The organism is Rubinisphaera margarita (genome assembly GCF_022267515.1).
GTDB lineage: Bacteria > Planctomycetota > Planctomycetia > Planctomycetales > Planctomycetaceae > Rubinisphaera > Rubinisphaera margarita.
Genome location: NZ_JAKFGB010000007.1, coordinates 57,672 through 173,014 on the forward strand (window position 1 = coordinate 57,672; position 115,343 = coordinate 173,014).

Annotated in this window: 87 protein-coding genes and 1 tRNA gene (2 of these 88 cut by a window edge); 47 read left to right on the plus strand and 41 right to left on the minus strand. The window is 58.0% G+C overall.

Annotated elements, in window-relative coordinates; genetic code table 11:
- Positions 1 to 1,284, plus strand: the 3' portion of a protein-coding gene (locus L1A08_RS02540; protein WP_238753845.1) for a tyrosine-type recombinase/integrase. 15 nt of this gene lie to the left of the window's left edge; 1,284 of the gene's 1,299 nt are visible here — the last part of the coding sequence; the start codon falls outside the window, past its left edge; it ends in the stop codon at positions 1,282 to 1,284.
- 78 nt (positions 1,285 to 1,362) lie between these two features.
- Here L1A08_RS02540 and L1A08_RS02545 read toward each other — a convergent pair.
- Positions 1,363 to 1,436: transfer RNA gene (locus tag L1A08_RS02545), tRNA-Arg, on the minus strand.
- A 316-nt stretch (positions 1,437 to 1,752) separates the two neighbouring features.
- Here L1A08_RS02545 and L1A08_RS02550 point away from each other — a divergent pair.
- Positions 1,753 to 2,829: a potassium channel family protein gene (locus L1A08_RS02550; RefSeq protein ID WP_238753847.1), complete on the plus strand. Its 1,077-nt coding sequence runs from the start codon at positions 1,753 to 1,755 to the stop codon at positions 2,827 to 2,829.
- 198 nt (positions 2,830 to 3,027) lie between these two features.
- On the opposite strand, the gene L1A08_RS02555 is transcribed toward L1A08_RS02550, so the two are convergent.
- Both L1A08_RS02555 and L1A08_RS02560 read right to left on the minus strand, forming a co-directional pair.
- Positions 3,028 to 4,479: a sulfatase family protein gene (locus L1A08_RS02555; protein ID WP_238753849.1), complete on the minus strand. Its 1,452-nt coding sequence runs from the start codon at positions 4,477 to 4,479 to the stop codon at positions 3,028 to 3,030.
- A 59-nt stretch (positions 4,480 to 4,538) separates the two neighbouring features.
- A complete protein-coding gene (locus tag L1A08_RS02560; protein WP_238753851.1) occupies positions 4,539 to 6,008 on the minus strand; it encodes a sulfatase family protein in 1,470 nt (489 codons plus the stop codon).
- A 234-nt stretch (positions 6,009 to 6,242) separates the two neighbouring features.
- Here L1A08_RS02560 and L1A08_RS02565 point away from each other — a divergent pair, with 234 nt between their 5' ends.
- The 9 genes from L1A08_RS02565 (at position 6,243) to scpB (ending at position 15,658) form a co-directional block, all read left to right on the plus strand.
- The gene (locus L1A08_RS02565) at positions 6,243 to 7,241 is read left to right on the plus strand and encodes an ABC transporter permease (RefSeq protein WP_238753853.1); all 999 of its coding nucleotides are present in this window, start codon (positions 6,243 to 6,245) and stop codon (positions 7,239 to 7,241) included.
- A 128-nt stretch (positions 7,242 to 7,369) separates the two neighbouring features.
- Complete coding sequence (locus L1A08_RS02570) at positions 7,370 to 7,939, plus strand: RNA polymerase sigma factor (protein ID WP_238753855.1); 570 nt, start codon at positions 7,370 to 7,372, stop codon at positions 7,937 to 7,939.
- 60 nt (positions 7,940 to 7,999) lie between these two features.
- Entirely contained in the window at positions 8,000 to 8,593 is a 594-nt protein-coding gene (locus L1A08_RS02575) for a hypothetical protein (RefSeq protein ID WP_238753858.1), read from the plus strand.
- A gap of 2 nt (positions 8,594 to 8,595) precedes the next feature.
- Positions 8,596 to 9,183, plus strand: a complete 588-nt coding sequence (locus tag L1A08_RS02580) for a hypothetical protein (RefSeq protein WP_238753860.1) — start codon at positions 8,596 to 8,598, stop codon at positions 9,181 to 9,183.
- Positions 9,184 to 9,260: 77 nt separating this feature from the next.
- Positions 9,261 to 11,891: a DUF1549 and DUF1553 domain-containing protein gene (locus L1A08_RS02585; RefSeq protein ID WP_238753862.1), complete on the plus strand. Its 2,631-nt coding sequence runs from the start codon at positions 9,261 to 9,263 to the stop codon at positions 11,889 to 11,891.
- A 72-nt stretch (positions 11,892 to 11,963) separates the two neighbouring features.
- On the plus strand, positions 11,964 to 13,265 hold the full coding sequence (locus tag L1A08_RS02590) for a DUF1501 domain-containing protein (RefSeq protein WP_238753864.1): 1,302 nt from the start codon (positions 11,964 to 11,966) through the stop codon (positions 13,263 to 13,265).
- Positions 13,266 to 13,419: 154 nt separating this feature from the next.
- Complete coding sequence (locus L1A08_RS02595; protein WP_238753866.1) at positions 13,420 to 13,884, plus strand: hypothetical protein; 465 nt, start codon at positions 13,420 to 13,422, stop codon at positions 13,882 to 13,884.
- 244 nt (positions 13,885 to 14,128) lie between these two features.
- Positions 14,129 to 14,695, plus strand: a complete 567-nt coding sequence (locus tag L1A08_RS02600) for a hypothetical protein (protein WP_238753868.1) — start codon at positions 14,129 to 14,131, stop codon at positions 14,693 to 14,695.
- Positions 14,696 to 14,932: 237 nt separating this feature from the next.
- Positions 14,933 to 15,658 carry an SMC-Scp complex subunit ScpB gene (scpB, locus tag L1A08_RS02605; RefSeq protein ID WP_238753870.1) on the plus strand — a complete coding sequence of 242 codons (726 nt, stop codon included), beginning with the start codon at positions 14,933 to 14,935 and terminating at the stop codon, positions 15,656 to 15,658.
- Positions 15,659 to 15,873: 215 nt separating this feature from the next.
- On the opposite strand, the gene hisB is transcribed toward scpB, so the two are convergent.
- On the minus strand, positions 15,874 to 16,467 hold the full coding sequence (hisB, locus tag L1A08_RS02610; protein ID WP_238753872.1) for an imidazoleglycerol-phosphate dehydratase HisB: 594 nt from the start codon (positions 16,465 to 16,467) through the stop codon (positions 15,874 to 15,876).
- Positions 16,468 to 16,747: 280 nt separating this feature from the next.
- On the opposite strand from hisB, the gene L1A08_RS02615 reads away from it, so the two are divergent.
- The 10 genes from L1A08_RS02615 (at position 16,748) to L1A08_RS02660 (ending at position 30,301) form a co-directional block, all read left to right on the plus strand.
- Positions 16,748 to 19,123: a PSD1 and planctomycete cytochrome C domain-containing protein gene (locus L1A08_RS02615; RefSeq protein ID WP_238753874.1), complete on the plus strand. Its 2,376-nt coding sequence runs from the start codon at positions 16,748 to 16,750 to the stop codon at positions 19,121 to 19,123.
- Positions 19,124 to 19,251: 128 nt separating this feature from the next.
- Complete coding sequence (locus L1A08_RS02620; RefSeq protein ID WP_238753877.1) at positions 19,252 to 20,682, plus strand: DUF1501 domain-containing protein; 1,431 nt, start codon at positions 19,252 to 19,254, stop codon at positions 20,680 to 20,682.
- Positions 20,683 to 21,025: 343 nt separating this feature from the next.
- The gene (locus tag L1A08_RS02625) at positions 21,026 to 21,406 is read left to right on the plus strand and encodes a hypothetical protein (RefSeq protein WP_238753879.1); all 381 of its coding nucleotides are present in this window, start codon (positions 21,026 to 21,028) and stop codon (positions 21,404 to 21,406) included.
- 102 nt (positions 21,407 to 21,508) lie between these two features.
- A complete protein-coding gene (locus L1A08_RS02630) occupies positions 21,509 to 23,233 on the plus strand; it encodes a glutamate mutase L (protein WP_390896841.1) in 1,725 nt (574 codons plus the stop codon).
- A 30-nt stretch (positions 23,234 to 23,263) separates the two neighbouring features.
- Positions 23,264 to 24,391, plus strand: coding sequence for a hypothetical protein (locus L1A08_RS02635; protein ID WP_238753883.1), 1,128 nt, complete (start codon positions 23,264 to 23,266; stop codon positions 24,389 to 24,391).
- 12 nt (positions 24,392 to 24,403) lie between these two features.
- On the plus strand, positions 24,404 to 25,729 hold the full coding sequence (locus tag L1A08_RS02640) for a DUF6754 domain-containing protein (RefSeq protein ID WP_238753885.1): 1,326 nt from the start codon (positions 24,404 to 24,406) through the stop codon (positions 25,727 to 25,729).
- Positions 25,730 to 25,732: 3 nt separating this feature from the next.
- A complete protein-coding gene (locus L1A08_RS02645) occupies positions 25,733 to 27,577 on the plus strand; it encodes a hypothetical protein (RefSeq protein WP_238753887.1) in 1,845 nt (614 codons plus the stop codon).
- Between the two features lie 2 nt (positions 27,578 to 27,579).
- Positions 27,580 to 28,458, plus strand: a complete 879-nt coding sequence (locus L1A08_RS02650) for a hypothetical protein (RefSeq protein WP_238753889.1) — start codon at positions 27,580 to 27,582, stop codon at positions 28,456 to 28,458.
- A gap of 21 nt (positions 28,459 to 28,479) precedes the next feature.
- Positions 28,480 to 29,331, plus strand: a complete 852-nt coding sequence (locus L1A08_RS02655; protein ID WP_238753891.1) for a hypothetical protein — start codon at positions 28,480 to 28,482, stop codon at positions 29,329 to 29,331.
- A 34-nt stretch (positions 29,332 to 29,365) separates the two neighbouring features.
- The gene (locus L1A08_RS02660) at positions 29,366 to 30,301 is read left to right on the plus strand and encodes an endonuclease/exonuclease/phosphatase family protein (RefSeq protein WP_238753893.1); all 936 of its coding nucleotides are present in this window, start codon (positions 29,366 to 29,368) and stop codon (positions 30,299 to 30,301) included.
- 114 nt (positions 30,302 to 30,415) lie between these two features.
- On the opposite strand, the gene L1A08_RS02665 is transcribed toward L1A08_RS02660, so the two are convergent.
- On the minus strand, positions 30,416 to 31,096 hold the full coding sequence (locus tag L1A08_RS02665) for a TVP38/TMEM64 family protein (protein WP_238753895.1): 681 nt from the start codon (positions 31,094 to 31,096) through the stop codon (positions 30,416 to 30,418).
- A gap of 5 nt (positions 31,097 to 31,101) precedes the next feature.
- Positions 31,102 to 31,953, minus strand: coding sequence for a hypothetical protein (locus L1A08_RS02670; protein WP_238753897.1), 852 nt, complete (start codon positions 31,951 to 31,953; stop codon positions 31,102 to 31,104).
- A gap of 211 nt (positions 31,954 to 32,164) precedes the next feature.
- Here L1A08_RS02670 and L1A08_RS02675 point away from each other — a divergent pair, with 211 nt between their 5' ends.
- Complete coding sequence (locus L1A08_RS02675; RefSeq protein ID WP_238753900.1) at positions 32,165 to 32,962, plus strand: 3-keto-disaccharide hydrolase; 798 nt, start codon at positions 32,165 to 32,167, stop codon at positions 32,960 to 32,962.
- A 68-nt stretch (positions 32,963 to 33,030) separates the two neighbouring features.
- Here L1A08_RS02675 and L1A08_RS22685 read toward each other — a convergent pair whose 3' ends face one another.
- From L1A08_RS22685 to L1A08_RS02720, 9 genes are all read right to left on the minus strand, one after another.
- Entirely contained in the window at positions 33,031 to 33,432 is a 402-nt protein-coding gene (locus L1A08_RS22685) for a translation initiation factor (RefSeq protein ID WP_315860538.1), read from the minus strand.
- Positions 33,374 to 33,895 (minus strand): UvrB/UvrC motif-containing protein, encoded by a 522-nt coding sequence (locus L1A08_RS02685; RefSeq protein WP_238753904.1) that lies wholly within the window; start codon positions 33,893 to 33,895, stop codon positions 33,374 to 33,376. Before L1A08_RS02685 ends, L1A08_RS22685 begins: the two co-directional genes overlap by 59 nt.
- Before the next feature lie 121 nt (positions 33,896 to 34,016).
- Entirely contained in the window at positions 34,017 to 34,589 is a 573-nt protein-coding gene (gene cyaB, locus L1A08_RS02690; RefSeq protein ID WP_238753906.1) for a class IV adenylate cyclase, read from the minus strand.
- A 32-nt stretch (positions 34,590 to 34,621) separates the two neighbouring features.
- On the minus strand, positions 34,622 to 34,954 hold the full coding sequence (locus L1A08_RS02695; protein WP_238753908.1) for a DUF971 domain-containing protein: 333 nt from the start codon (positions 34,952 to 34,954) through the stop codon (positions 34,622 to 34,624).
- Between the two features lie 117 nt (positions 34,955 to 35,071).
- On the minus strand, positions 35,072 to 36,652 hold the full coding sequence (locus L1A08_RS02700; protein WP_238753910.1) for a multiheme c-type cytochrome: 1,581 nt from the start codon (positions 36,650 to 36,652) through the stop codon (positions 35,072 to 35,074).
- A gap of 116 nt (positions 36,653 to 36,768) precedes the next feature.
- A complete protein-coding gene (locus L1A08_RS02705) occupies positions 36,769 to 37,914 on the minus strand; it encodes a DUF1573 domain-containing protein (protein WP_238753912.1) in 1,146 nt (381 codons plus the stop codon).
- 156 nt (positions 37,915 to 38,070) lie between these two features.
- A complete protein-coding gene (locus L1A08_RS02710; protein WP_238753914.1) occupies positions 38,071 to 40,347 on the minus strand; it encodes an O-antigen ligase family protein in 2,277 nt (758 codons plus the stop codon).
- Between the two features lie 37 nt (positions 40,348 to 40,384).
- Positions 40,385 to 41,527, minus strand: a complete 1,143-nt coding sequence (locus tag L1A08_RS02715; RefSeq protein WP_238753917.1) for an MraY family glycosyltransferase — start codon at positions 41,525 to 41,527, stop codon at positions 40,385 to 40,387.
- An 83-nt stretch (positions 41,528 to 41,610) separates the two neighbouring features.
- Positions 41,611 to 43,209 carry a sulfatase family protein gene (locus tag L1A08_RS02720; RefSeq protein ID WP_238753919.1) on the minus strand — a complete coding sequence of 533 codons (1,599 nt, stop codon included), beginning with the start codon at positions 43,207 to 43,209 and terminating at the stop codon, positions 41,611 to 41,613.
- 382 nt (positions 43,210 to 43,591) lie between these two features.
- Between L1A08_RS02720 and L1A08_RS02725 the strand changes: the two genes are divergently transcribed.
- Positions 43,592 to 43,813: a hypothetical protein gene (locus L1A08_RS02725; RefSeq protein WP_238753921.1), complete on the plus strand. Its 222-nt coding sequence runs from the start codon at positions 43,592 to 43,594 to the stop codon at positions 43,811 to 43,813.
- 188 nt (positions 43,814 to 44,001) lie between these two features.
- Here the strand turns inward: L1A08_RS02725 and L1A08_RS02730 are convergent, their stop codons facing one another.
- The 4 genes from L1A08_RS02730 to L1A08_RS02745 form a co-directional block, all read right to left on the minus strand.
- Positions 44,002 to 45,669, minus strand: a complete 1,668-nt coding sequence (locus L1A08_RS02730; RefSeq protein WP_238753923.1) for a SpoIIE family protein phosphatase — start codon at positions 45,667 to 45,669, stop codon at positions 44,002 to 44,004.
- 153 nt (positions 45,670 to 45,822) lie between these two features.
- On the minus strand, positions 45,823 to 47,523 hold the full coding sequence (locus tag L1A08_RS02735) for a sodium:proton antiporter (RefSeq protein ID WP_238753925.1): 1,701 nt from the start codon (positions 47,521 to 47,523) through the stop codon (positions 45,823 to 45,825).
- A 138-nt stretch (positions 47,524 to 47,661) separates the two neighbouring features.
- Positions 47,662 to 49,611, minus strand: a complete 1,950-nt coding sequence (locus L1A08_RS02740) for a sensor domain-containing diguanylate cyclase (RefSeq protein WP_238753927.1) — start codon at positions 49,609 to 49,611, stop codon at positions 47,662 to 47,664.
- Between the two features lie 78 nt (positions 49,612 to 49,689).
- Positions 49,690 to 50,055 (minus strand): response regulator, encoded by a 366-nt coding sequence (locus tag L1A08_RS02745; RefSeq protein ID WP_238753929.1) that lies wholly within the window; start codon positions 50,053 to 50,055, stop codon positions 49,690 to 49,692.
- A gap of 613 nt (positions 50,056 to 50,668) precedes the next feature.
- On the opposite strand from L1A08_RS02745, the gene L1A08_RS02750 reads away from it, so the two are divergent.
- Positions 50,669 to 51,340 carry a response regulator transcription factor gene (locus tag L1A08_RS02750; protein ID WP_238753931.1) on the plus strand — a complete coding sequence of 224 codons (672 nt, stop codon included), beginning with the start codon at positions 50,669 to 50,671 and terminating at the stop codon, positions 51,338 to 51,340.
- A 95-nt stretch (positions 51,341 to 51,435) separates the two neighbouring features.
- Here L1A08_RS02750 and L1A08_RS02755 read toward each other — a convergent pair whose 3' ends face one another.
- The 5 genes from L1A08_RS02755 to L1A08_RS02775 all read right to left on the minus strand — a co-directional run bounded on the left by L1A08_RS02755 (position 51,436) and on the right by L1A08_RS02775 (position 56,535).
- Positions 51,436 to 52,119, minus strand: coding sequence for a hypothetical protein (locus L1A08_RS02755; RefSeq protein ID WP_238753933.1), 684 nt, complete (start codon positions 52,117 to 52,119; stop codon positions 51,436 to 51,438).
- A 51-nt stretch (positions 52,120 to 52,170) separates the two neighbouring features.
- Complete coding sequence (locus L1A08_RS02760) at positions 52,171 to 52,995, minus strand: hypothetical protein (RefSeq protein ID WP_238753936.1); 825 nt, start codon at positions 52,993 to 52,995, stop codon at positions 52,171 to 52,173.
- Positions 52,996 to 53,136: 141 nt separating this feature from the next.
- Positions 53,137 to 54,759 carry a hypothetical protein gene (locus L1A08_RS02765; RefSeq protein ID WP_238753938.1) on the minus strand — a complete coding sequence of 541 codons (1,623 nt, stop codon included), beginning with the start codon at positions 54,757 to 54,759 and terminating at the stop codon, positions 53,137 to 53,139.
- Between the two features lie 56 nt (positions 54,760 to 54,815).
- Positions 54,816 to 55,556 (minus strand): PP2C family protein-serine/threonine phosphatase, encoded by a 741-nt coding sequence (locus L1A08_RS02770; protein WP_238753941.1) that lies wholly within the window; start codon positions 55,554 to 55,556, stop codon positions 54,816 to 54,818.
- Between the two features lie 253 nt (positions 55,557 to 55,809).
- Positions 55,810 to 56,535 carry a PIG-L family deacetylase gene (locus L1A08_RS02775; protein WP_390896842.1) on the minus strand — a complete coding sequence of 242 codons (726 nt, stop codon included), beginning with the start codon at positions 56,533 to 56,535 and terminating at the stop codon, positions 55,810 to 55,812.
- A gap of 350 nt (positions 56,536 to 56,885) precedes the next feature.
- Between L1A08_RS02775 and L1A08_RS02780 the strand changes: the two genes are divergently transcribed.
- Positions 56,886 to 60,914 (plus strand): hypothetical protein, encoded by a 4,029-nt coding sequence (locus L1A08_RS02780; protein ID WP_238753946.1) that lies wholly within the window; start codon positions 56,886 to 56,888, stop codon positions 60,912 to 60,914.
- Between the two features lie 96 nt (positions 60,915 to 61,010).
- Positions 61,011 to 61,385, plus strand: coding sequence for a hypothetical protein (locus tag L1A08_RS02785; protein WP_238753948.1), 375 nt, complete (start codon positions 61,011 to 61,013; stop codon positions 61,383 to 61,385).
- A gap of 27 nt (positions 61,386 to 61,412) precedes the next feature.
- Here the strand turns inward: L1A08_RS02785 and L1A08_RS02790 are convergent, their stop codons facing one another.
- Positions 61,413 to 62,375: a tetratricopeptide repeat protein gene (locus L1A08_RS02790; RefSeq protein WP_238753950.1), complete on the minus strand. Its 963-nt coding sequence runs from the start codon at positions 62,373 to 62,375 to the stop codon at positions 61,413 to 61,415.
- Positions 62,376 to 62,575: 200 nt separating this feature from the next.
- On the opposite strand from L1A08_RS02790, the gene L1A08_RS02795 reads away from it, so the two are divergent.
- Entirely contained in the window at positions 62,576 to 63,385 is an 810-nt protein-coding gene (locus L1A08_RS02795; protein ID WP_238753952.1) for a DNA topoisomerase I, read from the plus strand.
- A 174-nt stretch (positions 63,386 to 63,559) separates the two neighbouring features.
- The gene (gene mutL, locus L1A08_RS02800) at positions 63,560 to 65,521 is read left to right on the plus strand and encodes a DNA mismatch repair endonuclease MutL (RefSeq protein WP_238753961.1); all 1,962 of its coding nucleotides are present in this window, start codon (positions 63,560 to 63,562) and stop codon (positions 65,519 to 65,521) included.
- A 139-nt stretch (positions 65,522 to 65,660) separates the two neighbouring features.
- Here the strand turns inward: mutL and tilS are convergent, their stop codons facing one another.
- Positions 65,661 to 66,647, minus strand: a complete 987-nt coding sequence (gene tilS, locus L1A08_RS02805; RefSeq protein WP_238753963.1) for a tRNA lysidine(34) synthetase TilS — start codon at positions 66,645 to 66,647, stop codon at positions 65,661 to 65,663.
- A 736-nt stretch (positions 66,648 to 67,383) separates the two neighbouring features.
- Between tilS and rny the strand changes: the two genes are divergently transcribed.
- From rny to pgsA, 6 genes are all read left to right on the plus strand, one after another.
- A complete protein-coding gene (rny, locus tag L1A08_RS02810; RefSeq protein ID WP_238753965.1) occupies positions 67,384 to 68,931 on the plus strand; it encodes a ribonuclease Y in 1,548 nt (515 codons plus the stop codon).
- 293 nt (positions 68,932 to 69,224) lie between these two features.
- Positions 69,225 to 70,724 (plus strand): anthranilate synthase component I, encoded by a 1,500-nt coding sequence (gene trpE, locus L1A08_RS02815; RefSeq protein WP_238753968.1) that lies wholly within the window; start codon positions 69,225 to 69,227, stop codon positions 70,722 to 70,724.
- A gap of 60 nt (positions 70,725 to 70,784) precedes the next feature.
- Positions 70,785 to 71,492 carry a hypothetical protein gene (locus L1A08_RS02820; protein ID WP_238753970.1) on the plus strand — a complete coding sequence of 236 codons (708 nt, stop codon included), beginning with the start codon at positions 70,785 to 70,787 and terminating at the stop codon, positions 71,490 to 71,492.
- Positions 71,493 to 71,496: 4 nt separating this feature from the next.
- Positions 71,497 to 72,684 carry a radical SAM family heme chaperone HemW gene (hemW, locus tag L1A08_RS02825; RefSeq protein ID WP_238753973.1) on the plus strand — a complete coding sequence of 396 codons (1,188 nt, stop codon included), beginning with the start codon at positions 71,497 to 71,499 and terminating at the stop codon, positions 72,682 to 72,684.
- Positions 72,685 to 72,764: 80 nt separating this feature from the next.
- Positions 72,765 to 74,174, plus strand: a complete 1,410-nt coding sequence (rimO, locus tag L1A08_RS02830) for a 30S ribosomal protein S12 methylthiotransferase RimO (protein ID WP_238753975.1) — start codon at positions 72,765 to 72,767, stop codon at positions 74,172 to 74,174.
- Between the two features lie 233 nt (positions 74,175 to 74,407).
- Positions 74,408 to 74,977 carry a CDP-diacylglycerol--glycerol-3-phosphate 3-phosphatidyltransferase gene (gene pgsA, locus L1A08_RS02835; RefSeq protein WP_238753977.1) on the plus strand — a complete coding sequence of 190 codons (570 nt, stop codon included), beginning with the start codon at positions 74,408 to 74,410 and terminating at the stop codon, positions 74,975 to 74,977.
- 21 nt (positions 74,978 to 74,998) lie between these two features.
- Here pgsA and asnB read toward each other — a convergent pair whose 3' ends face one another.
- Both asnB and L1A08_RS02845 read right to left on the minus strand, forming a co-directional pair.
- Complete coding sequence (gene asnB / locus L1A08_RS02840; protein WP_238753980.1) at positions 74,999 to 76,978, minus strand: asparagine synthase (glutamine-hydrolyzing); 1,980 nt, start codon at positions 76,976 to 76,978, stop codon at positions 74,999 to 75,001.
- Positions 76,979 to 77,019: 41 nt separating this feature from the next.
- On the minus strand, positions 77,020 to 78,153 hold the full coding sequence (locus L1A08_RS02845) for a glycosyltransferase (protein ID WP_238753982.1): 1,134 nt from the start codon (positions 78,151 to 78,153) through the stop codon (positions 77,020 to 77,022).
- 288 nt (positions 78,154 to 78,441) lie between these two features.
- On the opposite strand from L1A08_RS02845, the gene L1A08_RS02850 reads away from it, so the two are divergent.
- A complete protein-coding gene (locus tag L1A08_RS02850) occupies positions 78,442 to 79,905 on the plus strand; it encodes a tetratricopeptide repeat protein (RefSeq protein WP_238753984.1) in 1,464 nt (487 codons plus the stop codon).
- Between the two features lie 197 nt (positions 79,906 to 80,102).
- Positions 80,103 to 80,972, plus strand: a complete 870-nt coding sequence (locus tag L1A08_RS02855) for an SMI1/KNR4 family protein (RefSeq protein ID WP_238753986.1) — start codon at positions 80,103 to 80,105, stop codon at positions 80,970 to 80,972.
- A 202-nt stretch (positions 80,973 to 81,174) separates the two neighbouring features.
- Here L1A08_RS02855 and L1A08_RS02860 read toward each other — a convergent pair whose 3' ends face one another.
- Positions 81,175 to 82,575, minus strand: coding sequence for an ABC transporter permease (locus L1A08_RS02860; protein WP_238753988.1), 1,401 nt, complete (start codon positions 82,573 to 82,575; stop codon positions 81,175 to 81,177).
- A 22-nt stretch (positions 82,576 to 82,597) separates the two neighbouring features.
- Positions 82,598 to 83,272: an ABC transporter ATP-binding protein gene (locus tag L1A08_RS02865; protein WP_238753990.1), complete on the minus strand. Its 675-nt coding sequence runs from the start codon at positions 83,270 to 83,272 to the stop codon at positions 82,598 to 82,600.
- Between the two features lie 437 nt (positions 83,273 to 83,709).
- Here L1A08_RS02865 and ilvN point away from each other — a divergent pair, with 437 nt between their 5' ends.
- Complete coding sequence (gene ilvN / locus L1A08_RS02870; RefSeq protein WP_238753999.1) at positions 83,710 to 84,234, plus strand: acetolactate synthase small subunit; 525 nt, start codon at positions 83,710 to 83,712, stop codon at positions 84,232 to 84,234.
- 76 nt (positions 84,235 to 84,310) lie between these two features.
- Entirely contained in the window at positions 84,311 to 85,315 is a 1,005-nt protein-coding gene (gene ilvC, locus L1A08_RS02875; protein ID WP_261362704.1) for a ketol-acid reductoisomerase, read from the plus strand.
- A gap of 92 nt (positions 85,316 to 85,407) precedes the next feature.
- Here the strand turns inward: ilvC and L1A08_RS02880 are convergent, their stop codons facing one another.
- The gene (locus L1A08_RS02880) at positions 85,408 to 86,040 is read right to left on the minus strand and encodes a response regulator transcription factor (RefSeq protein ID WP_238754001.1); all 633 of its coding nucleotides are present in this window, start codon (positions 86,038 to 86,040) and stop codon (positions 85,408 to 85,410) included.
- A 370-nt stretch (positions 86,041 to 86,410) separates the two neighbouring features.
- Positions 86,411 to 87,238 carry a hypothetical protein gene (locus L1A08_RS02885; RefSeq protein ID WP_238754002.1) on the minus strand — a complete coding sequence of 276 codons (828 nt, stop codon included), beginning with the start codon at positions 87,236 to 87,238 and terminating at the stop codon, positions 86,411 to 86,413.
- Positions 87,239 to 87,516: 278 nt separating this feature from the next.
- On the opposite strand from L1A08_RS02885, the gene L1A08_RS02890 reads away from it, so the two are divergent.
- Positions 87,517 to 88,875 carry a glycerate kinase type-2 family protein gene (locus L1A08_RS02890; protein WP_238754004.1) on the plus strand — a complete coding sequence of 453 codons (1,359 nt, stop codon included), beginning with the start codon at positions 87,517 to 87,519 and terminating at the stop codon, positions 88,873 to 88,875.
- A 62-nt stretch (positions 88,876 to 88,937) separates the two neighbouring features.
- On the opposite strand, the gene L1A08_RS02895 is transcribed toward L1A08_RS02890, so the two are convergent.
- Both L1A08_RS02895 and L1A08_RS02900 read right to left on the minus strand, forming a co-directional pair.
- Positions 88,938 to 91,976, minus strand: a complete 3,039-nt coding sequence (locus tag L1A08_RS02895) for a PVC-type heme-binding CxxCH protein (protein ID WP_238754006.1) — start codon at positions 91,974 to 91,976, stop codon at positions 88,938 to 88,940.
- A gap of 78 nt (positions 91,977 to 92,054) precedes the next feature.
- Positions 92,055 to 93,161: an SPFH domain-containing protein gene (locus tag L1A08_RS02900; RefSeq protein ID WP_238754008.1), complete on the minus strand. Its 1,107-nt coding sequence runs from the start codon at positions 93,159 to 93,161 to the stop codon at positions 92,055 to 92,057.
- 237 nt (positions 93,162 to 93,398) lie between these two features.
- Between L1A08_RS02900 and ispH the strand changes: the two genes are divergently transcribed.
- Both ispH and dprA read left to right on the plus strand, forming a co-directional pair.
- Complete coding sequence (gene ispH / locus L1A08_RS02905; protein ID WP_238754010.1) at positions 93,399 to 94,346, plus strand: 4-hydroxy-3-methylbut-2-enyl diphosphate reductase; 948 nt, start codon at positions 93,399 to 93,401, stop codon at positions 94,344 to 94,346.
- A 9-nt stretch (positions 94,347 to 94,355) separates the two neighbouring features.
- Positions 94,356 to 95,537 carry a DNA-processing protein DprA gene (gene dprA, locus L1A08_RS02910; RefSeq protein ID WP_238754013.1) on the plus strand — a complete coding sequence of 394 codons (1,182 nt, stop codon included), beginning with the start codon at positions 94,356 to 94,358 and terminating at the stop codon, positions 95,535 to 95,537.
- 24 nt (positions 95,538 to 95,561) lie between these two features.
- Here the strand turns inward: dprA and L1A08_RS02915 are convergent, their stop codons facing one another.
- The 3 genes from L1A08_RS02915 to L1A08_RS02925 form a co-directional block, all read right to left on the minus strand.
- Entirely contained in the window at positions 95,562 to 98,666 is a 3,105-nt protein-coding gene (locus L1A08_RS02915; RefSeq protein ID WP_238754015.1) for an RNA-directed DNA polymerase, read from the minus strand.
- A 139-nt stretch (positions 98,667 to 98,805) separates the two neighbouring features.
- On the minus strand, positions 98,806 to 100,113 hold the full coding sequence (locus L1A08_RS02920; RefSeq protein ID WP_390896843.1) for a Gfo/Idh/MocA family protein: 1,308 nt from the start codon (positions 100,111 to 100,113) through the stop codon (positions 98,806 to 98,808).
- 130 nt (positions 100,114 to 100,243) lie between these two features.
- On the minus strand, positions 100,244 to 100,933 hold the full coding sequence (locus L1A08_RS02925) for a TIGR04283 family arsenosugar biosynthesis glycosyltransferase (protein WP_238754017.1): 690 nt from the start codon (positions 100,931 to 100,933) through the stop codon (positions 100,244 to 100,246).
- A gap of 121 nt (positions 100,934 to 101,054) precedes the next feature.
- On the opposite strand from L1A08_RS02925, the gene L1A08_RS02930 reads away from it, so the two are divergent.
- The gene (locus L1A08_RS02930; protein ID WP_238754018.1) at positions 101,055 to 101,921 is read left to right on the plus strand and encodes a segregation and condensation protein A; all 867 of its coding nucleotides are present in this window, start codon (positions 101,055 to 101,057) and stop codon (positions 101,919 to 101,921) included.
- Positions 101,922 to 101,935: 14 nt separating this feature from the next.
- Positions 101,936 to 104,428 carry a hypothetical protein gene (locus L1A08_RS02935; RefSeq protein ID WP_238754019.1) on the plus strand — a complete coding sequence of 831 codons (2,493 nt, stop codon included), beginning with the start codon at positions 101,936 to 101,938 and terminating at the stop codon, positions 104,426 to 104,428.
- Positions 104,429 to 104,508: 80 nt separating this feature from the next.
- Here the strand turns inward: L1A08_RS02935 and L1A08_RS02940 are convergent, their stop codons facing one another.
- On the minus strand, positions 104,509 to 105,930 hold the full coding sequence (locus tag L1A08_RS02940; protein WP_238754022.1) for an MATE family efflux transporter: 1,422 nt from the start codon (positions 105,928 to 105,930) through the stop codon (positions 104,509 to 104,511).
- A 102-nt stretch (positions 105,931 to 106,032) separates the two neighbouring features.
- The gene (locus L1A08_RS02945) at positions 106,033 to 107,040 is read right to left on the minus strand and encodes an aspartate-semialdehyde dehydrogenase (protein ID WP_238754030.1); all 1,008 of its coding nucleotides are present in this window, start codon (positions 107,038 to 107,040) and stop codon (positions 106,033 to 106,035) included.
- A 685-nt stretch (positions 107,041 to 107,725) separates the two neighbouring features.
- Here L1A08_RS02945 and L1A08_RS02950 point away from each other — a divergent pair.
- On the plus strand, positions 107,726 to 109,171 hold the full coding sequence (locus L1A08_RS02950) for an MFS transporter (protein ID WP_238754033.1): 1,446 nt from the start codon (positions 107,726 to 107,728) through the stop codon (positions 109,169 to 109,171).
- Between the two features lie 233 nt (positions 109,172 to 109,404).
- Here L1A08_RS02950 and L1A08_RS02955 read toward each other — a convergent pair whose 3' ends face one another.
- Positions 109,405 to 110,625, minus strand: a complete 1,221-nt coding sequence (locus L1A08_RS02955; protein ID WP_238754035.1) for a hypothetical protein — start codon at positions 110,623 to 110,625, stop codon at positions 109,405 to 109,407.
- 175 nt (positions 110,626 to 110,800) lie between these two features.
- On the opposite strand from L1A08_RS02955, the gene L1A08_RS02960 reads away from it, so the two are divergent.
- Positions 110,801 to 112,444: a DUF1549 domain-containing protein gene (locus tag L1A08_RS02960; protein ID WP_238754037.1), complete on the plus strand. Its 1,644-nt coding sequence runs from the start codon at positions 110,801 to 110,803 to the stop codon at positions 112,442 to 112,444.
- Between the two features lie 18 nt (positions 112,445 to 112,462).
- A complete protein-coding gene (locus tag L1A08_RS02965) occupies positions 112,463 to 113,749 on the plus strand; it encodes a DUF1501 domain-containing protein (protein WP_238754040.1) in 1,287 nt (428 codons plus the stop codon).
- A gap of 19 nt (positions 113,750 to 113,768) precedes the next feature.
- On the opposite strand, the gene L1A08_RS02970 is transcribed toward L1A08_RS02965, so the two are convergent.
- On the minus strand, positions 113,769 to 114,638 hold the full coding sequence (locus L1A08_RS02970; protein WP_238754042.1) for a hypothetical protein: 870 nt from the start codon (positions 114,636 to 114,638) through the stop codon (positions 113,769 to 113,771).
- A 256-nt stretch (positions 114,639 to 114,894) separates the two neighbouring features.
- On the opposite strand from L1A08_RS02970, the gene L1A08_RS02975 reads away from it, so the two are divergent.
- A protein-coding gene (locus L1A08_RS02975; protein WP_238754043.1) for a glycosyltransferase crosses the window boundary here: on the plus strand, positions 114,895 to 115,343 show its beginning. The gene runs 2,335 nt beyond the window's last position; only the first 449 of its 2,784 coding nucleotides appear in the window; the start codon lies at positions 114,895 to 114,897; its stop codon lies off the right edge, out of view.

Consider the following 115,343-nt stretch of genomic DNA (forward strand, 5'->3'; position numbering starts at 1 on the left):
GAGATTGGAAGTATCCAGCTCTATCCTGAACGCCCCTTGAGGCCGGCGGATCGAAATGGATTCGTCCTGAAGTTCTACTGTCCGTTGCGAAGGACTCGCATCCGCAAGAACTGCGGCACCCGTGACCGGCGTGAAGCCAAACGGGTGCTCAGGGAATGCCGCGAGCGTCTTCTCAATGGACAGTACGTTGCCTCCGGTGGTGCGATCACGGCAGCCCAGGAACAGGTGATGCGTTTGTCTGCTCCTGAAGCCGTCGTGGAGACCATCGACCGGGGGAAGACCTGGCAGGATTGTTATGAGCGATATCGCAGACATCGGGCCACGCGAACGCGAGAGATGTCTCTCACGCACGCGTTGTCCCGAATCTGTATCGCGGAACGGATTCTGAAGACATCGCTCAGAACGGAAGAGCTGTTCGTCAAGGAAGTCATCAGCCTGGATAACCTCGAACTGCTGCAGGATCGTCTGCTGGCGGGTGTGGAGTGCCGATATCCCACTCGGTCTCCAAATACCGTCAACAGCATGCTGGCAGCAGTGATGGCGTTTATCCGGTACTGCTACAAACATGGATGGATTGAAGCGGTTCCTCCACTTGAGAAGCTGGAAACGCGAGACGTCATGAAAGGCCGTCCGATTACTGGCGAGGAGTTCGAGCGAATGCTCGGCGTTACTCCCACGGTCGTCGGTAAGAAATTCTCCCCGGAGTGGGAGTTCGCGTTGCGGGTTCTCTGGGAAAGCGGATTCCGCATCAGTGAGGCTATGGATTTCTCTTGGGATGATGATCAACGAATTCATCCCGTTTGGAGTCGGGCAGCTCACTCGACGATTATCGTCCCGCCTTCGCAGAAGAACGGACGATTGCAGGAAATCCCAATGCTGCCAGGTCTGAAGCACCTTTTGCTGTCAGTCCCTGAGAAACGCCGCGAAGGATTCGTGGTCAACGTTAGACTGAAGCAAAGACGCGGAGAACGATTGTCTGCCGACGCCGTCAGCAGAACAATCGCGAAGATTGGCAAGGAAGCCGGGGTGGTGGTGACGAAGGAGAACAAAGCGACTGGTGTGCGTGCCAAGTATGCCAGTGCTCACGATCTCCGTCGTGGGTGTGCGGCTCGACTGATCAATTCGGGGGTTTCCGCCGAAACGGTCAAGGTCGTCATGCGTCACGCGGACTTCGCAACCACCGAGAAGCATTATGGAGCAATTCGTTCCGCCCAGGCGGCGGGCGATGAGCTGCAGAAGAAGCTGATTGTCAGCGACAGCGAATCAGCATTAGCGGGGGGATAAACGGGGGGACTCGATTTTTTCGATTTCTCGCTGAATCCCGCCCTCGTCGTAACCTGTTGCCATTTAAGGCTTTTGAAGTACACCCCAGAGGATTCGAACCTCTAACCTTCGGTTCCGTAGACCGATGCTCTATCCAATTGAGCTAGGGGTGCGTGGCGAGGGCGTTTGCCTCGTGCAGGCGTAATATGGCAGATCTGGGGGCGGGTCGCAAGTCCGTGTGCTTCGGTTTTTTTGACAGTTCCTGGAGCTTTCTGTCCGGCCGGAATCATCGATAAATTCGGTGTGGTCGGGGCTCTCCGTGAGGACACGCAGGAAGGCGGGACGTTCGCGGCGAATGTGGCTTCCTGTTTTTTTCCGGGGAAGTTGGTCTGTTGAGGGTCTGAATGCTTACAATCGGGGGGCTCGCCCACTTTCGATTGTCCGGCCGTTCTCGCCGGGTCCGCTGACGTTCTCTCTATCCGGCGAGCCATGACCTCAACTCTCAAGACCTCCGATCCCCTGCGAAAGATCGTGACCGGTCTGCTGCTGTTTGCGACGGTCAGCTTCGTAGCCGTGCTGGGCTACATCGCGCATGGATGGCAGGTCGATGATGCTGTGTACATGGTCATCATTACGATTTTTGGCGTTGGCTATGGGGAAGTGCAGCCGATCGAGTCGACCGGACTGCGAGGCCTGACAATCGCCGTGATTGTGGCCGGCTATGGAGCCGTGATTTATACGGTGGGCGGTTTTATGCAGATGCTCGTGGACGGCGAGATCAACAAGGCTTTGGGAGCACGTCGAATGACTCGGGAAATCACCAGTCTGGAAGATCACACCATTATCTGCGGCTTCGGTCGGATGGGGACGATTCTCGCTCGCGAGTTGCAGACAGCCGGAAAGCCGTTTGTGATCATCGATAACTGCGAAGAGCACATGCAGACCGCTCAGGATCTCGGCTATCTTGTGCTTCAGGGCGATGCCAGCGATGAGCATCTGTTGAGTCTGGCCCAGATCGAGAAGGCGTCGGTGCTGGCCTCGGTTCTGTCGGACGATGCGACGAATGTTTTCGTGACCATCACCGCTCGCGAGATGAATCCGTCGATCACGATTATCGCTCGTGGTGAGAACCCTCGAACGGAGCGGAAGCTGCTTGGCTGTGGAGCCGATCAGGTGGTGCTGCCGACGGCGATTGGAGCCTCCCGGATTGCTCAACTGATTCTGAGACCGACAGCCGAGAATCTGCTGGGAGATATTGCGAGCAAGCGGCACGTCAGCGATGAACTTCGTGAAGTTGGTCTGCAGTTCGAAGAGGTGCCCGTCCTCCCTTCCTCTCCGCTGGCCGGGAAGACGCTCAACGAGATCGAAGTTCGGGGAAACCACGGATTTCTGATCGTCGGGATTCGGAATCAGGAAGGGACGGCGATGCTAAACCCTCCGTCGGAAACCGTCCTCAACCCCGGCGACATTGTTGTGATCCTGGGACATCATGACGACCTGCCGCAGGTGGCGCGGAAGTTCTCGCGTCCTGTAGAGACGATTAAGTATCGGGGTGCGTCCACTTGAGTGGAAGCCTTGCGGCGCGATGCGTTACGAGGTCGCGCGCTTTCGGCGCAACGACGCTGCGGCATGTGACCGTGCTGACAGGCTACCCATCGTCGATAGTGATGGCGACATCCATTCGGCGTCAGGATGCCGCCCCTACGAAATGGGGATTGGGAGCACTGCTGGACTAGCCAGCAGTGGCACGCCATCGGGTTGCGACTAATTTGAGGTCGCGGCTGTGGACTTGCGGACGGCGTCGTACTCTGGATTGACGCATTTGTCGCCCCAGCGTTTGAGGACACAGCGAATGCCGACTTCGGATTCCGGCTGCTGGCCCTGGTCGCCGGTTTCGACGATCCACTCCTGCAGCAGTTTGCGATGCCGTGTCAGTTCCTTCTGAAATTCGGGATCGTGAGCGAGATTGTTGATCTCGTGGGGATCGTTCTCCAGATCGTAGAACTCTTCGGCTGGTTTCGTATCGCCGAAGAAGATCAGCTGAGTCTCATTCATCTCGCCGTCGGCCATCATCTGGCGGAACTTCTGCGAGACCTCCCAGGGGTCTTTGTAGCTGGGCTGCATATACGGGCGATCGGTCAGGTAATTGCGGAGGTACTTGAATCGAGGCGTGACCACGGCGCGGATCTTCTCGATCGTGTAATCGCAACGGTCGCGGGCGGCGACGAGGTACTCGCGCGGCTCGTAGTCTTTCGCGAGGAAGTCGCGACCTTCCATCGTTTCCGGCACTTCAATCCCGGAAGCGGCCAGCGAAGCGGCGGAAATATCGATGCCGGAGATGAGATCGTCGCGGACTTTGCCTGCGGTGATCCCCGGGCCGGCAACGATGAGTGGCATATGGATGCCCCCTTCGAACAGGAACTGCTTGTGACGATGCAGTTTCATGCCGTGATCACTGAAGAGGAAGATCAGCGTGTTGTCGTAGTAGCCGTCCCGCTTGAGGGCGTCGATAATTTCGCCGACCTGCTCATCGGTCTTCAGCAGGCAGTCGTAATGATGAGCAATTTCGTCGCGGACTTCTTTGACATCCGGGTAGTACGGCGGAACGGGAACATCAGCCGGATCGATGACGGACGGAGCCCTCTTGCCTAGTTTTCCGCCGCCAAGTTGAACCTGTCCAAAGAACGGCTGATCTTTCCCCTTCCCTGCCCAGCATTTGCCGGCGACCAGTGTTCCCGGTCCCCAGCCGCCACGGCTGCGTTCGAAGTCGTAGAATTCTTCCTTGCTCCATTCGAAGTTGTAGTCGTCTTTATTCCCCTCGTTGAACGTCCAGTAGCCGGCCTGACGGAAACGAATCGGAAGCGGCGTCGCACTTTCGGGCAACGCATTGCGATCGTACTCGCCCATCGATTGTCCCCGGAATGAGTCCCGGCAGCTGCGGTGATTGTGGGCTCCGATCGACGTCTGCATCATCCCGGTGATGATGGCCGAACGCGTTGCCGAACAGACGCCGGCCGGCGTGTAGAAGCGGGTGAACTTCGTGCCGCTCTCGGCGAGGGCATCGATGTTTGGCGTCTCGATGAGCGTATCGCCGTAGCAGCTGAACCAGCCACTCACGTCTTCCAGATAAATCCAGAGAACGTTGGGACGATCGGCAGCATTCGCCGATGACACGCAGGATGCGACCAGAACAAGAGTGAGAAGAATGGTTTTCACGAGCGGCTCTTTCATAGGCATGAGATCAGGGATCTTCGGCGACGTGCGGTGGACTTCGATCACTCGTAACGCCACTTCAATTCCCAGGGATCCTTCGTTTCCTTCTGCCAGGCCTGCAGTTTCTCCTGCAGTTCTTTCAGCTTGTCCTGATGCTCCGGATCGAGGGCGAGGTTTTTGCCCTCGTAGGGGTCTTCGGCAATGTTGTAGAGCTCGAAGCGGGGACGATTTTCGTAGTCATAAATCGTCTTCTGCCCGAACGTTTTCTCTTCGCGTTTGAGCGCACTCTGCCAGGTTGGCGAAGCGAACAGGTCGGAAGCATTCGGATATGGCAACTGGTGAGCGATGTTGAAAATCAGTTTGTAGTCGCCGTCGATCGCCACCCGCATGGGGTAGTACATCGTGATCTCATGGAAGGTGTGCGACAGGAACGTTGAGTCCCAGCCTTCTGGGTGTTCCTGTTCGAGGATCGGCAGGAATGAGCGGCCGTGGAACTTGTACTGAACTTCGTTCTTGCGACGGATCGGCTGGTCATTCTCGCCCGGCTGCACCGGCGGATACTTACCCGGTGTGACTTCACAGAAGTCGAGAATGGTCGGCGTGATGTCGGTCCAGTTGATGACCGCGTCGGTTGTCATGCCGCGTTTCTTCTGATCGGGATGACGGACGATGAACGGCAGGTTGGCTCCCGGCTGATACAGGTTCGTCTTCGCACCGGGGAACGGCGGGCCGTTGTCGCTGGTGAAGATGAACAGCGTGTCGTCGAGATGCCCGGTCTCCTCCAGAATCTCATACAGCCGCTGCACGCCCTGATCGACGCGGTTGCAGGCCTGGTAGTACTCGGCGAGTTCCTCTTTGACTTCCTGCGTATCGGGCAGCCAGTCAGGCACATTCATATCTTCCGGCTTGAACAGATTGCGTTCGGTTTCCGGATACGGATTGTCGCGGTTGTTGAAGTTCGCGAAGTTTCCGGGCCCGCCGCCGCGATGCGGATCGGACGTGCAGAAGTAAAGGAAAAAGGGGCGGTCATCGTTCTGCTTGATCCATTTGGCCGCGTTCTCGGCCATGCCGACGGGATTCCGCGAGCCGCCCTTGATGCCCCCGTTCTCGTAGCTTTCAAAGTAGTACACGTCCCTCGGAGCGAGATGGTACTTGCCGATCGAGCAGGTGCGGTATCCGGCTTTGTCCAGATGCTGAGTGAGCGGCACAACCGTCTGATAGGTGCTGAAATGGTTGTAGCCGTGAGCGTGACCGTAGTGCCCGGTCGCATGATTCTGCAGGCCCGACATGATCACCGACCGACTGGCGGAACAGCTCGCCGTGGTCGCGTAGGCGCGGGTGAACTTCGTGCCTTCCGCGGCGAGTCGATCGAGCCCGGGGGATTTGGCGACCTTGTCGCCGTAGGCTCCGATCTGGAAACCGTGGTCATCGGCGATGAACAGGACGACGTTCTTCTGTGCGGCTTCAAGACTGCACGAGAGAACGAACGCCAGCAGCAACGTCGCGCACAGAGCACGAGTGAATAGAAACATTCGGAAGGCTTTCTATTGAAGGCGACGAGCTCGGCGAAAGTCGAAACTCGCGTGTCGCGGTCGAATTCGGAAACTTCAAGCCCGGACTCCCGGAATGGCTCCGGGGATCAGGCTTCTGCGAGGCCGAGACTTTGAATCGGACCGAAACCGTGATAGATATATGTCGATTCTCTGTTATGACCAAGGCTACGATTACCCCACCCACGGCTGATTTTCAAGACACCCGGATATTTCATGCAAACGGCTGCCCGTCGATACTTCACTCATTTGATGACCGCGATCGGCCCGCTGATTGCGCTCGGGGTCGTGGTGATGCTGTTCGGCATTGCCGACGCCTATCAGCCGAACGGCGGGAAGTTTCTCAGCTTCAGCAACATGCAGCGGATGTCGGTCAACATGGCGACCGTAGCCGTGGCGGCTCTGGGGATGACGTTCATCATCATCGCCGGCGGGATCGATCTTTCGGCGGGAACGGCGATGGCGCTCTGCGCCACGGTGCTGGCGTACTGCCTGAAAGAAGACATGGCCCCGTCTCTGGCGTTTGGGCTCTGTCTGCTGACCGGCTGCGTGTGCGGTCTGATCAACGGCATCCTGATCAGCAGCCTGAGGATGATTCCGTTTATTGTGACGCTGGGGACGATGTCGATTTATCTCGGCGTGGCGAAGCTGATCGCCAAAGAAACGACCGTCCGCCCGAACCGCCTCGAACAGGTGCCCGAGTGGATGCGGCAGTTCCTGAGCACGCGGGACGACGCCCTGGTCTTCGGATTGCCCTTCGGGGTCTGGATCGCGCTCATTCTTTCGCTCATTGTCGCGGCGATCCTCAAGTACACCGTATTCAGTCGGCATGTCTTCGCGCTCGGCTCGAATGAGAACACGGCCCGCCTGTGCGGTATTCACGTGACGCGAACGAAGATTCTCGTCTACGCCGTGGGGGGGCTGTTCATCGGGATGGCCGGGCTGTTTCAGTTTTCGCGGCTCTCGGTCGGCAATCCGACCTCCGGGCTGGGGAAGGAACTGCAGATCATCGCCGCGGTGGTGATTGGCGGAGGAAGTTTGAGCGGAGGGAGCGGGACCGTGCTCGGAACTCTGGCCGGGGCGGGAATCATGGCGGCCATTCAGAGCGGCTGCACTCAGCTTGGGATCAGTAACCCCCTGCAGGATATGATCTTAGGGGGAATCATCATCACCGCTGTCTTCGTCGACCAGATCCGCCATCGCCGCTCGAGCTGAAACTCGCCGGGCACTTTCGGCGGGAAAATTCTTCGATTTTTCAGAAATTGGATCAATCTCTGGAAATATTCTGCAGTGCTTGCGCATTGATTAGTTAACCCGGCCCCGCCAACCATCCACACCATGATATGACAGACCCTGTGGACAACGCGAAGGCGGGGGAAGACTCTCCCCGGTCCTTCGATGCTGCTGAGCTCTATCAGCGACACGCAGCCGGGTTACGGATGTTTCTTCTGAAGCAGCTGCACGATCCCAGTCAGGTCGACGATGTGCTTCAGCAGACCTTCCGGAGATTTCAGGAACAGAAAACAAAAGCGAGTCAGAACGGCGATTCCTTTCACATTCATGCCGGCTGGCTTTATCAGGTTGCGAAGAATGAAGCTCTCCTGGTTCACCGGAAGCAGGCGAGAAAGAAGAAACACGAGCCCCGGATCGCCAGCTTTCTGGTCCAACTCCGTTCCGGGGATCGTGACTTACTCATCGAAGCCGAGCAGGCCAAGCGTGTGCAGGACGCCTGCCAGAAACTTCCGGAGATTCTTCGACGCGTCGTGGAATTGCGGATTTACGAAGATATGAAGTTCGTTGAGATCGCGGAGTTCCTCAAACTCCCCCAGGGAACTGTCCTCTCTCGGATGGCCCGGGCTCTCAAGATTCTCAGAGTGGCTCTCAGTGATATGAATTCCGGCGACGAAGAGTAGCCGAAAGCGAAGAACGATCCCTTCCCGCGGCGAAAGACGCCTTTACACAGGTCCACGGCGATGTCCGAAGCTGATTACGAACTGCAGGCCCTCCGCTATTTGACCGGCGAACTCACCGGCAGCGAACAGGAGCATTTTGAGCATCTGCTCGTCGATAACGAACGAGCCGCAGAGGCATTCGGAGACACGGCTCGCATTCTGGATGCCCTTACCGCTTGCCGAGAAACGGTGCCTGCCGAACGGAAGTCCGTCGGTTCGTCCCGAATCCGCTTCGACGGATGGCCTGGCGTGCTCCTGGCAACCGCGTTGACATTCCTCATCGGCCTGTTCGCCGGACGGTACTCCGTCCAATCGCCGACGGATGCTCCGACTGTGGTGAATGCCGATCCCGCCCCAATCCCCGCTTCAGCTACTCAGAATCGGACCGCCCTGATTGCTGCGGCGTGGATTGACCTGCAATCAGACATCGGCAGCGATGAGATTCAGGTATCGGTGCTTGATGAGATTGATTCGGACTACGACAGCCTCGCCAGCGAGGCGACTGACGCAGAAGAACTCAACGTACCCAACTGGATGATCGCGGCTCTCGAGTCGCAGCAACGCTCCCCTGCACTTCCGGAAGCTTCGGACGATGCCCCGCAGGAGGCGCTCTAACCATGAAGACGTGGCTATTCACTCTTCTCTGCGTCGGTGCCCTGGTCCTTCCACCTCAGTCGTGCGAAGTTGGTCTCGCTGAGAAAAATGCTCCCGGCGACATGGGCGAGATCACACCGGAACGCGAAGCGGCTGCTCTGAAATTCGTGGAACTGCATCACTCGGAACTGCGTGATCTACTGAACTCGCTGCGTGACGCCGACAGAAAACAGTTCACACGAGCGATTGAAGATATCTTCCGGGTCAGCGAACGGCTGGCCCGAATCAAATCCCGCTCCCCGGAGCGGTATGAGATCGAACTTGATCTCTGGAAGGCCAATTCCCGGTTGAATCTGCTCATCGCTTCGCTGCCGATGGCGGAAAAATACGACGCGGCCATGAAAGAAATCGAACGGGCGATCGCCGAGAAGCAGAATCTTCAGCTCAGATTGTTGCAGTCCGAAGAACGGGCGGCCCAGCAGCGACTCGAACGGGTTCAGAAATCCATCGCCGAGGCGAAGAAGAGCAACAAAGACGATATCGCCAGACAGCTTCAGCGAATTCGAAAGTCGTATCCTCCCGCCCAGCGGAATGAACAGGCCGGACCGTAGACCCCGGCTCGCAAGCGGACACTTTTCTACCGAACATTATCGCTTCCATTTGTCGTGAACTTATAAGGACGTTGGTTATGCAAATGCGATTGCTCGCTCTCGCGTTGGGGCTGTCCCTGCCGCTGGCACTGGAAACCGCCAGCCGGGCGGACACCATTCCGTCCATCGATCAGCGGTTCAACGAGAACTGCACTGAAGTGCCGGATTTCCAGCGGCACCTGCTTCCCATGATGAGCAAGATCGGCTGTAACGGCCGCTCCTGCCACGGCTCCTTCCAGGGACGAGGCGGGTTCCAGTTGTCCCTGTTCGGTTACGACTTCAACATGGATCACAAAGGTCTGTCGGAACGCATCGACACCGAAGATCCGCTCGAAAGTTATGCCCTGCACAAAGCCACCAATGTCGAAGAGCACGAAGGCGGCGAACGGATTGTCAAAGACAGCTGGCAGTACCACGTCTTTCTGAAGTGGATCGCGTCGGGTGCCCAGGGAGCCGAGAAGCCCCACAAGCTCACCCGACTCGAAGTCACTCCCAGCGAGATCGTCTTCCAGAAGTCCGGCCAGTCTCAATCCGTGAATGTGGTTGCCGTCTGGGAAGACGGAACTCGCGAAGATGTCACGCCCCTTTGCCGCTTTCAGTCGAACGATACCTCGATCGCAGAAGTCGATGAGAACGGCAAAATCACAGCCGCCTCGGTCGGCGACTCGCACGTCGTGGTCTTCTATGACAACGGCATCTACGCAGTCCCCGTGATCCAGCCGGTTAGCGACAGGGTCGGCGACAAGTACCCGCAGGTCGCGGCTCCGACCCGGGTCGATGAACTTGTTGTCGAGAAACTGCGCAAACTGGGCGTTGTCCAGTCCGATGTCTGCACCGACGAAGAGTTCCTGCGTCGTGTTTCGCTCGATATCGCCGGCACGCTGCCGACCCCGGAACAGGTGCTTGAGTTCGCCAAAGACACGAATCCCCACAAGCGTAATGCTAAAATCGATGAACTGCTCGAAACCCCCGCCTATACGGCCTGGTGGGCGACACGACTGAACGACATGACCGGCAACACGGTCAACCAGCTCAATAACGTTTCGTACGACAACAACAAAGTCACTCAGGAATGGTTCGAGTGGGTTCGTCTGCGAGTCGAACGCAACGTGCCCTACGATAAAATCGTCGAAGGCATCGTCCTGGCTTCGAGTCAGCGTGAAGACGAAACCTACGAAGACTATTCGGCCCGGATGTCCGAGACCTTCCGCGACGATTCGTGCCAGTCGTTCGCCGAACAGGATTCACTGCCGTATTTCTGGGCTCGTCGTAACTTCCAGAAAGACGAAGACCGCGCCATTGGCTTCGCTTACACATTCCTGGGAATTCGCATTCAATGTGCCCAGTGTCACAAGCACCCTTTCGACCAGTGGACCCAGGAAGACTTCACGCAATTCCAGCCGGTCTTCGCCCGCACTCGCTATTCTGCGAACGGAACCGACCGAAAAGAATACCAGAAGCTGCTCGCCAGCATCGATGTCGACGAGACGCTTCGCGGCAACCAGTTGCGACGCGAACTGGCCAAAGAGTTGAAGAAGGGCAAAGTCGTGCCGTTCCCTGCTCTCATCGATACGCCTCCTCGCACCTCTGGTCGCAACAAAGGCAAAGCTCCTCAGCAGACTGCTCGCATGCTCGGCGGTGATCCATTCAACCTCAATGAGTACGACAATCCCCGTGAACCGCTGATGCAGTGGCTGCGGACCGATGTGCAGGATCTGTTCGCCAGAGCCTTCGTGAATCGCGTCTGGGCCAACTACTTCCATCGCGGCATCGTCGAACCCACTGATGACCTGAGCATGGCCAACCCGCCAAGCAACGCCGCCTTGTTGGATCACCTCACTCAGGGGTTCATCGCCAGCAGCTTCGATATGAAGTGGCTGCACCGCGAGATCTGTAACAGCCGGACTTATCAGCTTAGCTGGCAGCCGAATGAAACGAACATCCACGACGATCGAAACTTCGGTCGTGCGGTGCCTCGACGAATTCACGCCGAAGTGGCGCTGGACGCGATTGCTCAGGCCACCTCGGAATCGGAAAAGAACTCGTCCTACCTCACCAGCCTCGACGGACGGGCAATCGCGATCCCGGGCAGTGGTCAGGGACGCGGAGGGAACAACTACGCCCTCACGATCTTCGGCAAGTCGGCTCGTGAGAACAACTGCGACTGCGAACGCTCCAGCGAACCGACACTGCTGCAGACCCTGTATCTCAACAACGACAACGAACTGCTTTCTTCGATTGAATCGCGCCGCGGTTGGCTCGACGAACTCGCTCGCGAGTGGAAAGTCAGCAGTCCGGCAAAGAGCAATAAAGAAGCTCGTCCGGCCAACTACGACGAAGTCATCGCCCGCTACGAGAAGTATCTCGCCAAGGTGAAGAAGCAGGACGACCCGAAGAAGATCCAGGAAGTGAAGTCCCGGCTGCGAGCCTATCGTGAGAAGTACGGAGATTCCGAAGAAGCCCAGCCTGCCGAGTCGACAAAAGTCGCTGCAGTGGACTACAAGGATGCCGTGCAGACCGCCTACCTGAGGACACTCAGCCGGCAACCCTCGGAATCCGAACTGGCCACAGCCGTCGAAGCGATCCGAACGGCGGAGTCCCCGCTCGTAGGGATGCGGGATCTGCTCTGGGCACTGCTGAATACCAAGGAATTCATCGTCAACCACTGATCGTGGATCACTTGTCACACATTTGCTTCAAGTCGGCATTCATTTCCAATCATATTTCTGGGAGCTCGAATCATGGCATTACATCGGACCTGCGACGGAGCCAGACGGCGTGATTTTCTCAAGGTCGGTGCTCTGGGCCTTTCCGGCCTTTCGCTCGGGAATTATCTCAACCTGACTCAGGCCGGCGAAATCCGCCAGGGCGCCAAAGCCAAGTCGGCGATTTTCATCAATCTGCCGGGCGGTCCGACTCACATGGACACGTTCGACATGAAGCCGGACGCCCCGTCGGAGTATCGCGGCGAGTTCAACCCCATCGACACCAATGTCTCCGGCATCCAGATCTGCGAGCATCTGCCGAATCTCGCCAAGGTGATGGACAAGTTCGTCATTCTTCGAGGGGTCTCTCACACGCTGGCCGCTCACCAGCTCGGTTCGGAGTACATCAATACCGGAAACCGCCCGCTTCCGGCTCTGGAATTTCCGGGTTATGGTGCGGTCGTTTCCAAGGAACTGCCGACCCGTCCCGAACTGCCACCGTTCGTTTCCATTCCGAATACTGCCCAGCGCCCCGGTTACCTGGGCGTGCAGTACGCGCCGCTTCACACGGGAGCCACTCCGCGTGCCGGGCAGAAGTTCAGCGTGCGTGGTCTGGAACTGCGGAACGGACTGACTGTGACCGACGTCGAACGCCGCGCGAACCTGCGTCGCGATCTGGATCAGACGTTCCTCCAGTTCGAGAAGAATAACGACCTGCTTCGCGGCCTGGACCGCTTCTCGCAGCAGGCCTACGACATGATCACCTCACCACAGGCCCGCGATGCCTTCGATGTCAGTCAGGAGTCGCCTGAGTTCGCCAAGATGTTCGGTGAGTCGCCCTTCGGTCAGAGCTGCCTGCTGGCAACGCGGTTGATCGACAGTGGAGTCCGTTTCGTTTCGATCGCCACCGGCGGTTGGGATACGCACCGGGATAACTGGAATAACCTCAAAACCCGTCTGTTGCCTCCGTTCGACGAATCGCTGGCCGCACTGTTGGCCGGCCTGGAAATGAAGGGCCTGCTGGAAGAAACTGTTGTTCTCGTCTCCGGCGAGTTCGGGCGGACGCCTAAGATCAACAACGAACGTGTCGGTCGCGATCACTATCCGCGGGCCATGTTCATGCTGATGGCCGGAGGTGGCATCTCTGGCGGTCGCGTGATCGGTGCCAGCGACGACAAAGCCCTGGGGCCGCTTAACGAAGCGATCACGCCGGACGATGTCGCCGCATCCTTCTACCATGCTCTCGGCATCGACCACGAGAAGGAATACCACACGAACACCGGCCGGCCGGTCATGATCGTCCGCGACGGTCATGTCCTTTCCGAACTGTTTGCTTAAGCTGCGAAACTGATCGTTCAGATCCTTCGGGCCGATCGTATGTACCGATCGGCCCTTCTTAGTGCTTCCTTTTGAGGAGACGTTGATGCGACATCTTGGGCAGTGGTCAAAAGCAGTTGCAGTATTTGCTATTATGGGGATCTTAGTCGGTTCCGTGAGCGCGGACGATGCCGCCAAGAAGAAGGGGAAAGACAAAAAGAACGCGAAGAATGTCCCGCAGGTTCTGCAGTTGCCCGATTCGATCGAACTGACGGCTGATCAGAAGAAGGAAGTGAAGGAGATTCAGGACAAGTACACCGCCCGCGCGACCGAGAATCGCGAGAAAACCATGGAGCTGACGCCGGTCGAGATCCGTAAGCAGCGGGCTGAAGCCACAAAAGCTGCCAAGGAAGAAGGCAAGACTCAGGCTGAGATTCGCGTCATCCTCAAGGATCTCGACAGCTCGCTGTCCGCCGACACCGTCGCCAAACTGGCCGAACTGCGGAAAGAATCGCAGACGATCAAGACCGAGTTCCTGGCCGAAGTGCGTAGCGTCCTGACCGACGAGCAGGCCGAACAGCTCCCGAAGGTTCGTGAGCCGAAGAAGAACGCCAAGGGCAAGAAAAAGAAGGCTGAATAGCCAACACCCGAGCCCCACGCGGTGATCATTCAAGTAGCAGGAAGCCGGCCCATCGAGGCAGGCTTCCTCTTTTTATGCGCATTGCTGTTCAGTACGTTGCCGAAAATCTGCGTTGCCTCCATCAGCAAAATTCACTACAAATCGCCCAGCTCCGCGTGGGGACGCCGGAGCGGATGTGGAGGTTCTTCTGTTGCCGGCAAGGCAACGGAAATCCTTCCCCGAGACAAGATTCAGGGAGCGATAAATGCAGGGACGCATTGCCGGTTTTTTCATGACGATCTTTATGGCGCTGCCGCTGGCCGCCATTCCCCTGATGTCGATCTTCGGCATCCCGCAGTTCGACTCATTCGCTTCAACGGCCGATGAAACTGCATTTCTGCTCGAAGATCCTGCTTCCGAGTCTTCGGCTCCCGGTTGGGACGACTCCCCTGCTCCCGCATTCAATGAATCCCAGCCGACGGGATCGGAAGCGGGCCCCTTCGACTTTCCGGCAACTGGATCGGCTCCCGTTCAGACTGCCGGGCTTGATGGCCCCACTTCGATGCCGATTAATCACAATCAATCTCCGACCGGCAAGTTGACCTGGGAACAGTCGCTGGCGCGACTGGCCGAGTTCGGAATCTCGGAGTACCGCGTTCAACCCGGACTCCAGCCCGGCACAACGCACTTCGCCTGTTATTCACGGCAATCGGGCAGCGCGACCGTTATTCGCTTTGAAGGCGAAGGAGCAACGCCGCTCGAAGCGATCCGCAAGACACTCGACCAGGTCGGTCCCTGGTTCGCCTCCAGCTCTTCCCTTTCTTCTTTCTAGAGCAGATTCGACATTCGCCTGCACGCATTTTCGGAGCAAACTCAGCACGGCAGGAGATTGGCGCCCATGCGACTGCAGGAGAAGCATGAAAAGCTCTAGAGCGATTCGCTCAGCAGGATATCCGCGCAGGAGCGGCCTTCGTCTGAATCGCCTCACTTCACATGGACGGAATCGTTACTCTTCCAAGTCCACTGCTCTAAAAGGTCTGTCTTCGTGCAAGGTTGGTCGGTTTTCGCTGTGAATTCTTCCTGGACGGGCCCATTCGCCTGGCCGCCAAGAAGCGAGCGGCCCGCCCGGGAGAAGCTGTCTCTGGCGGTCTCTTCCGCCGACGTACAGGCCCCGTTCAGCTGCATCCGCACGCCCCAACTCGCACGACTCGAAGCCGCTCTTTTCGTCGCCGACGCCCCCCTGTCGGCTAAGAAGCTCGCCGACGCCGCCAAGCTGATCGACACGGGCCAGTGTCACCTACTCGTCGAACAACTCAACGAGATGTACGACCACGATCAGTCCCCCTTCCGCATCGAACAGATCGCCAGTGGCTACCAGCTGCTCACCCGTTCGCAATACTCGCAGTGGCTCGACCGCATTCACCACCGCCATGTCGAATTGAAGCTCACGCCGCCGACGCTGGAAACACTGACGATCATTGCGTACCGACAACCGATTACCCGAGCCGATGTCGAAGCCATTCGCGGCGTGCAGTCGTCGGAAGTCATCAAGCAGCTGATGGAACGCCAGCTGATCCGCATCGGCGGCGAGGAAGATTCCCTCGGTCGTCCGTATCTCTACGAAACGACAAAGACGTTCCTGCAGTTCATGGGCATCCGACGCATCGATCAGCTCCCGAACTACGCGGAACTCCGAAAGCCGCCCGCTACGGAAACCGAAAGCACTCCGCCGGAAAACGCCGCCGCAGACGACGACAGTGGCGAGACAAATCACGAAGAATCGCAAGCCGCGTGAACGATCGCGTTTCCCACCGCAGCCGCATTCCGGACGTACGCCAACAGATGCCAGCACTTACCGAAGCGCTCCGGTCTCACCGACAGGACCACCCCAAAAGGCGTCGATAGAGTACTGTGCAGACCTCGGCAAAGCCCGGCACACGTCTGAGTCACCCCGATCACTGCCGGTTCAGAGCATGCCCACGCGAGCGTGGGCATGGCACCACTCAACGACTACTCTGTGAGTGTTCCCTTTGACGACGGCACGCCGGTCTGTCGCGGATCGTTTGTGAGCGCCTGACGCAGAGCCCGCGCTGTCGCCTTGAAGATCGCTTCCGAGATGTGGTGACTGTTCTGGCCGTGGTTCAACACAACGTGCAGATTCATCAGGGCGTTCGCCGCCAGCGCCTGCAGGAACTCGGCTACGAGCTGAGTGTCGAACGTGCCGATCTTCTCGGTCGGAAAGGCGAACTTCTGCTCGAACCAGACACGGCCACTCAGGTCGAGTGCGACCGTGGCCAGCGTCTCGTCCATCGGCAGGATCATAAATCCATAGCGGGTGATCCCCTTCTTATCGCCGACGGCCTGATGAATCGCCTTGCCGAGACAGATCCCGATATCCTCGGTCGTGTGGTGATCGTCGACATCGAGATCGCCGGTTGCTTTCACCGTGAGATCGAAGCAGCCATGTTTGGCGAACAGCGTCAGCATATGGTTGAGGAAGCCGACACCGGTATCGATGTCGACCTGTCCGGTGCCGTCGAGGTCGATGGTCAGTTCAATCTGCGTTTCGCCGGTCTGTCGTTTGATCGTGGCTGTACGTGCCATCCGCTGCTCCCTGGGTTCTGTACTGCTCGTTGTTCGAGTCAATTGTAGATGTTCAGGCAAACCGGTTCGATCGAGCGGGTACTGAAACCGCAAAAATCGCCTGATCCCCTGTCGGAAGGACCGGTTTTTCAGCAAAATGGTTCCCATCAACAGCGGCAAATGGATACAATCCAACAGGTTCGGGCGACAGAACCTGCCTGAACGGAATTCTCGCCTGCCGCCCAGAGCGTGCCGCGTTTCCCGCCATCGCACCTCCATCTCCGCCTTGCGAATCGTGATCATGAAGAACACCGTCCTGCAAATCTGCGTCGTTCTCTGCGGACTGGCCAGCCACTCTTTCGCTGCGGATCTCGATTTTAATCGGGATATCCGTCCGATTCTCTCCGACAAATGCATCGGCTGTCATGGCCCGGATGAAGAACATCGCGAAGCCGATCTTCGGCTCGATGAACGGGATGCCGCCTTCGAAGACCGGGGCGGATATGCCGCCATTGTTCCCGGCAAGCCGGAGGAGAGCGAGCTGATTGCCCGCATTCTGGAAACCGATCACGATCTGAAGATGCCGCCCGAGCATTCTCAGAAATCGCTCACGCCAGAAGACATCGACAAGTTGCAGCAGTGGATCGCTGAGGGAGCCGAGTGGGAACCACACTGGGCGTACGTCACGCCAGAACTGGTGGACACCCCAGAGATCGATCAACCGGAGTGGAGCAACAACTTCATCGATAACTTCGTCGCCGCGGAAGTGAAGCGACAGGGGATGACGTTCGCAGGCGATGCCGATCCGGTCACCCTGCTCCGCCGCGTCTGCTTCGATCTCACGGGACTTCCTCCCACACTGGAGATGGTCGATGCCTTCGAGAAGGATCATTCCCCCGCCGCAGTGAACGTGCTGATTGATGAACTGCTCGCCTCCGAGCACTACGGAGAGCGAATGGCGATGGTCTGGCTCGATCTGGTGCGGTACGCCGACACCGTCGGCTATCACGGCGATCAGGATCACAGCATTTCGCCGTATCGCGACTGGGTCATCAACGCCTTCAATGACAATATGAAGTTCGACCAGTTCACCCGCGAGCAACTCGCCGGCGATCTGATGGAGGACTCGGGAGTCGACGAGCTCGTCGCCTCCGGCTACAACCGACTTCTGCAGACGACGCACGAAGGCGGGCTGCAGCAGAAGGAGTATCTCGCGATCTACGCAGCCGATCGCGTCCGCAATGTCTCGGCTGTCTGGATGGGAGCGACGGTCGGATGTGCTCAATGCCATACGCACAAGTACGACCCGTATACGATCACCGACTTCTACTCCCTGGCGGCGTTCTTTGCAGATCTCGACGAAGCAAAGCACTTCACCTCGGGAGGCAATTCGCTGCCCACTAAGCGCGAGCCGGAAATGCTCGTGCTTCCGCCGGAACTTCGTGAAGAACGGGCCCGACTCGTCGAGGAGAAGGCGGAACTGGCAAAACTCGCTAGTACAGCCTCCGATGATTCCGAACTGGCCGAACAGACTCAGCAGATCGCTGAGATCGACGCCGCGATCAAGGAGATCGAGAAATCCGGCCGTCTGACGATGATTTCGAAGTCGATCGAACCACGCGTGATGCGGGTGCTGCCCCGGGGCAACTGGATGGACGATTCCGGGCCAATTGTGGAGCCGGCTGTACCGGAGTTTCTCCCGGCGATCGAAACCAGCGGGGACCGGGCCACGCGGCTCGATCTCGCCAACTGGCTGGTCGACGACGAGAACGGCGTCGGACTGCTGACCGCCCGTGTGATGGTGAATCGACTCTGGGCGATCATGTTCGGCCGGGGTCTGGCGGACCTCACCGATTTTGGAGGCCAGGGGAAGCCGCCGACTCATCCCGAACTGCTCGACCGGCTCGCAATTGAGTTCGTCGAATCGGGCTGGGACATCAAGCACATGATGCGACTCATGGCTCAGAGCCGAATCTATCAGCTCAGTTCACTGGCAAGTGTCGAGCAGATGCAGCGCGATCCGGACAACAAATACTACTCACGCCAGTCCCGCTTTCGTCTCCACGCAGAGATGGTGCGGGACAACGCCCTGGCCGTCAGCGGCCTGCTCGTGACCGAAATTGGTGGTCGAAGTGCCCGTCCGTATCAGCCGGCTGGTTATTACCGGCATCTCAACTTCCCCACCCGGAAGTATGTCGCCGACAAAGATACGAATCAGTGGCGACGCGGCGTCTATATGCACTGGCAGCGGCAGTTTTTGCATCCGATGTTGAAGGCCTTCGATGCGCCCAGTCGGGAGGAATGCACAGCCGAGCGGCCGCGTTCCAACACGCCGCTCGCGGCTCTCACGCTGCTCAACGATGACAGCTTCGTCGAAGCAGCCCGGATGATGGCGGCTCGCGTGATTCAGGAAGGCGGCGAGACCGAACAGAGTCGCCTCGACTACGCCTGCCGCCTGACGATGTCCCGTACTCCCGATGAGTCCGAGCAGCAGATCCTCACAACATTACGTCACGAACAACACGAATATTATCAGCAGCATTCCAAAGAACGGGAACAGGTTCTGCAGACCGGGCTGGCGAAGTCTCCCGAGGATCTCGATCCCACCGAGCTGGCCGCGTGGATGCAGGTCTGCCGGGTGCTGCTCAACCTGAGTGAAGTCACCACCCGCAACTGATAGGTTTGCCCCCTCGCTGAAACTTGGACGGAATTCAGTTGGGTGCCACTGCTGGCTTGCCCAGCAGTGCAAACTTGAGATCGACCGCGGATCAGTCATTTAAGAAGACCAGCGATAACGAGGCTGTCATGTCCCTTGAACACGATCTGGCGACACGCATTAATCGCCGTGCTTTCCTGGCCCGTTCCGGCGTCGGCCTTGGAGCAGCGGCGCTCACGTCCCTGCTGCAGCGAGACGGACTCGCGAACAGTTCGACGCCCAAGGCGAATGCATCGTTTCCGAACTTTCGCCCGCGTGTGAAGCGGGTGATCTTCCTCTGCATGGCCGGCGGGCCTTCGCATCTGGAAACCTTCGACTACAAGCCGGAACTTGAACGAATCAGCGGCCAGCCGATGCCCTCTTCGTTCACCGAAGGCCAGCCGATCGCCCAGTTGCAGGGGCAGGAGCTGAAAGCTCAAGGGCCGTTGATTCCGTTCCGCAAGCATGGTTCGAGCGGACTGGAGATCAGCGACTATCTCCCCTGGCACGGCAAGATGGCCGATGACATCTGCGTCATCAAATCGATGCACACCGAGCAGATCAATCACGATCCGGCTCACACCTTCATGAACACCGGCACGGCGATTTCCGGCCGCCCGTCGATGGGGTCCTGGATTCAGTACGGCCTCGGTGCGGAAGCGGACGATCTTCCCGGCTTCGTGGTGATGACCAGCGTCGGCGGCCGCAACCCGCAGCCGATCGCTTCCCGTCAGTGGGGAGCCGGATTCCTGCCAAGCCGGTATCAGGGCGTCGAGTTCAACTCCAGTGGAGATCCTGTCTACTACGTGAAGCCGCCCAGGGGGGTATCGCTTTCTCAGCAGCAGAAGCTCGTCGCGGCGATTAACCAGCTCGATCAGCATCGCCAGCAGACGGTTCGCAACCCCGAACTCGACACCCGCATCGCCGCCTACGAGATGGCCTTCAAGATGCAGACCTCGGTTCCCGACCTGATGGACATGTCGAACGAGCCGAAGCACATTCTCGATATGTACGGAGCCGTGCCCGGCGATGGATCGTACGCGTCGAATTGCCTGCTCGCCCGACGTCTCGCCGAGCGTGGCGTGCGGTTTATCCATCTGTACCATCGTGGCTGGGACCATCACGGCGGCCTCGACAAGTACATGAAAGTCTGCTGCGGCCTGACCGATCAGCCGACGTATGCGTTGCTTACCGACTTGAAGCAACGGGGCATGCTCGATGAAACGCTCATCATCTGGGGTGGCGAGTTTGGCCGCACACCGATGTTTCAGGGCAAAGGGGGCGTCGGTCGCGATCACCATATCCGCGGCTTCTCAATGTGGATGGCCGGCGGCGGTATCCAGGGCGGCACCTCCTACGGCAACACCGACGAACTCGGCTACCACGCCGTCGAAAAGCCGGTCCACGTCCGCGATCTGCACGCGACGATGCTCCACATGCTGGGGATCGACTGGCGGAAGCTGTATTATCAGTACCAGGGCCTCGACATGCGGCTGACGGGCGTGGAAGAAGCTCACGTGCTGAAGGACATCTTCAGCTGAACGTCGCGGTAAGCTAGCGGAGATTGTCAGGCAAACCGTGTTCCTTCGCCCCCTTTAGGGGGAGAAGGTGCCCGAAGGGCGGATGAGGGGGCGATGAACTAGCGGCGTTCCGGATTTCTACCTGATATCAACGGCCCGCCGAGCATGTCACCCGCATTTCCCCCTCACCCTAACCCTCTCCCCCAAGGGGGCGAGGGAACATGTTAAGTTGAAACTGATCAAGAATACGGGCCTGACAAATAGCGACAGGCAGACTACGACCTTGTTCACCCGAATTCGGCGGCAGGATGCCGCCGCTACGCCCCCTACTCCACCTCAGTAGACCAGACAGCAAATAAACATCATGGCGTGGGAACGACTCAAACATGCTTTCGCGATCGGTTCCAAAGAAAAGGAGCCGCTGACGCCGAAGCAGGAAGAGATGCTCGATCGGCTTGCAAAGGCAATTCAGAAGCGGCGGCTCACGCCGGCCGCTGGGGCGTTTCTTGAGTTGTCGCGGCCGTTGACTTACATCGGCGCGCAGGGCCTGCACTTTCTCGAGCCGATCGCCACGTCGATTTTTTCTGCCGAGGAGTATCGCGAGTTCTCCTCGTTTCTGGAACGGCGGGATGCTGTCGATCTTGTCTGTTCCCGTCTGGATGCTCTGGAGAGTGGCAAGGACTCGGGGAATGCATTACCCTCTGAGGCGGCTGATTCGCCAGCCTCGCGACGCAGCCCAGATTGACAGACACGTTCAACGGTATGGAAACCGCTGCCAGTGATATCCCCTGAAAATATCAACGTCATCCTGGCCACCGATTGTGGAAGCACCACAACGAAGGCCATCATGATCGAGAAGATCGACGGGCACTATCGTCAGACCTATCGCGGCGAAGCTCCCACCACGGTTGAGGAACCCGCTGCGGATGTGACGATCGGTGTCACGAATGCCATCGCGGAAATCGGCGAGCTCGCCGGCCGCCGTCTGCTTGATGAGAACAACCAGATCATCCGCCCCGCCAATGGGAACGAGGGCTGCGATATCTATATCTCCACCTCCAGTGCCGGCGGTGGACTGCAGATGCTGGTCTCGGGCGTCGTCCGCGAGATGACCGCCGCTTCCGCCAAACGAGCTGCCCTCGGAGCCGGGGCAATCGTGCTCGATATGATTTCCGCCAACGACAAACGCAAGCCGTTCGAGCAGATTCAACGGATTCGCGAGCTTCGTCCGGACATGATTCTGATGTCCGGCGGCACCGATGGTGGCACCGAGAAGCACGTCGTCAAGCTGGCTGAACTTATCGCGCCGGCCAAGCCGCAACCGCGTTTCGGCAGTGAATACCGGATGCCGGTCATCTACGCTGGCAACAAACAGGCCTGGCCGCTGGTCCAGAACACCTTCGACGATTCGGTCGAACTTTCGCAGGTCGAGAACGTTCGCCCGACCCTTGACGAAGAGAATCTCGGACCGGCTCGCGACAAAATTCACGACCTGTTTCTCGAACACGTTATGGCACACGCCCCCGGTTACGATCGACTCATCGACTGGGCTGATGCGCCCATCATGCCGACGCCGGGTGCGGTCGGAAACATCCTCAAGAGCATCGCCGATCAGTCGGGGATTAACGCTGTCGGGGTCGACATCGGCGGGGCAACAACCGATGTCTTCAGCGTCTTCGATGGCGAGTTCAACCGCACCGTGAGTGCGAACCTCGGGATGAGCTACTCGATCTCGAATGTCTGTGCCGAAGCGACCATGCCGATGATCCTCCGCTGGGTGCACGTCGACATGGACGAACGCGAACTGCGGAATCGCGTGAAGAACAAGATGATCCGCCCAACCACGATTCCCCAGTCGCTGGAAGCGCTGATCTTCGAGCAGGCCGTTTCGCGAGAAGCGCTTCGGCTCGCTTACGTTCAACACAAGGAATTCGCGACAACGCTCAAAGGCGTGCAGCAGCAGCGAACCGTTGGGGATCTGTTCGTTCAGGACAGCAGCGGACGTTCCATCGTCAACAACATGAAGCTCGATCTGCTCGTCGCCTCGGGTGGAGTGCTCTCACATGCCCCGCGAATGGAACAGACCGCGGCCATGCTGATCGATGCGTTCGAACCGGAAGGCTTCACTCGGCTAGCCAAGGACAGCATCTTCATGATGCCCCATCTCGGCGTGCTCGCGCAGGTGCATCCCCAGGCGGCTCTCGAAGTCTTCGAGCGAGACTGCCTCATTTACCTGGGGACTTGTGTCGCCGCAGCCGGCACGCCGCAGCCGGGCAAAGTCGCCTTCGAGTACAAAATCACCGGCGACCTTCAGGCGCAGGGCGAAATGATGGCCGGCGACATCAAACAGTATCCGCTCGGCCCTGACGAAACGGCGACCGTGGTCGTGAAGCCGAATCGCAAGCTCGACCTCGGCAATGGCAAAGGTCAGCCGGTCGAACGGGTCGTTCATGGCGGGACGGTCGGGCTGATTCTCGATGGCCGCGGACGTCCGCTCGTGGTCGGTGAAGAGCAATCCGGTTACAGCCGGGCCGATGTCGCCCGCTGGATCAAAGCCCTCGACCTTTATTAAGAGACAACACTACTGGAGTAGACCGCCCCAATGGCTCACGCGTATACCCCCGGACTGAAAGTGACCGACTGCACGAATCTTCGTGTCAAGCGGATCCTGCCCATTGCCGGCACAGTCCATGTGGAACGCGGCCAGCGGGTCGAAGCCGAGGATGTCGTCGCCGAAGCACTCATCCCGGGCAATGTTTACCCGATCAATCTCGCCAATCAGCTGGCTGTTGCTCCCGCGGATATTCAGGACTGCATGCACGTCAACATTGGCGATCGGGTCGAGGTGGGGGACCTTCTCGCTGAGTCGAAGGGAATTTTCGGCTTCTTCAAGACGCCGTACCATTCCCGGTCCGCCGGCGTGATTGAAACCGTTTCCAGGATTACCGGTCAGGTCATCATTCGCGGCGAGCCGATCCCGGTGCAGGTCAAAGCCTACGTCAAAGGCGAAGTGATCGACGTCATGCCCGAGCACGGCGTGGTCATCGAATCGAGCGTGAGCTTCATTCAGGGCATCTTCGGGATCGGCAGCGAAGCCTTCGGCCCGATCAAGGTCGCGTGCACGTCCCCGCACGACAAACTGACCGAAGACAAGATCACGGCGGACATGCGGGGAGCGGTCATCATTGGCGGCGCCCGGATGACTTCGGAAGGAATTGCCGAGGCCATCAAGGTCGGAGCAGCAGCGGTTGTCTCCGGCGGAATTGACGATCAGGACCTGAAGAGCATTCTGGGCTACGACCTGGGAGTAGCGATTACCGGGACCGAGAAGATTGGTCCCACGCTCATCATCACCGAGGGCTTCGGCGATATCGCGATGGCTCAGCGAACGTACGATCTGCTCTGTTCCCGCGAAGGCGAGCAGGCGTCCGTCAGTGGAGCGACGCAGATTCGAGCAGGCGTGATGCGACCGGAGATCGTGATCCCGCTGCCCGAACATCGAAAGGCCGAGACAATTGATGAAGGTGTTGTGGAAGGCCTGCTGGAACCGGGTGTCAATGTGCGGCTGATTCGCGATCCGTACTTCGGACAGATCGGCCGTGTTGCCGCTCTTCCGCCAGAACCTCAGGTCCTCGATTCAGGATCAAAAGCACGTGTCTTAAGTGTCAGCCTGCCCGATGGAGCGGAGATCATTGTTCCCCGGGCCAACGTCGAAATCATCGCGGACTGACGGGAAGTCATCATGCCGACGAAATGCGACAACTTGAATTCAGAAGCCCGACGCTGGTTCTCACCGGCAGCGCTGGCTCTGATCGCCCTGTTGCTTCTGGCGATCAGTTCGCCGCTCCAGGCTCAGGAACCAGTTCCGCTCCTCATTGAGGATTTCCCGTGGGACAACGGCGACTCGTTGAAAATCACCGTTCCGCTGACCGATCCCATTGCCGACGCCCTGGCCGATGAGTCGACGACCTCGGGGCAACTGGTACTCAGTATTTCCGAAGAGTACGCCGGAGCGTATGAAGTCGTCGCTCAGATTCCGCCAAACGATGGATCCTGGACCCTCGACGCGGCAGCGCAAACCATTACCTGTAAGGTCTCGGGACTCGAACTCGATTCCGACTATTTCTTCCGTGCCAAATGGGTCCCTGCAGAGGGCGAGTCGCTGATCATCGCTGAGAACGAACAGGCCGTGCAGACGCACCGGCAATGGTTCCTCGGCGAGAAGTTTCCGCTGGCGTTTGTCGGCTTCATCATCTGTGGGTCGGTCATTTACTTCATCGAGATCGCCAAACGGGGACGCCCGCTCAAGGTTCGCAAGATTGCCGGACTGGAAGCGGTCGACGAAGCCGTGGGACGTGCGACCGAAATGGGCCGCTCCGTCCTCTACATCCCCGGCATTCAGGACATGAACGACATTCAGACCATCGCCGGCTTGAACATTCTCTCCCGCGTCGCCCGTGTGGCCGCTGAATACGAAGCCGATGTCGAAGTTCCAACTTCGCGAGCGCTGGTGATGACAGCCGCCCGCGAAACACTGCAGGGTTCGTATCTCACCGCCGGCCGCCCCGATGCTTACAATCCTGACCTCGCCTACTATGTGACTGATGAGCAGTTCGGTTATGTCGCCTACGTATCCGGGAACATGGTTCGGGAGAAGCCGGCCGCCTGTTTCTATCTGGGGGCGTTCTTTGCCGAATCGCTGATTCTGGCCGAGACCGGGAACTCGATCGGAGCCATTCAGGTCGCCGGGACAGCCGAGCCGTCCCAGTTGCCGTTCTTTGTCGCGGCCTGCGATTACACGCTGATTGGCGAAGAGCTTTTCGCGGCTTCCGCCTATCTTTCCGGCTCGCCTGAAGAACTGGGCAGCCTGAAGGGCCAGGACGTCGGCAAGATTCTTGTCGCGATCGGCATCCTCGCCGGCTGCCTGTCGGTCACGGTCGGTATCTCGTTCATCCCGGCTGCAGCGATCGTGCTTGCCATCTGCGGAGCGGCCCTGTTCCTGTACTCCGTTTTGAATCCGGGGACCTTTGCCGACTTCTTTAACCTTCGACGAACACCGGGAGTCTGACAGGTGCGACGTACGGTTCCGTTACTGATTGCCGCCACCTGTGGGATCGTCCTGATCTTCACGGCGTTCATCCCGGCTACGGTCAGCTGGGGCGAAACAGCCGCGGTCTGGTTCGACATCCTCGCGGCTATCGCCTTCATCCTCGGCGGCGGAAACCTGCTGAAGATCCATCTGAAAAAGGTGAGCGATCAGAAAGAAGGCTGGGCGTATTCGCTGATTACCGTCCTCACGTTTCTTCTGACACTGTTTGTCGGCCTGCTGAAATGGGATGTCTCGCCGAGTATTGACCAGGAATTCTACGGCCTGAGCTTCGCCCCGTTGACTGTTGAAGAACTGCCGGAGGATTTGACCTACAGTGTCGATGTCGCTCTGCCAGCCGAGTGGTTCGAGAAAGAATTGCCGGCTTCGGTTCGCAGTCAGTTGAGCTACTCCACCGAGGGTGAGGATGTCACTCAATTGCAGTTCCGCGGCTGGATGACGCCCGGGCAACAGAAAGATCTCAACGATTATCACCTGAAACTCGAATGGCAGTGCGCGGTTGAACAACTGGCCGAGAAGGCCCGACCGGCCGATCCGCTGGCTGGAGAAGTTCTTTACTTCGCCGATCACCGGGCTCTCGCCGCCCGCGGCCCGCTTTCGGAAGACGCCGAACAGGCTCTGCGCGATCTCGATGAAGGTTCCGCGTGGACCACGGCTGTCGACCAACTCGCCGAACGGAGTCGCCATGTGACGACAATGGCGATTTCCGATCCGCCGGCTGCGTTTCCTCCGTCCGACGAGTGGCTCGATCGTGTCGAGATCGTCGAGGGAGAACTGAGCGTCACCGGTCCGATCAGCATCGAGATGAAGAACGAACTGGCGGATGTCTTCCAGCACACCCGTCCGTTGACCCCGGAACAGATTCAGCAGTTCGTCGACGAATTGAAGTCGTTGCCAGGCGGACTGTCGGAAGATCAGGAGAATATGCTGCCCGGGCTCCTGGAATCGGGCTGGACCGCTGACCAGCTCATTAGCGCGGTTGATCAGGCGGGCGTTGCCGAGTCTCAGCAGAAATCGGCTTGTGATCTGCTGGAAGAACGACTGGCTGGCGAGACGAACCTGACGACCTCGCTGCCTCCGGCCGATTCCGATGTCACCCTCAACGACGCTCAGAAGTCCTATCTTCGTGAGGCGATCTCGGACTCTTCGGTGACGCTGACGCAGATTGGCCCCGAACTGGCCAGTCGCGGGAACTGGACCGACAGTCAGGCGGCCGCTCTGGACGAGTTTCTTGAAGCAACACCGACAATCGGAGAACGGAACCGACTGCTGGCGACCGCATTAACACAGGACGACCAGACTCTGTCGGACGAACAATACGAATTCCTGCTCACCCCCTACCGGGAACAACACCAGTGGGAAGAGCAGATGCATGCTCTGATGATGGCCGCTCATCAGGTCAAGTATTCCTGGTCCGGCAACTACGTCGAACCCGGCTCGCCATTTTGGTGGCTCTACGAATACGCCTTCACTCCGCTGACAGCGACGATGTTCTCGCTTCTGGCATTCTATGTTGCCTCGGCTGCCTTCCGGGCCTTCCGGGCCAAGAACTTCGAAGCCTTCCTGCTGCTGTCGACTGCGTTCATCATTCTGCTCGGCCGGACCTATGCCGGTCCGCTTCTGACGAGCTGGCTGCCTGAATCGCTGGCGGCTCTTAAGATTGAAAACATCACTGTCTTCATCATGTCGGTCATCAATACCGCGGGAAACCGGGCCATCATGATCGGAATCTCACTTGGCATTGTTTCGACGTCGTTGAAGATCCTGCTCGGTGTCGACCGTTCCTACCTCGGCACGGGAGAAGATTAAGTATGGCCTCGTACCAATCGATCGTGAACCGGCTGGCCGGACTGGACCGCAGATACATCTTTCTGATGATGCTGCTCGCTGTCGCCATTCCGATCCTGATGGAGTTGACCTTTCCGGAGGTTCCCACGCAGCAGGCAATCAATGTCTTCGACGAGGTCGAGCGACTCGAAGAAGGTGATCGCGTTCTGCTCGCGCTCGATTACGATCCGAGTTCGGAAGGAGAACTCGGACCGATGGCATCATCGTTTGTCATGCACTGTGCCGAGAAGAACGTCAAAATGTACTTCCTGACGCTCTACCCCGGCGGACCTCCCATGATCCAGCAGTCCATCCACCGGGTGCTGATGACGGACTATCCGGAACTCAAATACGGCGAGGATTACGTCGACCTGGGGTTCAAGCCGGGCTACGAAGGGGTGATCAAAGTGATCATTACCAATCTGCGGGAGCTCTTCACCACCGACACTCGCGGGACGAATATTGACCAGATTCCGATGTGCCAGGGGGTCGAGAGCCTGCAGGACATGGATCTCATTATCTGCGTCAGTGCCGGCTATCCCGGGGCCAAGGAATGGGTACAGTACGCGAAGGCCGCCTTCCCGGAACGAATCAATCTGGTTGCCGGAGTTACCGGCGTTCAGGCGCCTTATCTGTACCCGTATGTGCCTAAGCAGATCATCGGACTGCTCGGGGCCATCAAAGGAGCCGCGGAGTACGAGACGCTCGTCACCGAGAAATACATCGAAGGAGAGCCGAAAGCTCTCTATCAGGAAGGACGCCGCCGTATGGGGCCCCAGCTCGTGGCTCACCTGCTGATGATCGGTCTGATCATCGCCGGCAACGTCCTTTACGTCCTGCAGTCGACCCGAGCCAAGACCTAGGTAGCCGAGAAGACGGCCATTATGAACGAACGCATCATCTGGACTTGCCTCATCGCCATCTTCCTTCTGTTCGTGACCTATCAAACGGCCACCGATCCAGAAGGCAAGGCGGGACGACATTACGTAAAGCAGGTCAACGGACACTGGGTCGATGCCGATGAGATTGACCGTCGAGCCGGGATCGCCGAGCTGAGCTACACCCGCTCGTTTGGCCTCTGGATGGCCGCCTTCTTCACCCTCTGCATCTTTTCGTTTCTGTACCGCGACAATCCGTTCTACAAAGTCGCCGAAGCCACGGTTGTGGGCGTTTCCGCGGCCTACTACATGGTGGTCGGCTTCTGGTCGACTATCGTGCCGAATCTGTTCGCCAAACTCATGCCCGGACTGACACAACAGTGGGCGATGCCGGGAATGTCTCCCGAGCCGGAAGCCACCAGCGTGTTCTATATCGTCCCGCTGGTGCTGGGTATCATGCTGCTGATGAGGCTCGTTCCGAAGATGAGCTGGATTTCGGTCTGGCCGCTGGCGTTCATTATTGGCACCACGGCCGGGTTGCGAATGGTCGCCTATCTGGAGGCCGACTTTCTCAGCCAGATCGAGAACAGCTTCCTGCCGTTCGTCGTATTAAATGGCAGCGGGATTGATTACGCGACTTCCTTCACCAATATCTTCATGGTGATGAGCCTGCTCGCCTGCCTGACATACTTCTTCTTCTCGATTGAACATAAAGGCGTTGTCGGCGGCGTTTCCAAGTATGGGATCTGGATTCTCATGATGACCTTCGGAGCCATGTTCGGCATGACCGTGATGGGCCGCATTGCTCTGCTGGCAATTCGCCTGGAATTCCTGTTCCGGGAATGGCTGAATATCTGACGGCGGCTCCAGTTTCGCCGCGTGAAAGGTTCACATGATTCGCTCGATCTGCCTGCTGTTGGCTGTCCTGCTCGTGTCTTCAAGGGTTGAGGCCGAGGAGCTGACGATTGCCTTCTGGAATGTCCAGAATTTGCTCGACGAGCACGACGATCCTCTGCTCCCCTACGACGAGAAAGCCTCGGCGAGTACCGTCCGCGAGCGACTCGGCAAAGACGCCCAGGTCATCCGCGGACTGGATGCCGACATTCTCGGACTGGCCGAGGTCGAGAACATGGCCATTCTCCGACAACTCGTCAGCGGCTATCTTTCGCGCAGTGAATACAAGTACTTCACGCTCATCGACGGCACCGACCCTCGCGGCATCGACTGTGCGATCCTCAGCCGTTTCCCGTGCACGGTGCAGACTTTCGACATTCCCGATTTTCCTCGCGATTTACTCGTCGCCCGTTTCACCACGTCTGGCGACCCGTTCTACGTCATCGTGAATCACTGGAAGAGTCGCCGGAACGATTCCGAAAACAACCTGCGTCTGACATGTGCGAAAGCTGCCGCCGACTGCATTCAGGAACTGATCTACGGCATCGAAGGGCGTCCCGTCCCCGTGGTGCTTGTCGGTGATTTCAACGACGATCCGACGGACGAGTCGCTGAAATATTTGGAGAAGCAGGGCCTTCGCAATACGATGAACAGCATCTCAGAAGACTTGCGTTGGACTCACGGGCATTACGATCGCGACGCCAGTTCGATGAATCTGCACTGCTTCGATCAGGTGCTAATCAATCAACAGGCCGTTTCCGGAGGTTCGATTCGCTGGAAGAAGTCGCACATCTATCGGCCGTCGTTCATGATCAACGATCGCCGCTCGTTCAATGGCCGCAACATTCCCCTTCCGATTGACGATTACCGCGACCGCATTGGCTATTCGGATCACTTCCCGGTCATCGCAACCTTCGAAGTCAACTCGCGATGACTTTGCAGCCGTCCCGAGCAAGTTCAAACTCCGATGGCAGCGAACGCAGGAGCAAACTCAATCATTGCCGTCGGATGGCGCCCATGCGACTGCAAGGGGAAGCATGAGGATGCTTCAACTCTCGGTGCGTGGCAACCACTTCTTCAGTAGAAGAGTGAAGCCGAGAGGGACGAACAGGGAAAGAATCAGGACGACCGGCAGATAACGGTCATCGGAGAACCAGCTGCCAAGAGCTGCATAAGCCGCGGCGATGGCCAGATTTGTCAGCGCGAGAACCGGATAGAACAGCGCTCGCCGCAGCCGCCCTGCTCCGAGCATAAGCACGGCAGCTTCTCCCAGGATCGGCAGCGGTCGGGAAACGACCAGCGTGAACGTCCCCCAGTCCCTGACGAAGCGGTGCAACAGCTGTTCATCGTCTGGTTTCGCCCAGCGACGGAGAGCCGGCCGGCCAATCGTCCGGGCAATCTCGTAGCCGATCGCTGCTCCGAGTATCAGCCCGACGGTCGCGAACAGAGTCGCCGTCAGAAAGCCCAGCTGGCTGCCACCGTAGGTAATGACTCCGCTCGACGGAACTGGAAGAAAGATATCGACCGCGAGCAGAAGCAGCAGCAGGTTCGCGGTTCGCTCCGGCGTGACGGAAGCTTTCAACCACTCCAGTTGACTCGCCTCAAAAACGTCGCCCAGCACCAGAAAAGGAATGATGGGCACCAGCAGGATCAGGACAAAAACGAGGATCAGTCGTTTCAGCGATCGTCTTGTGGATAGTCCGGCCTGGTCTTCGCTCTCAGAATTCATCGCGACTACGGTTTCTCGAGCATCGCTCGCTGGTAGTCCTGAAACGAGACAAACTCGAAGTGCTGATTCTGCAACATCGACTGCCAGTCGCGAATCCGTGTCCGGTCCTGAGGGCTCAGACTCCACTGAATACTGTGCTCGGCAGTCAGAACCGTCCGGGCCTCATCCTTCCGAGTCAGCTGAACGCGCACGGGCAGCAGATTTCTGCGGACGAGCTCTTCGTTGATCTTCAACCGCGGCCCGGGAAGTGAGGATTGACCATGCAACATGTAATTGAGTTGAGCGGCTCCATCGGTGTACAGCCGAAACGTCTCCGCCACATCCCCGTTGGGTGCGGGGACGGTCTGGATCGAATACTGCATCACCGGACTGGAGAAAAGGACTTCGTTCGCTTCACTGCCATCGGTAATGTCGAACTGTGGGTCGACCTGGAAGCGAATTCGTTCGATCTCGGCTGCCGCATCCGCGGAATCGGTCTGAGAAACTTCATCGACGTAGTCGCTGGCCTTCGAGCGGGCCACCTTGAGGTAGTGCCGTAACTCGCTGAATTCGACTGTGCACCCTTTGCGATGACTTCCACTCACAATCGTATACCGTTGCTGCGCGGGATCGTAGATCACCAGTTCGCCCACCATATCGATCCAGTCGTACGCTTTTCCGGCATGCCAGAGCGTCAGACTGCGCGAAATCACTTCGGGACGCGAACTCTGGGCGCCGCCCGTCTCGCGGAAGACGCGTGTATAAATGCGGTAATCCTGAGCGAATCCGCATTGGGCCAGACCCGACAGGCACAGGATCAGGGCGGCAGTAACAGTCAGAATTGCTCGCACGGTCTTGTCCAGTTTGAGTGACGACATCGAAATAGGCAGATTTTGCAGCCGCGCCCGCTGGTCCAGCGATGGCTCGGGCGGCCGTAAAGTATCGATTCCCGCCGATTGACTCAACGTGAATCTCGATGGCAATCTGCAAGGGGTCTCGAATCCTCAGCAGACTTGCCCCCGGCATCCGCGTACTTCACAATGAACCGATCAACATTTGCTGTTCAATTCTTGTCTGACGGGAAATCTCATGCTTCGCCGAGCTCTCATCGTTCTTCTCTGCCTCGTGACCAGTGGCCTCTCCGTGAATCAAATCCGTGCCGCCGAGCCGGAGCAGTCTGGAAAGTGGATTCCGCTCTTCAATGGAAAAAACCTCGAGGGTTGGACGCCAAAGATCAAAGGCAAACCTCTGGGCGACAACTTCGGCGACACGTTCCGGGTCGAAGATGGCCTGCTGCAGGTCCGGTATGACAAGTACGAGAAGTTTGACCGCCAGTTCGGGCATCTGTTCTATAAGACGCCCTATTCAAACTACAAACTGCGAGTGGAGTATCGGTTTGTCGGCGATCAGTGCCCCGGCGGCGAAGGCTGGGCACTGCGAAACAGCGGAGCCATGCTGCACGGCGAAGATCCGAAAAAGATGACGGTTGACCAGGATTTCCCGACGTCGATCGAGGTTCAGTTCCTCGGCGGAAACGGGACGAAGGATCGAACCACGGCGAATCTCTGCTCGCCCGGCACGAACGTTGTCATGAACGACAAACTGTTCACGCCACACTGCACGAGTTCTAGCTCAGAAACCTATCACGGCGATCAGTGGGTAACCGTCGAAGTCGAAGTCCGCGGAAATAAGAGCTTCCGCCACTTCGTCAACGGCGATCTCGTCCTTGAATACTTTGAACCCCAGCTCGATCCTCGCGATGAGCACGCCAAAGAGCTTGCCGATGAACAGGGAAGCGTGATGCTCTCCGGCGGCACGATTTCACTGCAGTCGGAAAGCCACCCGATCGACTTCCGCAAAGTCGAACTGATGATTTTGGAAGACTGAGAACTCGGGGTCAGGCACATGCCCACGGCTTGCGTGGGCATGTGATGCAAAGTCGGTGAGAAAATCCGTCAGCGAACGACGTAGCCCATTTCAGCAAGCACGCTGCAAATTCGGGACTGGTGATCGCCCTGGATCTCGATGGCGCCGTCTTTCAGCGTTCCCCCTGCCCCGCAGACGGTTTTCAGCTTCGTCAGCACGTTCTGCAGAGCTGGGGGATCATCGGCGAAGCCCTGCACGACCGAGACCGATTTCCCGCGTTTCCGTTTCTCCAGACTCACCTTGAGCTTCTGAGAAGCGGGTGAAATGGACGCCGGCACTTCAGGTGGGCAGACACACTCCGATTCAAGCCGATCACATCGTTCGCAATGCGGCGGACGATCAAACTGCGTTCCTGCGAACATTCCCACGGATTCAGGCCCCCTGCTTGCCTGCGGAACCGCCGAGTTCGGTTTCGACTTTACGAATTTCATCGCGGATCTGAGCCGCCTGTTCGTAGTTTTCCTGTTCCACCGCTTCGCTCAGATCACGTCGCAGCTGTATGAGTCGGAACTGATTCTCACTATCGAGTGGAGCCCGCTGGGGACGCTTGCCTCGATGGACCGTGTCGTTATGGATGTTCTCGAGCAGCGGCAACAGTCGCATGCGGAACGATTCGTAGTCATGCGGGCAGCCGAAGCGGCCCGACTCACGGAACTCCTTGTAGGTGATCCCACAGTTCGGACAGACCATGGTCTCGTCTTCCGAAGTCCGCTCATCCATTTCGGAATCGGGCAGCAGCGATTCGACAAACGATTCTTCCGGCGACTTCTGATCGGACTTATGCATGTATTCGTAGAAGTGCGACTCGCAGAAGTGCAGTTCTTTCACGTCGCCATCCTTAAGCATCGTGACGTGATAAACGGCCGGCTTGGAGCAGACGGAACATGGTTTCATAAGAACTCAGCCAATCAGTTCGGACAGGCAAGGCTGTCTGAGGATCAAGAAAATCAGAAGCTCGATTATAAGCGATGGTCCACGAGGCGTGCGATTTCAGTGCCGCGAAAATCCGTATCTGTCAGGAGGCTGTCGACTCTGCCAGGCGATCGAGCAACAATCGCAGGTAGCTGCGTCGTTCGACCTTCGGTCCAAGGTGCAATCTTTGAGCCAGATCGAGAATCCATTTTCGTGTTTCTTCGAACTGGCTTTCCTCGGATACGCATTCGAGCTCGACGTAAGTGCCGAGACCGTCCACATGATCGATCACGATCTCCACCTCGCGATCTTCGTCGGGCAGGTGGTAGATCTCACGGGATTTTTTCACACAATGGACGACACTGAACCCGAGCTGTTCCAGAATCACCTGCATTTTTCGATTCTGCTCGACTCCGTCTCCCAGATCGACCTCAACCTCCTGTCTGCTCTTGGTCTCCTGATCGAGGAGCGGCCCCTTGTAGGTCATTCCATTTCGATTGTCGGTCCGGCGGATTCGGAAGGCTTCATCGGTCGAAGCGAAATCCCGCAGCGGATGCCCGAAGTAGAGATCTTCCTGTTCGACAGAGTCTTCGCAGACTGCGCCCAGGCCATCGAGCGACTGGCGGAGGACATCGAGATCGTGAACGGGATATTTGACTTCAACTTCGTAGTGCATCACGGAGGTTTGTTTCTCCCTCTTTCCAGAATTCAGTGCTGTTGCTGCTCGGCCTGGCGATCCATTTCCACTTGAATCGACCGGAGATACTTCCAGGTATAGAGCCCGGTGCTGTGGCCATCGCTCCAGTAGATCTTCACCGCGTAATTCCCGACCAGTTCCATCTTGCCGGGTTGGATATCTTCCGGGGCATCGTCGACAAAAAATGTCCGCTCGCCGGTAAACTCATTCACGCAGTTGGCACAGGGACACAGCCCCCGAAGGACACGGAACGGAAACTCAAAGCGGTCCTCTTCCGACCAGCTGCAGACGAGCATCTGATCGGAAAGGCGGGCAGTAATATTCTCCGGAGGCGAGACAGTCATCGCGGGATTTCCCGGGTAGCGTTTCCACGGCTCATCGGGCCGAGGAACCTCGATTGATAGGGGGTCGATGAAGGAATTGTTGCGAATCCCACCTGTCGGGACAACCGGACCGCCCCCTCAATCCTTGCCGCGATGCTGCACCTTCGGCCAATAGGTCTGGAAGTTGAATTTCGGACTGTTCTCGAAGTCGTGGCACTTCACACACAGCTTCTTCTCGGCTGTCACCAGGTCGATTTTCATCGCCTCTCGAGCGGACGCGAGGTCCGGATTGTTCTGACCGGTTTCTTTGAACGTCTCTTCCAGAGTGGTGTGATGGCTGCCGGGACCGTGGCAGTTTTCGCAGCCCTGTCCGGCCAGGTGGGGCGACTGATCCATACTCACAAAGCCACTCTCGTACCGAAACACTTCCTGAGGATTCCAGCCGACCGAATGGCAGGCCAGACATTCCGGATCATGCACTCGATTAATCCACGGAACTTCCGCATAGCGTTCGTGCCCGCTGATCAGCGTCTCAGTGGCATGACTGTGCCGCGATTCTTTCCATTTAGCGAAGGCCTTCGTGTGACAGGTGCCGCATTTCTCGGAACCGACAAACTTATGCCCATCAGGATGTGGAACGGCAGGTTCGCTCTGCACAATCTGCTGTTCCTTCAGCAGGTCCTGGTAGAACGCCATATGGTTTTCCATCGCCGGCGTTCGACGAAAGCGTTCCTTATCGAGATCGACCAGCTCGTAGCGAAATTTCTTCTCCTGGCCCGGAAAATAGCCAAGGACTCCGGCGTACTTCCCTTTGCGGCCGGCCTCGATGACGGTCGTTTTCCCCACTTCCTGGGGAACGCCATTCGGATCCTCCGGTCCTCCCCCCCTCAGACAGAGATCGAAATCGGGAACCTGTTCCAGAATGCGCGACGTTTCCGTACGGGACGACTGAGAAAGCAGAACCAGCAGCTCACATCCCTGAGCCTTCAGATCCTCAACGACCGGCTTCAGGCTGGCGACGGGGTCATCGATCCGAAGCAGACTGTTATCAGAACCGGCGCTCACCTTCTCGGCGAATTTCTCTCCGATCACGCCGGTAACGCCCACTTTGGTTCCGTCGACGTCGATCACCCGCGATCGCGCGGGACTGCCAATGTCCGGGGTGTCGTAAAATACCACATTGGCGGAGATATAGGGCAACTCGGTTTCTGGATCGGTTGAGTTTGAAACCGTCGAGAAGAGATAGTCGACCTGCAACTTGAGATCGGAGGGCCCAAGCGTCATCGCATCGTACCCCATATCCGCCAGAGCCGTGTGCATGACGCCGAACTTGATCTGATCCTGCCGGCGGGTCCGCTTCACGAAGTCGCCGAGATCGAGGCCAATTACGTTCCAGCCCTTGTCTTCACGCAACTGGCGAAACAGATCGGCTCGCCGGGAGATGCCGCCCGACTGAGTTTCCGAGCAACCGCAGGGCTCCATATAACCATGAGCTTCGCCCGTGAAAATGATCGCCAGTTCGGGCTTTGACCAGCCCTCGACAATCGGCTCTGGGGCTTCATCCTGAGACACGGGACGAGCCGCAGGAGTCGAGATCGACATTCCGGAGTCGGTCTGATCCTGGCTGACCCCCTGAAACCAGCAGCCGATGGCCACAATCGGTGCCAGTAGAAGCGGCCAGCAGGTTCTCCAGAACCTCTTAGAAGATGCATGAAACATCGAACTCAGTCCTTTGTGTTTCGATCAGGCGGCCCGTTCGTCCAACGGCGGGACGATATCGCATCTGCCGGAATGAGGCAAACCGGTTTTCCAGCGGCTTTGTCGAGCCTTTCTGATCAGTAGCTCAGCCCGTGAACGTTGAAGATCATCTTCGGCACGAGCTTGTTATCGGTCGTCACGATGATCTTCCCGGAATTCACTCGATCGTTGTTCATCGAAGGAGAATTGGGCGGAACCGAAATTCGGATTTCATACCGCTCCCGATTCTCGGCCTGAAACTTCTCGTCCTTGGTCATCTCGAATTCAATGAAATCCGGCTTCGCCTCGACATCGGTTACGTTGATGGGAGCGCCATTGTTGTCGCGGACGAACATCGAGAGGTTAACAGATTTTCCTTCTTTCCGATCGAACCGGCCAAGCACCAGCAGCATGTTCGACGCCTGCCAGCCGGATGGTCCGAGAATCTGCACGGGACCTGAATGGTAGCCCTGCAGTTTGAACGTGGTCCACTCCTCTTCGCCTTCCACAATAAGGTCGAGTCGGACGTCGGCCACGAACTCGCCAATCGGTGCCCCGGGCGCAACTTCCCCTTCGATAAGGTATCCGCCCTTGGCAAGCTTTTCCTTGAGCTGCTCATCGGTCATCGGCTCGATGTTCACGGTGACCAGTTCACTGTCGCTGGTGGCTTTCACCAGCTCGAAGTCGCCTTTCACCCGGGAAGAAATGGCTCCCGTAAAGGTCGTCGGTTTCTCCCGCGACAGCTCTCCAAGGTTCCAGACGCCGGCAGGCGTGATTTCCCAAGTGGCATCAACCCGTCCGGTGACCGTGAGCGAGACCTCTTCGATATCGGGATCGTTCGTTTTGATGAAGGCGGCCTGACTGAATGCCGGGTCTTCGACCTTGCCGATCCACTCCAGCGTAATCGAGGTCGATTCTCCCGGAGCAACTTCGCGCTCTTCGAAGTCGGCCATCGTGCACTTGCACGTGGAACGATCTTTCACGAGCTTCAGAATCCCTTCACCCTCGTTTCGAATCGTGAACTCGTGACGCAGCGTCTGCCCGACCTCCATGTTCCCGAAATCGTGGACCGGTTCGTCGATCACCACGGCCGGTGCCGGGGCGCCGGGAGGGAGACTGAGATCGGCCTTCTTCGCGGTTTCTTCCGAGACGCTGAGATCATCGGTACAGCCGGCGATCGCGGCGAGGAAGAACGTCATCACCATCAGGGAGCAACACGACGTGCAGAAAAGATCGGTCTTCATTCGAGCCCAATTCATGGATTTGTTCGAAGTCGTTGTGAGGAAACGGGATTGAGCGTGAGGAACTACAGAATGGCCGATTCTACCCAATCACTGATCTGACGCCACCCTGAGGAATGCCTGAACGCATCTTATGCGCAGTCCCCACATGGAATTACGTCAATCACCGGATGATGTTGGACTGTCTGGGACCTTCTCCACGATTTTCTGCAAGATGGCCAGCTGATCCTCGGTCAGATAGCGGTCCGTATGGCCGTACTCGCGATTGATGCGGTCGAGGTCCAGCGATTGCTTGGCGACCGCTGCAGCCGCATCGTTTCGACCGGCGTCGAACAGCGTGGAGGCGAGTTCGAACTGCAGTTCCGAATTCGCAGGATAAATCTCGATCGCTCTTTCGCGGGCCGCGATCGCCTTCTCCAGAGTCGCTGCCTCTTCATGGATCTGGTAAAGCCGAGTCCATAGATCCGCGCGCTCCGACTGGAGTTGATAACTCAGAGGATCGCGGGCAATCGCCTCATCCGTCGCCGCCAGGGCTTCCTTCAACGCCTGCGGACTCGGAGCTTCGTCACGCGGAGAAGCCTTCGCCGCTGCAATCTGTTGCCAGGGCTGCGGGTTCCAGAAGTCGGCTTCGGCCCACTCCTGACTTCGGCGAACCGTCTCCGCCGGACTGCGGGATCGCGTCAGATCCGCAATCGCCGCAGATTCACTGAGCCGTGGCAGAACCGCCAGATACAAACTCGACAGAAACAATCCGCCTCCTGTCACCAGAAGGACAAGTCCCGTCCGTCGTCCGGAGAACGAGGTTCTTTGCCGGATTGGCTCGATGCCGACCGTGAGAACAAGCAGCAGTTGGATGATCACCGGCATCGAGAAGCCTCCTGCTCCATGCAGATGAATCAACAGAGCCAGCCCCGCCCACCGCCAGACGGAAGTCGGCAGTTTCGTTTCACGCATCATCGCCCATAACAGCAAACCGAGAGATCCCGAGACCAGCGTCCAGAACAGAGTCTCTTCGAGGAAGCGAGCCGATTCGGGCGGACTGAGTATGCTCGATAATAAGACCGACGAGCAGAGTACCACCGACGCTGCGTAGCCACTGATCGGTGTCGCCACTTCACCAGAACGTTCTAACGACGCAGGTCCTCGTAGCACACGCAATAACAGCAGAATCAAAAGAGCAATGACTGCTCCAGACGCGATCACGCCGCCTCCCGCCGCGGCATCAAGCCAGAGGTTGTGTGGATCGAGAATCTCTTCGCTCGACCGCGGCAGCTTGTGAGCCAGGTAGTGTTGCCGAAAGTTTCCGGGGCCTGCTCCGAGCAAGGGTGACTCGCTGAGCATCGCCAGTGAACCCCGCCAGAAGTCGAGACGATACCGCAACGACTTACCGGCTTCGGAAACGACCTGCTTATCAAGACTGCCTGAACCGAAGGCGATCGCAACGAAGATCGCGAGGACAACCGTGAGCGTGGTGCCGTACTTGAGCAGCGTCTTCCGATTCGCGCTACGGAACACGTAGAAGAGAAATACCCCACCCAGTGACACAGACGCCCCGACCCAGGCGGTTCGACTCTTCGTCAGGAGCAGGCAATAGGCCAGCAGCATCCACAGGACGGCGATGCCGATCCGACGGGATGTCGCATGGGGACCTTTCGGAACGGCGAGGAACAACCCGCTTGTCAGCACGAGGCCGACCGCCAGAAATCCCCCCAGGGTGTTCGCCAGGGCGAAGAATCCGAAGGGTTCGCGACTGTCCCGCAGTCGCTGCAGAAACATCTGCTGAGCGTGGGTCTCCAGCGGAACACCGAGTTGACTCAACTCCCGTTCCAGGAGGGCTCGCTTTTCTTTCAGGCGGGTCGTCAGGAACTCTGAAGCGTGTCCGGTCTCGAGCTGTGCCGATACGTCCTGAAACTCCTCGATCAGCGGGAGGACTTCCGCCTCAGCTGCATCGTAGAAAACGTAATGCTGATAGATCCCTAATGATGAATGAGCCGCTCCAGCAACAAGCAGGACGCAGAGAGTCAACTGCAGCGATTGCGAGTTGGCGAACCGTCGCAAGAGCAGGACGCTGACGACGGTTGCCAGCCACCCCAGAACAACAAAGACGCCGGTTCGAAGCTGTCCGCCAGTGGCCCAGAGCATTCCGAAAGAAAGGATCGGCCCGAGCCCAAGCAGCAGCACGCAAAGATCGAGTCCGTCAAAGGCGATCGGTTGTGTCCGCCATTTGAAGAGGAGCCAACCAACAACGGCCAGCCCCATCAGCCAGGGCGCGTGCAACAGGACGAGGTCCCCATTCACGGTCGCCTCGGGAGGAACAAACAGCTGAGCCCATAGCAATACATTGATCGCACACCAGCCGAATGAGAGCCAACGGGAATGGCCAGCCGAAGGACCGTTCTCTGGAGAGTCGGATGGTCGCCGGGATGCCTCCTGCATACTGGGTTTGCCTCTCGTATTACTGGTCGCGGAAGATCTATCTGGTTTCGGCCTGATCGGTCATCGATCGATCCCGGGCGGCACGCCGACCCGCCGTCTCCAGAATTCCGATGATTCCCAGAACGCAAACGACGAGCAGGATAATCGTCCAGGCTGATCCCCATCCCGGAAGCCGATACAGCAGCAGCCCGGCGAGTCCGGTCGTGAGCGTACACAGGTGGATCGTCAAAACGGCGTTCTTCCGCGACAGTCCCAGATCGGTGAGTCGATGCGAAAAGTGATTCTTGTCCGGATGAAACGGACTGAGTCCCCGCTTCAGGCGGATAAACATGACCGATATGAAATCGTACAACGGGACGGCCAGAACGCACAGCGGAGCCAGGATAACATGGGTGTCACTGCTGCTTTCATCGTAGAAGGTGCCGAGCACCGTCAGGCAGCCGAGCATCAGGCCGAGAAATGTGCTCCCGGCATCGCCCATGAAAATCTTTGCCGGAGTCCAGTTCCAGACCAGAAAACCAGCACATGCTCCCGCGATCACGAGGAGCATTCCCGCGACCAGCCAGCGAGGTTCGGACGTCTGAGTCAGCATGATGACGGCGAACATCGTCGCGGCGATCAGGCTGATTCCCCCGGTGAGCCCGTCCATATTGTCCAGAAAATTCAGCGAGTTGATCAACAGCACGAGCCAGAACACAGTTACGGCCCAGGCCACTGGATCAGGGAGAACGAACAGCGTCGCCCGGGCACCTGCCGCGACCACCGCGCCGGCTACGAGAAACTGAATGCCTAGTCGCAATCGCCACGAGACCGGTTTCACGTCATCAACCAGACCGATGATGCTGAGCAGCAGCCCGGCCGTCAGAATGCCCCACATCTGGGGAGCCCGGTAAAGGACACCGGGGAGATGAGCCCGGACCGTTTCGGGAAGCCAGGTATCCGGCAGGTATCCTGCAGTGATGGCCCAGACCAGCACATTCGCCAGAGCCAGCGGGACAATCACGCCGCAGACGATGCCCACGCCTCCGCCCAGCGGAGTCGGCGCTGCGTGCACCTTCCGTTCAGCCGGAAGATCGACCAGCCCCAGATACGGAGCCGAACGGATCATCTGCCGTGTGACGATGAGCGAAATCAAAAAGGCCGGAACGACGCACCCGACAGTAAACAGCAAGTTAACCAAGGGACTCTCTGGCTCCGGGTGCATTCAGGGGCCGCCGCCACGTCGAGCAACGAGGCGGCGGCACGGCCTTTTTCGGGATTCGTTTACGACTTCGCCCTGGTCTGCTTCGGCTTTTGATTCCGCTTGCGAACCGGCTGGTTGAGACTGGGCGGATCCTTCGGCACCGAGCCACTGTCGTCGGGAACATCAAGTTCCTCGGTCAGACGAGCCAGGGCCTGCTTAAGATCCTTTTGCACGTTGGCGTACTCGGAATCGCCATAAACGCTCTTCATCTCGCGCGGATCCTTCTCCAGATCGTACAGTTCCCATTCTCCCAGGTTGTAGAAGTGAATGAGCTTGTAACGATCGGTGCGTACGCCACGGTGCCGACGGACCATGTGGGCGGTGCGGCGATCGGCCATGAATTCGTAGTAGTGGTAATAGTGGGCCTTCCGCCAGTCTTCCGGAGTGTTCCCCTCCGCGATTGGCAGCAGGCTCGCTCCCTGCATCGCGTTCGTCGGATCAAGTCCAGCCACATCGAGAAACGTTTCCGCGAAATCGACATTGGAAACCAGCTCTTTGCTCACGCTTCCCGGCTTGATCTTGCCCGGCCAGCGAGCCATCAGGGGCTGACGGTACGACTCTTCGTACATGAATCGCTTGTCGAACCAGCCGTGATCGCCGAGGTAGAATCCCTGGTCGGACGAGTAAATCACGATCGTATTCTCGGCCAGACCGGACTCATCGAGATAGTTGAGCACACGACCGACGTTGTCATCGACCGAAGCGATACAACGAAGATAGTCCTTGATGTACCGCTGATACTTCCAACGAACGAGATCCTTGCCCTTCAAGTTTGCTTCACGAAACGCCTTGTTTTTCGGCTCGTAGGCTTCGTTCCAGACTTTCAACTGCTCTTCATTCAGATAAGGCGGCGGCACCAGTTTCAGGTCTCGCTCAGTCATCGTTTTCTCGATGGTCATGTCCTGGGTGCGAGCCGCGGTGCCACGCCCGGAATAGTCGTCGAACAGGTTGTCCGGCTCCGGGATTTCGACGTCGTCGTACATCGTCAGATAGTCCGGCCCCGGGCACCATTCGCGATGCGGCGCCTTGTGCTGCAGCATCAGCATGAAGGGCTGATCGTCATCGCGACCTTCCTTCAGCCAGGTCAAACCGAGATCGGTGATGATATCTGTCGTGTACCCTGTGTACTTGATTCGCTCACGATTCCCGTCGCCGTTGGGATCCCGGAGCGTCGTCGGATTGTAGTAAGGCCCCTGTCCGATCAGCACTTCCGAATAGCTGAATCCGGTCGGCTCCATGTGCTCCCCGAGGTGCCACTTTCCAATGACGGCGGTCTCGTAACCGATCGTCTGCAGCATCTTCGGGAAAGTCGGCTGGGTGCCGTCGAACTTGTTCCCATTCTGATAGAAGCCGTTCTTGTGGCTGTACTTTCCAGTCAGAATCACTGCCCGCGACGGACCGCAGATCGAGTTGGTGCAAAAACAGTTATCGAACCGCATCCCCTCGTTGGCGATCCGGTCGAGGTTCGGCGTCTGATTGATCTTCGAACCGTAAGCACTGATGGCGTGCGAAGCGTGGTCGTCGGTGAAGATGAAGAGGATATTGGGACGGTCTGCGGCGACCGCCGTCTGTGCGGCTATGAGTACAAACAGGGCACAGAGTGCAAATTTGACATGCATTGATGACGTCTCCCTGGCATTTTCGACAATTTTGAGTGCGTCGGTTCGTCATTGATCTGAAAAAGATCGCACAACGGCCACGATGATCCCAGTTCAGCCAGGGAATCACAAGCCATCGTGCCTGTTCGCTCGGCAACTTTCGGGATTTCTCCGGCTGGTCGGCGAGCCTTTTTCAGGCAGTCTGTGTCCTTTTCCAGAGAGAGGACTGGGGTTGGCAGACGAACGGTCTACGATCTTTCGCTCGAATGGCATGGCTCGTGCTCAATCTGGGTTCAGATCGAGCTCACGGTCCGTCAGCCTGACAGACCGTCCGATCCACTTCATCGCCAACCACCGCGATCCCACCCGTTTTTAAACCGTACCGTTACTGGAGAAAAAAGGCATGTTCTCGTCCGTTCAGGAATCCCCGCTCACCCACTCTGTGAAATCGGTCGCCGATCTGACGATGGATCAGATTCGCGCCATGGAACGTAGTGAGTTGATCCAGGTGATCCAGCAGGGACGCGTGCCCTTTCTCGAACACGATCGGCTCGGTTCACATGATACATCGACGTTGCAGCAGCTTGCCCTGCTGTCACGAGAGAGCTGCACCCATCAGGTCTAGAGCATTTCATGCTTCGCCTGCAGTCGCATGGGCGGCCATCCCCCGGCCATGCTGAATTTGCTCCTGCAAACGCCTGCAGTCGAATTTTGAAATTGCTCTAGATCCACCTCGGCGCCTGAGTGAAACGAAAATATCCGGGACCGCTGCAAGGCGAACCCGGATATTTTTTTTCGCGTCTCGCCTTCGATTCAGGTACGTCCGAAGGACATCAGCGTGATGTCATCGTTCTGCGGCCGGCCCGCTGCGTGACGTTTCACATCGGCGAGCACGGCTTTGCCCAGATCCGTCGCGTTCGATGGAGCCGACTGAATGAATGAGCGAAGATGCTCCATCCCATACAGTTCATTCTGGGGATCCATCGCTTCGCTGACGCCGTCGGTGTAAATGGTGACGATCTCGCCCGGCTCGATCGATCGCTGAATGACCTCGTACGGATAATCTTCCAGCACGCCGATCGGAATCCCGACAGTCTCGTCCGGCAATTCTTCGATTGTCTTGTCCGGCTTGAGAATCATCGGCGACATATGACCGGCATTCACGACGGTCATCGTGTGTTCGCGGACGTTGAGGAGAATGATCACAAAGGTGACGAATCGACCTTCGACCGCCTTCGCACACATGTGATTGTTGATCTCCCCCATCACGACGCAGGCGTCTTTGGTGAAGCTGACCGTGCTGCGAACAACGCTTGAGAGCCGCGACATGACCAGAGCCGCCGGAACGCCTTTCCCGGCGACATCGCCAAACGCCAGGAAGAAATGATCATCGTCGAGTTGAACGATGTCATAGTAATCGCCGCCGACTTCCTGAGCGGCTTCATACGAGGCATAGAATTCGTAGCCGGCGACCTCGGGAAACTCGCTGGGCAGCAGAGCCTGCTGCACGTTGCGAGCAATCCGCATCTCGTTGTCCTGCTTCTGTTTCTCCGCGTAACTCACCATCAGACGGGTCGACTCATAAGCCAGTGCCGCCTGCCCCGCGACCGCCAGAAGCAAGTCGAGATCTTCCTGCCGAAACTGGCTGACCGGGTTCTGGGTGTCGATATTGATGATCCCCATCGGCTCCCCTTCCAGGTTGAGCAGCGGGACGCACATCATCGACCGGATGGTGAGATTGGAGATCGATTCACTCGCCTCGAAGCGGGAATCGGTGGCGGCGTCGGCAGAAAGAATCCCCTTCTTCTCTTCGATCACCGCATTCATGATCGTTCGGCTTAGTTTGACTGTCTCGTCGCCGGAATGGTGACGATGCTTGATCGCGCGGGGAATCATCTTCCCGGTCGCTTCGTCTCTAATGAGAATGCAACCGCGGTCGGCGTGCGGAAAGATGTTGAAGAGCGTATCGAGAATCTTGGGCAGGAGCGTTTCCAGATTGGGAGAGCCTGCCAGCGCCCGGCTGATCTCGATGATCGACTTGAGTTTGACTTCGGGGCGAACGTCGAGCAGCCCGAATCCCGAGCTGTTGTCGACCGTGCCCATGATCGTGCCGGTGTCCTGTTCGGTCCCGACGTCGATATCGAATTCGTCGTCATCGGCGATGGCCTGGACTTCCGGCTGAGTCTTTGCGGTCGCCGCGTCTTCAAATCGCAGCAGAATCGGGCCGAGTTTCAACCGATCCCCGTGAACGAGGGCGACAGCCTCGTCGATCTTCTTGCCGTTCAGGAACGTGCCGTTCCCGCTTCCCAGATCTTCGAGCTGCAGTCCTTTCGGCCCGCGAGAGATCTTCGCATGTCTCCGCGAAACCATATTGGAATCGAGTTGCAGATCGCATTCCGGAAGTCGACCGATGACGACATCCTGATCCGGAAGGGTGTGAGTGATGGCTTTTCCGCTCTGCAGAATGACCAGACTGGGCATAGGGACGCTCGATTCGAGTCCAGGAACTTCGACCTTCAGCAAACAGCGAGGCTGCGCTTTTCGATGTCAGGAGTCTAACCGGTTCCAGCCTGTCATCCAATTCAAACGTTCAGAAATCAGATGCCAACCTTCGAGTGGGTCTGGAAAGCCGTCCTAAAAGAAGATCAGGGTCGTCACGAGGAAGATCGGGACGAGGACCGCGACGCTGTAGATCATGTACCCGAAGAAGCTCGGCATGCGGATGTTATTCTTCTCAGCGATCGCCTTCACCATGAAGTTCGGCCCGTTGCCGATGTAGGTCATCGCTCCCATGAACACGGCTCCGAGGCTGATCGCGACCAGGAAGATCTCGGAAACTCCGGCCACGGTATTGCCGACGGGCTCCATGGTCTTGGCCGTCTCAAAGAACACCACGTAGGTCGGAGCATTGTCGAGGAAGCTGGACAGCGTTCCCGTACCCCAGAAGAACTTCATCGGCGTATCGAAGCCGAGCGTCTTTCCGTAGACATTCAGAATCTGAACCGGAGGCTGCATGCAGACAAAGATTCCGGAGAACAGGGCGGCGACTTCGAGGATTGCCGCGTAGTTGAACGCGTTCTTCTGACGAATCTGGCTCGGCGTCGTCACCAGCGAGAGCAACGTGAGCGTGAACATTAGCACTTCTCGAAAATACATCGGGGCGTGCCAGTCGGTGCCGGGGAACGGCTTGGACGGATCGAGCGTGGCCACGCAGGCGACGATTCCAACCAGCCACAGCAGGTTGATCTTGCCATACATTGCAAAGTTGGAGTTGCCGTTTTCCTCGACGACAAACGCTTTGGCCTCTTCCTTGCGGACCATGAACCTGTCGTAGATGAAGTAGACAATCAGGATCGCGATGTTGACGAACAGCCATTCGCGCCACAGATTCAGCGTCCAGAAGAAATCGACGCCTCGCAAAAAACCGAGGAACAACGGCGGATCGCCGATCGGCAGGAGGCAACCGCCTGTGTTGCAAACGGCGAAGATGAAGAAGATGACCGTATGAGCGACATGGGTCCGCTTGCCATTAGCGGCCAGCAGCGGACGAATCAGCAGCATGGCTGCTCCCGTCGTTCCCACGAAGCTGGCCAGGAGTGCTCCCAGACCAATCAGCGCGGTGTTGACATACGGCTTGCCAACCAGTCGGGTCTCGATGGCGATTCCGCCGGTAATCACATACAGGCTGAAAAGCAGCGTAATGAACGGAATATACTCGGCCATCAAGGCATTCTTGAGAACCGTGATCGCAGCAGGGATTCCCGGATCAGAAACGGTATGGTCGATGTGGTCGTGCACGCCGTGACCGAAGATGAAGGCGTAGTAGGCCAGGGTAATTACCCCCAGCCCTGCAGCCACCAGAAACCGGTGCAGATTGCTTTCCCACCAGTGCTCGGTCTTATGAAACAGGGGAAGAATGGCAATACAGAGCAACAGGGCAACGAACGGCAACACGCTGTAAGCTGCTGGAACATGGTGTTCTTCGGCATGCTCCTCGCCGGCATGTTCATCCGCATGAGCCTCGTCCGGATGGCCTTCCGCATGTTCCTCGCTATGAGCCCCTTCTTCGGTTCCATCATGGGCGTCGTGATCGGGATGATCCTCCACGTGCGCTTCGTCTTTTGCGTCTGCGGTATCTTCCGGCGTGGCGGGCGTTTCCTCGCCAGTTGTGATCGAAGGCTCAATATTGGGATGTTCGCCATGGTGAGCAGCGGGAGGCTGGCTCACTTCGTAGCCAACCCATGCTCCCAACGCACAAATCATGAGCAGCACACTGAAGATGCCCTGCCTCTTCAGTTTTCGTTGCGATTCCAGGGTATTGTGCGCCTGTTCCATCCCGAACCTCGTCTCCACATCCTGCTAGGTAGTTCCGCGCGGCAGTAGAGCCTGCCTCCTCGATCAGAGGGTGCGAATCATCTGATATATCTGAATTCCGTCAAGTGATGCCGGAAGAGAATGTTACGGTTTGCTTCCTCAGACGATCGCAACCGGAATCGACTCCGCGGGAATCGTTTTCATGAACTGATTGCAGAGCTCCCGGCTGCGTTCGGCCGAGAACAGCGAGTTAGCCGTAAGGGCGTTCATCAGTCGATCCGGCGGTTCAATCTGGAAGGAGAGCAGCAGATAGAGCTGGGTCTGTGTCAGGAGACCCGTTTCGACGGCCAGTTCGCCGAATCGCTGGTTCCGACCCTGATTCTGCATTTCAGCCAGAGCCTCAATATCGAGGGGCTCGAGCATCTTCAGGTCGACGGCGAGTTCTCCAAGAGACCGTTGGTCGGGCGGAACCTGAAGCAGAATCCGTGAGACCGTCGGGATGTCGAGAATCTCTTTGGAGACCAGCCAGCGGCTGAACTTCAAACCGTTGACGGCCTTGATCATCTCGCGTTCTTCGGAGTTCATCAGGCAACGATGGTGGACCTGGTTACGACCGTTCTTCTTGGAATCGTACAGAGCTTCATCGGCCTGCAGCAGAAGCTGCTCACCGAAGTTGTAGTCCTTCCGACCTGGCATCCCCAGAGCGGTTCCGAAGCTCGACGTGACCGGAACCCGTTTCCCGTCGAACAGGAAATCTTCGCGTTCGATGGCTGCACGAACTCGTTCGGCCAGCTTCTCGACGCCCTTCTCGGTCGGCCGATGAACGATGACAACAAACTCTTCACCGCCGTAGCGGCAGAAGACGTCCGACTGACGCAGGCTCCGAGAGACCACTTTGGTGAACTGCTTCAGAACATCGTCGCCGAATTTGTGACCGTAGGTGTCGTTGAGAACCTTGAACTTGTCGATGTCCATGAACATCACGCAGATCGCCGAACAACGGTCGCTGGCTTCCCGGGACGCGTTTTTCATGGACTCGTCGAAATGAGCGCGATTGAAGATCCCGGTCAGCGGATCGCGGGTGGCTTTCTGCTGCAGTTCCGCATTGCGGCTCTCGAGCTGCTGCTTTTCACGTTCAATCTGTTTCTGTCGTTCGCTTGCCAGCAGAGTCTCACTCTGAGCCCGCATCGTGAGTTCGAGCAGCTGTTGATTGGCCTGCGACATGATTTCGCCGGGATCATTGATGTCACTCATGTCGATGGCGAACAGGCTCCCGGCATCATCGACACGCTGACGGACTTCCTGCAGGAAGCGGTCAACTTCTGCCCCCTTCATGTTGAAGAAATGTTCGGCCATCTGGCGGATTCGCTGAATCGATTTTCCGGGGACGGGGGACATAAAGTAGTCGCCCACGGCATTCGACAGAACAATGGCCGCTTCGAGCGAATGGGTCCCCGGCTGCAGCTGTTCGAAAAGTGTCTCGACAGAGAAGTTCTGCATTCGAACGCCGTTCATCAGGTTCTCGGGCAGACCCCATTTTTCCATAAGGCGGCACGCCACCTGGGAGTGATCCAGACCGAGAAACTCGTGCTCGACTTCGAACAACGGACGGGCCTGTGATTCGCTCGTCACGAGCACCGGATAGTATTCGCGGGAAATCGCCTTGAGCATGGCAAGCCGACCAATATCAACGAGCAACCCGGCCAGGAAGTATTCGCACTCCAGTCCTGCCTGACAACGCTTGCCAATCGTTTCGCCCGCGGCCGCATGAACGATCGACTGCTTCCAGTAACTGCGGTAATAGTCCTGCAGCGGACCGGAACTGATCGATTCACTGGCCAGGCTGAAACTCAGCGCGAGCGAAGTGACGACGGTCGTTCCCAGCAACGGAACGGCTCGGTCGATCGAGTTGACCTTCGACGAGAAACTGAAGAACGCCGAATTGGTCGCCTGCAGGATCCGGCTCGCGATGGCCGGATCGGTTTTGATCAGATCGACGATCTGGGTCATCTCGGTTTCGGGATCCCGAGCCAGCTCCAGCAGACGCACGGCGACAGCCGGCAACGTCGGAAGCGTGGTTGATTTCCAGATCTTTTCGGCATCAAACATCTTACTGTTCCTGAAAGCAAAACGAATCAGAATGAGTTATTATGGGGTCGAGTCGGCGGAGGTCCGCTTTAAGTAGTTTCAGGCGAAGCATCCGGCCCAGCGCGACAGCTTGTCCCGCATCATGCCCGGACGACAGGGTTTGACGAGGTAGTCGCTGATTCCAGCTCGCAGACCGCCAACAAGATGGCTCAGGTCCGCCTCACTGGTCAGCAGAATGATCGGCAACTCGGCCTGTTCGGCGCGAACCTGACGAATCAGTTCCAAAGCAGTCGGGTCAGCCCAGTCGACATCGATAAACACGATGTCGAAGTTCTGGTCCTGATACAGATTCCACGCGGTGGCGTTGCTGTCGGTGGCGACAACAGTGCGGATACCAAGTTCCTCGAAACACCACTGTTCCAGGGATCGCCAGGCTTGCGACCGATCGACGAGCAGGACTCTCATGGGATTGACCTCTTCCGAATGAATTTGCCGGCCTGCACGCCTTGGGACCTGCCCCGTGCAGAACGTATCATTCAAACCTAGGTCAAAACTCGGGCGACGTCGCTTTTTTTCCACGGTGTTGAAGGAAAACATCGGCGTCGGATCAAAACAGCGGTCGGGTGAATGACTTACGTCTCTGAAAGACCGCCGTGGGGTGAACAACTGCCACCATATCCCGCCTGCGGCAAATTGACACAAGTAATTTCAACTACAGGGAAATACCTGAGGGAAAGAAGCCCCCAAAGATGAATACATGGCGATAAATCGACACATCCCCCATCGGCATAAATACCGATCCGTACCGTCTGTGGCCTTGCCTTCCCGCAAAATCGTTATTATCAGAAGTGCACAAAATGGAAGGGGGAGCGGGGGATGAGTCGAATCCCCGGCGGACTAAAGGTGAATTAGCCCAATAGCTATGACATGCCCTGTCATAGCAGGAAACTCATACTGAACATTCACGAAGTTCATTCGTGTAATATTCCGAACTATTAGAGTATCAGCCGGTCCATGGCGGACCGACAGCGGCGAGGCCATGGGGGCCTTAGGACAGATGAGCGGAGGGCCAACGTTCATGATTGATAGTAGAAAAATACGGGAGACAGGCGGAGAATCGCTCCTTATCGCCGATCCCAACCCCTTCGTCTGCGAAGCAATTCGAGCTCTGGTTAAGGAATGGGGGCTCTTCGAGCAGATCGACGTCGCCCACGGGCTTCCGCGGGTGTTGCAGATCGCACGCGAGGCTTCGGAAACAGTCCTCCTTCTCGTGGACCGCTGGGGATCGACGGCTTCCAGCGACATCGTGGAGCAGATCAAGGCATTCGGCGCGCCTCACCGCATCGTGGTGCTGCTGACCGATGTGGATGACCCCTCGTCGGTCAGTTCACTGCTGAGCAAACACCCAGCCGGGGTGATTACACGAGCTGACTCCCCTCATGTGATTTATCGTTGCCTGCATAGCGTTTGCCTGGGTGCCACCTATCGCTCAGAGCTGGTCACCAACGCCGTGCAGAACATCGAGCAGCTTCAGGAGAGTCGAGCCGGGGAAGATGGCCTCACTAATCGTCAGCGCGAGGTTCTCTGTCTGCTTGCCGAAGGGTTCTCCGTCAAGGAAATCGCTTCGATGATGCATCTGTCGGCCAAGTCGGTCGACAGTCACAAGTATCGCATCATGAAGAAGCTGAAACTCAACGATCGCGTTCGTCTCGCCCGTTATGCCATTCGTGAAGGATTGATCGAGGCGTAGAGAGTCATCTCCGCGAGCAATCCACTCAACCGCGGTGCAGCCGTCCCGGGCGCGCTTGAGGCCGAAGATTGTTCGATCCCGGAGAACGATCGCCCTTAAGCAGCCACATCGCAGCCCGGACGATCGGCGATGTCATCGGTCCGCTCATACTGAATAGCATTGCCGATCTTCCCGACCACACCGGCAGCGTCGCATTCACGCAGACAATAGGCAATCTTCTGAGCCACCCAGCGTGGTTGCTGTAGAGTTTTCGCGATGTCAGCAGTTGTGAATCTCTGGGGAAGAGGCGCTGGCAGCAGTGAGTAAAGATCCGCCCCGCTACGCAGCGACCTGGTCTCGACGACTTCGAGCAGCTTACGGTCTTCGACCCGGTACCCCTTTCGGCAGCGCCGCCGCGGAGGACGACGAATCTCCTCCACATCGACCATCACCAGATCGAGTGTCAGACGGGGCTGAGGAAACACCGTGACAAAGTGCACGAATTCTTCGAAGACATCGAGCCAGTCTCCGACCTTCGGTGAGAGCCGGCGTCCCAGGACCTGAGAATATCGCTGTCGCTGAATCATCCGCCGGCGGATCACTGGCTTGACGAGAGTCACGTCGTGACTGGCCGACAGTGTCCGGATCTTATCGCGGATCGCGGCCAGGGAACTGCACTGAATCTCGATCACACGGTCGGATTCCAGAACGTCAATTCGATACGAGCCGAGCTGCTGCTCGTACAACGACGCATCCGGGCTGTACCAGGCTTTTAGCTGCTGGTGGAGAGTCGTTTCCATGGCTCCGCCATTACTGGAGATTCAATCCGGCTGCGCTTCCGTGCACGCAACTCAATAAGAAACTTCGTTGATCTCGATCGCTTTTGAACGGGCCGAGTGACCGACGATAGCGTCCCCTTCATCGGGCGACCAGACCAGATCCGCATCCGACCCGGTCCCCGGAAGTTCCTCGAAGGGGATCCCGAACTCCTGCAGCACATCGACGATGTCTGCCAGCGGATCCTGCTTCACTTCCTGCGGAAGAAACGGTTCGATCACATCCCAGTGCCGTTCAAGCAGGGCCACGTTCTCGTCCGGAACGGCCAGCAGATCCTGAGCGCGATCGACGCGGGCGAGCCATGCAGCCTGGCGGAGGACTTCATACTGATCTTCCGGCGGAAGGGCGGAGAAAACCTCTTCTCGCTGTTGCAGGTCCGAGATCTCGGCCTGGCCATGATGCACGGTGCGGCGTAGCTCGTCGACTTCCGGAAAACGCGTCCGAGCCGCGGCAGTGCAGATCGTCTCCGCCAGACCAAGGAACTGTTCGGTCGACAGATCGTTGTTCTCCAGCACCTTCTGCAACCAGCGGTCCGCTTTCAACTCGACGAGAACCGATTCCGACAGCCATTGCCGCCCGCTGCGTTTGCGTTCTTCGTTCACGAGTCCCTGCACGGAAAGCTCGCGATCCGCATCCCATCGCGGCACCTGCGAGAACAGCGGCGGGAGTGGCGGAAGCTGTTTGTGGGGCAGCTCGTTGACGATCTTCAGATACTGATTGACTTCGGCAGCCTTCAGAATTTCCCGCGGATGCTTCACTTCATGGAACAGACGCTCTTCTTCCGCACAGCCGGCGAAGGCGAGCAGTCCGAATATCAGGGTCGGCAGGATGAGTCTCATACCAGAAGAGTAGCTTGCAGGAGAGAATGCGGTGGGGAGTGCCTGGTGGGCAATATCGATCCCCGGGGCGGTTCTCTTCAGAGAAACCGTCAGTCCCGTTGCAATCCGCAAACCCGGCAGAGAATATGCCGGTGCCGTCGCCTATTTCAGGAATGTGGAAAAGTCGAAGCCGTCAATTCCTGAAACGGTGACAACCACCACGGCGAACTGACAAAGCAGGTAAATGCCCCAGCTTCGTACCAGTCCGCGATTTCCGGTGCACGCCTGCAATCTGGCAAACAGCAATCCGCCGCAAGCCACGAACAGTGGCATCAGAAAGATCCAGAGTCGGGCCGCTTCTCCCATGTTCTTTCCGCTCAGCCAGAGCAGCGCCCACACCGCGACTACACCCACGATGAACGCCTCCCCTTCACTTCGCAGGCGGCTGCGAACCGCCAGGACAAGACTTCCGAACGCAAGAATACTGACCGCCGGTCCGAGCCCGAAGGCCAGCTCGAAAGGATTGACCCCAAGCCACTTCCACCAGGTTCTTGGGTTATGATCGTAGAACGCGGCATGATTCTGCAGGTTCAGCCACCAGATGGTAAAGAGATTCGCATCGGTCAGTCCCCACAGGATCATGCAGGGCAGAATGACCCCCGCCCCGGCTGTGACGATCAGGGCCGGCGACATTCCGCCAGCGAGCCGACGAATCGATGCTCGTTCCGGACCGAATACCTTGCAGCCTCGTGCCGGCAGCGAAGCCATCATGTACGCAGACAGGATGACCGGGACTACGAGCAGTGCCAGCGAGATCATGAGCCCGAGCCAGAGAACAACTCCGGCTAGAAAGGCGCTCACAAAACTTCGTTTCTGCACGGCCAGGATCCACAGCAGGACTGTTGTTGTGCCAAAGACCGGCAGCAGCAGATCGGACTTGGGCAGAAAGAGCGCCAGCGCTGGTACGAGCGGCCAGAACCCCGCCGACAGCCACCCTGCCCCAAGTCCCCAGAACCGGCTGACCAGCAAAGCGATCGGCACGACCGTCAACGCGGCCAGGAACTCGGTCACCCACAGGTTCAGGACCAGTACCGCTCGATCAATGCGTCCGAATGCAAACGGGCCGGCGTTCGACAGTTGATCGAGAACGTTCAGCCCCTCCGAGAGTGCTGGCGACTCCATCGCGAGTATCCTGGAGGTCAACGCGGGAAACGTTCGGCAGAGTCCTTTGAGTCCTCTAAAGTAGAGAATCAACCCGGGTGGATGTGTCCCCTGATGAAGAAAGTCTCCCTCACGAACAACCTGCTCGTACCCGGCCAGAAACTCTCCGGTCGAACGGTCTTCCTTCATCGCTTCGGTGTAGTAACCCGACATGCGCGGATAGTACGTGACCCAGGTCGTTCCCGCCGTGCCGTGAATTCCGATCGGAATCGAGCGAACCGCGCCGATCATCAGGAACGCCAGCACGACCATGCCAGCCAGGCACCCCGCGCGAATCACGCGATCGTCTTTTCGCTCTTCGCGGAAGAATCGCAGTCCCCAGAACGTTAGCCCACCGAGGGCTGCCAGCAGGACGGAAGCGACGATGAGCTCGATGATCTGCGGAGAAGCTTCATCGATTCGCGGCCAGGTCCACTCGCCCGGAACCCCCAGAGGAAGGGATGTGAGACTCAGCACAACGACCTGCAGCAACGTCATCGCGATGACGCCGGCAACAGACAACCAGACGAAACGCGAGGTTGATTCTGTCTTCGCAGTATCTGCCGGTCGATCTGAAGCTAACACGATGCGGCAGTCCGTTTCGCGAGTATCCAATGACGCAAGTGCGACCGCAGCGGGAATTAAACGACGTCGAGCACGATACAGGTGATGTTGTCGCGCGAGCCGCCCTTCTGGGCAGCGAGGATCACCGCGTCGGCGGCTTTCTGAGGATCGCTTTCTTCCTCAAGAACCTTTTGCAGTTCTTCGTCAGACAGTCCATCGGTCACGCCATCGGTGCAGAGCAGGAAACGTTCTCCGGTGCGGACCGGCACGTCGGCCATTGTGACCCCTTCGCCCCCTTCTTTGGAGCCGAGGTAACGATACAGGACGTTCTTGTAGCGATGCGAGCGCGCCTCTTCGGCGTTAATTGTGCCGGCTTCCAGCAGAGCCTGCGTGAGCGAATGATCTTTTGTCAGCTGCTCGAACTGGCCGTTCTGCAGACGATACGCCCGACTGTCGCCTACGTTGCCGACATAAAACGTGTCGGCGACCCAGACCAGAAGCACGATCGTGGTGCCCATGTTGTGCAGTTCGGGATCAATCCGCCCGAGAGCCATGATCTCGGCATTTGCGTTGCCGACCGCCTCATCGATGGCGTGGTGGATCTGTTCATCGGTGTCGTCGATGAAGTCAATCAGATCGTTGAGCTTCTTGGAAACCAGTTCGACAGCCAACTGACTGGCTTTCTCACCGGCACTCTGGCCCCCCATCCCATCGGCGACGATGAAGAACCGCTTTTCCGGGTCGACGTGAAGATTATCTTCGTTGTTCTTCCTGAAGTTACCCGTGATACTCAGTTGGCCGAATCGGAGGTCAGGCATAATGATATGACTACTTGGCAGTGCGGATTCTATCGTTCGACGTTCGCCGGTCGACATCGCTCGGCGACAGGTTGGATCGGAGAAGAATCCAGAAAACGCCTGCAGCGGGCGAACAACAGGCATTCTGACTAACTGGCCAACCGAACGCAACTTAGAGTTGCTTACATATTCCGGGAGTCGCTCCGTCCGTGTCGACGGCTCCGCCTCCGGGGAAAGCGGGGAGAAACTCAGAAACACCAGCGCTGGTCTGGCTCTACAGCAGCGACTTCATCAAATCGCGTACCCCCAGAACCATCGGACTGATCAGCATCTCGCCGGCCGAGTACTCCGCAGCCGCCCCGAAGAAGCGGGCCTGACTCTCCACCATCTCAAACACATGGGCTTTCGACTCGGGAAACTGCGTCTCGTAAGCACGAATCGCTTTCAGTTTCACATCGAGCACATCGGAGATATCCGTTACAAAGTGCCGCGAACCTTCCGGATAGGGCATGCGTCGCAATCCCAGCGGATACCAGAGTTGCTTCGAGACGGTATGAACGGGCAGGCCATCGAATTCCCCATCCCATTTCGTCAGTCGGGAATAGAACACGGCTGCATCGGTGATCTGAACGGCCTGCCAGTGGTCCGGTGACGCGAGCGGGGTTTTGTCGGCGATTCCAAGCACAATCTTCGGCCGGTAGCGACGAAACACCTTCGCCAGTGCGATTCGCGCTTCGTAGGAGTCGAAGAGTCGCCGATTGGGCAGATCGAGAATCTCCCGAACGGCGATCCCGAGGATCTCCGCTGCTTTCCGGGCCTCGGCCAGGCGAACTTCCGGTCCGGGGCTGAGCGGCGTTGGCTCTCCGTCGGTCAAATCGACGATGCCGACGCGGTATCCCTGTCTGGCCAGCATCGCCAGCGTGCCGCCACAACCAATCTCGACATCGTCCGGGTGGGCACCCACGGCGATCACGTCCAGCGGTTCCGGAAGTTCCTGCATCACATCCTCGTTTCCGTTCGGTGAAACCGTAAAAGCGTCGCTGAACAAGAGATTCGGTTCGTCCAGCGTGCGGGAATCGCATTATAGCGGAACGCACTCCGACACAACCGAAGCCGATCCTCACCGCCAGAAACGATCAAACGTACACATCCATAGAATCCGCGCGACTCTCGAAAATCTCCGACTTGGGGATTTGACGGGGGCGGAATCTCGGAGTTAATGAGAAAACAGAGACCTGTTCGACGCGATTCAGGACGAGGCTGTAATCGTATCCCGCATCTGCTAAAGTCTTGTGAGCATTTCGGCCTCGACCGGACCTGTTCGTCTGTGAGAAAGCACACGTTAACTCAATGTCGTCAACCCCTGCAGCAAGTCGCCCCGATGATCCCGTTGAACAAGCCGCGCGTGAACTTCTGGGCTACCTGAACTTCTCCAACGGAGCTCGTGACCAGCGGGCCTTCCGGAACTGGAATATTCTCTTTGAGAGATTTAAGACCGGAAATCTTGAGGAGTTACGTCATTACCTGACTCAACAACTGCAGGCTCTCCGTCAGGACAACCCGGCATTCCACGAAACGACTCAGGCCGAGAACGTAATCGAACTCCTGTTCGGTCAAATGCTCGACGCTTATCGGGAATTCCACCGAGATCTTCTGTTCCACGTCTCCGAGAAGGATCTGGAACAGTCGCTGTTCATCGCCGTTCTGGCCGAGGCGATTCTGGCTCAGGGAGAACCCTGGGAACAGATCGACCGGGTCATCCAGGGAAGCATCGCCCAGGTTAACGACTACCTCGGCTACCGGCCGGTAGCCGTGCTTGAGAACGGGCGACTCGTTCAGCCCTATCCGCACGAACGATTCGCGTTGATTCCGCTCTACATCAGCGGAGTCGGGGCAGCCGACGGCAAATACCGCGACCTGATCGTCAAAACACTGGAACTGCTGCAACAGGTGCCGCAGTCCGTCGTCGATGCGACGCACTTCTATCTGCAGAACCTTCAGGAGTTGTGCCTGGACGTTCGCGCCTACGATTACAATCACCCGGTCTTCAAGCGGACGAATTATCTCTTCGGGGAGTGGGATCCGCATCAGATCGGTCTCGACGGCTACTACCACCGCTTCGTCGTTCGCGGCGTGATTCTGGATGCGTTGATCGACTGGATTAACGGCGCCTGCACTGTCGGCAAGGTCCCTTACGAAGAAGCTCTGTTTGATGCCGCCGCTGCTCTTAGTGGAACGGTGCTTATGGCCTCGTCGATCAGTGGATCGGGGCCCGATACGTTTGATTCCAACGTTTCACTTTCCTCGCTGCTGCCACTGGTCGCCCGTCAGCGCGACTTCTTCTACGAGCATCTGATGTCGCAGCTCGAAGGCGAACGAGCCGAACGGCTGCACAACCACCAGCGTGTAACCCAGCAACCGTTCGGACATGTCCGACACGCTCTGAATATGTTCCTGTCGAGTTACGGAGCCCGGCAGGTTCGCAATCGGGAACTCGCGCTCATGTTCGCGAGAATGGGGTACGCAGAGGAAAGTCGGAAGCAGGCCGAGATTATCCCGGCGACATCGATCCGCTTTGAAACTGAAATCCAGTGGCGGATTCGCATCGCTCAGCAGCACAACCGAGCCGCCGAGTTTGATCAGACGGTCATTCTCCTGGGCGAAATTGAAAACCTGTTGCAGCGGGCGATCGAATGCGGCGCTCTGATCGATCCCTGGAACATTCTCGGATTTCAGGGTCAGTTCACCCTGTTCGCGAATCGCGAAGACTCCGTTCCCGACGTGCGGGTCGAAATCCTGATCGACATCATGGAGCAGATTTTCTCGCTCTATGCCGAGACGCTGACCGAAGCCGCGATGGTCGGTAACGAACAGCTCATCTCCGAGATCAGCGTTCCGTTCCGGGCCCTGGCCGAGCGGTGGGATGAATACGCCACGACGACCGTCGAGGACATCCCCCGGCTGCACGGTATGAAGACGTTTGAATCGGCTCTCGTGGTCGCGAAGACACTGCTCGCGTGGCGACAGTCGGATCCGCAGGAAAACAGCCTGATGTTCTGGCGTCAGCATGTCGACCTGTTCGATACGCAGATGGCGTATCACAACATCGTGAACGTGCTCCTCGAAAAGCATGATTTCAACGCGGCTCTCGGGCTGCTTATGCAGTGGCTCAGCCAGGTCGATGAATCGAGCACAATCAGCTTTGACGAAACATTCAGCGGCTCTCTCCTGGAGTGGGCCCAGGCGCTGCGGAAAGCGGAGACAGACAACGGCCGGCTGTTCGAACGGTATCGACGAACGCTGGAGTTGCTGGAAGCGAACGCTGGTCAGCGCTGGGGTGTTCCACGGATCATGCTCGACTCCGAAGCGTCGCCCAAAGAGATGGACGACCAGGGCTGGTGGGATGAACCAGCACTCGAAGGTCCCTGGGGCCGCGATGACGACGACGATGACGAAGAGGACGATGAAGACAATCCCTTCGCCGCCGCCTACGAGGACGTCACCTTTCGAGACTCCGCTGACGATGGCCAGGAAGGGTCCCTGTCGGATACACGGAATCCATTCGAGAACAACGAGTTCGAGCAGTGGTCCCGTCAGTACGAGCCTCAGCTGAAGTTCCTGCAGAGCGTGGCCGAACTCCAACAGCAGGCCATTATCGTGGCCGCCCGCCTGCAGTCCGCCCCGGAAGGGGAAGTCACGGCTGAATCAATCGCCGCGGTCCGCAAAACGATTACGGGCTGGTCGCAGACTCTGCTCGGCTTCGAACGCGAACTGGGACAGTTCCTGCATGAGATTCATCTCCGCCAGTTAAGCCCCCCCTCCGGCGCACACGACGCCAACATCGAGTTCGACATTCAATTGCAGTCGAAGCTCTATCTGATGCACAACGTCATCTGGACGCTGACGCGGCTTCGCTTCGTGCGGCGGCTGGCCGATGCCCTGCTCTTTGATGAGGCGGGAAAGCTGCCGAGCCGCGAACTTTGGCTCACACAGATCCTGCACGCCATTCTCAGCCACGACGTCGATCGAATTCATGAGCTGCTGCCCAAGTCGCTCAAACGATTATCGCGGCGAAAGTTGCTTTACGTTCCGCTGGAGAATGGCGGTACGCCCCGGTCGATCGCCGATGCCCAGGAGCTCCACTCGCTGCTGCGGTTTCTGGTCACCGCGCTGCCTGCTCTGGGGATGTATCGCGAGAGCTGGCAGGTGATGGTGACCGCCTATGAGATGGAGCGGTCCTCCCGGCCGGGCGGCCCGGCGATCACGGAATTTGACCGCCTGTTCCGACTCGCACTCTCGAACACGCTTTCGAATCTGCTGAAGTCGTCGCAGAGCTGGCGTTCCGGCAAGCTCGAAGACGATGAACTGATCGATATCCTCTCGCGGGTCGTCGATCACTATCACACGATCTGGCGGAAACACAGCGATACGATGCGGCTCTCCGCAGCGGAAACGTTGACGCGGCAGCGCCTCTGGGAAAGTACGCGAGAGTTCATTCACCGCTATGGCGGCGACCTGTTCCACGCCCGCAACCTCACGCTCGGCTACGTGCGAGCCATCGTCCAGGGAGGCGTCGAAGAGTTCCTGCATTATCTCGACGAGACTCAGGATCCGCTGCGTCCGAATCCGCTGATCGAAGACATCCGCGAAGGGCGAATCGAACGAGCCGAGGCGGCGATTCAGCTGGAAACGATCTATGGGATCCTGATCGACAAGTTCGATCGTTTCCTCGAATACAACAGCACGACGACCCATTCTGATTACGGAGAGCGGTTCGACTGCTTCCTCGACTTCGTCCGGCTCGAAGCGGCTTACGATCGCGACGACTGGAACTTCACCCCGTTTAAGATTGCCCACGAAGCTCTGATCGACATCGGTCGGCTTCAGGCGGCCCGGGACTGGGAGCAGATCATGGCGGGCCGCTCGGCTGATAAGGCCGACGAACATCTGGCGCGCCTGCACGACCTGGAATCTCAGTACGGCGTCAAGCTGCCCGCACTGACCGATCACATCGAAGAACGATTCGTCAAGCCGCTGGCTGTGAACCGCATGCTGGCCCTCGTGCGTCAGATCATGGAAGAAAGTGACGAAGTCCGCCGGCGCGAGTTGTTCGATGATCTGCGTGTGCAGATCGAGATCTATCAGGACGGCACATTCGGCACCGGCCTCGAAGTTCCTGAGTGGTTGCGGATGCTCGATCAGGAAATCCGCAGCTTCGAGATGCCCGACCAGTTGGGGAGCGATCCCTATGGCGAGCAGATTATCATCCCGGTCACGGTGAATCTCCGCGAGATGAAAAAGCAGTTGCGGAACTGGGACGACGACTTCATGCCGAATTCCCGTAAGCAACCGCGGCGACCTCCGCGAAACAATCCTTAATCGACGAGGCGACTGGCAGTCCGGGCGGGTTTCGTTATATCATCGGACCGCAGGCAATCGCCCTTCTCTTCTGAGCAGACCCCAAGGATCAAAACGATGTGGCCATTCAGCAGTGGTAAGGACTGGAACGTCATCGGCATCATGTTCGAGCGGCCCGATGCGTATTCGGTCAACGCCAATCGCGCCAAAGGCAGGCTGGCCGAATCGGTCAAGACACGCACCCGAATTCACGACCGGACGATTCTCTGGGCCGTCTTCAACCAGAAGGGGTCCATCGTCGAAAGTGGTCCCGGCAATGGCGTCCATCATGTGCCGCAGGATACCTACAAGCAGATCGAGAAGGTGCTGCACACCAATGTTTCGATCCGTGAAATCCTGAAGATGCTCGAATCGGGACAGACGAGCAAAGCCGCCAAGAAGTTCATCTGGAGCGGCTACCCGGTCAAGAAGATCGCTCCCGAAGCGGACTAACCTCGCCTGAGTTTGAGCCCTGCGGAATCAGCCCAACTTCCGTTCCAGCAGGGCGAGCACTTCGTTTTCGTGCACTTTGAGTTGCGCCATCTTCTGCTGGAGGAGTTCTCGTTTGCGCGCGATGTCGCGGGCCACGTGGCGATAGTTCTGCTGCGTCTGACGAAAGGCCGTGGCCCGGAAGGTCCCGGCGGTCACGCCGACCGTCAGTTTGTCCAGGATCGGCCGCATGTCGATGAGGGCGGCAAACAGTTCACGGGCGGCGATCTCGGCGGCCAGCGCACACAGGCTGACAATCTTCCGATCTTCCATTCGCTCCACCGGAGTGAGTGCCGACAGCATTGTGGTTGATGTGGACTGCCTCGGAGCTTCACTTTCGACAATGCGACCAAACGGGCTGGCCTGTTGCCGCTGATCATCCTGTTCCTGCTGAGCGGCAGCCAGAGCCTTCTGGACCCGGGACTGACGGGGCACGATCTCCAGAGCCTTACGATAGCTGGCGATCTCACGCATCAGATTGCCCTGGTCGCGGTAGATCTTGCCAATCTGATACCAGGCTTCCCACTCGACCGGATTCTGCCGGAGAACTTCCTTCAATGCGGAAACGGCGAGGTCGTATTCCCCCAGCCGTCGGTAGGCGAGGCCGAGATTGTAGAATCCTTCAATCGAACGGCGATCCCGCTGAATCCCCTTCTGCAGAAATTCGATGGCGAGATCGTATTCCCGCAGGCGATTGTAGATCGCTCCAATATTGATGTAGGAAAGGGCCCGATGCGGGTTGATCGTGATCGCATGCTGAAACGCATCGACGGCGTCGTGCAACCGCTGGTTCTGCAGGGACACCATGCCGAGAAGTTCCCAGAGTGACGGATCGGCTCCGTCAATCTCCAGCGCCTGCTGCAGACAGTTCGCGGCCTCGGCGAACTCCTTACGTCGATAGGCGGCGACGCCATCGGCTTTGAGTTGCTGGAACGTGGCGAGGGAATCGTTCATTGGGTTCTCCAAGTCGCCCAGTCTGAACGCGAAGCATGAAGAGCTTTGCAATATCCCGTGATAAGTCTGTGAATTCCGTGAGCCGACGGAGGTAGAAAACCGTCCTGATCAACAGAGGCAGACATCGCCTCGAAGACGTTTCGCCTGTCCTCGGAGTGGCGTTTTGTTTATAACGGCACAGAGCCGAAAAACAGGATCCGTTGCGTGTCGAAAACCTCGGGATTCCCTTTGCTGTGGGCAGTCTGTTCCGATTTCTGTATCAGGTCAAAATCCTGTCGCCGATTCTCCGGCCCCTGTTCCGTCTGCTTCTCGGGCTGATCGCCATTCCGATGTTCCGCTTCATTCTCCGCCGGTTCTTCCGCGTGCAGGAAATGGACCCGGAACTGGAGAAAGACCTCGAACAGTGGTTTAAGGGCTCACTGGTCCTGCTCGCGGCGACGAAGAACATGGAAATGTCGATGTTCTCCTGGCTCGATCAGCTGATCGGCTCGACGACAGGAGGCGGCCCCGGCCTCGATAACGCGTGGATCACCGGACTGCGAATCATGATGGCGATCGGCGTGATCGAAATGATGCCGGACCAGGAACTGTTCGCCATCATCCACCCGGGCCCGCCGAAGTTCAAATACGATCGGAAGATCGGCCTCTGGAACTGCCTGCGGAATCAGTGCCGCCCCATCATCAAGGGGCTGATCTGCCAGCACCTCAATCGCTCTTCTCCCGTCTTTGCCATCCTCAGCACGATTTTTCCGGGGCCCGTCGGCTGGATTTGCTTTGGCTTCGCCAGTGCTCAGTACCTTATCATCGGACTGGTGACCTCACGTGACCGCGCCCTGGATGCTTTGGCTGAATTCGACAGGCAGGTGGCGATCCGTCGCGAGCAGATCCGCGAAGAGTTTTCGCTGGATGACAGCACGGAAGAGGAGCTTCCTGAGGACCAGAAACCCGCTCCGGCGACCCCGGAAGTTTCACGGAAAGCCCTTTCAGCGAGCGCCGATCCCTCGCGGTAGCGCCGTTTCTGACGACGCATCGCCTTCGGATTGCGTCTGAGACCGCGTCTCTGGAGAAGATTCGTTGTCGCGTGGACATCCGGTCGAGCGTTCCGCTTCAGCGAGACCGGCGGTCCGTCGTGCCGGCGGCGCGATTGAATTTTTCTCGTGTCGTCTATAATACCGATTTGCCAGATGCAGATCGGAGATGCGAATTCCATGGGACGGACGAGCCACATTCAGGTGCTCAGCCCCGAAGTGATCAACAAGATTGCCGCCGGCGAGGTGATTGAGCGCCCCGCCAGCGTCATCAAGGAGCTGCTGGAAAATAGCGTCGACGCCCTGAGCTCCCGCATCGATCTCGATATCGAAGAGGGAGGCACGGAACTGATCCGCATCGCCGACGACGGCGAAGGCATCCCGGCTGACGAGCTCCCGCTGGCTGTGACGAGCCACGCCACCAGCAAACTCCGGCAGGCCGATGACCTGTTCTGTGTCCAGACGATGGGGTTCCGCGGCGAAGCACTGGCTTCGATCGCCGAAGTCAGCCACTTCAAAATTCGCAGCCGTGTTCACGAAGAGAACGTCGGAGCCGAGATGGCTGTCATCTGCGGCGACCGCAGCGAAATCCGTCCGACCGGTTGTGCTCCGGGAACGCAGATTGAAATCCGCCAGCTGTTCTGCAATACGCCCGTGCGTCGCAAGTTTCTCAAGAAGTCGGCCACCGAGTTCGGGTACATCTCCGAACAGTTCACCCGGGTCGCCCTGGCGTCCCCCCGGTTGCAGCTCTCGCTGACACACAACGGGAAGAATGTGTATCGTCTCCCGGCGAATCAGGAGTTGAAAGAGCGACTGATTCTCTTTCACGGATCCCAGACCGTCGACAAGCTGATTCCGGTCGAGGCCGAGCACAATGGCATCCGACTCTGGGGTTACGTCGGCCATCCGAGTCTCAACAAGTCGACCCGCAAGTCGCAGTACCTGTTTCTGAATGGCCGCTACATTCAGGACCGCTCGCTGCAGCACGCTCTTGGCGAAGCCTATCGCGGCCTGCTGATGACCGGCCGCTTCCCCGTGGCGTTTCTGTTTCTGGAGATGCCGAGCGATCAGGTTGACGTGAATGTGCATCCGACGAAATCCGAAGTCCGTTTCCGGGATCAGCAGTTCCTGTTTCGGCTCCTGCTTTCGACATTGCGGACCAAGTTCCTGCAATCGGACCTGCAGAGCCAGTTGAACATTCGACCGGCGGGTGCCCCGGCGGCTCCGGATCTCCGTTCGCGGCAACAGAAAGTCGAGCAGGATCTGGTCTCCTGGGCAAGAAACCAGCTCGAACATCAGGTCCAGCGCCAACCGGCGCCCACCGAAACTCCGACCAACCCGTTGATCGAGCCATTGAGCGCTCACTCCGGCGTAGTTACGGAGACTCCCACCACTCCGGCGACGGACGAGCGTCCGCTGGAGCAAGCCGCAGAGATCCTTGCAGAAGCGACGGGCGGTCAGCCGGGTCTTCCGACCACGGTGCCAGAGTCTCAGGAGGCGATCGCGACACCGACGTCGACTGCGACGCAGTTGCCGCCTATATCCAGTATTCAGGCGCTGCAGGTCGACGACTGTTATATCGTGCTCTCGACGGATCAAGGTCTCACTGTGATCGACCAGCACGCTCTCCACGAACGGGTGCTCTACGAGCGGTTCCGCAAAAAGGTGCTCGACGGCAAGGTCGAAGTCCAGAAGCTGCTGATGCCCGTCACGATGGACATGGACGAGAAGAAGATGTCCCTGCTGCTGGACCACGCTGATCTGCTCAGGGAAATTGGTTTCAGCGTCGAATCCTTCGGCCGCGGAATGCTCGCCGTCGACAGCCATCCGGTGTTTCTGGGCCACAACGATATCCGTGACGTCATGACGGAGTTCGCGGAGAAGTTCGAGGACTCGTCTACAGTCGGACGCCGCGAATTGCTCGATGAAACACTCCACATGATGGCCTGCAAAGCCGCCATCAAAGCCGGTCAGAGACTGACCGCTGACGAGATCGTCGCCCTGCTCGCTCAGCGCGAGATGATCGACGATGCCCACCACTGTCCCCACGGCCGTCCGACGGCCCTTGTCCTCAGCCGCGAAGATCTCGACCGCCAGTTCGGTCGGCTCGGTGCCTAGAGCGGGTTACTTTTTGGTGTAACCGTTCGGTCCGCGAAAGATGCAGCGTTTCAGGCGATTCAACGCTCATTCGCGGACATACGGTAGAGCGATCCGCTCTATTTACCTGCCGCAACTCGGCCCAACCCTTTGAATGACTCTACTGACTTCGAGTCAGCCGGAGCATGGCTCCGGTCCGTTCCGCTGTCATCCGGCCTGGCAGGTTCAATCGCCCTGACGTTTCTTCCAGCAGTTCGGCCAGCTTGCGCCATTCTCTGCTGCCCATTTTCTGTCGGGGCCAGTTCTGTTGCGTCCACACTTCGACCAGCAGATCCCGGCGAAGAAAGGCCGGCAGTGTCAGCAGCCGCGCAACCTGCAGTCGCACCTGCTGGGAATCACGGGAGATCACGACATCGCCCAGCGTTTGCCGAACGAGGTTTTCGTGAAAATCGGTCGTCTCGGCCGCCTGGGCGACCAGATCGAGCAGGCGCATGCCGAATTGTGGGTTCATCTCGACCAGCAACGGAATCAACTCGTGACGGATGCGATTCCGAGTGAAAGACTGATCCTGATTGGTCGGATCCTCACGGAAGTCCTGCTCCCGTTCCGCGAGGTAAGACAGGATCTCGGCGCGGCTCGTCTCCAGCAGCGGTCGGCACAGAATCAGATCATCAGGCATCGTTCGCACCGGACGAATCCCGGCCAGCCCCCGCAGGCTCGTGCCGCGAATCAGATGGTGCAGCGCCGTTTCGATCTGATCGTCCGCGTGATGAGCCATGCAGAGGACACGACATCGCTCTTTCCGTGCGACTCGCTGCACGAACTCGTACCGCGCTTCCCGTAATTCCGCTTCACCCCGGGACACGTTGCCGGGGACGTTCGGACCATTCCAGTTCGTCACCAGTGGCACCGAAAGCCGCTCACAAAGTTCCGCCACCCACCGCTGGTCGGCTTCGGCATCGCCGCGGACTCCATGGTTGTAGTGAACGGCAATGACATTGAACGAGCACTGCTCCGCAATTGTCGTGACTCCACGCAAGAGAGCGACGCTGTCGGCTCCTCCCGAGACCCCGACAAGCAGTCTCTCACGCGGCTGGCAAACCGTACCGAGTCGGTCGATCAGATGCTGTTCAAAGGGGTGGAACATGTGAAGCAAGTTCGTGGCTGGTAACGGTCTTCCGCGCACGCGAGGGGCTCAGGCGTCAGTTGATAATACCGGACCAGGCGTTAATATGCAGGTTGGAAATTTCGTCCACTTTTTCCGGGCAGCCGCGTCATGGTCCCGGATCAGGCTGGATATCAACACAATTTATTGGAACTGAGAGGCGTTCGTCAGCCTGAGCGGCAGAAGGAACTGAGTTCGGCGAAATCGAGTTTTCGTCAGGGTTCTGTCGTTCAAGATCGCCCGTGCCGCCTGTTGATGAGATGACAGGACGGCGGAGTTTGTCCAGTTCAGGATGACTGGAACGGCTGGAATCAAACTGCTGGAAGTGAAAGAGTGATGTTCTATCTTCTGTTCACAATGTTGGGGCTTGGGCTGCTGCTGAGTATTGCACTCCGCGGCGAGCCGCCGGTCGACCAGCCGCGTCAGTCCGTGAGGCGGCCCGACCGTTTTCACGCGACCGATCTGGTCGTCGACTCTCAGCATTCCAGCGACACTGCGCACCCACAGGTTGTCGTCCCGTCCCCTGGCTTTCATCACCGCTCCGGTCACCGCCGAGGCCGTGAGGAATCAGAATTCGCGGTTCGGGCCCCCGGTGCGCCGTCAGGTTTGATCCCTTCACCTTCACTTCTGCGCGGCTCCCTGCGGGCATTCTGCGGAAGCATTTCCTGAACAGACAAGACAACGATCAGCTGCGGGTCTCCCAGTCGGAGTCATACCGATGGGAAGTGAAGTGTGGATTGCCGGCGCCGTTGCCCTGGTAATCGGGGGGATCGTAGGTTACGCCTTCGAGCGGGTTCGGCTGGGAGCAGGCTATCGCTCGAAGGACCAACTGCTTGAAGACGCTCGTCGGGAAGCCGAGACCATTCGCAAGAATGGAGAACTCGAAGCCAAAGAAGAAGTCCTGAAGCGACGCGAAGAGCTCGAGAGGGAACTCAATTCTCAGCGAAACGAGCTGCGGGATCTGGAGCGCAAGCTCGATAAACGCGAAAGCTCGCTCGAAGATCTTCAGGAGGACGTCAGCAAGCGCGAGCGGATGATCGAGTCGATGCAGAACCGACTCACCGAACGGCTCAAGAACGCCGAACGGAAAGAATCCGAGCTGAGCCGCATCGTCAAGGAAGAGCAGGAAGAGCTTTACAAGATCAGCGGCCTGAAGCGCGAACAGGCCATCGAACGACTGCTCGACCGACTGCACACCGAACTCCGCAACGAGACCGGCGAAGTCATTCTCAAGCACGAAGCGGAGCTCAAGGAAATCTGCGACGCCAAGGCCCGCGAGATTATCGGCATGGCCGTTCAGCGATACGCGTCCGCGCACACCTCGGAGATGACGGTCGCCAGTATCGACATCCCCAGCGACGAAATGAAGGGTCGCATCATCGGACGTGAAGGTCGTAACATTCGCACCTTCGAGAAACTGACCGGGGTCGATGTCATCGTCGACGACACGCCTGGCGTGGTCATCATTTCGTCCTTCGACAACGTCCGTCGTGAAGTCGGCAAAATGGCGCTGCAACGGCTCATTCAGGATGGCCGCATTCATCCGACACGAATTGAAGAGATCGTGACCGAGTGCCAGAAGGAAATGGACGAGCGAATCATGCGACTCGGTCAGGAAGCCGCTCAGGAAGCCGGCATCCAGGGTCTGCACGAAAAACTGATTCAGCTGATGGGCCGACTCAACTTCCGCGTCAGCTACAGCCAGAACGTGCTGCGACACTCGATCGAAGTGGCTCATCTGACCGGCATGATGGCCGAACAACTCGGACTCGATGGCGTCCTGGCCCGCCGCTGTGGTTTCACGCATGACATCGGAAAAGCAGCCGACCATGAGATGGAAGGGGGACACCCCGCCATCGGAGCCGATCTGCTCAAACGGTACTCGGAAGGCGAAGAAGTCGTGCACTCCGCGGCCGGTCACCACGACGATATCCGCCCGGAATATATTTACACGGTCCTCGTCGCGGCCGCCGACGCCATTTCCGCCGCCCGACCAGGCGCACGTCGCGAAACGCTTGAGAAGTACGTCAAACGACTCGAAGAACTCGAAGCGCTGGTTTGCGGCTTCCCGGGAGTCGAGCAGTGCTACGCCGTCCAGGCCGGTCGCGAAGTGCGGGTGGTTGTCGATCCGCGGGAAGTCAACGATCGTCAGGCAGCCGCTCTAGCTCGCGACATCGCCAAAGCCGTGGAAGAAAACCTGACCTACCCGGGCGAGGTGAAAGTCGCCGTGATGCGGGAGTCACGCTCGGTCGAATACGCCCGCTAATCGGCCAGAGGGGCTGAAGTCCGAACTCAGTGGAGAGATCCCTTGTCTCGCCGCTGGAACCACGGGTCTTTCCCGAGAATGCGGGCTGCGAGAGTTAGCCTGTCCCGCATTCCAAAATCAAAGCCCGGTTGATTGAACCGGGATGGCGCCGCCCCGGGAGGTCGGGCCAACGCGGACATCGGGATTTGTCGGCTGGATTTCTTGTCGATTCGCCAGCCTCGGCCGCGGAGCCGCCGGGGTTCCTCTCGGATCTCGAGACAACGATTGAACAGATTCACTTTGATGGCTAAGAAATGATCGATCCTCTTCCTGATTTCGAAACGTTTTCCGCGCAGGCCGAAGGCCAGACTCTGGTGCCGGTTTACTGTCAATTGACGGGCGACTCATTGTCTCCGGTCGAAGCGTTCCGCCGACTTGATAAAGGGGAACATTCGTTTCTGTTCGAAAGCGTCGTCGGTGGCGAGCGAATCGGTCGGTACAGCTTTATCGGCTCCAATCCGTTCCTTACGATTCAGGCCGCCGGGAACGAGGTCAAGATTTACGAGCAGGGTGCGACGCGTAAACAGACCAGCGACGATCCTCTGGCGCTGCTTGGGGAACTGCTCAGCAATTATCGCATGGCTCCCCATCCGCAGTTGCCGCGATTCTGCGGCGGAGCGGTCGGCTACGCCGGCTACGATGTCGTTCGGTATGCGGAAAACCTGCCAAATGCTCCGGAAGACGACCGTCAGGTCCCCGACATGCTTTTCGGTCTGTATGACCGGATGGTGATCTTCGATCACATCAATAAGACGGTCTTCGTCGTCGTGCTGGCCGCAGTCGAAAGCGGAGACCTGAAAGCGGCCTACAAAACGGCCGGGAAGACTCTTACCGAGATCTGCTATCAACTCGAACACAACCGCAGTCCGGTGCCGCCCGAACAGATTCGCCTCGACGATGCCCGCACCCTGGACTGGAAATCGAACTACACTCAGGACGAGTTCGAAGGAGCGGTCGAAACCTGCAAGGAATACATTCGGGCGGGCGATATTTTTCAGGTCGTGCTCAGCCAGCGGCTCGAACTCGAAACCCGGGCCAGCGAACTGGCGATTTACCGGGCGTTGCGGGTTGTGAACCCCAGTCCGTTCATGTTCCTGGTCAAATCGCCGGAAGTCACTCTGGTCGGCAGTTCGCCTGAAATCATGACGCGAGTCGAACATCGCGAGATGACCGTGCGACCATTGGCGGGCACGCGTCCTCGGGGGGCCACCGCCGACGAAGATGTTCGCCTCGAGAAAGAACTGCTCGCCGATCCCAAGGAACGAGCCGAGCATGTGATGCTCGTTGACCTCGCTCGGAACGATATCGGTCGTGTCGCGGAATACAACTCGATCGAAATCAAGGACATCATGGTTGTCGAGCGGTACAGCCACGTGATGCACATCACGTCGAACGTGACCGGTCAACTCAAACAGGAGCTGTCCGCTCTCGACGCCCTTCGCGCCGCCTTGCCAGCCGGAACCGTATCGGGGGCTCCCAAAGTCCGGGCGATGGAGATTATCGACGAACTGGAACGGCACCGTCGCGGGCCTTATGCAGGCGCCGTCGGATATATCGACTTCACAGGCGACATGGATACCTGTATTGCCTTGCGGACACTGGTCAAGCAGGGCAAAAAAGTGTACGTTCAGGCAGGTGCGGGCCTCGTCGCGGACAGTGTTCCAGCGACCGAATACGAAGAAACATTGAACAAGGCGAAAGGTCTGCTCAAGGCGATCGCCGTCGCTCATTATCAGTTGAGTGACCACGAGTGATCGCGGCCGGAGATCCCGAATCTCCAATGACCCGATTCCCCAATGTCGAGGAGCCGAGCAGTGCCTGAGCTTCGAACTCTCATTGTCGCAGTCATCATCTGTGCAGGAGTGGTCTCGCCCGTTGGAGCGGCCGATCCACCGATCCGCTTTGGTCCCTGGAAGGTCCTCTATCGCGGGTCGCCGAAGTCGTCCATCTCTCAGCTGTCCGACGACAAATTTCCCTTCCAGCCACTGGATCAGTTCACGATCACCGGAGAGATGGCGACCGATCCGTTCCGGCTGAATCAGGTTCAGGTCGATGGCACCTGGGCCGTCACACGGGGAGCCCTGCACCAGGCCAACGGACGCTCTGCGGCCATCAAGCTGGGCCGTGCCGAGGACTTCGAGCTCGAAATGGGCATCAACGCCGAAGGCGAAGGCGGCTGGTTTCTGCTCTACGGCTACAACGACGGTCAGGGACACGGACTCTACAACGTGACACTCAAAACGAGTGGAAGCCCGTGGTTCGTCAGCCAGTTTGCCCGCGGGTTCGGACTGGAAGGCACCGATCAGGAAATCGCCCGGTACGAATGTCGCGGCGACGAACCCTTTCTAGTTCGGGTTGCCGGCGGGAAGTTGACGGCTTCAATCAGTCGTCGCACACTGGTAGAAGATCTGGAGCTTCCGGACTACGAAGCGGGCGACATCATCCTCGGCACGTATGACACCAAATACGGCCCCAAACCGATCAAAATTTACGGCATCCGCCTGCGGGAACCGCGCGAGTAAATCTTTGTCTCTCAGTCCATCAAGACAACCGGCCGAGTCGCCAATCCGCAACAACTGGCCGGAACCTCGGGCGGCGTATATTCACGTGCCGTTCTGCCGCCATCGTTGCGGCTACTGTGATTTTTCGATCATCGCCGGACGGAACGACCTGGTTCCCCGATATCTCGCTGCCTTGCGGCGGGAGATTGAAACCGGCCCCTGGCTGCCCACTCGGCCGCACCGGGTCGAGACGCTTTACATCGGCGGCGGAACCCCCACCCTGCTTTCCGCTGCGGAACTCCGGGAACTGCTGACAATTCTGGACGAACGGTTCGAACGGACTCCGACAACAGAATACACGATCGAAGCCAATCCGGATGGACTTACCGTGGAGAAGATGAGGCTGCTGCGTGAGTTCGGGGTCAATCGAATCAGTCTGGGCGTGCAAACCTTTTTCGATGATCAACTCGTCCAGCTTGAGCGGACCCATTCGGCAGCCGAGACGGTTGAAGCCATCCAGGCCGTTCGCCGTCATTTCGAGAATTACTCGATTGACCTGATCTTCGCCCTGCCCGGCCAGACGCTCGAGCAGTGGGAGCAGATTCTCACCAACGCGATGCAGTACGAGCCGCCTCACATTTCAACTTACGCCCTGACCTTTGAAAAAGGGACCCGCTTCTGGGGCGACCGCGACAAAGGACTTCTGCAGCAGACTGACACCGGCATTGAAGTCGAGATGTACCGATTTGCTGCGAAATTCCTGCAGGAACACGGGTACCGGCACTATGAAGTCTCCAACTTTGCCAAAGCAGGGAACGAATCGCGGCACAACGCCACTTACTGGTCTGGACGTCCATTCGTGGCGTTCGGACCGGGCGCCGCGTCGTTCGTAAACGGACGGCGGCAGACAAATCATCGCAGCGCATTCACCTGGATGAAACGCCTCGAAACCGGCGAGTCTCCCATCGCCTCAACTGATGAGCTCACCCCGGAAGAGCGAGCCCGGGAACTGCTCGCGGTCGGCCTCCGTCAGCGGGACGGCATTCCGTTCCGCCCGATTCGAGAAATGACCGGATACGACGTTTTCGACCTTTGTCGCGATGAATTGGCTCAACTGGCGGCCCGGAACTGGATCGGTTTCGACGCCGAACGGGTCTGGATCACGCCGGAAGGACTGCTCTTCGCCGACGAAATCGCCGCGGAACTGATCTGATCGCTCCTTCCGTTCAGCAATTCTTCCGGTATAATGGCCCGTTTTAACGCCCTGTTCCGCTTCACCAGCATGAAATCGCTATGAGCCAGCTGCCAATTCTCGATTTGACCGCCCCTGCCGCATCTCCCTCTGCTCCCGAGAGCAGTGGCGTGAAGGGGCGTTACGCCTTTGTTTCGTTGGGGTGCCCGAAAAATCTCGTTGACAGCGAGAAGATGCTCGGTTCACTGGCTGTGGAAGGCTATGCGTTGACTTCGGAAGCCGAAGGCAGCGACTTCGTGATCGTCAACACCTGTGGATTCATCGACAGCTCGCGGCAGGAATCGTTTGGCGTCATCGAGGAGATGCTCGACCTGAAGCGACAGGGAAAAACGAACGGCGTGATTGTGGCCGGTTGTCTGCCGGAGCGAATCGGCGGAGATCTGCGGGAACGTCTGCCGGAAATCGACCACGTCGTCGGGGTCTTCGGACGCGATGAAATCACCAAAGTCGCCGATCGAATCATTGGCAATCAGCGGGAACAGGTCGACATCTTCCGCCCCGCTCCGATCCGTGCTCTCGACGACCGCGCCCGACTCCGAATCACGCCCCAGCATTTCGCCTATCTCAAGATCTCCGAAGGTTGCAACCGGACCTGCACCTTCTGTTCGATCCCGAAGATGCGTGGCAAGCACGTGACCAAGCCGATCGAGGAGATTATCGCCGAGGCCAAAGAACTGGCCGCCGATGGCGTCCGCGAGCTGATTCTCGTGGCTCAGGACACGACGTATTACGGCATGGACCTTTATGGCGAAGTTCGCCTGCGGGATCTGCTGGAAGAACTGGAACAGGTTGAGGGGATCGACTGGATCCGCCTGATGTACCTGTATCCGGTCAACTTTACCGATGCTCTGATCGACAAGATCGCCACGTCAAACAAGATTCTGCCATACCTCGACATGCCATTGCAGCACATCAACAGCCGGGTACTCAAGCGGATGCAGCGGCGGGTCGACCGAGAGCGAACAATCGAACTGGTCGAGAAACTCCGCGAGCGGATTCCGAACCTTGTGCTGCGAACGACGTTCGTCGTCGGCTTCCCGGGCGAAACCGAGGAGCAGTTCGAAGAGCTCCGCGCATTCGTGAAGGAAACTCGTTTTCAGCGAATGGGCGTCTTTCCGTACTCGCTCGAACCGGGGACTCCCGCCGAGAAGCTCGATGGTCACTTGCCCGAAGAGGTCAAACAGCAGCGGGTCGACACCCTGATGGCGGACCAGCAGGAGATCGCCTTTGAGTTTGGTGAATCGCTGGTCGGCTACGAACTCGACGTGCTCCTCGATGAAGAAATCGAGCCGGGTCTCTGGCAGGGCCGGTGTTTCGCCGACGCTCCGGAGATTGATGGTAACGTTTACGTGCAGGGCGAAGGGTTGAAGGTTGGCGAATTCGTCCCCGTCGAAATCGTCGACTCCCAGGACTACGATCTCGTCGGCGTCGCCAGCGAAGACGAAGAGTAATTCCGGAACGGGTGCATGCCCGCGCTTGAGTGGGCAGACGATCCAAAGCACGAATTCACTCTGCGGGAAGTCGATCGAGGCATCCTTGCCCCGAAGGATCGACTCGCGAACAGTCACCGCCCTCGGATCGGTGATGCAGGACACACTCCCTGCAGCTTTCGTTTTTTCGGAACGCATGTTGCAGTCTGTCGGACAGTAAAACCAGACTTCACCTCTGACTGAGAACGACACCCATGCTGAATTCCCCCAATCTTGTCTGCCTGACGCGCCTCGCCCTCGCATTCGTCGTCTTTGCGATGATTCAGCTGACCGACTGGTGGATTGCCACGACCGTCGTCTTCGTCATCGCCGTCGCCACCGATGCTCTCGATGGTTACCTCGCCCGCAAATACAATCTTGTGACGGTCTTCGGTCGCATTCTCGATCCAATGGTCGACAAGATCATCATCTGCGGCTCGTTCATTTTTCTGCAGCAGATCGCAGATTCCGGCATCAATGCCTGGATCACATTGATCATCGTCGTCCGTGAGATTTACATTACGAGTCTCCGCGGATTCTTCGAGCAGGAAGGGATCGACTTCTCGGCCAAGATGAGCGGCAAGCTCAAAATGGTTCTGCAGTCAGCCGCGATTCCGGCCAGCATGCTCAGTCTGCTACCATCGCTCGCGGACTCCGGCACGTTCCTGCTGATTCGTGACGGGCTCATCTGGGCCACAGTTGCCATCACCATTTACAGCGGAATCGAATACACGTTCCGTGGCGTGAAGCTGTATCGCGAGAAGCATTCCAGCGACGCAATCTGAAAAAAGGCGCGTGTAGATGCATCAGAGTCGGCGAACGTCAGTTTCCGTCATACGTCCTGGAACGGTTGTCGCGTCGATGAAGATGCGATGCCAGACTTCGAGCACGAGAAGAGACCAGAGTCGGGTGCTGTGATCAAACTGCCCGCTCACGTGCTGCTCCACCAGGTTGCGAATTCCCTGTTCGTTGAAGTAGCCGCGATCGATCGCCCGCTGACTGAGCAGAATGTCGTACAACAGCGGTTTGAGTTCCTCGCGGAACCAGTGATCAACCGGCACGCCGAAGCCCATTTTGGCTCGCTGCAGAATCGGCTCCGGGATGAGATCGCCGAACGTCTCCCGCAGAATCCGCTTCCCAGTCCGGCCCTGCAGTTTGAAGTCGACAGGTAACGCGCAGGCAAGGTCGGCGACATGCTGATCGAGAAACGGACTGCGACACTCCAGACCGACCGACATGCTGGCGATATCGACCTTGGTCAGAATGTCGTTCGGCAGATACGAAATCTGATCAACCCCCGCGGTCTGCGAGACAAGATCGATTGGCTCGGTCAAATCGTACAGCTGATCCATCCAGTCTTCCGGCGTTGCCCCCGGCAGTGAGGACGCAAAATCGCCGGAGTAGAGTGCGTTCCGTCGCTGCGGATCAAAATAGCAGATCCACGTCATGTAACGTCGGCGGGGATCGAGGGCGGCTGTCGTCAGAAATCGCTTGAGTCGTCGCGTAAAACTCTTCTGGCGGATCGAAGCCGGCATCTTTCGCCAGAGCGGATTCTTAATCAGCATCCGCAACGGGAGCGGGAGCGCATCGAGACGTTCTCCGAGCTGGACCGCTCGATAGCGATCATAGCCCATGAAGAGTTCGTCGCCTCCATCGCCGGTTAACGCAACCGTGACGGCTTCGCGTGTGAACTGGCAGAGGGCCATCGTGGGAATCGCGGAATTGTCCGCGAATGGCTCTTCGTACTGCCAGACCAGCGAAGGAAGCGAATCCACCGCAGAAGGGGAGACGACTTTCTCGTGATGATTCGTGCCGAGATGTTTCGCGGCCATGCGGGCATAAGAACGCTCGTCGAAGTCCGGGACGTCGAAGCCAATCGAGAACGTTTCCACGGGTCGATCGAGTTCCCGCTGCATCAGGCCGGTAATCAATGTGGAATCGATCCCGCCCGAAAGAAAGGCTCCCAGCGGAACATCACTGCGAAGTCGCAGCCGGACCGCTTCCGACAGGGTCTCCTTCAACTTCTGTTGAGCCTGCTCCGGCGTGAATTTCCGGTAGCTGTCCCGCAGAACCTGACGTTCTGGCGCGGGATCACGCATCGACAACGGAGACCAGTACTGCTCCACCGAGAGATCGTCATTCGACCAGACCGCCAGATGTCCCGGTAGCAGCTTGTTGAAACCTTTGAGGATCGAACGAGGAGCCGGAACGTACTGCCAGGTGAGGTAATGATTAAGAGATTCCGGATCGACTTCGCGCGGAACGCCCGGCAGCTGCAGGATGGCTTTCATCTCACTGGCAAACAGCAACCGGCCCGCTTCCTGCCGGTAAACAAGCGGCTTCTGCCCGAAACGGTCCCGTGCCAGCATCACTCGCGATCGAGGACGATCCCAGATGGCGAATACAAACATCCCCCGCAGGTGATGCACCATGGCCGTGCCGTGCTCTTCGTAGAGGTGGACGAGCACTTCGGTATCGCTGTCGGAATGAAACCGGTGTCCCTGGCTGAGCAGCGTTTCACGGAGTTCGCGGTAGTTGTAGATCTCGCCGTTGAAGATGACGCCGACCGACTCGTCTTCATTCCACATCGGCTGCTGACCGCAGGCAATGTCGATGATCGAGAGCCGGCGATGTCCCAGTGCTATGCCGCCGGTCGCCGTCTGCTCCTGATGCAGACCGTCGGCATCCGGCCCGCGGTGAGTGATCGCGGCTGTCATCTGCGAAAGCTGCTCGCGCGAGACGGCCTGTCCGTTGCTGGTCCAGATCGCTCCGCAGATGCCGCACATGGTTGGTCTTTCGTGCCGGGGGGCGCTAAAAGCGTCGATGCCTACGGGTCCCGGCGGTCCACGAGCAATTCATTGTAGAGCGAGCGATGCTGGTCGATCATGGCCTGAACCGAGAATTCATCGAGCATCTTCTGACGGGCCGCGGACCCGAGTCGCTCGGCCAGTTCGCGATCCAGCTTGAGTTGCCGCAGAGCCGTCGCAAACGCGGCACTGTCGCCGAGAGGCACGACGATCCCGGTTTCGTTGTGAGTCACGAGTTCCCGATTGGCGGGGATATCGGAGACGATCACCGGCAGACCAGCCGCCATCGCTTCCATGAGGCTGTTCGACTGCCCCTCGAACTCGCTTGCCAGCCAGAACGCATCGATCCCGGCAAGAAACTCATCGGAGTCCTCCTGATGCCCGGGAAACTTCACGCAGTGTGCGATGTCGTACTTGTCGGCGAGCTCGAGCAGATGTTCCCGTTCCGGACCGACGCCGGCGAACACGCCCTGCACATCAGGCTCGGCCATATTGGCCAGATGCATTGCCCAGAGAAGGCTTTCCAACCGCTTCTGCCGGGCAAGCCGACCAATCGAGCCGACGACGAACGCCTCTTTGGGAATCGCGAGCTGATCTCGCCATGCGGTTCGAGCGGAATCGTCAGCCGGTGTGCTTCCGCCTTTTCCTACCCCGTTTCGGATGACGCGAATCAGAGAGTCGGCCACGCCAAGCTCGCGGTAGAACTCGGCCACACTTTCCGAATTGACGACCATCGCATCCATCGATGTTTTCAGACGACGATCCAGAAACAGCTGCCACGAGGCCTTCCAGGAATCGACGCAACGCTCAGCGACAACGCATTTCCACGTCGAGCGGCGGGAATGCAGCATCCGCACATGCGTGTTGGCGGAAAAGAGCCAGCTGTGCACGATGTCCGGTCGAAACCGACGGATCACCTGTCGCAATCGCCCATGGGTCACCGGATCGACCCGCAACCGCTTATTGAGAACAGTGACCGAAATCCCGGCGACTTTGAGCTGTTCTTCGAAATAGCCGCCCCGGTTGAGGGCGACCACGTGAATCTCGTGTCCTTCCGCAGCCAGACCGGTCGCCAGGAGCGTGAGTTGCTTCTCGGCTCCAGACTGATCGAGAGTGGGAAGGACGTACAGAATTCGGTGGGAACTTGAGCTCAATTTGACGAAATTTCTTGTGCAGCAGAAAGGGCAGCGACCCTGTGCGAAAAGTCCGAATATATCGGAAAAACAAAGTGCGGGGAAACGCCGTGTTATGCCGATTTTTCTAAAATCTGACATTGACGCAATATAGTGTCCTGATCAACATGCAATCGGTTATCAGCTCCCGGCGGTCACCAACGTGGAATCGTTGTGGGGAAAAGTGGTTTCGCTCGAAAGTGCATCAGGCGATTTCGAACCGAGCCGTGGATCCGGCCGATTGATCTTTATTCCAGGGAAGGGATGAAAGTGAAGATTCAAGGTTTCAAGTCGCTTTTGAGAAAGTCCGGTCTGGCGACGGCACTCTCGGCGCTCATCGTTGCCCCTGCTGTGTATGCTCAAGGCGTTTCCGCCCAGTCGGTGAGCCTCTCCCAGGAGCAGGTTAAATCACTCGATACGGCTCAGGCTGCCTACGATGGTCGCAAGTACGATCAAACGATCTCTCTGGCCAACGAAGTCCTGAAGTCGAGCCCTAACCAGGACCGTGCCCTGTTCCTGCGAGCCAGCGCTCGGGTCGAACTCGGCATCGATACCGGCAACGCGGCGATGATTCGCGACGGCGTCGCCGATGCCCGTGCTTCCATCGAAGCCTCGCAGTCCAAGAAGCCCGAATATTACCTGCCGTACCTTTACGGCATGACGAACCTGTCGCTGATCGAAGAGCGTGATGAGCACGCCCAGGCTTCGATTAACGTCGCCAATCAGATTCTCGAACGGCTCGAGATGACTCCGCAGCACCGCGCGAGCATTCTTTACCAGCGCGGTCTGGCCAAGTTGCAGGTCGACGAAACGATCGATGGCGGAGCGGCGGACTTCAAAGCTGCCATCAATCTCGAGCCGAAGCACATGGCTTCGATGACCGCTCTGGCAGACGCTTACGCGATGTCCGGCAACAACGATGAAGCTCTGGCGACGTTCAATCAGTTCGTCACCACCTTCCCCGAGCACCCGATCGGCTACAACAACCGCGGTATGTTCCACAAGGACCTCGGCAACAAAGACCAGGCCGTGACCGACTTTCGAAAGGCTGTCGAACTGGAGCCGAAGTTCTTCGTCGCTCACATCAACCTGGGCTACATGCTGGCGGAAGCCGGAAAAGCCGTGGAAGCTCAGCAGAGTTTCAGCAACGCGATCGCCCTGCAGCCTGAAAACCCTGCTGTCTACGCACTGCGAGCCAACGCTCTGCTGCGTCAGGGGAATTCGAAAGATGCGATCACCGACTACCAGAAGGCAATCGAACTGTTCCCGAAGAACCCGATGGCTCACGCCGATCTCGGCTTCGCTTACTTCTTCCTGAAGCAGTACGACATGGCCTTCAAGCAGTTTGATGAAGCCATCAACATCAACGGTCGCCTGCGATTCCTCGATCCGTGGATCTACGCATCGATGGTCCTGTCCGGCCGTGCTCAGGATGCCAACAACCGCTTCGCCGGTACAGTCGCCAAGCCGGAAACCGAACGGGACTGGATCGACCTGGCCACTCTGTACCTGATGGGTAAGATCGATGGAGAATTGCTCCTGTCCAAGGTCAATCCGGAAGACCCACAGGCCGCTGCCGCTCAGAAATGTGAAGGCAACTACTTCATCGGTCTGCGGACCACGAACCTGACCGGCCGCGATTCTGCGGTTCCTTACTTCCAAGAAGCGCTCAAGACTGGCGTCAGCCATCTGTCCGCTTACCGGGCTGCTCAGTTTGAACTGCAGCAGTTCTAAACTGCCCGCAGCAATCTGAAACCAACGACGGCAGCCTGTTAGCGGGCTGCCGTTTTTTTGTGGGATGAATGAGCTGCAAACTACGGGAACGTGAGAGCAGTTGCATTTCAAAGTGAGTCTACAGAGCTGCGTCCCATGGACATTGCCGGTGCGCCCAGGCGCACTCTTCGGGCCAGTCGCTTTCTAAAGGTCGCTTCATGACGGGTGCATCGGAGTTCTGGCTGGATTGCTTCAAGGATGCCGGCGTCACCGAGGAAGAACTCGCTGATTGGGAAAATGCCCATGGGGTTACCATCCCATCATTGCTGAGACGGGCCCTGCTGGAACAGAACGGCGGCCTTGTTATGCGAGGTAAGGATCTAAGAATCAACCGGTTGGATGAGATCCTCCCTCCCGATGCGGAGTTCTGGGAGTTCGCCGATCACGAACTCGAAGAAGGATGCGACGACTACAACCGCAGCCTGGTTTTCTGGTTCGGCTGCGACGAGCATCTTGGAGGACGGTTCCTCATCGACTTCAACGAGAGTGGACCGCGTTCCGAGCCGGTTGTCCTCGAGTACACCTCGGATCCGGGTGAAGCTTGTGTCATTGCCGACACTTTTGAGGACTTCATCAACGAACGGACCACTCGTGAAGACGCTCCGCTGTTCGCATGGAGCGAGACTGAGACACTTGATGACGTGATTGCACGCCAGACGATCGACCTTGCCGCGGACTCTCACCTGCTCGTTCGGCTGGAACAGGTCCTTGGTCGAAAAGAGGGTCGTCTGGTGCTCTACGTCCACGAGCTAACCGGCGAGGAAGAGCGTTACGAGCGGATCTTCATTCCCGAGCCGCTCGATGCGACAATGTCGACCGTTCAACGCTGCCGCCCCGCCCCGGCTAACACGTGGTTTCTTCACCTGTATCCGGTCGACGCAGACGGGATTGAGAGTGCCACCTCCGTACGAGTTTCCGACGAGGACGAATGGGACAACGAAGAAGCCGACGGCGTTCCCGTGTATGCTACGTTCGAATCGAACAATCGGGACCTGTTGAAGCAGATTCGTCAACAACTGCTCGGGTAAGAATAGCGGCGGCATCTCGCCGACGAATGTGTTCGACTACGGCGTTTGGGGCGAATCGCCACTGGATGTACCGCATCGAAGTATTGGGACAGATCCCGCACAACCCCTCCCCAAGCCGTCCCTTCGGCGGCAGGATGCCGCCGTTACGATGGAGTCCGAACTGCGGACGGGAGCCTGCCCGATGGGGCGGCGGCCGTAATGGCTAGCTTGTCAGGTTCTCTGCGACGTCCGTTCGGTAGGCTGTGAGGCCGGGGATGAAGCCGACGAGGGCGGCCAGCAGAATCATGATGGGAATGAGCGTCAGTTCGAGCGGATCGAAGATCAGCGGGTCGATCACGAGTCCCGTCCGAGCCGTGACGATGGGAGCGGCGGCGATGATCAGTCCATGTCCCAGCAGAATGCCGGCGATGCCTCCAATCAGACAGAGAATCAACGACTCTGTCAGAATGATTGAGAAGACCTGCATCCGGTCCGCTCCGAGTGCTCGCATGATTGCGATTTCCCGCTTCCGCTCGGACATCGAATTGTAGATGCTCACGAAGATGCTGATCCCGGAGACCACAATAATGATCCCGGTCAGATACAAGAGAAGGATCCGCACATTGCCCACGAGGTTGTTCATCAGCCGTTGCATCGGACGGATCGGATTGACGGCCTGGGCCTTAAAGCCTTCCCGCAACTGGGCGGAGAATTCAATCGCTCGCGACTGAGCCAGCGTCGGCCGCTTGGGGTCTTCTTTCATTCGCACCAGAATTGCCGTGACTTCCTTCTGCAGGTCCGGCGTCGGATGATCGTGATGGGCATGGTCGTGGCCCGAATGATCGTGATGGGCGTGAGCCGCCATTTCTTTCAGGTCATCGGCATGGTGCTCTCGAACCTGCTCAACGGTTTCTCCGAAAAATTCCGCCTCGCGAGCGATCGCTTCTTCAACCGGCTTCTCATGGCCGGAGATCGCGAAGAATCCGGACAGGTTCACGAAGACCGTGCGGTCGTTCGGCGTGCCTGTCGGCTCGAGAATCCCCACGATTGTAAATCGTTCGTCATGGACGTGATCATCCTGGCCGGCGTGAACCATTCGGAATTCGTCGCCAACGCTCCAACCGTTGACGCGTGCCACGGTCGCTCCGACCACGGACTCCCATTTGCCGCGGGGCCATTCGTGACTCGTACGGAATTTCCTGCCTTCGGCATACTCAACGCCGAAGTACTCGACCGTCGTGCCAAGAATCGGGAAGCCGCCCTCTTCCGTCGAGTCTCCCAGGGCAATCGGAATGGCCACGCCGATGTGCTTGTTCTCTTTCAGTTCTTCATAGTATCGCCAGGGGAGGTTCTCGATCGGAGGAGAGATGCGGAAGATCGTGTTCAGCACCAGATCCAGCTCGCTGCCTTTCGGACCAACCACCAGATCGTAGCCGATCCGCTGCAGGTCGAAGGATTGCGTCACGATCTTGTTGGCCACGAGGACGGCGATCATCAACGCCACACCCAGCGCGACGCTCAAAGCCGTAAGCGAAGAGGCCAGAAGTCGCTGGCGGATACTTTTCAGAGCGATGGAAAACAGATTCATGGGAGCAGGCAAACCGTAGACAGAAGGAAGGAACATGAAGCAGGTCGACGGTGTCGAACTACGTCTTCTGCAGAACCTGGTTGAAATCGGCCAGTTGAACCACGCGATCGAACCGCTCAGCAATTTCGGGAGCATGCGTGACGAGCAGCAGCGAGACGTTGTGTTCGCGGCACATCTGCTGAATGAGGTCCAGAATCTTATTCTGGTTGGCGGGGTCGACACTCGCGGTCGGTTCATCGGCCAGCATCAGATTCGGTCGATTGGCCAGCGCCCGGGCGATCGAGACCCGCTGTTGCTCGCCGACGGAAAGCTGTCCCGGACGATGGGTCAGGCGATGTCCCAGGCCCACCTTTTCCAGCAGATCTTTCGCATGCTTACGATCGGCTCGCCCGCGGGCGAAGCTCATTCCCAGCAGGACATTCTCGAAAGCCGTGAAGGCGGGCAGGAGGTTGAAAGTCTGATAGACGAAACCGATTCGTTCGGCTCGAAAGCGATCCCGAGCGGCTTCTGGCAGGCGGGTGATCTCGACGTTATCAATCAGAACCTGACCCGAATCGGGCGTGGTGATGCCGGAGATAATATTGAGAAGCGTGGTCTTCCCGCCCCCACTGGAGCCGACCAGGGCGGCCTGTTCGCCGGTTTTCAGCTCAAACTCTGGCACGTCGAGGACGGGCAGTTTCTCGCCGTTCGGTTCCCGGTAGCTTTTGTGAATCGAGATCAGTTTGAGCGACATGCGGGGCCTCGGGGGTTGAAACGCGAATCAGCTGGTCCGGCTGAGCATCATATCGAATCAGGTTCAGTTATCGAGGTCTACGCCGGAAACGTCCGATGCGTTGGCAGTTCGCTCATTCTCGAGACAATTTTAGAGCCGCCTCGAATCGGCACACGTCGATTTGACCGGGAAGTTCAAGCCTTCCGTGGAAAACTCGTGCAATTTGGGCTGCCTGCCCGGACGAAATACCGGTTTTCGACAGCGGGCGGCTGATCGGCCAGTTGAGAATCGTTTTTCCAATGGTTAGACTGAGCCCGAATTGCTTTCGCTGTGTCCTGACAGCCATTGGCATCTGTAGCGAGATCACGAGGGGCGATGTACGCTCCCGGTCTCTGCTCTCCCAGGCAATCGGAGTGATGCGGACCGTCGCTCCCCTCTGAATTCGGACGAGATTTCCTATGAAACATGTGTTATCGGCTCTGGTGATGAACCAGCCCGGCGTCTTGGCGCACATTTCCGGAATGCTGGCTTCGCGAGCATTCAACATCGAAAGTCTGGCTGTCGGCGAAACCGATATCCCTGAGTTTTCGCGGATGACCTTTGTCGTAAGCGGTGATGATCGCGTCCTCGACCAGGTCCGTAAGCAGCTCGAGAAAATTGTCACCGTGGTCCAGGTGATCGATTTCTCCAAGCGAAACTACGTCGAACGCGACCTGATGCTCATCAAGGTCCGCACGGAAGGGACCTCCATGACCCAGGTCAAAGAGCTGGTCGAAATCTTCCGCGGAAAGATCGTCGACGTGCAACCGCACCAGGTGATGATCGAAATTTCGGGGCCGGAATCGAAGATCGCGGCCTTTATCGATGTCATGCGTCCGTTTGGCATCATCGAGCTGGTTCGCACCGGCCGGATTGCTCTGACTCGCGAGAATATCGAGCTGGCAACCCTGCGTGACCGCGAGCCTGTCAGCACACCGGTCTAGGATTATTCGTCTCCTGTAAATCTCACTTTCGACACCACCGTCGTTCTCCTTCCAGTATCTGAAAGCCTCACACAACATGTCGATCAAAGTTTATTACGATGCGGACGCCGATCTCTCCCTGCTGAAAGACAAGACCATCGCCATTCTCGGCTATGGCAGCCAGGGACACGCCCAGGCCCAGAACCTGCGTGACAGCGGCTGCAACGTAGTCATCGGACAGCGCAAGGGGAGCCCGAACTACGATCTCGCCGTCGAGCACGGATTCGATCCGATGCCAGTCGATGAAGCCACCGATGCCGGCGATCTGATCAACATTCTCCTGCCGGACGAAGTTCAGGGCGATGTGTTCCGCGCTCAGATCAAGGACCGCCTGAAGCCGGGCAACCTGCTGATGTGCTCACACGGTTTCAACATTCACTTCGGCCAGATCGCTCCGCCGGAAGGTGTTGATACCGCTCTGGTCGCTCCCAAGGGCCCCGGTCACCTGGTTCGCAGCGAGTACGTCAAAGGGGGCGGAGTTCCTTCGCTGATCGCTCTGGGCGATAACGCTTCGGAAACCTCCCGTCAACTGGCTCTGGCATACGCCAAGGGCATCGGCGGTACCCGCGGTGGTGTGATCGAAACGACCTTCGCTGAAGAAACCGAAACCGACCTGTTCGGCGAACAGGTTGTGCTCTGCGGCGGCGTTTCCGCTCTCGTCAAAGCTGGATTCGAAGTGCTGGTCGAAGCTGGCTACCAGCCGGAAATGGCTTACTTCGAATGTATGCACGAACTCAAGCTGATCGTCGACCTGTTCTATCAGGGCGGCCTGAACTACATGCGATACAGTGTTTCCAACACCGCTGAGTTCGGCGACTACACACGCGGTCCTCGGATTGTGACCGAAGAAACCAAAGCCGAGATGAAGAAGGTTCTGAACGAAATCCAGACCGGTGCCTTCGCTCGCGAATGGATCCTCGAGAACAAGGCCAATCAGGCTGGCTTCAAGTCGGTTCGCCGTCGTGAACGCGATCATCAGATCGAATCAGTCGGCCGCGATCTTCGCCGCATGATGAGCTGGATCGATTCCAAGGAAGTCTAAGCAGACTTTGTTCGTTGCTGTCTCACAGCTTCGAACATACCAACAACCGAAAACTCCGCAGCCGACTATCAGAGCTGCGGAGTTTTTTTCGTTCAGGCGTCGATGTAACCTTCTCGAATCGCCAGACGGGACAGATGCACCCGATCGTGCAGGTGAAGCCGCTGCATGATGCGATACTTGTGACTGTCGACCGACTTCTGAGACAGTTTCATCTCGCAGGCGACTTCTTTGACCGTCTTGCCTTCCGCAAGATGAATAAAGACTTCGAGCTGCCGTTGTGTCAGGACATTCTCAATCGCGTCGGAGTTCAGCTTCAGGCACGAACCGGTCGCGTCGAGTTGCCGCCGCACTTCGAAGGCCCAGTACTGCTTGATGCGGCCATCGAGCAGACTCTCGACAATCGAAACGATCTCGGCGGGGGTGTTGTTCAGCGAGATACACCCTTTCGCCCGATAGCGAATGGCCCAGCTGAGCCAGGACGTCTTATAGTTCCGACTCAGGAGCACGAACGGAACGTGATGCTCTGAGAGACGCTGCAGTAGCTCCGGCGTCTGCGTGGAATTGTCTGCAGGATCCACAATGGCCAGAACTCGTCGCCCGCTGAACTCCCGCAATGCCTCTTCGACCTGCGTGGAGTCTGCATTCTCCAGCCCGCACGATGCGTCCTGGAATGCCCGCTGCAGAGCCTCGGTGACAAACGGATGCTGCGGGAAAAGAACCGCCACAGGCCGCACCGAACTCGTGGAACTTAAGCTTTCAAAGGCCGAACGGGAGTGGCTCCGATTTCGAGTGCTGTTTGCTTGAATCATCGTACGTACTTCTTCCAGAATGAAAGATGGAGATACCCTGAGATGTGAGTTGCTTGAAGATGTGTCATTCTCCATTAATTCCATCGTCCAGCGGTGCATGGCTGGATATGTCTCAGGTTCGCCAATTGACGCCCACCAGCAATGGAAACATGTACATTAACGTAGCCGATCAGCGTGGCCACGAGGCGCCGAACTAGCAAAGCGGGTGGAAAACCCGCTGTTGGCGCAAGCAAACAGCGACGTCGAGCGAGTCCCTCAGGGACTGTTAATCACTGGGGACTGTCAATCATTGGGTATTGAGCTTGGAGACCGCGTCGCTCAGGATCTCGACGGCCTGCATGTCGATCGTGATCTCCGAACGCTTCTGGAATTCGTCTCGTGAGTCCCCCTCGGTCTTCACCTCCCGATCGATCCGAACCTTCCACTGGACCGTTCCCAGAGGCATCGCGTCGGAGATCCAGACCTGAGAGAAGTTGGTCACGCGGGAGCTGAGATCCTCGATGTTCGTCTGGCAGTCGACACGCTGACAATCGTATTCACCCGCCGTGATATTCACGGTTTCTTCGCCAGCAACCGTCAGATGTTCATTCAGCAGGACCTGGGACAGCAGCGGGAAGACCTGCAGGACCGGCAGAGCAAACGGCTCGGCGTCACGATTGCCGATCTTCTGGAAGCCCTTTACCACGGGCACGAACGCATGGGGAACATCGGCCTGGAAGAACTCGAGGCCATTGATGGCCGATTCGGGCACGAGAACTTTGTAGATTCGCGTTCCTCCCGGGCCGGCTTCCAGAACACCATCAACCTGCTGGCCAGTCGTCACTTCGTACTCCAGCCAGACACAAGGAATATTCTCGCCCTGAAACTCAGCCGATTCGCGGTCCAGACAGCGAATCTCAAGCACGCGACGCCACTGCAGAGAAATATCGCCCTGCTCGCTCTGAGGCCGGAATGTGACCTGACGATAGTCTCCGCTGTAGCGGACGGCTGTGCCGGATTCGGGCAGATTCCAGACAAGCCCCTGGGCCGCCGCCGGACTGGCGAGGGTCCCCAGGACCAGCATGGCTGCGATCACAGCAAATCGAGCAGACCGACGCAGACCGGAGAACAACATGCGGAGTTCCTTCAGAGATTTCTCGTATCTGGATCAATTGAGCGAGAGTCAGCAAAACTCACGTGACAGGACGCCTTTGAGTGCGAGGTATAATGTGGTCCGCCTCCCGGGAAAATGCAATGCCGACCTTTTTTCACCGGCGAATTCGCATCAAAAACCACCCCAGTGAGTGTCACGAACCGCAGAGCCGGGGCCGACCGCTGTTCTCATGAGGACTACTTAATCAGTACAATCGGCTTCACCCGTGAAATTCATCTGGACAACAGGGAGCCTCAAACGTGTCGCAACTCATCAGTGCCGACGAACGTCGCAGTCTGGCTACTCGCATCTGGCGAGCCGGCGTGGAAGCGATCGATTCGCGCAGGCTCATGGAAGAGACGGTCACCTTCGATGGGGATTCTCTCCGGATTGCCGGGAAGACATTTCCCCTCGACAGCTTTCGCGATCTCATCGTGGTCGGCGCCGGCAAGGCGGGCCAGGGAATGGTCTCCGGCCTCGAAGCCTGTCTCCCGGAGGAGTTTCTGAAGACTCGAGTCCGTGGCTGGGTGAACGTCCCTTCGGACTGTGTGGGCGAGTCCAGCGGTTCTCCCATCGTCCGACACGCCGCCCGACCTGCGGGAATCAACGAGCCCCGACCCGAGGGAGTCCTCGGCACACAGAAGATCATTGAGCTGATCGAACAGGCAGACCCGAAAGACCTCTGCCTCGTCCTGCTTTCCGGCGGAGGAAGCGCATTGCTGCCCGCTCCGGTCGATGCGATCTCGCTGGAAGACAAAATCGAGGTGACTCAGCGACTCAGCAGGCGTGGAGCCTCGATCGAAGAACTTAATCTCGTACGAACCTGCCTGTCCCAGCTCAAGGGTGGAGGGCTGCTTCGCCACTGTCGCGGTCAGCACGTGATCACGCTGATCATTTCGGATGTGATCGGTGACCCGCTTGAAACCATCGCGTCCGGTCCGACCGTCGAAACGTTTCGCTCCCCCACGGCGGCACTGGTTGTCCTTCGAAAGTATCTCACGGACGAGATCCCGCCGCGTGTCGAAGAGTACCTGGCGAATGGGCGTCACGACTGCCGACGAAACGAAGAACCCCCTTCCGTCGACAATATTGTGATCGGAAATAACTGCCGGGCCATCAGTCACGCCGCCGCCAGAGCAACCGAACTTGGCTTCCGAGCAGAGACCTGCGGCTCTGACAATCAGGGTCCCGCTGCTGAATTCGGCAAGACACTCGTGGAACAGGCCGCTCAAGCCAGCCCGGGCGATCAGCCGGTTTGCTTCATTCACGGTGGAGAAACGACCGTCTCACTCGCAGGAGTTGACTCCCCCGGCAAAGGGGGACGCAACCAGGAAGTCGCGCTCGCCGCCGCTCTGGCGATGCGATCACATCCCGAGTTTACCGACCGTCTGACGATTCTGGCGGGTGGAACCGATGGAGAGGATGGGCCCACCGACGCAGCAGGTGGCTACGCTGATTACAAGGTGCACGAGCGCGCCACCGGGCTCGGCCTCTGCCTTGAAGATCATCTCCGTCGCCACGATGCCTACAACCTCCTCGACCGCTGCGACTCACTGCTCCGGGTCGGCCCCACACATACCAACGTGATGGATCTCACCATCACGCTGGTATGGCCATAGACTGCTTTCCATCCGGTCGAGCGACCTCTCTGGCCGACGGCGGTCAGAACGCGGAATCTGCTTTACTGCCCGGCGGGCGCGGCAGTGGAATCGACGAACGGAACCGAGTCGGCCAGATAACGCCAGTTCTTGAGAAACGAAATCAGGTCGACCATCTGTTGCGGGTTCACCTGCTTCTCGAATTCCTGCGGCATGAACGACGTTCCGTTGGAGCCAAACTCTTCGATGTCGCCGCGAGACAACGTCAGTGACGTCCCCTTGCTCTGTTTGAGCGTGATCGAATGCGGGGTTTCTTCAGCCAGGATTCCCGTTGCGATCTTGCCGTCGATCGTAACTGCCGTGTAGCTGAAATAGTTGTTGTCGATGGCCCGGTTCGGATCCAGGATTGATACGAGGAGTTCGTCGGGACGCTTGGTCCGCGTATCACTGATATCTGGTCCGACGCGCACCCCTTCCTCGCCAATTTGATGGCAGATCGAACACTGCTGCTTGAACAGTTCCTTGCCTCGAATGGCGGACGGGCGATCGAGAGTGGCGGAAGTGAGCACGTCTCGATAAGCCACCAGCACCGACTCGCGGCTCGCAACCGTCTGCGAAGCCTGAAGTTCTCCGAACAGTTTCCGGATCTCCTCATCGCGAGAACGACTCAACCGCGTTCTCTGATCAGCAGCGAACTCTCCAAAACGGAGCTGTCCTGACTGCACGGTCTTCAGCAGGGCAATCGTCCGGCTGGTATCGCCGAGACAGAAATCGACCAGCTCCCGCCGCATCAGCGGCGTCTCTTGTCGGATGAGTGAGATCAGCTCTTCAGACTCCTCTTGCGAGATGTGATACCCTGCTCCGTCGAGCGAACGAAGTGCTGCCGTCCGCAGATTCATCGCCTCGGTTTGATCGAAGATCAGATCAGACAGCAACGTATGAATTTCTGTTCCGCCCAAGTACTCGAACATCTGAATGGCGGCCAGTCGTTCGCCTTCGTCGCTCCCGGGCCTGGCCTGCGTGAGCAGCGTTTCGACAAACGCCTTCAGATTCCCGTCCACGGCTGCATTGGTCCGGACGGATTCCAGCTTCTTCCACAACGATTGCCCACGCGACCGAAGCCCTTCCCCAAGTCCCATCAAAACGGTCGCCCGATCATCCACTGAAGTGGAGTTCTTCGACTCGAACAGGGAAACCAGCAGGCGATCGATTCCGGCAGAGTCGTTTACGATTCCGAGCAGTCCAGCCGATTCTTTCAGCAGGATGAGGCGGACCTCGGAATTCTTTGTCGATGTCCGCAATGCGAACTGAAGAAACTCCGGCAACTGGCTCTCTTCGCAAAGTAACAGAGCGGCCCGCACGGCCCATTCATCTCCGCCCTGCTCGACTACGGCATTCACAACATCGCTCAATTCGTTCGATTTGAGCGGAGCGATCCGCTGCAGAGCCAGCATGGCTTCGAACCGGACGGGACCTCGCGGATCCCGAAGACAGTTCAGCAAATCGTCTCGCAGAGTCGCACGGAGATCGAACGGTGTTTTCGATGAGAGCCGAGACACGGCCGCCAGATGTTGCACCCGAACCCGGGAATCGCCGTGCCGTAACCCGGCCTGCAACTGCTTCACATTGAGCTTGTCGAACAGTTCGAGCACCTGCAGAGCCGAATTCATGGCCTGAGCACTCGTTTCCGCATCAATCCACTTCGCAACTTCTCCGGCGACGGAAGGATCCTTCTCAGCCACAAGCAGCCGCCAGGCGGTCTGCTGCTCCCAGTCATTCTCGCTCTTCAGCCAGCTCAGAATCTGCTCCCTGTTCACCGTCTCCGGCGAAAAATCGGACTCGTTAACGCCTTTGCGAACGATCCTCCAGATGCGACCTCGATCGTTGCCAAGTGTGAGATCAGGACGTTGTTTAAGCTCATCTGGCATGAACTGCGGATGCTCGATCACGGCCCGGTACATATCGAGGACATACAGCGAGCCATCCGGACCGATCTTGCAGTTGACCGGGCGGAACCATTCATCGCGGCTGGCGAGGAATTCATGCTCCTGATGCGGATTCTCAGCGGCGAGCGTCGAGCCACTGAACTCGATCGCGTCCCGATGCACCAGATTGGCTGTCGGATCGCAGGCGTAAATAAAGGTGTTCTTTACCCCGGCATCCGCGGCCGTTTTGCTCGCCGGACCGGCCAGTGCCGCCGTCTGAGCGCTCAACACACCACAGGCAGCGGTGAACTGCCCCTGATGCAGATTGGACGTGGTCCAGTTGCCTGTCAGCGGAGCCAGTTTGGAATCGGCGGCTGAAGGAGAGACGTCATGAATCAGCGATGAAATCCGCAACTTGGGCTGCCGTTCGAGATGGGAGTAATCGAACATCACCTGCATGCAGGGATTGCGGTTCGAGCAGATCAGTCGATAACCGAACTCGTCGAAGCTCATGCCGAACTGCCCGTTCCCGGCGACCGCTTCACATTCCCCTGTGTGCGGATTGAACCGCAAATCTTTCCCGCGAAGATCGATGGGCTCTTTCAGTTTCGGCCAGTCGGGATGAGCGACCTCCACTTTTCCGCCGCGAATCCCGTTCGCTAGATAGATCCAGCCGTCTGGTCCGAGAGTAGGATGATTCGCCCTCAGCTGAGGATTCTCTTCCGTGAACCCCGTCAGCCAGACCTCACGGCTGTCGGCTTTGTCATCGCCGTCGGTATCCCCCATGAACTCGACCGAGCCGCTGAGCGCGACAATCACGCCGTTCTTCCACGGCAGTAGACTGGTGGCGAACAACAGATTGTCCGCGAAGATGGTCGCCGACTCGTAGACGCCGTCGCTGTCCTGGTCTCGCAGCACCTTGATTCGGCTCTTCGGCTCTTCCCCGTCCCCGGGTCCGTTGGGATAGTCACGCATCTCGACGACCCACATCCGCCCCTGCTCGTCGAAGGTCAGATGAACCGGATCGATCACAGCCGGCTCGGAAGCGGCAAGAGAGATCTCGTATCCCTCCTGGAGTTCAAATTCCTTGAGAGCTGCTTCCGGCTCGAGTGGTCCGGCATTGGCGGCCGGAAGCAGAAGGAGATGAAAAAGAAGGACGGGAACGAGGGACGCAATGAGGGTGGGGGCGTGGTTCATCAATTCTCTCTCAAGGGACTGGGAGATGGGCGGGACTTACACTGAGCGCTCCTTCAATGCAACTGTCTGGAAAGCAGATCAGTTGGCAGCGGGCGGGGGCGGTGGAGGCGGGGGTGTTGATCCGGAAAACTCGGCCACCTGATTAATCGGGGTCCACGCGGACATCCCGGCGCTCCAGGCATACGAACTCTCAGGAACCTGACCGGCCGCCATCCCCTGGACAACCTGATCCTTCGTGAAGGGCCCGAGAGTCTGGCCGTTGTGTGAAATGTGCCACACGCCGCCCGGCGGAGGCGGGGGAGCCGCTCCGGTCTGACCGGTGAAACCGCCCCCTGCTCCGACCATGCGGTTGGCCATGGCGAAACCCATTCCGAGTCCCATGCCTTCGGCTGCTCCGCCACCAGCGGGGTTCTCGGCGGCGGCCATCATGGCGTTGCCCATCTGGAACTGCTGGAACTTGTTCATATCGCCAATCACACCCATGCTCGAACGGGTGTCGATCGCTTTTTCGACTTCTTCCGGCAGCGAGATATTTACGATGAAGAGCTGCGGCACATCAAGGCCGTACTCATCATCGACTCGCTCACAGACGAACTGTCGAAGCTGCTCGGAGAATTCGTTGTACTTTCCGGCCAGATCGAGAGCAGCGATCTGATTCTCGCCCAGCATGTCGGCCAGCGAGGTGTTGATCATTGACCGCATCAGTTCGGTCACTTCGTCGGCATCGAACTGTCCATCGGTCCCGACGAGTTCTTTCAGCAGGGCTCTGGGATCGATCGCCCGCAAGCCGTAAGTTCCGAATGCCCGCAGACGAATCGGGCCGAAATCGGGGTCCCGCATCATAATCGGATTCGGCGTGCCCCATTTCAGATCGGTAATCTGCTTTGTGCTCACGAAGTAAACTTCCGACCGGAACGGGCTGTCGAATCCGTATTTCCAGCCCTGCAGGGTGGAAAGGATCGGCAGGTTGTCGGTTGTCAGCGTATAATGGCCCGGTTCGAACACATCGGCGATTTCGCCGCGATGCACGAAAATTGCGGTCTGCCCGGGTCGAACGATGAGCTGGGCCCCGTGCTTGATTTCGTTCTGATACCGCGGAAACCGCCAGACGAGGGTATGACGGGAATCGTCAATCCACTCGATAATGTCGATCAGTTCCGCACGTAGCTTGTCAAAGAATCCCATGAGAAGATGGTCCTCAGCAGTGCTGTGAATTAAGGGATGTGAATGCCCGCAGGAACGGAGGAGCAAGAACTCCGTCCCCGGTTTCCTCAGACGAAAGTCGAGACTATCATACCTCCATCGGCGGCGATCGTCACCAGAAAGTCCGAACTTGAGGACATTCGAGCCAGGCCGCCGCTCGGGTGATAACGAAACAACGACCGAACCGGATCAAAAACTTCCGGGACTGGATGAACTGAAATGAAAGTAATCCTGGCCAATCCCCGCGGCTTCTGTGCCGGCGTGAATATGGCGATCAAGTGTCTGGAAGAAGCCGTCCGGATGTTTGGTTCCAATATTTATGTGTATCACGAAATCGTCCACAACCGCTATGTGGTCGATCGTTTCACACAGGAAGGCGTGACCTTTGTCGATGAACTTGAGGATGTCCCCGAGGGGTCGATTCTCCTTTTCAGCGCCCATGGTGTCTCCCCGGCCGTTCGCGCCATCGCCCGCGAGCGCAACCTGCAGACCATCGATGCCACCTGCCCGCTCGTCACGAAAGTGCATCTCGAAGCGATCAAGTATTCGCGAGCCGGTTACAACATTATTCTGATCGGTCACGAAGGACACGACGAAGTCATCGGCACGATGGGCGAAGCCCCCGAGAGCATTACACTCGTCGAAACGGCCGAGGATGTCCAGAAACTCGAATTCCCGGCGGATGCGAAGATCGCCTTTCTGACACAAACGACGTTGAGCGTGCAGGAAGCCAGCCAGGTGATCGCCGCCCTGCGGGAACGATTCCCTCAAATCGAATCGCCACCCAAAGAAGATATCTGCTACGCGACCACGAATCGACAGGAAGCGGTTTCGATTCTGTCTCAGGAAGCGGAACTTGTGCTCGTCCTTGGCAGCCAGAACAGCTCGAACAGTAAACGCCTGCAGGAACTGGCCAACGACAACGCCAAGCGTTCCTTCCTGATCGATGGCGCTCACGAGATTCGAGCGGAGTGGTTCGAAGGTGTGGAGACCGTTCTGATCACGGCTGGAGCGAGTGCCCCTGAAGTTGTGGTGCAGGAGTGCGTCGACTACATCGTTCGCGAGTACGGAGCGGAAGTGGCGCAGCGGACCATTCAGGAAGAGAATGTGAAGTTCCCGCTGCCCAAAGAACTTCGGCGTCTGCAGACCGCCAGTCAACAGCAGTGATCAGATCTCATGGCGGGCGAAACGAACGGGCCGATTGATGCTTATGTCGCACTGAACCTCGTTAAGGGGATCGGGCCGCGACTGCAGACCATTCTGCTCGAACGCTTCGGCTCCCCGGAAACAGTTCTGCGAGCTTCGGATGCGGAGCTTTCATCGGTCCCCGGAATCGGCAAGAAGATCATCGATGCACTCCGCCACGATGACCATCGCGATATGGCCCGCCGCGAGCTGGCCGACTGCGAAGCGAACGACCTGTCAGTCATCACGCACGATTGCCAGGACTATCCCCCACTTCTGCGACAAATTCCCGACCCGCCGCTCGTCCTCTACTGCCGTGGACGCATCGAGCCGCGCGATCAACTCGCGGTGGCTATTGTTGGCTCCAGAAACTGCACGCTCTACGGACGCCGCATGGCCGAACAGTTCGCGGGCGGACTGGCACGAGCGGGCATCACCGTCATCAGCGGGCTGGCCCGTGGCATCGACGCGGTTGCACATCGGGCCGCTCTGCAGGCAGGTGGGCGAACAATCGCTGTCTGTGCCAGCGGGTTGCTCAAGATGTATCCGCCGGAACACACGAACTTCGCTCTGGAAATTGCTCAGCAGGGAGCCGTGATCTCGGAATCCCCCCTGCTCCGCAGCGCGAGCCGAGGGCTCTTCCCGCAACGAAATCGCATCGTCTCCGGCATGTGTCTCGGCGTGATCGTCATTGAAGCTTCCCGCACGAGCGGCACGCTGCACACCGCTCGGCACGCCATGGAACAGGGACGCGAGATCTTCGCCGTGCCCGGTCCGCTCGACAGCCGTGAAAGCGAAGGCTGCCACCAGCTCATTCGCGACGGCGTCCAACTCGTGCGCGGCGTCGACGATGTGCTCGAAGGACTCGGCCCCCTGATGCAACCGGTCCAGATGCAGTACACGCCCCCGGCCGCCCGCAGGCAATCCACCGCCGAACCGGCTCCGCAGTCGACGCAAACCGTCGAAGTGCAGGTTCCCCGTCAACTCAACCTGAGTGACCAGCAGACGCAGATTCTGAACCTGATCACCAACGATCCGATCCTGGTTGACACCATCATCGAACAGTCGGGCATCGAAGCCTCACGAGTCCTCTCGACGCTGACCATTCTGCAAATGAAGAAACTGGTCGAACGACTCCCCGGCAACCAGGTCGTCCGTTCGCGGTTTCTGTAACGAGTATAGACAATAAGGACTTTACTATTGCGAACGCGGACGAACGCCGTTTGTGCCCGGAATAACTTTACGCTCATCCGCAAGGCTGAAGCCTTCTGGAAACGGCTTGAACGGATCACTTGGAGGCTCAAGGTGGTTTTGAAAATCACGTAACGCACTGACATCGATTTCAGCAACGACGAAATAATCGGCGAGCCCTCCTTTAACGCGGACGGCGTCACGTCTCCACGCATCTTTTGCCGGAATCCGGACTCGACTATCCCCAAACATCCTATTGTTCACTAACGCGACGAAACAGTGAATATCCAGGGCAGACGCATCAACCAAAGCCGAAAAAGACTCAAGATCCTGATTCCAACTCAACACAAACAGTGAATCAATCTCCCCCCTAAAGCGAATCCTGTGCTCCATATCCGTTAGCTCACTGCAAATCAGTAGTCCAAAACTAAAACCGAAATGCTCAAAGACTCGCTTTCTTTCAAGGCCGTCTCTGCTTACCCCTAGGCTCACACCGTGAACCTGCCGCAACTCATCGCGTTCGTGATGAGCCGGCTTTCCTTTTAGCTGCGTTAGCCTCACCCATGAGGGGAAGCCAAGGCGATTATCAGTAAGGAACAACCGCGCAGGGCTATCCACCATCTTCGGAATATCAGAATGAGCAACGTACTCCTCTCCAGCGATTACGGAGATCCCCGACCGAAGCAAGCTTTCGGCGATCGTTCGCATCCAACGAGACGGGATGGACAATTCTGGAAATAACACGTAGTCGGGACGAGCCTCACGTGGCGATGTCAGAATCGCATTGCAAAGTCTGGCGACCCTGCTGAACCGGCTTGCACGATGATCAGGATTGCCCCCAGCTGCAGCATGCCAACTTTGCATTTCGGTCAAGAAGCTTGTAACTGCAATGCGGATCCGTTTCTTCCCAGAACCGAATCCAATCCTTAAACGTTCTATCTCATCATTCCTAAATGATGCATCCGATACGTCCTTTTTAGCAGCATATCCACTGACTCCGCCCTCTCCACCAGTTTTGTAGTGCGTGCCTCTAATAATATTGAGAGACTCTTTTATCATGCTCACATTTGCCGTTATTTCGGGAAACAGAATCGAGAGATCTTCGTTCCCGAGCGGTCGAGTAGGAAACAAAAGTGGAAAGGCAAATCTGTCTTTGATCTCGAACTTGTCCAGCATCGTAGAGACTGCCGAACAGCGTTCTTTAAGCGATTCCGGAAAATCACATTCCGGGTACTTGAAGTCGGGAGCGTAGGTTCGTTCGATCTCCCTCAGCAATACACTCTTAAGCGGATCTCTTCCGAGATCGTGCCAAAACAGCAGTTCACTACAAGGGATAATGTGTGAATATGAATCGAAAGCAGTAGGTGAGATCTTACATATTTCGTCGTACGCACGCAGAGCCCGTGCGGGACTACCGCCTACCTGATCTACGGAATAGGCTTTAAGAAATGCCTCTTCAAACGCGGATCTGAGATGCTTCATAAATCCATCCCAGATCACCGCGGATTCCTCGATTTCCTTGCCCCCTTGAATAGATGTCGTTCCACGGTTGCGCACCTCTGTGAGAATGTCTACAACCGTCGAAACAATCGTTGTCGCATATTCCCAATCACTGCAATAGGAACAAATTGAAATCAGACGGGGGAGATAATCAATCAGCTCAAATAGCTTACCAGGAGCGATAACATGCCGGAGAGCAAACTCATAAAACTCCTCTCTTTCTGTTCGCCATTCATCGGGGGGGATCGCATCGGAGATTGCATCAATATTTCGCAGAAGGATCGCAAACCCCAATCGCTTTAACAGCAGAGTGTCCGTCTTTCTAAGCGAATCTCCATCCGAACTGCCATCCCTTGATGTCGAAAGAACCCGGGCTGATGACGATTTCTCCAAGTCGCGAAGATTCGGAAGTAAACGCCACTCGCTTGAGACCTCATCCACCTTCGACTTTATCGCGTCCAAAATATCAGGATTGTCGATGAGAAAAATTCGCTGTTTCTCTTTCTGAAAATCAACCTTTGATTTCCTTCCATACGAAAGCTTGACGCTGAGATCGCCCCGCTTGCTCGATATCAGTTCCTTTGCATGCTTTTCAATCCAGACTAGTACGTCTGCTCCAGTTGCAAATGATCGGTTGTCCGGAAGAACAAGAAATACATCATCAACGTATCTCGCATAATATATGGGTGAAAGCTTCTCTCTAATTAGTCGATCGAATTGTATTAGAAAGGCATTCGCAATAACACGTGATGCTCCTGACCCGACGGGAAGTCCGGTAGGTCGCGTTTGGGTGTAGCCTGGAACCTGCCGTGCCCAACACTCGAACGCTTCAACCAATTGGCGAGTAAACGCCTCATCTAGACCTGAAAAGTCAACAGGCTCTTCACGCGCTATTGTGAGCTCACGTTTAAACTCGTCATCGAACAGAAAACTTGGGTCGATTCGATGGAAAAACTTCTGAAAATCCATCGTTATCGCTACGACACGCCTACCAGCTTCAAGCTCCCGTCTGATTGCTGCGAATCCGCCGTCGCGCCACTTTCGATAAGACTTAAAGTATGGTTCGAAGCTTTGCCAAATCTGCTTATGGTATTTTCGTGACCCCGCAATTCTTCTAAGTCGAGCCCCGAGAGCCGATGGTTCGAGTGCAGCATCGATTTTCTCACCAACAAGATTGATCCAAAGGGCGCATACCACGTGCATTTGGACCGTGAAATCTGCCATTTGGCGAAACTCGGCGTTCAATCGCTGCGGTTTTTGCTTCCCTTTGGCCGTTTTGGCCGCTTCATCTAGCTCAAAGACTCTCGCCCAGCTATCACGTGCATTCGACGCAAAGAAAACCGGACCTGAAACTGGCTCCTTGGGGGGAGTGAGTTTCTTTGGTACAAACGTCGCGGCTCCAATAAACTCAATGTCTTGATACCATGGCCTGTCATTATCTAACAAGCGTTCCCTCAACTCTCTTATATTTTCGTCAAGATTGGCTTCAAACCGAGCAAATTTGAGCGAATTGGGAATAGTCCTTTCGTAGAAATGGTCTGCTTTAGCCTTTCTGTACGCAAGATACAGTTCTTCAAACGAAAACAAGTCATCGTATTGTTCAGCTGCCATCGTTTCGACATATCGAGGAAAGAATTTGAATTGCCCGAGGTTAATCCCCGTTGACCAGCAAATACAAGAACTGAACAAAAAAAAAGCTACCAACATTAAGGTCGGTAGCTTTAACGCGTGAGGCGAATTCGATTCAATCTCACGCCCATTCGCGGCGGCCGCGGGCGCGGAGGAGGTTGGCTTCGTTGTCGTTGACGAAGTCTTCCGTCACCGGATCGATCGTGAGCTTGCGGTTCAGGATCCACGACAGAGCGGCTGCGTGGCAGGCGATGTGTGAGCGACGCATCACGTCCTGATTGGCGGCTGTCATCTCGCGGGAACGCATGCAGTCGAAGAAGTTGCGGGCGTGGGCACTGACGTCGATGCCGCGAACGCGCTTTGTCCCTTCCGGCAACTGCTTCTGGAGTTCGTCCGACGAGGCGACAATCTCACCCTCATCACCCGTTTCAACCCAGCCCTTTTCGCCGACGAAGCGAACCGGACAGGTGCCGAGGCGGGTGATGTACTGCGGCGAACGATCTTTGAATGGATCGGACAGGAAGTCCATCACCAGCTTCACGCCGTTGGCATAGGTGCAGACGATATTCTTCTCCGAGGGCTCGTACGTCAGCGGCATCGTGTCGTCGGACTGATTGGCCCACTGGCAGATATCGAGCGTGTGAGCGCCCCAGTCGAGAAGGCGGGCGCCGGAATCGAAGTCCCACTGGCCACGCCAGCGGCCATTCACATACTGCTGATTGAACGGACGCCACGCAGCTGGTCCGAGCCACATGTTCCAGTCGACCACGTCCTGCGGCGGCCGCGGTTCGGCCGGCAGCCAGGTGTTATCGAGCGTGGGCATATAGACCGAGGCGTGCAATTCCTTGATCTTGCCGAGCTTGCCGTTGTGGACGAACTCGACGGCATCTTTGAAGTTCGGCACGCTGCGGCGTTGCGTTCCGGCCTGAAAGACCCGCTTCTCGGCGTGGATCGTATCGGCCAGTTCCTGGCAGTCGCGGATGGTGATCCCGCACGGCTTTTCAGAGTAGACATCCTTCCCGGCTTTGGCGGCTTCAATCGAAGCAGCCGCGTGCCAGCGGTCACCGGTGGCGATCAGCACGGCGTCGATATCCTGCCGGGCAAGCAGTTCGCGGAAGTCGCGATAAAGCTTGCATTCGCTGTCGCCGTAGGTTCCATCGACAAGAGCCTTCCCCTTCTCCCGGCGGCTCTGCTGGACATCGGCGATGGCGACGCAGCGGATGTCGTTGAACTTCAGCATTGCAGTCAGGTCGTACGTGCAACGGGGGCCGATGCCGATGACGCCGAGGTTGATGCGATCGCCGGGCGCGGTGTTGCCATCGCGGCCGAGTGCACTGGCGGGAACAAAGCTGGCCATCGAAAGAGCAGCTGTCGCGGAAGCGGAGCTCTTCAGAAAGTTGCGGCGGGAATCCTGACTCGGGGTGTCCATGAATCCGGTCTTTCTCTGATTGGGGGTGAGGTCGGAGGCGAGCGACATATCAGTGAATGCCATGGTATCAAGCCGCCATCGCCGATGCACCCTCGTGCAGGTTTTCACGGCCTGCCGCCGGTGCGGTTTGTCATCGCACGTTGGGATAAAATCGGGCCAGCCAGTGGGGTGAGGCGCCGGCGTGGGCCAGCGTGATGATGCTCCAGTTCTTCAGCGTTTGTCGCAGCATCCCCTGCCGCTCCCAGCGACGGGCGCTCACGAGGATCCGTTCTTCAGAGACCCGAATCTTTCCCCGACGGGCCAGCGTTTTCGAGAAGAGCAAATCTTCCAGAAAAGGGACATCGGGGAAGCCGCCGAGTTCGTGGAACAGATCCCGCTTCAGAAAAAGGCCCTGGTCGCCATATGCCCATTGCAGAGCGCGGGTACGAAGCCGGTTTCCCCGTTCCATCAGGCGATAACGGCTGCGGGAATGATCGATCTGCTGGGTGAAACAGCCGGCGGAGGTACGGGACTGAGCGAGAATCGCGACCGCATCCCGCAGGCAGCCGGGCGTCAACTGGCAGTCGGCATGCAGAAACAGAAGAACACTTCCGCGAGCCCGTTCCGCCCCCAGATTCTGTTGCTTTGCCCGGCCGCGAGGACTGTTCAGGACAAGATCGGCGGCCTGGGCATTCTCCAGAGTGGCATCGGTGCTGCCTCCATCGACGACAATGATCTCCGTCGTAACTTCCTTGAGATCCGGGAGTTGCCGCAGCGATTCGATCAACGGACCGATTCGATCGGCTTCGTTCAGAACGGGGATAATGATCGAAAGATCCATCGGAGTTCACAGGAAGTGGCAAGCTGGGCAACAGAGGGGCTCGGCGGCGGAGATTCACGTTGTGCCGGTTGTAATGCCGATAAGAAACGAGAGCGCCCGGAACGAGAACTCGTGGACCGTTATGCAGACTACCGCTTATCAAGTCAATGTGAAGGAGCTATTCAACGGTCCTGTCGACCTGTTGCTGTACCTCGTGCGCAAACAGGAACTCGATATTCTCTCCGTTTCTCTGGCCGAGCTGGCCGATGGCTTCCTCACTTATCTCGAAGTGCTCGAGATTATCGACTTCGACATCGCAGCTGATTTCGTGGTCGCCGCTTCCGCTCTGGTCGAAATCAAGAGCCGCATGGCGCTGGTGAAGACCGAGACAGTGGAAGAGGAGGAAGAAGAAGCCGAGGAATCGGACGCCAATGAGCATCTCATTCAGCATCTGCTGCAGTACAAGCAGCTCAAAGAGGCGGCGGATGTTCTGCAGGAACAGGCCCTCGCCTGGCAGGACCGTTATCCCCGGCTCGCCGATGAACGCCCGCACGAAAAGCGGTCCATCGCCGATGACCTCATTAAGGATCTGGAGATCTGGGACCTGGTGGGGGCCTTCTCGCGAATTGTGAAGAAGAAGTCGACCGAGCGGGAAGAACTGCTGCGGTTCGATGCGACGCCGATTCACATCTACGTCGATCAGATCGGCAAGCAGGTGCGGGAAGAAGGTCGTGTGCTGTTCCAGTCACTCTTTGAGAAAGAGGATGACCGCAGCAAGGTGATCGGGATGTTCCTGGCGATTCTCGAACTGCTCCGCCATCATCATTTCCGAGCCGAGCAGAACGTCGACTTCGATGAGATCTGGCTGATGCCCCCGCTTGAAAATAACGTCTTCGAGCAAGACAATGCTCCGTCCACGCCTCCCCCGCAGCTCGCCGCTGAGACCGATGCTGAGGAACCGGAATCGGAAGAGCCGGACGAGGATCACCAGGACGACTTCGACGACTGACCAGAAACTGCATCATGCCCAAGCCGCAGCCCCGCCCCACCATCGAGATCATCGGGGCCCGGATGCACAATCTGCAGAACATCGACGTCTCGATTCCGCTCCACAGCTGGACGGCCATCACCGGTGTCAGCGGCTCCGGGAAAAGCAGTCTCGTTTTCGACACGATTCACGCCGAGGGACAGCGGCGATATTTTGAAACGCTCTCCACGGCTGCCCGGAAGTATCTCGACCAGCTCGAACGGCCGGATGTCGATCGCATCGACAATCTCCCGGCGACAATCGCCGTCGGCCAGAAGCAGCAGCCTCGCGGCGGGATTACCCGGGTGTCGCAGACGACCGGAATCGAATCGCTGCTCGTTCAGCTGTTTGTCGGGCAGGGTCAACTGCAGTGTCCCGACTGTCGCATTCCGGTTCGGATTAGCAACGCTCCCGATGCCGTGCGGGCCATTGCTTCATTGCCTGAGGGGTCCCGTTTTCAGGTCTGCTTCCCGGCTCTGATGAAATCGGGGGCCAAAGCCAACGCGATCGACGAAGAGAAACGTTACTGGGATGGCGAAGGCTTTCAGCGGTTTCTCGATCTGCCGAGTGGAAACGAGAATCTGCCCGCTTTTCTCGTGATTGTCGATCGCCTCAAGTCGGGAGGAGATGAGGCGCGGATTGCCGAGAGTATCGAACAGGCTTTCACGACCGGACTCGGACGCTGCATTCTGCTGCTCGAACCGGCTGCCGCTGAAGCAGCTGATTATTCCGGATACTCGCAGACGTTTGCCGACGAACAGTCGCGGGAGTGGACAAGCTGGTTCTTCTATCGCGAGCCGGAATGTCCAAGTTGTGGACTCACGCTGCCGTCGCTCGATGAATCGCTGTTCCGCGCAACCAGTCCAGATGGCAGGTGTTCGAAGTGCAACGGCCACGGCTATGTGCAGAACAAGGTGAAAAAGAAGCTCGTTTGTCCCGAATGTGACGGGCTGGGACTCGGACCCGTTCCCCGTCTCGCTCAACTGCAGATGATTTCCGATTCGAGCAGGCCGACTTTCGAAGAATGGCTGCATCAAACAATCTCTGAAGCACTGGCTGCGGTCTCGGCCGACAGCACCGGTCCGCATGCGTCGATTGTTCGATCGTTACGATCACGGCTGGAAGGACTCGCCGCTCTTGGTCTGGGAGCGCTCTCACTGAATCGACTGACACGGACACTCTCCACGGGGGAGTTTCAGCGACTCGGTCTCGCTGCGGCTTTGAACGATGAGTTCGTCAACACGCTTTATCTGTTCGATGAACCAACCGCCGGGCTGCATCCGAGTGACCGGTCCAATATCGGCGAATGGCTGCGGCGATTCGTCGATCAGGGTAATACGGTCATCACCATCGAACATCATGAGGACGTCGTTCAGGCGGCTGACCATGTGATCGAACTCGGTCCCGAAGCGGGAAACAACGGCGGAACCATCACGGCTTCGGCTCCGGCAGCTGAGTATCAGCTTTCCACGCCCGATGAGGAGCCCGCCAGCATCACGACCGACGATGGTGGTCAACTGCAGATGACCGGCGTCACGTGTCACAATCTCTCGGACCTGTCGGTCTCCATTCCCTTGCGGCAGTTTGTCGTCGTGACCGGGGTTTGCGGAAGCGGAAAAACATCGCTGATTTGTGAGTCGCTCTACCCGGCTCTCGTCGAACAACTGGCCAGCCGTGAAGACTCGACCATCAAGCCGCCGGAGTTTGATGATCCGTTCGCTCCGCCCGGTTCGGTCGCTGCCATTACGGGAGCAGAGGCGATCAGTGATTGTGTTCTCATGAACGAGACGCAGCTCGCCGGTTCGTCCCGCAGCACGCCGGCGACGTATCTAAAGGTGTTCGACGACATTCGCAAACTGTTCGCGGAGACAACCGACGCCCAGGCTCGCGGCTACAAGCCGAGCCGGTTCAGTTTCAATACGAGCCGGGGCGGACGATGTCAGTATTGCGAAGGGATCGGCTCGGTCGAGATCGACATGCAGTTCCTCGCCAACCTGAATGTCCGCTGCCCGGAATGCAAAGGAACCCGCTTCGCCCAGGACACGCTGGAAGTGAGCTATCGCAACCGGAACATCGCCGATGTGCTCGCGATGACCGTCGACGAAGCGTTCGCCTTCTTCCGGAATCACCAGCTGATTCTCCGAAAGCTGCAACTGCTCCGCGACGTCGGCCTCGGCTACCTCGCGCTCGGCCAGCCAACACGCACCCTGTCCCGCGGCGAAGCCCAGCGACTGAAACTGGCCTCTTATCTGAATGCCGCCAGTGGAACCCAGATGCTGTTCCTCTTCGACGAACCGGCCAGCGGGCTGCATCCGAGCGATATCGCGACCCTGCTCAAAGCTCTGCGACGCCTGGTTGAGCAGGGACATTCGGTGGTCGTCATCGATTACGAGCCGCAGGTGATCAGGCAGGCCGACTGGATCATTGAACTTGGGCCGGGAGCCGCTGCTGAAGGTGGATGCGTCGTTTTTGAAGGCCCGCCAGCGTAATCTCCCGCTTCGAGCCCCAGGAATAACCCGACCGACGGTGTCCTTTTTGCCGTCCATTCGTCGGCGTCGGCGCGACCTTCTCAGTGAATCCCCTCTTCGGAAATCTGCTCGGTTGTGACTGCGGAGACCTGTTCGTCTTCTTCGGTGATGCGGGTCGTTTTCCAGCCGCCGTGGGCGAACCAGGCGATCGCCACCAGGGCGACGATGATGTTCGTAATCGGGAAGGACCACCAGATTCCCGCTTCGTTCAATGACGTGTGCTTCGACAGGATGTAGGCGAGGGGGAACTGCAGCATCCATTGCGACACGAGGGCAATGACCATCGCGATCAGCATGTTGCCGGAGGCTCGAAAGGTGGCCACGAGACTGTACTGGAGCCCTGCTCCGCCCCAGGCAAAACACATCACCCGAATGAACTCGCTGCCGGCCTGAATGACAGCCGGATCGTCCGGCACGAACACGGCGACGATCTGTCGAGAGAAGTTGTAAGCCACGATTCCGGCCACAGTCAGAATGCCGAATCCCCAGCCGGCTCCGAGAATCGCGACCTTCTCGGCTCGTTCGAACTGACCCGCGCCGATGTTCTGCCCGACCAGAGTCGCCACCGCCATCGACAGGCCCATGGCCGGAATGGAAACGAACTGCATCACATTCACGCCGACGCCGTACGAGGCAAGCGTCACCGTGCCGAAACTGGCGACGATAAAGGACAACACCACCATTCCCAGACTTCGTGTCGACAGTTCAACCGAGCCCGGCAGCCCAAGAAAGAATGCTCTGCGAATGTAGGGCAGATCGGGGCGGAAGTCTTTCCACTGCAGTTGAATCCCATGTCGGCCAGCAAAAAAGATCAGCATGCCGATCAGAGCGGCCAGCCCTTGTGTGCTCAGCGTCGCCATCGCGGCTCCCATCACGCCCTGGGCAGGCATCGGCCCCCAGCCGAAAATGAAGAGCGGATCGAGCACGAAGTTCAGCAGCACGGTGCCGAGCACGATGAAAAGCGGAATCCGCGTCTGCCCGACGCCCCGCATGAGGGCCTGAAACATTCCGTACAGGAAGACGAAAACAATTCCAACGAAGGAGACTCGCATGAAGCCGAGCGCTCCCTCATACACCTCGGGGGCAACACCCAGCCAGCCGAGCAGATTCGGCGTTAAGAAATAACCGGCCGAGCCGAGAATCACCGAGGTGAAGGCCACCATGAGCATGGTTTGGGCGGCGACATGATTCACCATGTCCTGCCGGCCAGCCCCCATGTATTGAGCCGTTAACGTGGCTCCCGCAATGGCGAGTCCCGCTCCCATCGCGATGACGAGAAACGTCACGGGAAAGCCGATGGAGACCGCAGCAACCGCGGCTGCTCCCAGCCGCCCGACCCAGAAGGCATCGGTCAGTTGATAACCGGCCTGCAGCATGTTGCCAAGAATGATCGGAATCGAGAGTCGCAGCAAAGCGGCTCCGATGGGCCCTTCCAGCATGAACTTCTGCCGATCGGATAGCATCTCGTCACCGTCGTAGGTCGATTCAGGGGACAGCCATAAAAAAGACGAGCATCCACTTGAGGAATGCTCGTCCTGATTTCACGTCGTCGAATTGTCGGTCGCTTAACCGCGATGCTTGCTCAGCAGTTCGGCAATCTGAACCGCGTTCGTGGCGGCTCCCTTGCGGAGGTTGTCGCTCACGCACCAGAACGAAAGACCGTTCGGGTTCGAGATGTCCTTCCGAATTCGCCCGACGAAGACTTCATCGGAGCCGTCGCTGTTGCTGGGCATCGGGTATTGCCCGTTGTCCAGATCGTCGACGACGGTGATGCCCGGGAACTTCTCGAAGGCTTCGCGAGCCTGTTCCGGACTGATCGGCGTTTCGGTTTCGACGGTGATGCTTTCGCTGTGACAATTCCAGACCGGAATTCGCACGCAGGTCGGATTCACCTGAATGTTGGGGTCGCCGAGGATCTTACGGGTCTCGTAAACCATCTTCATTTCTTCGCTCGTGTAGCCATCGACCTTGTGGCTGCCGATCTGCGGGATCGCGTTGAAGGCGATCGGATGAGCGAAGACCTTGTACTGGTAGTCATCTCCCTGCAGGCGGGCCTGGCTGCCGTGAATCAGATCTTCGGTGCCAACGAGGCCGGCTCCGCTGGTCGCCTGATAGGTGCTGACGATCACGCGACGAATCGGCGAGATGTCGTACAGCGGCTTCATGGCGAGCACCATCTGCGTGGTCGAGCAGTTCGGGCTGGCGATGATGCCTTTGGCGTTGATGGCGGCTTCCGGATTGATCTCCGGGACGACGAGGGCAACTTCGTCCTTCATCCGCCAGTAGCCGGACTCATCGATGACGGTGGCTCCCGCCTTCACAGCAGCCGGCAGGTATTTGGCGGCGACGTCGTCAGGCGTGGAGGCGATGACCAGATCGATGCCTTCGAAGGCGTCTTCGGTCAGTTCCTGCAGTGTGTAGGCTTTGTTCTTGAACGTAATTTCGGTGCCGGCAGAACGGGCGCTCGACAGGAATCGAAACTCCTTCGCCTCAAAGTTACGCTCTTCGAGCAGTTCGAGAATGATTCGGCCCACGGCGCCGGAAGCTCCGACGACTGCAACAGTATTAAACACGCTAATCCTCCGATGGTCGGATCACCGCCTGCGCGCTGGGTGCCTCCGACCGGTTTGCGAACACTTGCTTTCGACCGCGATGCCCTTGCGGGCTCTGATTCAATGTCTGTCTGCAGCCAGTTACGGCGTCTGCGACAGTAACGTTTTCTGAATCAAATTCCGGCAACATGCCAGTTTTCCGGAGATCGTCCCTCGGCCCGGTTCGCATAAGTTCTGCGAGGGAAGTTCCGGAAACACCTTCAGACCTGACCGTTCCATTTCGGCCTGACTGCTCTGAGAAATCTTCAAGTGGGGCGAGTCACCATCGAACCGATGGACTCGAACTCACGCACCTGAACGTCTCCACGAGGATCGAGACGTCTCTCAGTATCGTCTCCGGATACCGAGAAATACCTGGCTGATCTGGCTGGGATCTTCAACAAGGTCGGAGTTGCTCGACCACGCGAGCTTGATCCGAGATTCTCCCCGTTCCCCTGTGTCTGAAGGTGGGGTGTATTGTGACAAAATCGTCCGGGGGATCAATCGTGAACACTTTGCTCCGCAGCGAATTGACGGTTTTTGCGGACATGCGACGCACGGCCACCAGTCACGCTGAGTTGACACTCGCTCAGAACGGCGTACCTTGGGAGCGTTCCCATCGAACTCCATTTATAGGCTCCTCTCTACGAAAGTGAAGTGCACGTCGATGGCAAAGCCGGGCGATCCCTCCGAAACGTGGTACTCGGGAATCACCCGATATCAGTGGTTTGTCCTCTTCATCGCTTCGCTGGGATGGATCTTCGATGTCTTCGAAGGTCAGATCTTCGTCGCCAGTATGCAGGAGGCGATGCCCTCTCTGGTGCCTCCAGGAACCGACAGCGGCACCATCAGCTACTACAACTATCTCGCAAATGGCGCCTTTCTTCTGGGCGGCTCGCTCGGCGGGATCATGTTCGGAATGCTCAGCGACCGGATCGGCCGTAAGAAGACGATGGGGCTCACGATTCTCTTCTACTCGATGTTTACCTGCCTGTCGGCTTTCGCCCAGGAGTGGTGGCATCTGGTGGGACTGCGATTTCTGGTCGCCATGGGCGTCGGCGGCGAATGGGCCGTCGCCAGCAGCATGGTGGCCGAAGTCTTCCCCCGAAAAGCCCGGGCCCATGTTGGTTCGATTTTCCACGGTTCCAGCGTTTTCGGAACCTTTCTGGCGATCGCAGCCGGGACATTTCTAATTGGCAATGCGGCGATCCATGCGTGGGCGGCGAGCCCGGACATGGCGTGGATTGGCGAATATATCGACCCGACGACCTTGCCCTGGCGACTCGGATTTCTGCTCGGCGTCCTCCCGGCCATTCTGATTATCTGGATTCGTCTGAGTCTGAAAGAACCCGAAGGCTGGCAGGAAGCCCGGGAACGGGCACGGACTTCGGAAGAGCCGGGACAGCAGATGGGGCGGCTGTCCGATCTGTTCAGCAGCAGCTATCTGAAAGTGACATTGATTGGCGTCACCCTGGCCGCTTCCGCCATGGCGACGTTCTGGGGCGTTCACATTTACGGCAAGAACCTGTTGCTGGCTCAGGCGCGAGAAGATGTCCTGGCCCGAGCGAAAGCGGATACAGATGACGCGGAATCGATGTCGGACGAAGAACTGCTCGCTCCCCACAAGCCGGAGCTGAAACGCTGGGAGATGCTCAGCATGCTGCTCAACACCCTCGGCGGCGGCATCGGCCTGGTGGCGTTTGGACCGATCAGCCAGCGAATCGGCCGCCGCGGTGCCTTTCTGCTTTACTATCTGGGCGGGTTCGCCTGCGGTCTGATTCTGTTCGGAGTCCTGTACTCTCATGGCTCGCTTTTGGTGAATCTTATGTTCCTGCCGATCTTCGGCTTCATGACGCTCGGCGTGCACGCCGGGTTCGCGGTCTACTTCCCGGAACTGTATCCAACGCGCATGCGGGGCACCGGAACCGGATTCTGCTTCAACGCCGGCCGCCTCGTCGCCTGCCCCGTACTGCTGGTCGTGGGACTGATGCAGGACACCTACACGTGGTTCACGCTACCGGTTGCCGCCTGCGCAATGAGCACCCTGTTTCTTGTTGGAGCGATCACACTCATCGTCGCCCCGGAAACCCGCGGCCGCGAACTGCCGGAATAGAACGCCGGATTGTCGTTGTTTGGGATGTGAGTCGTAATGGGTGCCATGCCCACGCTCGCGTGGGCATGCATTGGGCGCTCCCTGGCAGCAGCGGCATCCTGCCGCCGAAGGGACGCTCCACACCTCATCGACGTCTGAAATGGATGACGCGTGCGAACGCCAGATCACATGTGACGCTCTTTCCCGCAGCGACGCACATCGGCGGCAAGATGCCGCCGCTACGATTGGCTCCCCTAAAATGGTGAGGGGATTAGCAGCAGCGGCTGCTCGAATAGTACCAGCTTGCCTTGAGCTCCGATGTTCCGTGTGAAGAAGAGCAGAAACACGTAGAACCCGCACACGGCGAGCGAGACGAGGCTCCAGAGCCAACGCCACAGTCGATGCGGCTCTTTCGTTCGCGTTGTCGACCAGTAACAGACCCAGCCGAGAAAGATACGGGCGGGGTAAATGGCCGCGATGAAGACGATCGTCATCATCCACAGTGCGTCCTGCGGCGGCGCGACGATCTTGAACAGATACAGCACGAGGCTGAGTGCATAACCGACAAGCAACGCCAGTGTCCACAGCAGTGGAGCCCTGCGAAACAGCAGGCGAGCCTCGGACAGTCGCCGATACGCGGAGAACTTCTCCTCTCGGGCATACCCGGCCTGAAGAATCGGAGCCCAGCTGCACACCAGCGCCAGCAGCACCCCGCCCAACAGAGTGACCAGAATCTGCGGCCCCTGAGGAGCATTCGCAGAGGCGTACAGTGCGGTCGGCAGCAGCGTCCACATCAGCACACCAGCCGCCCCGAGCAACCCTAACATGACGTTTCGACGGATCTCCAGATCACGCACGAACTCGCCAACCACGGCTGATCGGGCTTCCAGAAACTCTCCCGATCGACCCTCTCGATAAAGCACTCGCAGATTTCGCCGTGGTCGAAAGAACCGCAGACCTCCCTGTCCGACACACAGCGCAGCGGACAGATGAACAAAGGCGGCAATTGCAACGACCGTCGTCAGAATCTGCAGAAAGACGGTCGAACCAGATGTCGGATCGACGAGGGCCATGTCACTCGCGAATCCGCCCAGGTAGCGCAGCGGAAGAATGATCACGGCGATTCCGAGCAGCGTCCCGCCGAGTTGGCGAGCTCGTCCGAGCAGGGGAAATGCTGACGAAAACTTGCCCGTGCGGGCGATGTTCCCTTCCGCCTGAATCAGATACCCGAGCGCCCAGAGATTAAGAACCGGTACGGCTGCGACAACGGCCAGCAGGACGACCAGCGAAACGAAACTGAAGACGGCGACGAGCACTCGTCTGGCGAGTTTCAGTCCGCCGCGGATCCCCCCGACGAGACGAGTGGACAACGAACGCCGTCGTGGAACGATGAACACCTCGGCGGCCGCGTCCTCAGAAAGGACCGGTTCTCCGATTGTTTCATCAGTCACGACTGCCGGGGGAGAATTCGCCATCGCTTCAACCAGGGGCCAGAAATTGCGGATATTGTTCAGGAAGCTGTCCTGCTGCGTAGTATTACTCTTTCCGATCGGGTTCGGTTTTGTGAAATCATGAAACCGGAACCGTTTCGAAACAGGTAATAATGAAGCTATCCCTCATGGAAACGTTCTTCACTCCGGTGGAGCGGAAATGTTCAAACGACTGAAAATCTATGGACCTGCACTCGTCCTGCTCATCGGGCTGGGCGCGCTGGTTTGGACCACCGCGTTCCCGACTGTGGAAGCGCGGATTGCCGATGACGCGCCGAGGGAGATTCACCAGCCGCATCGAGATGTGATTGAACAGGTCAACAGCTGGTACGAACAGTCCTGGCAGTCCCAGGGGTTCGTGCGAGCGAAGTTTGCCGATGACCTGACGATTCTTCGACGACTTTCCCTGGCCTTGCACGGCACGGTGCCTTCGCTCGAAGAGATCCGCCGGTTCGAAGCCGATCGACGACCGCAGCGACTGGCTCTCTGGTGTCAGGAGATGCTGGCCGATTCCCGGTACGGAGATTACTTCGCCGAGAGGCTGACCCGGGCCTTCGTCGGCACTCAGCAACAGCCATTCCTGGTCTTCCGTCGGGATCGCTTTAAGAACTGGATCGCCGAACAGATTCAGGACAATCGTCCTTACAATGAAGTGATTCGCGAGATCATCGGTAAAGAAGGACTCTGGACCGGCGACCCGGCGACAAACTTCGTCACGCATGCGGTGAACGACGGGGACATCGACGAGAACAAGCTGGCGGGAAAGACCGTCCGCGCTGTCCTCGGACAACGAATCGACTGCGCTCAGTGTCACGACCACCCCTTTGCGGACTGGAAACAGCAGCAGTTCGAACAGCTCGCCGCCTTCTACGGACAGACCCGAATCTCCCCCTTTGGTGTTACAGATGATCCGAAAGCGGTCTATGAGATTGAGGACACGCGGACGCTCGAAGATCGACAAGTCAGCCCGGCCGTGCCGTTCAATCCCGAATGGAAGCCGGAGAGCGGAACCCGTCGCGAACAGCTCGCCGCGTGGTGCACAAGTCCCGACAACCGGCGGTTCGCCCGCGCAGCAGTGAATCGCATCTGGGCACAGATGTTCGGCAAAGCCTGGTCGGAAGGAGCACCGTATTATGCCCGGATCGACGATCTCCCCGACCCGGAACCGGACGTCGAAGTCGATCCCATTCCCCTCGACATGCTGGCCGATGCCTTCGTGGAATCGGGGTTCAATGTAGCCGAAATGGTCCAGACGATTGCGGCCCTCGATGTCTTCCGGCTGTCATCGGCGACGGACGTTCCCGACGACGAGTTGAAAGAGCATGTCGACCACTGGGCGGTGTTTCCGCTGGTTCGCCTCCGCCCCGAACAGATCGTCGGTTCGATGATGCAGGCGACTTCGATCAAGACACTCGACCAGAATTCTCATCTGCTCACGCGGACGCTGCGGCTTATTAATGAGAACGACTTTCTCAACGAATACGGCGACCTCGGAGCCGACGAATTCGAGGAGCGTTCGGGAACCGTCCCTCAGGCTCTGCTCCGCATGAACGGCAGGCTGTTCGGCGACTCGATCAAACCGAATCCGCTCAACGCCACGCCACGGATCGCGATCGCGGCTGGCTCCCCGGAAGTTCTTCTCGAAACATGCTTCCTCACGTGTCTCACTCGGCGGCCCAGCGGCGCCGAAGCGCAGTACTTCCTGAACGAATGGACTGAGCAAAACAATCAGAAGTCGGGCGGGCAGGCTTACGATCTCTACTGGATCTTGATCAACTCGCCGGAATTCTCCTGGAACCACTGATTCTTACGGAACCGACCGATGAAATACTTTTCTCAGCCAGCCGGACTCGGCCACGACGGACTTCAACGCCGCGAGCTGCTTTCGCTCTCTGCCGGACTCGGGTTGTCGTTCGTTCTGCCGGGGCTGCCGGGACGAGCCGCGGAAAAACGGGGCAGCGAACGGGCCACGTCCTTGATCACACTGTGGATGCATGGCGGTCCAAGTCAGCTGGAGACCTGGGATCCTCATCCCGGTACGGCGATCGGTGGCCCGACACAAGCCATCGAGACCACCATTCCCGGCACGCAGATCGCTGCTCACTTGCCGCTGATGGCGGAGCAGTTGCAGCATCTCTCCGTCATTCGCTCGCTCGTCAGCAAAGAAGGCGATCACGAACGCGGAACCTACTTCGTAAAGACCGGCTACCGGCCCGACCCAACCGTTCGGCATCCGGCCATCGGAGCACTCGTGCCGTACGAACTGAAGAGTTCCTCGCTCGAGATTCCGGCCTACGTCTCTCTGGGCGAAGGACAATGGCCCGGTCGCGGAGGCTATCTCGGCGATGAGTACGACGCCTTCCGCATCTTCGATCCGGGGCAGGGGCTGCACAATATGCGTCCACGTGTCGGAGATCGTCGGCAGGACAGTCGGATCGAAGGGCTGTCGATGCTGTCTCAGTCGTTCCGGAGAGGCCGGGGGCAGCTGGCGGACAGAACGATGCACCAGCGAACCGTCGAACAGGCGCTGACGATGATGAACTCCGACCAGCTCAAGGCTTTCGAGATTGAAGAGGAGAGTGAGACCACTCGCAAGCAGTACGGCGACACTCGCTTTGGTCGCGGCTGCCTTGTCGCCCGGCGGCTCATTGAAACGGGAGTCCGTTCGGTGGAAGTCTCGCTGAGCGGATTCGATTCGCACGCCAACAACTTCGAAGCCCATCAGAACCGGGCCGCGGAACTTGATCCGGCCTTCGCGGCGCTCATCCAGGACCTGCGAGCACGGGATTTATACGACTCGACCATCGTCCTCTGCATCGGGGAGTTCGGACGCACGCCGCGAATCAATCCGCTCGATGGTCGCGATCACTGGCCGACCGGCTTCAGTACGGTCGTTGGCGGCGGGGGTTTGCGTTCCGGCGTCGTGATTGGCGAAACCGATCCGACGGGCGAGAATAAGGATCCCGCAGACCCGATCAAGGTTCAGGATCTGTACGCCACGATTCTCAGTCAACTGTCGATCGATCCCGACAAGGAACTGATGACGCCCATCGGCCGTCCGCTGTTTCTCTGTGAAGGAACGCCGCTGCCTCAACTCTTGCGGAGTTAGAGACGGAACACCGCCCCAGTCACGCGGCGTTACGGCGGTAGTCTTCGGCGAGACAGACCATCGCTTCGACCAGCAGTTGATCGGCCCGCTGCAGGATATGTCGCGAACTCCGGTTTCCAGTTCCGGTCAGAAGCGACTCCACCGCTCGAAGATGCACCGACAGCAGCTGCCCGGGCGAAGCCAATGTGGACCGAAACTCGGCGATCGCGTCCTTCAACTCCTGTTGACTACTTCGCAGACCGTCGAGGATCACCGTTTTCAACAGCTGATCGTAGCGTGGCTGGAACTGACTGAGTTCCGGCGTATCGGCTGGGGGAATTCCGAGGCTGGAGATCGGCGGTCTTTCTGGCCGTCCCGGTTCGGGGTGAACAATCTCATGCAATAGCCGATGCTGCTGCGACAGGATTAGCTCGGCTTCTTCGCGGTCTCGCTCTCTGCGAATGCGGAGCTCATTGCGGATGGCTCCAAGCTCCTGCTGCAGTGTTTGAGTGCGAATCGCCTGCTCGATTCGCAACCCGATCTCCGCTCCGAACCAGCCATTGCGGTCGATCGACAGGCACGCCTGATGACGTCGACAGATCGGTAACCAGTGCCCGACCTCCAGCTCTCCCGTCACGACGATAGCCGGCTGTAACTGCATTTCTTCCAGAGCGTGCAGTCCGCGTTCAATGTCGGCCGCTTGTGCCCGATCGGCTGAGATAACGAGGCAATTCCAGGCTTCCGTCCGCAGAAAGGGAAACGCTTCCGAGAATGTGGCGACCCACTGAGCTTCCGCCAATTGCAAGCCGCACGTCTCCAACTGCTGGAGGAGATGGCCCCAGTCCGGGCAGCTCGCGCCCACGGTCAGCACGTTGACGGGAACGGGATTCGATTCAGTTCGGACAGCCATGACTTCGGCAGACGTAGCGGAAGGATTGCAGTAAATGCGGTGGCTTAATCGATTTGCGACGGCCGGTCAATATGACTCCCGCATCTGATGTTGCCAAAAAGCAACAGACTCCTCCATTCGATGAGGCACCTACGATCTGCCTCCCCGTTCGAAAGTTCGCCGGCCAGATTGGATTGAGGGCTTCAACCACCCCTCCTCCCTCTTACCTTGATCGTCGACTCGTTGCCGACATTCCAGCCAGGCGGAAACACTGATCATGACCATCGCTTCGAACGCGAAGAATTCAAAAGCCCGAATTGGGACGTCGAGTGCCGTTGATCCAGTTGCTCCTGTTGTCTCCATCATCGTTCCGACGTTCCGGGAAGCCGAGAACCTGCCCGTTCTGATCCCGCAGGTCGCCGGCGCGCTCGAAAACTCTGGAATCACCTTCGAGATTCTGATTGTCGACGACAACAGTCCCGACGGGACGCCCGCGGTTTGTGATAAATTGGCCGAATCTTGGCCGGTGCGGCTGCTCGTGCGTACAACCGAACGTGGGCTTTCGAGTGCGGTCATCCACGGCATGCGGCACGCCACCGGTGATGTTCTGCTTGTCATGGATGCCGATCTGTCGCATCCGCCTGAGAAAGTCCCCGAACTGGTCGCCGCTATCCTCGAACAACAGGGCGACTTTGTCATCGGCAGCCGTTACGTCGTCGGAGGAAC

Coding starts and splice junctions, on each gene's coding strand:
- L1A08_RS02550 (WP_238753847.1), top strand. CDS start 1,753: ATGACCTCAACTCTCAAGACCTCCGATCCCCTGCGAAAGATCGTGACC.
- L1A08_RS02560 (WP_238753851.1), bottom strand. CDS start 6,008: ATGTTTCTATTCACTCGTGCTCTGTGCGCGACGTTGCTGCTGGCGTTC.
- L1A08_RS02565 (WP_238753853.1), top strand. CDS start 6,243: ATGCAAACGGCTGCCCGTCGATACTTCACTCATTTGATGACCGCGATC.
- L1A08_RS02570 (WP_238753855.1), top strand. CDS start 7,370: ATGACAGACCCTGTGGACAACGCGAAGGCGGGGGAAGACTCTCCCCGG.
- L1A08_RS02575 (WP_238753858.1), top strand. CDS start 8,000: ATGTCCGAAGCTGATTACGAACTGCAGGCCCTCCGCTATTTGACCGGC.
- L1A08_RS02580 (WP_238753860.1), top strand. CDS start 8,596: ATGAAGACGTGGCTATTCACTCTTCTCTGCGTCGGTGCCCTGGTCCTT.
- L1A08_RS02585 (WP_238753862.1), top strand. CDS start 9,261: ATGCAAATGCGATTGCTCGCTCTCGCGTTGGGGCTGTCCCTGCCGCTG.
- L1A08_RS02590 (WP_238753864.1), top strand. CDS start 11,964: ATGGCATTACATCGGACCTGCGACGGAGCCAGACGGCGTGATTTTCTC.
- L1A08_RS02600 (WP_238753868.1), top strand. CDS start 14,129: ATGCAGGGACGCATTGCCGGTTTTTTCATGACGATCTTTATGGCGCTG.
- hisB (WP_238753872.1), bottom strand. CDS start 16,467: ATGGCACGTACAGCCACGATCAAACGACAGACCGGCGAAACGCAGATT.
- L1A08_RS02615 (WP_238753874.1), top strand. CDS start 16,748: ATGAAGAACACCGTCCTGCAAATCTGCGTCGTTCTCTGCGGACTGGCC.
- L1A08_RS02620 (WP_238753877.1), top strand. CDS start 19,252: ATGTCCCTTGAACACGATCTGGCGACACGCATTAATCGCCGTGCTTTC.
- L1A08_RS02625 (WP_238753879.1), top strand. CDS start 21,026: ATGGCGTGGGAACGACTCAAACATGCTTTCGCGATCGGTTCCAAAGAA.
- L1A08_RS02630 (WP_390896841.1), top strand. CDS start 21,509: ATGATCGAGAAGATCGACGGGCACTATCGTCAGACCTATCGCGGCGAA.
- L1A08_RS02635 (WP_238753883.1), top strand. CDS start 23,264: ATGGCTCACGCGTATACCCCCGGACTGAAAGTGACCGACTGCACGAAT.
- L1A08_RS02640 (WP_238753885.1), top strand. CDS start 24,404: ATGCCGACGAAATGCGACAACTTGAATTCAGAAGCCCGACGCTGGTTC.
- L1A08_RS02650 (WP_238753889.1), top strand. CDS start 27,580: ATGGCCTCGTACCAATCGATCGTGAACCGGCTGGCCGGACTGGACCGC.
- L1A08_RS02655 (WP_238753891.1), top strand. CDS start 28,480: ATGAACGAACGCATCATCTGGACTTGCCTCATCGCCATCTTCCTTCTG.
- L1A08_RS02660 (WP_238753893.1), top strand. CDS start 29,366: ATGATTCGCTCGATCTGCCTGCTGTTGGCTGTCCTGCTCGTGTCTTCA.
- L1A08_RS02665 (WP_238753895.1), bottom strand. CDS start 31,096: ATGAATTCTGAGAGCGAAGACCAGGCCGGACTATCCACAAGACGATCG.
- L1A08_RS02670 (WP_238753897.1), bottom strand. CDS start 31,953: ATGTCGTCACTCAAACTGGACAAGACCGTGCGAGCAATTCTGACTGTT.
- L1A08_RS02675 (WP_238753900.1), top strand. CDS start 32,165: ATGCTTCGCCGAGCTCTCATCGTTCTTCTCTGCCTCGTGACCAGTGGC.
- L1A08_RS22685 (WP_315860538.1), bottom strand. CDS start 33,432: ATGAAATTCGTAAAGTCGAAACCGAACTCGGCGGTTCCGCAGGCAAGC.
- L1A08_RS02685 (WP_238753904.1), bottom strand. CDS start 33,895: ATGAAACCATGTTCCGTCTGCTCCAAGCCGGCCGTTTATCACGTCACG.
- cyaB (WP_238753906.1), bottom strand. CDS start 34,589: ATGCACTACGAAGTTGAAGTCAAATATCCCGTTCACGATCTCGATGTC.
- L1A08_RS02695 (WP_238753908.1), bottom strand. CDS start 34,954: ATGACTGTCTCGCCTCCGGAGAATATTACTGCCCGCCTTTCCGATCAG.
- L1A08_RS02700 (WP_238753910.1), bottom strand. CDS start 36,652: ATGTTTCATGCATCTTCTAAGAGGTTCTGGAGAACCTGCTGGCCGCTT.
- L1A08_RS02705 (WP_238753912.1), bottom strand. CDS start 37,914: ATGAAGACCGATCTTTTCTGCACGTCGTGTTGCTCCCTGATGGTGATG.
- L1A08_RS02710 (WP_238753914.1), bottom strand. CDS start 40,347: ATGCAGGAGGCATCCCGGCGACCATCCGACTCTCCAGAGAACGGTCCT.
- L1A08_RS02720 (WP_238753919.1), bottom strand. CDS start 43,209: ATGCATGTCAAATTTGCACTCTGTGCCCTGTTTGTACTCATAGCCGCA.
- L1A08_RS02725 (WP_238753921.1), top strand. CDS start 43,592: ATGTTCTCGTCCGTTCAGGAATCCCCGCTCACCCACTCTGTGAAATCG.
- L1A08_RS02730 (WP_238753923.1), bottom strand. CDS start 45,669: ATGCCCAGTCTGGTCATTCTGCAGAGCGGAAAAGCCATCACTCACACC.
- L1A08_RS02735 (WP_238753925.1), bottom strand. CDS start 47,523: ATGGAACAGGCGCACAATACCCTGGAATCGCAACGAAAACTGAAGAGG.
- L1A08_RS02740 (WP_238753927.1), bottom strand. CDS start 49,611: ATGTTTGATGCCGAAAAGATCTGGAAATCAACCACGCTTCCGACGTTG.
- L1A08_RS02745 (WP_238753929.1), bottom strand. CDS start 50,055: ATGAGAGTCCTGCTCGTCGATCGGTCGCAAGCCTGGCGATCCCTGGAA.
- L1A08_RS02750 (WP_238753931.1), top strand. CDS start 50,669: ATGATTGATAGTAGAAAAATACGGGAGACAGGCGGAGAATCGCTCCTT.
- L1A08_RS02755 (WP_238753933.1), bottom strand. CDS start 52,119: ATGGAAACGACTCTCCACCAGCAGCTAAAAGCCTGGTACAGCCCGGAT.
- L1A08_RS02760 (WP_238753936.1), bottom strand. CDS start 52,995: ATGAGACTCATCCTGCCGACCCTGATATTCGGACTGCTCGCCTTCGCC.
- L1A08_RS02770 (WP_238753941.1), bottom strand. CDS start 55,556: ATGCCTGACCTCCGATTCGGCCAACTGAGTATCACGGGTAACTTCAGG.
- L1A08_RS02775 (WP_390896842.1), bottom strand. CDS start 56,535: ATGCAGGAACTTCCGGAACCGCTGGACGTGATCGCCGTGGGTGCCCAC.
- L1A08_RS02780 (WP_238753946.1), top strand. CDS start 56,886: ATGTCGTCAACCCCTGCAGCAAGTCGCCCCGATGATCCCGTTGAACAA.
- L1A08_RS02785 (WP_238753948.1), top strand. CDS start 61,011: ATGTGGCCATTCAGCAGTGGTAAGGACTGGAACGTCATCGGCATCATG.
- L1A08_RS02790 (WP_238753950.1), bottom strand. CDS start 62,375: ATGAACGATTCCCTCGCCACGTTCCAGCAACTCAAAGCCGATGGCGTC.
- mutL (WP_238753961.1), top strand. CDS start 63,560: ATGCAGATCGGAGATGCGAATTCCATGGGACGGACGAGCCACATTCAG.
- tilS (WP_238753963.1), bottom strand. CDS start 66,647: ATGTTCCACCCCTTTGAACAGCATCTGATCGACCGACTCGGTACGGTT.
- rny (WP_238753965.1), top strand. CDS start 67,384: ATGGGAAGTGAAGTGTGGATTGCCGGCGCCGTTGCCCTGGTAATCGGG.
- trpE (WP_238753968.1), top strand. CDS start 69,225: ATGATCGATCCTCTTCCTGATTTCGAAACGTTTTCCGCGCAGGCCGAA.
- rimO (WP_238753975.1), top strand. CDS start 72,765: ATGAGCCAGCTGCCAATTCTCGATTTGACCGCCCCTGCCGCATCTCCC.
- pgsA (WP_238753977.1), top strand. CDS start 74,408: ATGCTGAATTCCCCCAATCTTGTCTGCCTGACGCGCCTCGCCCTCGCA.
- asnB (WP_238753980.1), bottom strand. CDS start 76,978: ATGTGCGGCATCTGCGGAGCGATCTGGACCAGCAACGGACAGGCCGTC.
- L1A08_RS02855 (WP_238753986.1), top strand. CDS start 80,103: ATGACGGGTGCATCGGAGTTCTGGCTGGATTGCTTCAAGGATGCCGGC.
- L1A08_RS02860 (WP_238753988.1), bottom strand. CDS start 82,575: ATGTTCCTTCCTTCTGTCTACGGTTTGCCTGCTCCCATGAATCTGTTT.
- L1A08_RS02865 (WP_238753990.1), bottom strand. CDS start 83,272: ATGTCGCTCAAACTGATCTCGATTCACAAAAGCTACCGGGAACCGAAC.
- ilvN (WP_238753999.1), top strand. CDS start 83,710: ATGAAACATGTGTTATCGGCTCTGGTGATGAACCAGCCCGGCGTCTTG.
- ilvC (WP_261362704.1), top strand. CDS start 84,311: ATGTCGATCAAAGTTTATTACGATGCGGACGCCGATCTCTCCCTGCTG.
- L1A08_RS02885 (WP_238754002.1), bottom strand. CDS start 87,238: ATGTTGTTCTCCGGTCTGCGTCGGTCTGCTCGATTTGCTGTGATCGCA.
- L1A08_RS02895 (WP_238754006.1), bottom strand. CDS start 91,976: ATGAACCACGCCCCCACCCTCATTGCGTCCCTCGTTCCCGTCCTTCTT.
- L1A08_RS02900 (WP_238754008.1), bottom strand. CDS start 93,161: ATGGGATTCTTTGACAAGCTACGTGCGGAACTGATCGACATTATCGAG.
- ispH (WP_238754010.1), top strand. CDS start 93,399: ATGAAAGTAATCCTGGCCAATCCCCGCGGCTTCTGTGCCGGCGTGAAT.
- dprA (WP_238754013.1), top strand. CDS start 94,356: ATGGCGGGCGAAACGAACGGGCCGATTGATGCTTATGTCGCACTGAAC.
- L1A08_RS02915 (WP_238754015.1), bottom strand. CDS start 98,666: ATGGCAGCTGAACAATACGATGACTTGTTTTCGTTTGAAGAACTGTAT.
- L1A08_RS02920 (WP_390896843.1), bottom strand. CDS start 100,113: ATGGACACCCCGAGTCAGGATTCCCGCCGCAACTTTCTGAAGAGCTCC.
- L1A08_RS02925 (WP_238754017.1), bottom strand. CDS start 100,933: ATGGATCTTTCGATCATTATCCCCGTTCTGAACGAAGCCGATCGAATC.
- L1A08_RS02930 (WP_238754018.1), top strand. CDS start 101,055: ATGCAGACTACCGCTTATCAAGTCAATGTGAAGGAGCTATTCAACGGT.
- L1A08_RS02935 (WP_238754019.1), top strand. CDS start 101,936: ATGCCCAAGCCGCAGCCCCGCCCCACCATCGAGATCATCGGGGCCCGG.
- L1A08_RS02940 (WP_238754022.1), bottom strand. CDS start 105,930: ATGCTATCCGATCGGCAGAAGTTCATGCTGGAAGGGCCCATCGGAGCC.
- L1A08_RS02950 (WP_238754033.1), top strand. CDS start 107,726: ATGGCAAAGCCGGGCGATCCCTCCGAAACGTGGTACTCGGGAATCACC.
- L1A08_RS02955 (WP_238754035.1), bottom strand. CDS start 110,625: ATGGCGAATTCTCCCCCGGCAGTCGTGACTGATGAAACAATCGGAGAA.
- L1A08_RS02960 (WP_238754037.1), top strand. CDS start 110,801: ATGTTCAAACGACTGAAAATCTATGGACCTGCACTCGTCCTGCTCATC.
- L1A08_RS02965 (WP_238754040.1), top strand. CDS start 112,463: ATGAAATACTTTTCTCAGCCAGCCGGACTCGGCCACGACGGACTTCAA.
- L1A08_RS02970 (WP_238754042.1), bottom strand. CDS start 114,638: ATGGCTGTCCGAACTGAATCGAATCCCGTTCCCGTCAACGTGCTGACC.